The sequence below is a fragment of the Amycolatopsis sp. NBC_00345 genome, assembly GCF_036116635.1.
Taxonomy (GTDB): domain Bacteria; phylum Actinomycetota; class Actinomycetes; order Mycobacteriales; family Pseudonocardiaceae; genus Amycolatopsis.
On record NZ_CP107995.1, the window covers coordinates 1,765,362 to 1,880,704 of the forward strand.

Annotated in this window: 63 protein-coding genes and 2 pseudogenes (2 of these 65 cut by a window edge); 48 read left to right on the forward strand and 17 right to left on the reverse strand. The window is 72.8% G+C overall.

Features of this window, described 5'->3' with window-relative positions:
* Positions 1 to 501, forward strand: the 3' portion of a protein-coding gene (locus OG943_RS07995) for a TetR/AcrR family transcriptional regulator (protein ID WP_328609052.1). It extends 60 nt beyond the left edge of the window; only the last 501 of its 561 coding nucleotides appear in the window; the start codon falls outside the window, past its left edge; the stop codon is at positions 499 to 501.
* A 63-nt stretch (positions 502 to 564) separates the two neighbouring features.
* Positions 565 to 5,892: an RHS repeat-associated core domain-containing protein gene (locus OG943_RS08000; RefSeq protein ID WP_328609053.1), complete on the forward strand. Its 5,328-nt coding sequence runs from the start codon at positions 565 to 567 to the stop codon at positions 5,890 to 5,892.
* Positions 5,893 to 5,940: 48 nt separating this feature from the next.
* On the opposite strand, the gene OG943_RS08005 is transcribed toward OG943_RS08000, so the two are convergent.
* From OG943_RS08005 to OG943_RS08020, 4 genes are all read right to left on the reverse strand, one after another.
* Positions 5,941 to 17,916: an SDR family NAD(P)-dependent oxidoreductase gene (locus OG943_RS08005; RefSeq protein ID WP_328609054.1), complete on the reverse strand. Its 11,976-nt coding sequence runs from the start codon at positions 17,914 to 17,916 to the stop codon at positions 5,941 to 5,943.
* Between the two features lie 149 nt (positions 17,917 to 18,065).
* Complete coding sequence (locus tag OG943_RS08010) at positions 18,066 to 18,854, reverse strand: thioesterase II family protein (RefSeq protein ID WP_328609055.1); 789 nt, start codon at positions 18,852 to 18,854, stop codon at positions 18,066 to 18,068.
* Positions 18,851 to 19,078 carry a hypothetical protein gene (locus tag OG943_RS08015; RefSeq protein ID WP_328609056.1) on the reverse strand — a complete coding sequence of 76 codons (228 nt, stop codon included), beginning with the start codon at positions 19,076 to 19,078 and terminating at the stop codon, positions 18,851 to 18,853. The genes OG943_RS08010 and OG943_RS08015 overlap by 4 nt, the downstream gene beginning before the upstream one ends.
* On the reverse strand, positions 19,075 to 20,979 hold the full coding sequence (locus OG943_RS08020) for an HAD-IIIC family phosphatase (protein ID WP_328609057.1): 1,905 nt from the start codon (positions 20,977 to 20,979) through the stop codon (positions 19,075 to 19,077). The genes OG943_RS08015 and OG943_RS08020 overlap by 4 nt, the downstream gene beginning before the upstream one ends.
* A gap of 769 nt (positions 20,980 to 21,748) precedes the next feature.
* Here OG943_RS08020 and OG943_RS08025 point away from each other — a divergent pair.
* The 9 genes and pseudogenes from OG943_RS08025 to OG943_RS08065 all read left to right on the forward strand — a co-directional run bounded on the left by OG943_RS08025 (position 21,749) and on the right by OG943_RS08065 (position 49,727).
* Positions 21,749 to 24,223 (forward strand): helix-turn-helix transcriptional regulator, encoded by a 2,475-nt coding sequence (locus tag OG943_RS08025; protein ID WP_328609058.1) that lies wholly within the window; start codon positions 21,749 to 21,751, stop codon positions 24,221 to 24,223.
* 342 nt (positions 24,224 to 24,565) lie between these two features.
* Positions 24,566 to 25,345: an AfsR/SARP family transcriptional regulator gene (locus OG943_RS08030; RefSeq protein ID WP_328609059.1), complete on the forward strand. Its 780-nt coding sequence runs from the start codon at positions 24,566 to 24,568 to the stop codon at positions 25,343 to 25,345.
* A gap of 83 nt (positions 25,346 to 25,428) precedes the next feature.
* Positions 25,429 to 26,472 (forward strand): 3-oxoacyl-ACP synthase III family protein, encoded by a 1,044-nt coding sequence (locus OG943_RS08035; protein ID WP_328609060.1) that lies wholly within the window; start codon positions 25,429 to 25,431, stop codon positions 26,470 to 26,472.
* A complete protein-coding gene (locus OG943_RS08040; protein WP_328609061.1) occupies positions 26,469 to 27,284 on the forward strand; it encodes a 2-oxo acid dehydrogenase subunit E2 in 816 nt (271 codons plus the stop codon). The genes OG943_RS08035 and OG943_RS08040 overlap by 4 nt, the downstream gene beginning before the upstream one ends.
* Positions 27,281 to 28,390, forward strand: a complete 1,110-nt coding sequence (locus OG943_RS08045) for an alpha/beta fold hydrolase (protein WP_328609062.1) — start codon at positions 27,281 to 27,283, stop codon at positions 28,388 to 28,390. The genes OG943_RS08040 and OG943_RS08045 overlap by 4 nt, the downstream gene beginning before the upstream one ends.
* 155 nt (positions 28,391 to 28,545) lie before the next feature.
* A complete protein-coding gene (locus tag OG943_RS08050; protein ID WP_442874778.1) occupies positions 28,546 to 34,851 on the forward strand; it encodes a type I polyketide synthase in 6,306 nt (2,101 codons plus the stop codon).
* A gap of 81 nt (positions 34,852 to 34,932) precedes the next feature.
* Positions 34,933 to 44,889 (forward strand): type I polyketide synthase, encoded by a 9,957-nt coding sequence (locus OG943_RS08055; protein WP_328609063.1) that lies wholly within the window; start codon positions 34,933 to 34,935, stop codon positions 44,887 to 44,889.
* A 38-nt stretch (positions 44,890 to 44,927) separates the two neighbouring features.
* Positions 44,928 to 48,170, forward strand: a pseudogene (locus OG943_RS08060) (type I polyketide synthase); the annotation flags it as partial.
* A gap of 60 nt (positions 48,171 to 48,230) precedes the next feature.
* Entirely contained in the window at positions 48,231 to 49,727 is a 1,497-nt protein-coding gene (locus tag OG943_RS08065) for an FAD-dependent monooxygenase (protein WP_328609065.1), read from the forward strand.
* Between the two features lie 57 nt (positions 49,728 to 49,784).
* Here the strand turns inward: OG943_RS08065 and OG943_RS08070 are convergent, their stop codons facing one another.
* The gene (locus OG943_RS08070; protein ID WP_328608918.1) at positions 49,785 to 50,636 is read right to left on the reverse strand and encodes an IS5 family transposase; all 852 of its coding nucleotides are present in this window, start codon (positions 50,634 to 50,636) and stop codon (positions 49,785 to 49,787) included.
* A gap of 146 nt (positions 50,637 to 50,782) precedes the next feature.
* Positions 50,783 to 52,279 (reverse strand): MFS transporter, encoded by a 1,497-nt coding sequence (locus OG943_RS08075; protein ID WP_328609066.1) that lies wholly within the window; start codon positions 52,277 to 52,279, stop codon positions 50,783 to 50,785.
* A 195-nt stretch (positions 52,280 to 52,474) separates the two neighbouring features.
* Between OG943_RS08075 and OG943_RS08080 the strand changes: the two genes are divergently transcribed.
* Positions 52,475 to 53,062, forward strand: coding sequence for a TetR family transcriptional regulator (locus OG943_RS08080; RefSeq protein ID WP_328609067.1), 588 nt, complete (start codon positions 52,475 to 52,477; stop codon positions 53,060 to 53,062).
* Between the two features lie 84 nt (positions 53,063 to 53,146).
* Here OG943_RS08080 and OG943_RS08085 read toward each other — a convergent pair whose 3' ends face one another.
* On the reverse strand, positions 53,147 to 53,623 hold the full coding sequence (locus tag OG943_RS08085; RefSeq protein WP_328609068.1) for an RICIN domain-containing protein: 477 nt from the start codon (positions 53,621 to 53,623) through the stop codon (positions 53,147 to 53,149).
* 63 nt (positions 53,624 to 53,686) lie between these two features.
* Complete coding sequence (locus OG943_RS08090) at positions 53,687 to 56,461, reverse strand: AfsR/SARP family transcriptional regulator (protein WP_328609069.1); 2,775 nt, start codon at positions 56,459 to 56,461, stop codon at positions 53,687 to 53,689.
* Positions 56,462 to 56,634: 173 nt separating this feature from the next.
* Between OG943_RS08090 and OG943_RS08095 the strand changes: the two genes are divergently transcribed.
* Entirely contained in the window at positions 56,635 to 57,930 is a 1,296-nt protein-coding gene (locus tag OG943_RS08095) for a VCBS repeat domain-containing M23 family metallopeptidase (protein WP_328609070.1), read from the forward strand.
* 116 nt (positions 57,931 to 58,046) lie between these two features.
* Here OG943_RS08095 and OG943_RS08100 read toward each other — a convergent pair whose 3' ends face one another.
* Positions 58,047 to 59,045, reverse strand: a complete 999-nt coding sequence (locus OG943_RS08100) for an LLM class flavin-dependent oxidoreductase (protein ID WP_328609071.1) — start codon at positions 59,043 to 59,045, stop codon at positions 58,047 to 58,049.
* A gap of 149 nt (positions 59,046 to 59,194) precedes the next feature.
* Positions 59,195 to 60,409, reverse strand: coding sequence for a cytochrome P450 (locus OG943_RS08105; RefSeq protein WP_328609072.1), 1,215 nt, complete (start codon positions 60,407 to 60,409; stop codon positions 59,195 to 59,197).
* A gap of 135 nt (positions 60,410 to 60,544) precedes the next feature.
* On the opposite strand from OG943_RS08105, the gene OG943_RS08110 reads away from it, so the two are divergent.
* The 6 genes from OG943_RS08110 (at position 60,545) to OG943_RS08135 (ending at position 67,835) form a co-directional block, all read left to right on the forward strand.
* Complete coding sequence (locus tag OG943_RS08110; RefSeq protein ID WP_328609073.1) at positions 60,545 to 61,354, forward strand: hypothetical protein; 810 nt, start codon at positions 60,545 to 60,547, stop codon at positions 61,352 to 61,354.
* Positions 61,355 to 61,485: 131 nt separating this feature from the next.
* Positions 61,486 to 63,090: an ABC transporter substrate-binding protein gene (locus tag OG943_RS08115; RefSeq protein WP_328609074.1), complete on the forward strand. Its 1,605-nt coding sequence runs from the start codon at positions 61,486 to 61,488 to the stop codon at positions 63,088 to 63,090.
* 23 nt (positions 63,091 to 63,113) lie between these two features.
* Entirely contained in the window at positions 63,114 to 64,028 is a 915-nt protein-coding gene (locus OG943_RS08120; protein WP_328609075.1) for an ABC transporter permease, read from the forward strand.
* Positions 64,025 to 64,852 (forward strand): ABC transporter permease, encoded by an 828-nt coding sequence (locus OG943_RS08125; protein ID WP_328609076.1) that lies wholly within the window; start codon positions 64,025 to 64,027, stop codon positions 64,850 to 64,852. The genes OG943_RS08120 and OG943_RS08125 overlap by 4 nt, the downstream gene beginning before the upstream one ends.
* Complete coding sequence (locus OG943_RS08130) at positions 64,849 to 66,441, forward strand: ABC transporter ATP-binding protein (RefSeq protein ID WP_328609077.1); 1,593 nt, start codon at positions 64,849 to 64,851, stop codon at positions 66,439 to 66,441. Before OG943_RS08125 ends, OG943_RS08130 begins: the two co-directional genes overlap by 4 nt.
* Before the next feature lie 470 nt (positions 66,442 to 66,911).
* Complete coding sequence (locus tag OG943_RS08135; RefSeq protein WP_328609078.1) at positions 66,912 to 67,835, forward strand: trypsin-like serine peptidase; 924 nt, start codon at positions 66,912 to 66,914, stop codon at positions 67,833 to 67,835.
* A gap of 247 nt (positions 67,836 to 68,082) precedes the next feature.
* Here OG943_RS08135 and OG943_RS08140 read toward each other — a convergent pair whose 3' ends face one another.
* Positions 68,083 to 70,926: an AfsR/SARP family transcriptional regulator gene (locus OG943_RS08140; RefSeq protein ID WP_328609079.1), complete on the reverse strand. Its 2,844-nt coding sequence runs from the start codon at positions 70,924 to 70,926 to the stop codon at positions 68,083 to 68,085.
* 151 nt (positions 70,927 to 71,077) lie between these two features.
* Here OG943_RS08140 and OG943_RS08145 point away from each other — a divergent pair, with 151 nt between their 5' ends.
* The 24 genes from OG943_RS08145 (at position 71,078) to OG943_RS08260 (ending at position 103,969) form a co-directional block, all read left to right on the forward strand.
* On the forward strand, positions 71,078 to 71,239 hold the full coding sequence (locus OG943_RS08145) for a hypothetical protein (protein ID WP_328609080.1): 162 nt from the start codon (positions 71,078 to 71,080) through the stop codon (positions 71,237 to 71,239).
* 117 nt (positions 71,240 to 71,356) lie between these two features.
* Positions 71,357 to 74,428, forward strand: a complete 3,072-nt coding sequence (locus OG943_RS08150) for a lantibiotic dehydratase (protein WP_328609081.1) — start codon at positions 71,357 to 71,359, stop codon at positions 74,426 to 74,428.
* 574 nt (positions 74,429 to 75,002) lie between these two features.
* On the forward strand, positions 75,003 to 77,846 hold the full coding sequence (locus OG943_RS08155; RefSeq protein ID WP_328609082.1) for a helix-turn-helix transcriptional regulator: 2,844 nt from the start codon (positions 75,003 to 75,005) through the stop codon (positions 77,844 to 77,846).
* Positions 77,847 to 77,926: 80 nt separating this feature from the next.
* Complete coding sequence (locus tag OG943_RS08160; protein ID WP_328609083.1) at positions 77,927 to 79,390, forward strand: eCIS core domain-containing protein; 1,464 nt, start codon at positions 77,927 to 77,929, stop codon at positions 79,388 to 79,390.
* 97 nt (positions 79,391 to 79,487) lie between these two features.
* Complete coding sequence (locus OG943_RS08165) at positions 79,488 to 80,246, forward strand: AfsR/SARP family transcriptional regulator (RefSeq protein ID WP_328609084.1); 759 nt, start codon at positions 79,488 to 79,490, stop codon at positions 80,244 to 80,246.
* 53 nt (positions 80,247 to 80,299) lie between these two features.
* A complete protein-coding gene (locus tag OG943_RS08170) occupies positions 80,300 to 80,518 on the forward strand; it encodes a hypothetical protein (RefSeq protein WP_328609085.1) in 219 nt (72 codons plus the stop codon).
* A gap of 54 nt (positions 80,519 to 80,572) precedes the next feature.
* Positions 80,573 to 82,228 carry a phage tail sheath family protein gene (locus tag OG943_RS08175; RefSeq protein ID WP_328609086.1) on the forward strand — a complete coding sequence of 552 codons (1,656 nt, stop codon included), beginning with the start codon at positions 80,573 to 80,575 and terminating at the stop codon, positions 82,226 to 82,228.
* 13 nt (positions 82,229 to 82,241) lie between these two features.
* Positions 82,242 to 82,763: a phage tail protein gene (locus OG943_RS08180; protein WP_328609087.1), complete on the forward strand. Its 522-nt coding sequence runs from the start codon at positions 82,242 to 82,244 to the stop codon at positions 82,761 to 82,763.
* Positions 82,764 to 82,767: 4 nt separating this feature from the next.
* Positions 82,768 to 83,490 carry a hypothetical protein gene (locus OG943_RS08185; protein ID WP_328609088.1) on the forward strand — a complete coding sequence of 241 codons (723 nt, stop codon included), beginning with the start codon at positions 82,768 to 82,770 and terminating at the stop codon, positions 83,488 to 83,490.
* The gene (locus tag OG943_RS08190) at positions 83,487 to 84,221 is read left to right on the forward strand and encodes a hypothetical protein (RefSeq protein ID WP_328609089.1); all 735 of its coding nucleotides are present in this window, start codon (positions 83,487 to 83,489) and stop codon (positions 84,219 to 84,221) included. The genes OG943_RS08185 and OG943_RS08190 overlap by 4 nt, the downstream gene beginning before the upstream one ends.
* Positions 84,218 to 85,483 carry a DUF4255 domain-containing protein gene (locus tag OG943_RS08195; protein WP_328609090.1) on the forward strand — a complete coding sequence of 422 codons (1,266 nt, stop codon included), beginning with the start codon at positions 84,218 to 84,220 and terminating at the stop codon, positions 85,481 to 85,483. The genes OG943_RS08190 and OG943_RS08195 overlap by 4 nt, the downstream gene beginning before the upstream one ends.
* Positions 85,480 to 87,435 carry an AAA family ATPase gene (locus OG943_RS08200; protein ID WP_328609091.1) on the forward strand — a complete coding sequence of 652 codons (1,956 nt, stop codon included), beginning with the start codon at positions 85,480 to 85,482 and terminating at the stop codon, positions 87,433 to 87,435. Before OG943_RS08195 ends, OG943_RS08200 begins: the two co-directional genes overlap by 4 nt.
* Positions 87,432 to 87,710 (forward strand): hypothetical protein, encoded by a 279-nt coding sequence (locus OG943_RS08205; RefSeq protein ID WP_328609092.1) that lies wholly within the window; start codon positions 87,432 to 87,434, stop codon positions 87,708 to 87,710. The genes OG943_RS08200 and OG943_RS08205 overlap by 4 nt, the downstream gene beginning before the upstream one ends.
* A gap of 120 nt (positions 87,711 to 87,830) precedes the next feature.
* Complete coding sequence (locus OG943_RS08210; RefSeq protein WP_328609093.1) at positions 87,831 to 88,463, forward strand: hypothetical protein; 633 nt, start codon at positions 87,831 to 87,833, stop codon at positions 88,461 to 88,463.
* A 12-nt stretch (positions 88,464 to 88,475) separates the two neighbouring features.
* Positions 88,476 to 88,793, forward strand: a complete 318-nt coding sequence (locus tag OG943_RS08215) for a LysM domain-containing protein (protein ID WP_328609094.1) — start codon at positions 88,476 to 88,478, stop codon at positions 88,791 to 88,793.
* Positions 88,786 to 89,910, forward strand: coding sequence for a hypothetical protein (locus OG943_RS08220; RefSeq protein WP_328609095.1), 1,125 nt, complete (start codon positions 88,786 to 88,788; stop codon positions 89,908 to 89,910). The genes OG943_RS08215 and OG943_RS08220 overlap by 8 nt, the downstream gene beginning before the upstream one ends.
* A complete protein-coding gene (locus tag OG943_RS08225; RefSeq protein ID WP_328609096.1) occupies positions 89,907 to 90,443 on the forward strand; it encodes a phage baseplate assembly protein V in 537 nt (178 codons plus the stop codon). The genes OG943_RS08220 and OG943_RS08225 overlap by 4 nt, the downstream gene beginning before the upstream one ends.
* A 12-nt stretch (positions 90,444 to 90,455) precedes the next feature.
* The gene (locus OG943_RS08230) at positions 90,456 to 90,782 is read left to right on the forward strand and encodes a hypothetical protein (protein ID WP_328609097.1); all 327 of its coding nucleotides are present in this window, start codon (positions 90,456 to 90,458) and stop codon (positions 90,780 to 90,782) included.
* Positions 90,783 to 90,787: 5 nt separating this feature from the next.
* Positions 90,788 to 91,147: a GPW/gp25 family protein gene (locus OG943_RS08235; RefSeq protein WP_328609098.1), complete on the forward strand. Its 360-nt coding sequence runs from the start codon at positions 90,788 to 90,790 to the stop codon at positions 91,145 to 91,147.
* Positions 91,144 to 93,975, forward strand: a complete 2,832-nt coding sequence (locus tag OG943_RS08240) for a putative baseplate assembly protein (RefSeq protein ID WP_328609099.1) — start codon at positions 91,144 to 91,146, stop codon at positions 93,973 to 93,975. Before OG943_RS08235 ends, OG943_RS08240 begins: the two co-directional genes overlap by 4 nt.
* On the forward strand, positions 93,972 to 97,289 hold the full coding sequence (locus OG943_RS08245) for a putative baseplate assembly protein (protein ID WP_328609100.1): 3,318 nt from the start codon (positions 93,972 to 93,974) through the stop codon (positions 97,287 to 97,289). The genes OG943_RS08240 and OG943_RS08245 overlap by 4 nt, the downstream gene beginning before the upstream one ends.
* Positions 97,286 to 99,418, forward strand: a complete 2,133-nt coding sequence (locus OG943_RS08250; RefSeq protein ID WP_328609101.1) for a hypothetical protein — start codon at positions 97,286 to 97,288, stop codon at positions 99,416 to 99,418. The genes OG943_RS08245 and OG943_RS08250 overlap by 4 nt, the downstream gene beginning before the upstream one ends.
* A 22-nt stretch (positions 99,419 to 99,440) precedes the next feature.
* Entirely contained in the window at positions 99,441 to 102,293 is a 2,853-nt protein-coding gene (locus OG943_RS08255; RefSeq protein ID WP_328609102.1) for a DUF6519 domain-containing protein, read from the forward strand.
* Between the two features lie 440 nt (positions 102,294 to 102,733).
* The gene (locus OG943_RS08260; protein WP_328609103.1) at positions 102,734 to 103,969 is read left to right on the forward strand and encodes a DUF222 domain-containing protein; all 1,236 of its coding nucleotides are present in this window, start codon (positions 102,734 to 102,736) and stop codon (positions 103,967 to 103,969) included.
* Positions 103,970 to 104,256: 287 nt separating this feature from the next.
* On the opposite strand, the gene OG943_RS08265 is transcribed toward OG943_RS08260, so the two are convergent.
* The 6 genes and pseudogenes from OG943_RS08265 to OG943_RS08290 form a co-directional block, all read right to left on the reverse strand.
* A complete protein-coding gene (locus tag OG943_RS08265) occupies positions 104,257 to 105,540 on the reverse strand; it encodes an IS256 family transposase (protein WP_328609104.1) in 1,284 nt (427 codons plus the stop codon).
* 426 nt (positions 105,541 to 105,966) lie between these two features.
* Positions 105,967 to 106,800: a spermidine synthase gene (locus tag OG943_RS08270; RefSeq protein ID WP_328609105.1), complete on the reverse strand. Its 834-nt coding sequence runs from the start codon at positions 106,798 to 106,800 to the stop codon at positions 105,967 to 105,969.
* Positions 106,797 to 107,189, reverse strand: a complete 393-nt coding sequence (speD, locus tag OG943_RS08275; protein WP_328612030.1) for an adenosylmethionine decarboxylase — start codon at positions 107,187 to 107,189, stop codon at positions 106,797 to 106,799. Before speD ends, OG943_RS08270 begins: the two co-directional genes overlap by 4 nt.
* A 60-nt stretch (positions 107,190 to 107,249) precedes the next feature.
* Positions 107,250 to 108,317, reverse strand: a pseudogene (locus OG943_RS08280) (type III PLP-dependent enzyme); the annotation flags it as partial.
* 103 nt (positions 108,318 to 108,420) lie between these two features.
* Entirely contained in the window at positions 108,421 to 109,110 is a 690-nt protein-coding gene (locus tag OG943_RS08285; protein ID WP_328609106.1) for an ABC transporter ATP-binding protein, read from the reverse strand.
* The gene (locus OG943_RS08290) at positions 109,107 to 110,195 is read right to left on the reverse strand and encodes an ABC transporter permease (protein WP_328609107.1); all 1,089 of its coding nucleotides are present in this window, start codon (positions 110,193 to 110,195) and stop codon (positions 109,107 to 109,109) included. The genes OG943_RS08285 and OG943_RS08290 overlap by 4 nt, the downstream gene beginning before the upstream one ends.
* A gap of 184 nt (positions 110,196 to 110,379) precedes the next feature.
* On the opposite strand from OG943_RS08290, the gene OG943_RS08295 reads away from it, so the two are divergent.
* The 5 genes in view from OG943_RS08295 to OG943_RS08315 are tightly spaced (at most 37 nt apart) and all read left to right on the forward strand, a layout consistent with a single transcriptional unit that may run on beyond the window.
* Positions 110,380 to 111,657 (forward strand): sensor histidine kinase, encoded by a 1,278-nt coding sequence (locus tag OG943_RS08295; protein ID WP_328609108.1) that lies wholly within the window; start codon positions 110,380 to 110,382, stop codon positions 111,655 to 111,657.
* The gene (locus OG943_RS08300; RefSeq protein ID WP_328609109.1) at positions 111,654 to 112,289 is read left to right on the forward strand and encodes a response regulator transcription factor; all 636 of its coding nucleotides are present in this window, start codon (positions 111,654 to 111,656) and stop codon (positions 112,287 to 112,289) included. Before OG943_RS08295 ends, OG943_RS08300 begins: the two co-directional genes overlap by 4 nt.
* 37 nt (positions 112,290 to 112,326) lie before the next feature.
* The gene (locus OG943_RS08305) at positions 112,327 to 113,904 is read left to right on the forward strand and encodes an amidohydrolase family protein (protein WP_328609110.1); all 1,578 of its coding nucleotides are present in this window, start codon (positions 112,327 to 112,329) and stop codon (positions 113,902 to 113,904) included.
* On the forward strand, positions 113,901 to 115,025 hold the full coding sequence (locus tag OG943_RS08310; protein ID WP_328609111.1) for a M20 family metallopeptidase: 1,125 nt from the start codon (positions 113,901 to 113,903) through the stop codon (positions 115,023 to 115,025). Before OG943_RS08305 ends, OG943_RS08310 begins: the two co-directional genes overlap by 4 nt.
* Positions 115,022 to 115,343 carry the 5' end (the start) of a GNAT family N-acetyltransferase gene (locus tag OG943_RS08315; RefSeq protein WP_328609112.1) on the forward strand. Its footprint extends 572 nt past the window's final position, so only the first 322 of its 894 coding nucleotides appear in the window; the start codon lies at positions 115,022 to 115,024; the stop codon falls past the right edge of the window. The genes OG943_RS08310 and OG943_RS08315 overlap by 4 nt, the downstream gene beginning before the upstream one ends.

Sequence of the window (115,343 nt, forward strand, 5' to 3'; positions counted from 1 at the left end):
GCGCGGGCCGAGCTGAGCGAGTCCAACGGGGCCGCCGCCGACCTGAAGCTGCACCGGGTCGCCAAGGCGGCGGGGGTGGGGCAGGGCACCCTCTACCGGCACTTCCCGACCCGCGAGCACCTGCTGGCGGAGGTGTACCGGGACGAGCTGACCCAGCTGGTCGACGCCGTGGAACCGCTGCTGGCCGAGCATCCGCCGCTGCGGGCGCTGACCGGCTGGCTGCAGCGGACGGTCGAGTACGCGCGGGTCAAACGCGGGGTCATGGCGGCGATCGAGGCGTCGGCGTGGCAGGACCTCTACTCCGGCCACCACCACCGGCTCGACGAAGCGCTCGGGAAGCTGCTCGATCGGGGAAAGGACGCGGGCGAAGTGCGCGAAGACATCGACGCCACCGACGTCATTCTGCTCTTGGGCGCGTTGTCGCGTATCCCCGAATCGGAGTGGGACCCGCGCGCGCAGACGGTGGTGGCCGTCATCGTGGACGGCATCAGCGCTCGTTGAGAATAGGGCCCGGCCGGCAGCGGTTGTCGCGGGTGGTCAACGGCTTCCGTTGTAATATTTAGCATGAGCAATCCACTGGTGGCGCCGACGCAGGATTCGACCAAGGCGTACTCCGGGATCTCGCTGCTGGAGTCGGCGGCCGACCTGAAGTCGGCGATCGAATCCGGGGACTGGGCGTCGGTGGCGATGGGGGCGGTCGGCACGGCGCTGGACGCGCTGTCGATGGCGATGGACCCGTTCGGCGCGATCCTGGCCGCGGGGGTGGCGTGGCTGATGGAGCACGTGGGGCCGCTCAAGGAGGCGCTGAACGGGCTGACCGGCAACGCGGACGAGATCGCGGCGCAGTCCCAGACCTGGGCCAACGTCGCGAAGGAGCTGGAGAGCGTCGGCGGCGACCTCGGCGACATGGTCAAGGCGGACCTGGAGTCGTGGACCGGTCCGGCGGCGGACGCGTACCGGCAGCGTTCGCAGGATTCGGTGGCGCTGCTGGGTTCCGCGCAGAAGGGCTGTGAAGGCGCTTCCAGCGGGGTGAAGACCGCGGGCGAGGTGGTGGGCGCGGTCCGCAGCCTGGTGCGCGACATCATCGCGGAGCTGATCGGGCACATGATCAGCTGGGCGCTGCAGGTGGTGTTCACGCTCGGCATCGGGCTGACCTGGGTGGTGCCGCAGGTGGTCGCGGCGGTAGCGAAAACGGCGTCGAAGATCGCGGACGTGACGACCCGGTTGGTCAAGGCGCTGAAGGCTTTGATCCCGCTGCTGAAGAAGGCCGGCACGCTGTTCGAGGACGCGGCGAAGGGGCTGAAAAGCCTCAAGGGCGGGAAGGTCTCCGCGCCGCCGAAGACGTCGAAGATCGACAGCACGCCGAAGGCGCCGACGCCCAAGGGCGGGGACGGCGGCGGCACGCCGAAGGGCGGGGACTCCACGACGACGTCCGGCGACCATTCGTCGCCGAAGGGCGGGGACCCGACCACGACGTCGGGCGATCACTCGTCGCCGAAGGGCGGCGACAACGGTGGCGCGGGTCATTCGGACCCGCCCGGCGACACGCCCAAGAGCCCTCCGCCCGGCGACAAGGCCCCTTCCGAGCAACCCCACGGCGACGGGACGACGACGTCGTCGGCGCCGAAGGACCCGCCCGGCGACGGGTCGAAGATCAAGGACGACCCCAACCCCGCGGAGCACAAGACGCCGGCCGACGAGGTCACGGACTGCGGTGACCCGATCGACGTCGCGACCGGCGCCGTCCTGCTGCAGCAGGAGGATGTGTCGCTGCCCGGCGCGCTGCCGCTCGTCGTCGGACGCACGCACCGCTCGTCCTACCGGGTGGGCCGGCTCTTCGGCCCCACCTGGACCTCGACGCTGGACGAGCGGATCGAGGTGGAGCCGGACGGGCTGCACCTGGCGCTGGCCGACGGCACGCTGCTGCGCTACCCGGTGCCGAGGGGGATGGAGGCAGTGCTCCCCGAGAGCGGCCCGTACCTGGCGCTGCGCCGGGTCCGGCACGGCTTCATCGTCGGCGACCCGCGGTCGGACCGCATGCGCTACTTCGCGGGCCGCCGCGGCCAGGCCGTCCTGCCGCTGCGCGCGCTCGTGGACGGTGCGGGGAACCGGATCGTGCTGCGGTACCGCGAGGGCGTGCCGGTGGCGGTCGAGCATTCCGGCGGCTACCGCGTCGAGATCGACATCGCCGACGGCCTCGTCACGGCCCTGCGCGCCCCGGGCTCCCCGGTCCCGCTGGCCGAGTACCGCTACGACTCCGCGCGCCGCCTGGTCGAGGTCACCGACGCGGTCGGCACCCCGCAGAAGTTCACCTACGACGCCGACGGCCGGCTGGTGCGCTGGGACGACGTCAACGGCCGCTGGTACCGCTACGGCTACGACGGCCGGGGCCGCTGCGTGCGCGCCCAGGGCACCGGCGGCTACCTCGACACCGAATTGGCCTACGACACCGAAAACCGGGTCACCACGGTCACCGACTCGCTCGGCGCGGTCACCCGTTACCACCTCGACGAACAGCTGCGGGTGATCGGGCAGACCGACCCGCTCGGCCACACCACCAGCGCCGAGCGCGACCGCTTCGGCCGGGTGCTCGCCGAGACCGACGAGCTCGGCAACGTCACCCGCTGGGACTACGACGGGATCGGCAACCTCATCGCGGTGACGCGTCCCGACGGCAGCCGCATCGTGATCGAGTACAACGAGGGGCGCCGGCCCAGCACGATCACCGGACCGGACGGCGGCCTGTGGCGTTACGAATACGACCGGCGCGGCAGCCTCGCCCGCACCGTCGACCCGGCCGGCGCCGCGACCTCCTACACCTACGACCCGCACACCGGCACCATGGACTCGGCGACCGACGCCCTCGGTTACGTGACCCGGATCCAGTCGAACGCCGCCGGCCTGCCGGTGGTCATCACCGCGCCGGACGGCGCCGTGTGGCGCTACGGCTACGACGCGCTCGGCAACACCACCAGCGAGACCGATCCGCTGGGCCACACCACCACCATGGTCAGCGACGCCGCCGGCAACCTCGTGCAGGCGCGTGACGCCGACGGCGCGATCCAGCGGTTCGCCTCGACGGCGCGGGGCAACTCCGAGGAGCTGACGGACGCGCGCGGTGGCGTCAGCCGCATCGAGTACGCCCAGTTCGACCTGCCCGTCAGCGAGCGGCGCGCCGGCGGCGGCCTGCTGAAGTACGGCTACGACACCCAGCTGCGGCTCACCTCGGTGACCAACGAACGGGGCCTGGTGTGGCGGTACGAGTTCGACGCCGCGGGCCGGATGGTGGGGGAGACCGACTACAACGGGCGCGTCCTGCGCTACGGCTACGACGCGGCGGGGCGGCTCGTGCGCCGGACCAACGGCGCCGGGCAGACCATCACCATCGAGCGTGACAGCGTGGGCCGGGTCGTGCGGCGCAGCAGCGCCGACGAGGTCGTCGAGTACACCTACGACGCGGCCGGCCGCCTGCTGTCGGCGTCCACTGTGGACGCTGACGTCCGGTTCGCCTACGACGCGCGCGGCCGGGTGCTGTCCGAGTCGATCAACGGCCGGGTCGTGCACTCCCGTTACGACTCCCTCGGCCGCCGCGTGAGCCGCCGGACGCCCTCGGGCGCGGAGTCGGTGTTCGGCTACGACACCGTCGACCGCCCGACCGCACTGGCCACCGCCGGCCGCACGCTGCGGTTCGGCTACGACGCGGCGGGCCGGGAGACGGTGCGCAGGCTGGTGGGCGACACCGGGCCGGTGGCGGAACTGCGCCAGGACTGGACGCCCACCGGGCAGCTGTCGGGGCAGACGGTGCTCCGCGGCGCGGACATCGTGCAGCGGCGCGAATACGGGTACCTGCCCGACGGTTACCTCGCCGAGGTCGACGACCTGATCTCCGGGCCGCGCAGCCTCGACGTCGACCCCGACGGGCGGGTCCGCGCCGTGCGCGGCCCGCGCTGGCAGGAGAACTACGACTACGACCTGACCGGCGCCGTCACCGGGGCCGGCTGGTCCGGCGCGTCGGAGGCGGGCGGCTCCCGCGCCTACACCGGCACGCTGCTCACCTCCGCCGGCGCCACCACCTACGCGCACGACGGCGACGGACGCGTCATCGCCCGGGAGCGCGGCGGGAAACGCTGGACCTACGAGTGGAGCGCGGAGAACCGGCTGGTCGGCGTCCGCACGCCGGAAGGCGCCGTGTGGCGCTACCGTTACGACCCGTTCGGCCGGCGCGTCGCCAAGCAGCGCCTCGACCAGGCAGGCGGCGTCGCCGAACAGGTCGAGTTCGCCTGGGACGGGCAGCGGCCCGCCGAGCAGGTCCACAGTGGACCGGGACGGCCGCCGGTCGCCACGGTGTGGGAGTACGCGCCCGGCGTCGAGCTTCCGCTCACCCAGACCGAGCGCGTCCTCGGCGCCACCGGGCCGGAGCGGTTCCACGCGATCGTCGCCGACCTGGTCGGCGCCCCCGCGGAACTGGTCGACGAGACCGGCGCGGTGGCCGGGCACCTGCACACCGCGCTGTGGGGCCCGGTCGTCTCGGCCGGGGGAACGGCGGGCACCCCGCTGCGGTTCCCGGGCCAGTACCACGACGCCGAGACCGGGCTGCACTACAACCGGCACCGCTACTACGACCCCGAGACCGGGCGTTACCTCTCCCACGACCCGCTGGGCCTGATCCCGGCACCGGACTCCATGGCCTACGTCGACAATCCGACCGCCATGATCGACCCGCTCGGCCTGGGCCCGCAGCGGACGACGCCCTGCGCGGCCAAGGCCGCTGCCGCGAATGCGGACGGGGGAGCCGGGTCGAACCGTTTCCACCCCTACAGCCGAGGGCAGTCCACCCCGAAGCCGGGGAAACAACGCAAATACCCGGAAAGCACCTATGGCGACCGCAACGCCGAGCGCAAGCGCCTCGACAACAAATTCGACTACAAGATCGACGGCGACAGCACCCACCAGTCCGAGCACGTCGGCGGCTTCGACATCACGAACGACAACGGCGGCGCGAAGGGGGCGCGCACGGACAAGGACAACAAGCCCCTGGAGAACAACTCGTCGGCCTACTACGAGGACTGGGCCAACCACCGGTACCACCCGGGCACGGGCAAGGGCGGCGGCAACCACGAATCCGGGTTCACCAAGGGAGACGTGCGGGACGCGCCCAACACCAAGGAAGACAAGCCCGGCACCAAGCCCGAAGACAGCCTCGGCTACAACGACCGCCTCGGCTCCTACCGGTACGCCCAGCGCAAGGCCCTCGAGTCCAACGACCCGAGCACCGCGGTCCAGCTCAACCAGCTCGGCTACGCGCACCAGCAGGGCTTCCAGACCCCGGAAACGCTGAAGCAGCACGCGGACCCGCACAGCTTCTCCGACAAGATCTACCACGGGGACGATCCCAACCACACGCACAACCCGGACCACCCGCTCTACGACAAGGGCAAGGCGGACGCGGCGAAGGCCGAGCAGGACCGGCGGGACGCGATCGACAGCGAGTCGAACCTCCCGGGCCGGTCGGCGCTCGACGAGAAGAAGCGGATGCAGGTCGCCGACGACTCGTACCACAAAATGGTCGATGACATGCACCAGGGCGGCAAGGGCATGCGGTACAACCCGAGGCCGTTCGACGACGACGGCAATCCCATCCCCACCCCGCCCGGCGGCAGCAAGGTCGACGGCAGCTCGCACGTGACCACCAGGCCGGTCGACCAGTGGGACGCGGCCGAGATGCACGCGGCACGGGACGCGGCGCGCACCGGGAAGTGGCCGGGCGACGAGGCGTTCCAGTGGATGTACAAGGACCCGACGCCGGAGGACTGGGCGAAGCTGGAGCGCGGTGACTTCGACCCGCCGCAGGTCTCGCCGAACCGGCCGGGCAGCCCGATGGACGTGGACTGACCGTGGCCCGGGGCGGCCGGCCGGCAGGTGCCGGCCGCCCCGGACTCATCAGTGGGACAGCTCGTTGTCGATGAACGCGAACATCTCGTCGTCGGACGCGGTGGTCGTGTCCAGCGCCGTGGTGTCCGCTTCGTCCAATGTGGACATCACGCGCTGGAGCCTCGACCGGAGTTCGGCGCGTCCGGCTTCGTCGGCCGTGCCGAGTGCTTCGTCGAGAGACGCCAGCAGTGTTTCCAGCGACAGCGGTTCCGCGGTCTCGGGCTTGAGCGCCGCGGCCAGTGACCCGGCCAGCGCGGCCGGGGTCGGGTAGTCGAACGCGACGGTCGTCGGCAGCCGCAGGCCGGTCGCGGCACCCAGTTCGTTGCGCAGTTCCACCGCGGTCAGCGAGTCCAGGCCCAAGTCCAGCAGGCCCGTCTCGGCGCCGATCCGGGTGGCGTCCTGGTGGCCGAGCACCTTCGCCACCACCGCGCGCACCTTGTCGAGCACCAGCGGCAGCCGGTCGGGCTCGGCGGCCGCGGCGACGGCCTCGGCGAACGACGGGCCGTCCGCCGCCTTGGCCCGTTTCGCCGGGGCCCTGACCAGCCCGGCGAACATCGGCGGCAGCGTCCCGGAACCGGCCTTTTCCCGCAACAGCGCGGTATCCACCGGCGCGGGCACCACCACGGGGTGCCCGCCGGTGAGCGCGGCGTCGAGCAGCTTCAGGCCGTGGCCGGGCTCGATGGCGGTCAAGCCCAGTGCGGCCAGCCGCGCGAGGTCGGCCGTCGAGAGCGCGTCGCCCATCCCGTCGCCGCCCCACAGGCCCCACGCCAGCGAAACCGCGGGCAGGCCGTGGCCGGCACGGTGCCGGGCCAGTGCGTCGAGGAAGGTGTTGGCGGCCGCGTAATTGGCCTGGCCGCCGGTTCCCAGCACCCCCGCCACCGAAGAGAACAGCGCGAACACCCGCAGGTCCAGCTCCCGGGTGAGTTCGTGCAGATGCCAGGCGGCGTCGACCTTCGCGCGGGTCACGGTGTCGAACCGGCCCGGGGTGAGCGCGCCGATCGTGCCGTCGTCGAGCACCCCCGCGACGTGCAGGACACCGACCAGCGGACGAGCCGCGGGCACGCCGGCGAGCAGCGCGCGCACGGCGTCCCGATCGGCCGCGTCACAGGCCTTCCACGTCGCTTCGGCCCCCAGCTCGGTCAGCTCCCGCACCAGCTCGACGGCCGCGGGGGAGTCCGGGCCGCGCCGTCCGGTGAGCAGCAGGTGGCGGGCGCCGTGCGTGGTGACCAGGTGCCGGGCGGTCAGCCGGCCGAGCGCGCCGCCCGCGCCGGTGATCAGCACGGTGCCCTCGGACAGGTCGAGCGCTTCGCCGTGGGGCACGCGCAGCCGGGTCAGCCTCGGTGTGGTGGCCGTGCCCGCGCGCAGGGTCGCCTGGAAGACCTGCGTGGCGAGCAGTCCGGGCAACGCGCGCAGCGACTCGGTCGTGCCGTCGAGGTCCACCAGGCCGAAGTTGCCCGGGTTCTCCGTCTCCGCACTGCGGATCAGGCCCCACAGCGCCGAGCCGGCCAGGTCGCCGCCGGTCAGCACGACCAGCCGCCCGGTGCCGGGGCCGGCCGCGAGCCAGGTCTGCGCCGCGGCCAGCAGCGCGTGCGTCCCGGCCCTGGTCGAGCCGGCGACCTCGGATTCCGGCGGTGCGGCGACGTAGAGCAGATCGCCGGAACGGCTCGGATCGGTGGCCAGCGCCTCGGTGACGTCCACGTGGGTGGGCACTTCCCAGCCCACGGTGGCGGCCGCCGCGGCGAAACCCGCCGCGCCGGGGCCGACGGCGACGAGCGGTGCGGCCAGTGATTCGGACGGTGACTCGGGCAGCGGCTGGGACACCCAGTCCAGGCCGAGCAAGCCCGTGACCGAGGCGTTCATCGCGGAAGCGTCCGGCTCCCGCACGGTCAGCGCGTCGACCACCGCGACCGGTGAGCCGCCAGGGCCGGCCAGGAGCAGCTGGTACGTGTCCGCCCCGGTCGGCCGCAGGCGCACGCGCAGCGTGGTGGCGCCCTCGGCGAAGACCCGGATTCCCGACCAGGAGAACGGAAGCCGGACGACCCCGGCCGCGGTCGCCGCGCGGGCCAGCGGGTGCAGCGCCGAGTCCAGCAGCGCGGGGTGCAGGACGAACCCGTCGGCCGCGGCCGGTGCCTCCTCGGGGACCGTGACCTCGGCGAGCAGGTCGTCGCCATCGGTCCACAACGCGGTCAGCCCTTGGAACGCCGGGCCGTAGCCGTAACCGTGATCGGCGAGTTCGGCGTACAGGCCCTCGATGCCGACAGCGGTCGCGGTCGGCGGCGGCCACTCGGTGAGGGGCTCCGCCGTGAGATCGTCGTCGCCGAGAGCACCGGTCAGGTGCTGGGTCCATTCGGTCTCGCCGCTCACCGGGTCGGTCTGTCCGGAATGGACGGTGACGGCCCGGGAGCCGTGCTCGTCGGGGCCCGCCACCGTCAGCCGCACCGGGACGCCGCCGGTTTCCGGCAGCAGCAACGGGGTCTGGAGGATCAGCTCGGTCACCGACGCCAAGCCCAGCCGGGCCGCGGCCCACGCCGCGAGGTCGGCCAGCGCCGCGCCCGGCACCAGCACCGATCCGCCGATGGCGTGGTCCGCGAGCCACGGGTACTTCGCGAGCGACAGCTCCCCGGTGAAGACCGTGCCACCGTCGTCCGGCAGTTCGAGCGCCGCCCCCAGGAGCGGGTGGTCCACCGTGCCCAGGCCCAGTCCGGTCGCGTCGGCCGGCACCACCTGGCTGTCGATCCAGAAGCGCTCCCGCTGGAACGCGTAGGTCGGCAGCTCCGAGCCGGCCCCGCGGCCGAGGAACCCGGCCCAGCCGACCGCCGCGCCGCGCAGGTGCGCCGACACGACGGCCGTCGTCGCGGTGACCGGTTCCGGCCGGTCCCGCCGCAGCAGCGCGGCGGCGTGCACCACGGCGTCGTCCGGCAGGCAGCCGGCGACCGCGCCGGTCAGCACCGCGTCCGGCCCCAGCTCCAGGAACCGGGTGACGTCCTGGTCGTGCAGCGCCCGGATGGCGTCGAGCAGCCGCACCGGACGGCGGACGTGGCGCACCCAGTGCGCCGGGTCGGCCAGTTCGGCGTCCGAGGCCGCGGCCCCGGTCAGCGTGGAGACGATGGGGATCCGGGCCGGGTGGAAGGTCAGGCCGGACACCACCGCCTCGAACTCGGCGAGCATCGGCTCCATCAGCGGCGAGTGGAACGCGTGGCTCACGCGCAGCCGCTTGGTCTTGCGGCCCCGCTCGGCGAGCTGCCCGGCGAGGGCCGTGACCACGTCCTCGGCTCCGGAAAGGACAGTCGAGTCAGGACCGTTCAGCGCGCCGATGCCCGCGGCGTCTTCGTGCCCGGCCAGCAGCTCCAGCACCTCGTCCTCGGTGGCCGCGACGGACACCATCGCTCCGCCTTCCGGCAGCGCCTGCATCAGCCGGCCCCGGGCGCAGACGAGCGTCGCGGCGTCCGCCAGCGACAGCACCCCCGACACGTGGGCCGCGGCGATCTCGCCGATGGAGTGGCCCGCCAGGAAGTCCGGGCGGAGGCCGGCGTGTTCGAGCAGGCGGAACAGCGCCACTTCGACGGCGAACAGTGCCGGCTGCGCGAACTCCGTACGGGACAAGGTCTCCGCGCCGTCGGGGTCGGCGACGAGCGCCCGCAGCGACCGTCCCAGCAGCGGGTCGACGGCCGCGCAGACCTCGTCGAACGCGGCGGCGTACTCCGGGCTCGCCGCGGCCAGCTCCAGCCCCATGCCGGGACGCTGGCTGCCCTGCCCGGTGAACAGGAACGCGGTCCGTCCGGCCAGCGCGGTGACTCCCGGCGTGCTCCCGTCGGCGATTTCGGCGAGGTCGGCCAGCAGCTCTCGCGCGTCGGTGCCGACGACCGCGGCGCGGTGCTCGAAGCGGGACCGGCCGGCCGCGAGCGTGGCGGCCACCGCGACGGGATCGGTGTCCATTGTGGTCAGATGCGTGTGCAGGCGTGCGGCCTGAGCCCGCAACGCTTCCGGGGTACGGCCCGAAACGATCCAGGGCACCGCCGGCGGCGGCGAGGCGACGGCCGGGTCCTCGGCCGGCTCGGGCTGCTCCAGGATGACGTGGGCGTTGGTGCCGCTGATACCGTACGACGAAACGGCGGCGCGGCGCGGCCGGTCCACGTCCGGCCACGCTTCCGCGCCGGCCAGCAGCCGGATCGAGCCCGCCGACCAGTCGACGTGCCGGCTCGGCTCGCCCAGGTGCAGCGAACGCGGCAGCACGCCGTGCCGCATCGCCAGCACCATCTTGGCCACGCCGGCGACGCCCGCGGCGGCCTGGGTGTGGCCGATGTTGGACTTCACCGAGCCCAGCAGCAGCGGCCGGTCCGCGGTGTGGTCCCGGCCGTAGGTGGCCACCAGCGCCTGCGCCTCGATCGGGTCGCCCAGCCGGGTCCCGGTGCCGTGGGCCTCGACCGCGTCGACGTCGGCGCCGCTCAGGCGGGCGCTCGCCAGCGCCTGGCGGACCACGCGTTCCTGGGCGAGGCCGTTGGGCGCGGTGAGGCCGTTGGACGCGCCGTCCTGGTTGATCGCCGAGCCGCGGACCAGCGCCAGCACCCGGTGGCCGTTACGACGGGCGTCCGAGAGCCGTTCGACGAGCAGCATGCCCGCGCCCTCGCCCCAGCCGGTGCCGTCGGCGGAGTCGGCGAACGCCTTGCACCGGCCGTCCGGCGACATCGCGCGCTGCCGGCTGAACTCCAGCAGCGTCGCCGGAGTCGCCATCACGGTCACCCCGCCGGCCAGTGCCAGGTCGCATTCGCGGTTGCGCAGTGCTTGCGCCGCAAGGTGAAGCGCGACCAGCGAAGACGAGCAGGCCGTGTCGACCGTGACTGCGGGCCCCTCCAGACCCATGGTGTACGAGACGCGGCCGGACGCGACGCTGCCGGTGCTGCCCGAAACCAGGTACCCCTCGTAGTTCGGTGCCGCGCCACGGCCCTGCAGCCGGCCGCCGTAGTCGTCGTACATCACGCCCGCGAAGACGCCGGTGCGCGAGCCGCGCATCTTCTCCGGGTCGATCGCGGCGTGCTCGACGGCCTCCCACGCGGTCTCCAGCAGCAGGCGCTGCTGCGGGTCCGTGGTGAGGGCTTCGCGCGGGCTCATGCCGAAGAACGCCGGGTCGAATTCGCCCGCCTGGTGCAGGAATCCGCCCCGGTTGGCGATCGACGTGCCCGGCACGTCCGACTCCGGCTGGTACAGGTCCTGCGGCCAGCCGCGGTCGACCGGCAGCTCGGAGGTGGCGTCGACTTCTTCGGTGACGAGCCGCCACAGGTCCTCCGGCGACGAGACGCCGGGGTAGCGCAGGCCCATCCCGACGATCGCGATCACGTCGTCATCGGTGTCCGAAGCGGGCTTCGCGGCCGAGGCGACCACGTCGTCGCTCGCGCCGAGGACCTCGTCCAGGACGAACTTGGCGAGCGAGCGCACCGTCGGGTGATTGAAGGTGACCGTGGCCGGCAGCCGGGTCCCGGTGGCCGTGCCGAGCCGGTTGCGCAGGTCCACCGAGGTCAGCGAATCGAAGCCGAGTTCCCGGAAGGCCCGGTCCTCCTCGACCGGGCCGGAGCCCGTGTGGCCGAGGACTTCGGCGGCCTGCCCGCGGACCAGGTCCAGCACCGCCGCCGCGCGTTGTTCGGCGGGAAGACCGCGCAGCCGGGCGGCGAACTGTGCACCGGGCGCGGCCTGAGCCCGCCGGCGCGGCTTGGCCATCGACCGCAGCACCGCGGGCAGCTCCGGCCCGTCGGTCAGCTTGGCCCGGTCGACCCGGGCGGTGACCAGCGCCGGCGCGGAGTGCGCCAGCGCGGCGTCGAACATGGCCAGGCCTTCTTCGGCGGAGATCGCGGCCACGCCGGTGCGCGCGAGCCGGGCGCGGTCGGCGTCGTCGAGCGTTCCGCCCATGCCGCCTGTGCCGCTGTCGGTGTCCCATAGGCCCCACGCCAATGCGGTCGCGGGGAGCCCGGCGGCGTGCCGGTGGTGGGCGAGGGCGTCCAGGAAGGCGTTCGCCGCGGCGTATCCGGCCTGGCCGGCGGTGCCGACCGTGCCGGCGATCGAGGAGAACAGCACAAACGCGCCGAGGCCGAGGTCCGCGGTGGCCTCGTGCAGATGCCAGGCGCCGACGGCCTTGGGCCGGAAGACGGCCTCGTTGCGTTCCCGGGTGAGGGCGGAGAACGCACCGTCGTCGAGGATCCCCGCGGTGTGCACGACCGCGGTCAGCGGCCGGTCGGCGGGGATGCTCGCGAGCAGCTCGTCCAGCGCGGTGCGGTCGGCCGCGTCGCAGGCCTCGACCCGGACGTCCGCGCCCAGCTCGGTGAGTTCGGCGAGCACGTCGTCGCCGCGCCCGGATCGGTTGGTGAGCACCAGGTTCCGCGCTCCGTGGCGTTCGACCAGGTGGCGGGCGACGAGGCGGCCGAGTGCGCCGGTGCCGCCGGTGACCAGCACGGTGCCGTCGCTCCAGTCCGGGGCGGACGGCCGCGGTTCCGGGGCGGCGTCGGCCAGCCTCGGCACGGTGACCACGTCGCCGTGCACGGCGGCCTGTGGTTCGCCGGACGCGATCGCCCGCTGCAGGGCGTCGGCTGACGCGTCTTCGGCGCGGGCGATCAGCGTGATCCGGTCCGGGTTCTCGGTCTGCGCGGAACGCAGCAGGCCCCAGGCCGCGGCCGTGGCGAGGTCGGTGGTCTCCGGCGTGACGACGACCAGCCGGGACCCGGCGAAGCGGTCGTCGGCCAGCCAGTCCTGCACGAGGGCCAGCGCCGCGGCGATGGCCTTCTTGGCGTGCGGCACGGACAGCCGCGCCACGATGATGTCCGGCGTGGCACCGTCCACTGTGGCCAGTTCGGGGTACGCCGGCCAGCCCGGCGGCACCTCGCCGAGCACCGCGACCGATCCGGCGGGCTCCGCTGACGGTGCGGTGATCGGCTGCCAGCGCACTTCGAGGAGCGAGTCAGCCGGCGCACGCAACGCCGCGGCGGCGGTCGGGCGCAGCGTCATCGCCCGGATCTGCGCGACCTCGGCGCCGTTCTGGTCGGTCACCGTGAGCGAGACCTGGTCCGGCTCACCGGTCGGCCGGGCCCGGACGCGGATCGCGGTCGCTCCGCCGGACAGGTGAACGTCGCTGAAGGCGAAGGGCACCAACGGTTTCGCCGGGTCCGGTGAGCCGAGGACGACCACGTGCAGTGCGGCGTCCAGCAGCGCGGGGTGGATGGTGAAGGCCCCCGAGTCGACGCCTTCCGGCAACCGCGCCTCGGCGTACAGGTCCTCTCCGTCGCGCCACGCGTCGACCACACACTGGAACGCCGGGCCGTAGTCGTAGCCGAGTTCGGCCAGCGTCGAATAGAACCCGTCGGACAGCCGGGTCGCCCCGGAGGGCGGCCACGGGAACGGGGGAGCGGCGGTCGTGGCCTCGGCGTTCAGCGAACCGCTCGCGTGCAGGGTCCATTCGGCGTCCGGCTCGGCCGCGGGCCGGGAGTGCACCTCGATCTCGCGGCGGCCGTCCCGCTCACCGGAGATCAACACCTGCAGCCGGTACGCCCCGGTTTCGGTGAGCACCAGCGGTGCCCGCAGCGTGAGTTCCTCGACCACCGGCGTGCCCAGCCGTTCTCCGGCGAAGGCGGCGAGCTCCACCCAGGCCATGCCGGGCACCAGCACGGCCCCGGCCACGGTGTGGTCCACCAGGAACGGCGCGCTCTCCCGCGACAGCAGGCCGGTGAAGACCGCGCCACCCGCGGCGGCCAGCCGGACGTCCGCGCCCAGCAACGGATGCGCGGCCGGGTCGAGCCCGAGCGCGGCCGTTCCGGCGGACGTCACCGGAGCCAGCCAGTACGTCGTCTCCTCGAACGGGTAGGTCGGCAGCGCGACCGGCGGCGCGGCGGGGAACACGGTGGAGAAGCCGACCTCGGCGCCGGCCGCGTGGGCCGTGCCCAACGCCCGGATCCAGTCCGTGGCCTCGGTTTCCGGGCTGCGGACGAAGGCGATCGCAGTTGTGTCGAGGGTTTCGGCCACCGCCGGCGTCACCGCCGCCGAAGGGCCGATCTCGACGAACACCGTGGCCCCGGCCTCGGCCAGCTCTCGGACGCCGTCCGCGAACCGCACGGTCGAGCGGATCTGGCGCGCCCAGTACGCCGGGGAGGTGAGTTCGCCCGCCGGGGCGCCGGTCACCGAGGAGATCACCGGGATCTCCGGTTCCCGCCAGTCCGCTTCGGCCGCGATCCGCTCGAACTCGGCGAGCACCCCGTCCATGTGCGCGGAGTGGAACGCGTGGCTGACCCGCAGCCGCTTGGTCCGTCGGCCTCGCCCGGCGAGCAGCTGTGCCACCGCCTCGGCCCGGTCCGGATCGCCCGCGAGCACTGCCGACGCGGGGCTGTTGAGCGCCGCGATGTCCACGCCGCCACCGAGTTCGGCGATGGCCGCGGCCACCTCCGCCTCGGTCGCCTCGACCGCGATCATCGCGCCGCCCTCGGGGGCGGCCTGCATCAGCCGGCCGCGGGCCACGGCGAGCTTCGCCGCGTCGGCCAGGCTCAGCACTCCGGCGACGTGCGCGGCCGCCAGCTCACCGATGGAGTGGCCGAGCAGCAGGTCGGGGACCAGGCCCCGCGAGCACGCCAGGCGGTACAGCGCCACCTCGACGGCGAACAGCGCGGGTTGCGTGAATTCGGTGCGGTCCAGCTGAGTGCTGTCTTCGGCGAGGATGATCGGCAGCAGCGGACGGCCCAGGTGCTCGTCGACCGCGGCGCAGACCTGGGCCAGTGCCTCGGCGAACACCGGCTCCCGCTCGGCGAGGTCCCGTCCCATGCCCGCGCGCTGGCTGCCCTGCCCGCTGAACAGGAACGCGACCTTGCCCCCGGCCGCCGTCCCGGTGACGACGTCCGGCGAGGTCCGTCCTTCGGCCAGCGCGGTCAGCCCGGCGGTGAACTCCGCGGCCGTCGTGCCGAATACGACCGCGCGGTGGTCGAACCGGGTCCGGCCGGTCGCCAGCGTCCTCCCGACGGCGACGGGATCGAGCGCCGCCGCCGCTTGCAGGCGCGCGGCCTGCTCGGCGAGTGCCTCCGGAGTGCGCGCGGACAGCACCCACGGCACGAGGCCCGGAACCGGTTGGGGCGGCTCGGTTTCCCGCGGCGACGGGGCTTCCAGGATCACGTGGGCGTTGGTGCCGCTGATGCCGAACGACGACACCGCTGCGCGCCGGGCCCGGTCGGCCGTCGGCCACGGCCGCGCCTCGGCCGGCAGCTCGATCGAGCCGGCCGACCAGTCGACCTTGGTGCTCGGCGTCTCGGCGTGCAGGGTCCTGGGCACCACGCCGTAACGCATGGCCTGCACCATCTTGATCACCCCGCCGACGCCCGCGGCGGCCTGGGTGTGGCCGATGTTGGACTTCAGCGAGCCGAGCAGCAGCGGCTCGTCCCGGTCCTGGCCGTACGTGGCGAGCAGGGCCTGTGCCTCGATCGGGTCGCCCAGAGTGGTGCCCGTGCCGTGCGCCTCGACAACGTCCACTTCGGACCCGGTCAGGCCCGCGGCGGCCAGCGCGTCGGTGATCACCCGGGCCTGCGAGGGCCCGTTCGGCGCGGTCAGGCCGTTGCTCGCGCCATCGGAGTTGACCGCAGATCCCTTGAGCACAGCCAAAATTCGGTGGCCGTGGCGGATCGCGTCGGACCGCCGTTCGAGCAGCACCAGTCCGGCGCCCTCGGCCCAGCCGGTCCCGTCGGCCGCGTCCGAGAACGACTTGCAACGGCCGTCCGGGGAGAGCCCGCGCTGCCGGCTGAACTCGCGGAAGATGTGCGAAGTCGCCAGCACGGTCACGCCACCGGCGAGCGCGAGGTCGCTCTCGCCGTCCCGCAGCGACCGCGCCGCGAGGTGCAGCGCCACCAGCGAAGACGAGCAAGCGGTGTCGACGGTGATCGCCGGGCCTTCCAGCCCGAGGGTGTAGGCGATCCGCCCGGACACCACCCCGGCGGTGTTGCCCGCCAACAGGAATCCTTCGAAACCGGCGGGCGCGGGGTCGAGCCGGGCGCCGTAGTCGTGGTACATCACGCCGGTGAACACGCCGGTCCGCGTCTGGCCCAGACCGCGCGGGTCGATCCCGGCGTGCTCGAAGGTCTCCCACGCGGTGGTGAGCATCAGCCGCTGCTGCGGGTCGGTGGCCAGCGCCTCGCGCGGGCTCATGCCGAAGAAGTCGGCGTCGAACGTGCCGGCGTCGTGCAGGAAGCCACCGTGCCGGGTGTAGGAGGTGCCGGCGTGGTCGGGATCGGGGTCGTACAGCGCGTCGAGGTCCCAGCCGCGGCCGGTGGGGAACTCGGAGATCGCGTCGGTCCCGTCGGCCACCAGCTGCCACAGGCTCTCCGGGCCGCGCACGTCGCCCGGATAGCGGCAGCCCATGCCGACGATGACGATCTCGTCGGTGTTGTCCCTGTCGTCGCGCCGGGAGAGGGGCGCGGCCGCCGGGCGCGAGCCGCCGGCCAGCCAGGCCGCGACGGCGGCCGGGGTGGGGTGGTCGAAGACCAGCGTGGCCGGGATCCGCCGTCCGGTCACGGCCGCCAGCTGTTCGCCGAACTCGACGCCGGCCAGCGAGTCGAAGCCCAGCTCGCGGAAGGTCAGGGCCGGGTCGGCGGCCGGCTGGCCCAGCACCGTGGCCACCGCGGACAGCACGACGGCCAGCGGGTCGCGGCCGGTCACCCGGGCGGCGGTTCCGGTGGGCAGGTCCACCACCGGAGCCGGCGTCATCACGGCGGGCCAGTCGACCGCGGCACCGTGCGCGTGGGCGGCGGCGACGGAGGTGAGCAGCCGCGTGGTTCCCTGATCGCGGCGCAACGTGGGGATCACCGCGGCGTCTTCGCGTTCCGCGAGGATTTGCTGAGCGCCAATGGTCAGCACCGGGTGCGGGCTGACCTCGATGAACAGCCGGTGCCCGGCGGCGAGTGCGGCGGTGAACGCGGCCTCGAACCGGATCGGGGAGCGTTCGTTGCGGAACCAGTACCCGGCGTCGAGGCCGCCGCCGGTCAGCGAAGTTCCGGTGACGGTGGAGAAGAAGGGCACCTCGGTGTCGTGCGGCGCGATGTCCGCGAGGTCGGCGAGCAGCCGCTCGTGGATCGGCTCGACCTGCGCGCTGTGCGAGGCGTAGTCGATGTTGACGGTGCGGGCCCGCACACTGCGGGCGGCGTAGCTCTCCTGCAACTCGGCGAGCTGGGCTGACGGCCCGGCCACCACGGTCGCCGACGGGCCGTTGTACGCGGCGACGGTGATACCGGGATGCCCGGTCAGGTCCTGCTCCACAGTTTCCGGGGGCAGGGGCACGGACAGCATTCCGGTGTCGCCGGCGATCGTGGCCAGCGCCTGCGCACGCAGGGCCACCACGCGGGCGGCGTCGTCGAGCGACAGGGCTCCGGCGATGTGCGCCGCGGCGATCTCGCCCTGCGAGGCGCCGATGACCGCGGCGGGACGCAGCCCGGCCGACTCCCAGAAGCGGGCCAGCGAGACCATCACCGCGAACAGGACCGGCTGCACCACGGCGACGCCGTCCAGCGCGGGCGCGCCGCCGGCTCCCCGCAGCACGTCGATCACCGACCAGCCGGTGTGCCCGGCCAGCGCGGCGTCGCAGGACTCCATCGCCGCCGCGAAGGCCGGCGTCGAATCCAGCAGTTCCACGCCCATCCCGGCCCACTGCGAACCCTGCCCCGGGAACACCAGCACGGGCGGCCCCACCGGCAGGGCGGTCGCGCGCACGACCGCGGGGGAGGCCTCGCCGGCCACCACCGCGTCGAGGCCGGCCACCAGCTCGGCCCGGTCGCGGCCCACGACGACCGCCCGGTGCCCGGCGTGCGCCCGCGCGCCGAGTGACGCCGCGATCGACGCCGCGGAAAGCGCGGGGTACGCGAGCACGTGCGCGCGTACCGCCTCGGCCAGCCCGGCCAGGGCTTCGCCCGAATCGGCCGACATCGGCCAGGCGACCGGCTCGTCGCTGCCTGGAACCCGGTCGGTGTCGTTTGCCACCATCGCCGTGCTTCACCACCTGTAGTCACGCCGCCGGCCCGCCCGGTCGAGGGCGCGCCGAAGGCCGTCCGGAAAAGGGAAACCCCAAGAAAAAGAAACCGTGGTGCCATCGTGTTCGCGCCGGGTAAAGGTCCACTTCACACCGGCTAAAGTCAGCGCGCGCGAGCCCCGGCCGCCGCGGTGAGCGGCGCGGTCACGGCGGCGAGGACGCGGGCGCGCGCCACCGGGTCGGCGAGGAAGAAGTGCCCGCCGGGCACCACGTCCGCGGTGAATCGCGCGGCGGTGTGCGCGCCCCAGGCCCGGACCGAGGAGGAGTCCAGCAGGGGGTCGTCGGCGCCCGCGAAAGCGTGCAGCGCGACCGGCATCGGGACGGCCGGCCCGGCCTGGAAGCTGGTGCACAGCGCCAGATCCGCGCGGATCAGCGCGAGCGCGGGACCGGCCCACTGCGGGTACCGGCGGACCACGTCCGACATCCCGCCCAGGCCGATCAGCAGATCGAGCAGGTCGTCGTCGGACATCGACGGCACGACCTCCAGCGGCGGCGGCGCCGCGGGGTCCCCGAACGCGCCGGTCACCAGCGCCTCCGGCAGCGGCGCGCCCCGGGAATGGCGGCGGCGGGTCAATGCGAACGCGACGAGCGCGCCCATGCTGTGCCCGTAGAACACGTGGGGCGCCTCGAGCCAGGGCGCGAGCTCGGCGTCCAGCCCGGCGACCAGCGCCGCCATGTCTTCGGGGTATTCGTCGTGCAGCCGCCGTTCCCGGCCGGGCAGCTGCACCGGGTGCACGGAGACCCCGCTGCCCACCTCGCGCTGCCAGCCGGCGAACACCGACGCGGTGCCGCCGGCGTGGTGGAAGCAGAACACCCGGGGCCCGCGGCCCGGCGCGGGCGGCGGGTCGACGGCGAGCGAGCGCGCGGTGCCGGTCGGGTCTGCTCCGGTCATCGGGTCGTGGCCACGCCGTAGAGATCGCGCAACGAGCTCGCCACCAGCGCGTCGGGCAGCGACACCTCGTGCCCGGTGTACTGCTCCAGCCGGGTCAGCACGCTCAGCAGGTGCAGGGAGTTCCACTCCGGCAGCTGGTCGAGGTGGACGTCGAGGTCGGCGGGCGTCCACGCCATGCCCAGCTCGGTGTTGAGCAGGCCGATGAAGTCCTCGATCGTGGTCACTGCTTCGGCTCCCTGAAGTCGGCGGTCAGCTCGATGTGCGCCGGCACGGCGGCGATGTCGGCCAGGTCGTGCCGGAAGGTGGCGCTGGTGTCGTCCTCGGCGACGACGGTGAACCCGTTCCGGGGGTAGAACTTCGCGACCTTGGCGTTCTTGGCCGTCCGCCGGTAGGACGCGCGGACCTCCTTCGCGCCGGTCGCCCTGGCGTGCTCCAGCACGGTGCTCAACGTCGCCTGCTCGATCCCGCGGGAGAAGACCCGGCAGCTGAGCAGGAAGTTGTCGATCTCCAGAACGCCGCCGGCGCGGTGCCCGAGCACCGCGCCGACCAGTCCGTTGTCGCCGAACCGGTCCGAGGCGTGCACGGCGAGCAGCAGCGCGCCGGGGTCGGCGGCCAGCTCGTGCACCCGGTCCGGCTGCAGCCGTTCGGTGGTCAGGTTGAACTGGTTGGTGCGCAAGGTGATCTGGGAGACCCGGGCCAGTTCGGCGGCGGTCGGCGGGGCGAGCCGGATCCGCACCCCGAGCTCGGCGAGGTAGTCGCGGACCGAGTCGAACGATTCGAGGAAGTCCTTGCGCACCAGCTCTTCGCGGTACCGCGCCGGCCGGTGCCGGTCGTCGGCGGTCAGCTCCCGGCTGTCGAACCAGCCGTCGGCCAGCAGCGCGGCGACGTGCCGGGCCGGCTCGGCGTCCACTCCGACCACCGCCACCTCGGGCAGTTTTTCGCGCACCAGGCCGCATTCGTACGCGCTGTCGTCGACGAACACCACACTGTCGACGCCCAGACCGAGATCGGTGGCGAGCTCGGCCAGGCGGAGGTGCTTGGGCTGCCAGTCGGCCGAGACCCGCACGAAATCCTCCTCGCGCAACACCATCCCCGGGTGTTCGCGCAGTACCCGGCCGACCGGTTCGAGGTCGTTCTTGCTCACCGCGGCCAGCAGAACCCCCTGTTCGCCGAGCTGCTTGGCGACCCGCTGAAACGCGGCGAACGCCTCGCCACGATGCCCGTCACCGATCTCGATACCCTCGATGCCGTCGTCACCGAGGATTCCTCCCCAGAGCGTGTTGTCCAGGTCCAGCGCGAGCACCTTCTTGGTGCGGCCGGTGAGCACCCGCGCCAGGTGCGCCACCCGGTGGGCGTACCGGGCCAGCAGCTCCGCCGAGAGATGCGCCTTGGCATACACGCTCATCCGCGCGTCGGACAGCGGCACGCCGTCCGCCAGCACGGGGTCCAGGTCGAGCACCACGACGGCCGGGTGGTCCTCGGTCAGGCGCAGCAGCGCCGCGTTCGCCTCCCGCCACACCGCGCCCAGCCGGGCCCGCGAGCGCAGGTCGACCAGCTGGTCGCCGAACCGGGCCGGCAGCGGGATGGTGTTGTACACCAGCACTCCGCGACCGGCCGCGGAGAAGGTGCGGGCGAGCCCGTCCAGCTGGGCCAGCTTGGCTTTGAACGCGGCTTCGACGTCCTCGACCCGCCACGGCACGGGCACCTCGTCGAACACCGTCCACGGGTCGAGCACGCACAGCGCGAGGTCGGGTTCGGCTTGGTAGAGCTCACTCCCGGGGTCCGACAGGGCGAAGAGGTAACTGTCGAAGTCGGTCATGGTGGCGTCCAGCAGCAGGCCGTGCCGGGCCAGTTCCCCGGTGAGCGGGGCACGGATCGCGTCCAGCGTCGAGTGCCCGGTCACCGCGACCCGCACCACCGGCGTGCCCGGGTGCGCGGCGAGCACGCGCTCGGGCCCGAGCCGCTGGAGCAGCGTTCCGGCCTGCCGGAGCTCGGCGGGGGTGGCGGTGCCGAGCCGGGGGGCCAGCTCCGGGTAACGGCCGGGCAGGTCGCCGTCGGCCAGCCGCCGGCGCAGCCAGTCCACCGCCGATCCGGGCGCGCTCGTCGAATCCCTCGTCGAATCCATGGTGCCGATGCTGACGGGGTCCGCTGAATTCACGCTTAGGACCCGCTTAACACCGGCCCGCCGGCGGCCCGTCGCGGTGCCCGGCCCCGCGCGCGATGGCTGTGCTGGAAACGATTGCATGGTCCCCGGCCGCGCTGCGGTAAATGAGCTTGACACCCGTTCCGTCAGCGCGCGCGGCCGGCGGTGATGCCCGGACGGCGGCTCGCGCGCGGGGTGCCCGAGCCTGCCGGCGTGGCCTGCGTCACTCCCGGCTGGCCGCCGCCGCGCGTTCGCGATGGGGGAAGTCCCTTGTCCGGCAACGGGATCGCCGCTGACGGCCGGCGGCACCGGCTTTCCCAGGCGGTGGTTTGTTGGCAATTGAGGACCTGTAGTCCTAGACTCACCCGAAGTAGCGATTCGCCGGCGCTGGGGTGGTGGCCGGCACGTGACCATTGGGGGGTCCGTGGATCGGGGGCGTCATCCGCGGCTGGTCGACACATTCGAGCGAAGCCGGGTCTTCGCGGCACTTTACCGGCTCGGCGGCGGGTTCGTCGAGATCGCGGCCGAGCCCGGAATGGGGAAATCGCGGATCATCGTTGATGTCGACCGCGCCGCCCGGGAGATGGGGCTGCAGGTGCGGTGCCTGCGCTTCAACCCCGCCAAACAGGCTTTCCTGGTCCCCGGCGCGTATTCCCGGGCCGATTCGGCGAATCAGTTGTGGGCCGCGGCGACCGGCTGCGCCGCAGTGCCAGAAACTGCAGCGCCCGGCACCGCAGTGCCAGAAACCGCAGTGCCTGAAGAAGACCCCGCCGACAGCCCGTCTTCGTCCGGGGACAAGCGGGTGCTGCTCATCGACGACGCGCACTACGCCGACCAGCACACCCTGGACCTGCTCGAGGGAATGGTCGACGAGCAGGCCGACCCGCGCGACGGCGACGTGCTCGTCGTGCTCACCCACCGGCCCCGGCAGAGCCCGCGCCAGCTGCGCACGCTGCTCGCCCTCGGGGTCGAAAACGAGAAGGTCGAACGGATCGAGCTGCCGCCGTTCAGCCTGGCCCAGGCCGCCGACCTGGTCGGGCTGAGCAGCGACGACGACTGGCTGGACCGGCTGCACCGGGAGAGCGCGGGGGTCCCGCTCTACCTGCTCGCGCTGGCCTACACCTACCTGGCCCGGTCCACCACCGAGCCCGATCCGTTCGGGGCGCAGATCCCGCGGCAGGTGGCCGCGCTGATCTCCGGCGAGCTGGCGACGCTCGGCCCCGCCGAGGCCACGCTGCTGCGCGCGGGCGCGGTGCTGGGCGACCGGTTCGAGCTCGAAGCCGCCACCGACGTGGCCGGGCTGGCCCACGACGAGGCGCTGGCTTCGGTCACCGAGCTGGTCCGCCGCGATGTGCTGCGCGAGACCGAACGACAGACCGTCTTCGCCTTCCGGCACCAGCTGCTGCGTCAGGTCGTGTACGTGGACCTCGACGTCGACGCGCGGGCGCAGGTGCACAGCGCCGCGCTCGAAGTGCTTGAGGAGCAAGGCGCCGGGGTGGTGCAGCGGGCGGTCCACCTGGAGCGGCTGGCGCACCGCCGCCGTCCGGAGGACGTGGTGGTCCTGGTCGCCGCCGCGCGCGAGCTCATGGCGGGCGACCCGGACGCGGCCGCGCGGTTCCTGGAAGCCGCGCTGCGCGGGCGGAACCAGCCCGCCCGGCGTGCCGAGCTGATTCTGTTGCTGGCCAAGGCACTCGCCGGTACGCGGCCGGCCGAAGCGCGGGACGTCCTGGTGCCGTTGCTCGGCGACCGCGCCGGGACCACGGCCGCCGTCCGGGCCCAGGCGGTCGCGTTGTGCGCCACGCTCGACGCGCTGTCCGGCCGGGCCACCGAGGCGGACGGGATGATCGCGTCCGAACTCGCCGAGCTGCCCGACGACCCGCCGGCCGCGGTCGCCGAGCTGCTGCTCGCCCGCGGCCTGATCGCGCTGACCTTCGGCCACAGCGTCGGGGCCGCCGACGTGGACACCGCGTTCCGGCTCGCCCGCCGGCACGGCAGCGGCCCGTCGCTCGCCGTGGCGCTGGTGCTGCGGGCGTATCGGGGCGCGGTCGAATGCACCGGCTCCGGCGCCGAGGGCGTCGCCGACCACACGCTGTACGACCCGCCCGCGGCCGCGCTCGACCGTTCGGCCGACGCCGACCCCGGCGCACTGGTCCTGCTCGGCTGGTCCGAGCTGCTGGTCAGCCGGCCGGGGCCGGCCGAACGGCACCTGCGGCGGGCGGCCTCGGTGGTCGACAGCCGCGGTCCGCGGCCGCTGGCGCCGCTGGTGAACATCTGCCTCAGCGTGTTGTTGCAGCGCCGCGGCATGTACGCCGAAGGCGGCGAGGCGGCGGCGACCGCGCACCGGATCGCGCTGGAGCTGGACGCCGCGCCGCTGGCGGAGATCGCCAAGGCGCTGGAGCTGCAGTCCGACGCCCACCAGGACGGCGGCACCGCCGTCGGGGGGATCTCCACGCTGCCGATGGGCCGCGGCTGGCTGGGCGTCAACGCGGCGACTTTCCTGGCCTCGGCCGGGGAACTGGACAGCGACCTGCGCCGCTCGGTCGCCCTGATCATCCACAACGGCGGCGGCCGGGACCTGCCGGACCTGCCCGCGATCCTGCGGCCGCGCTGCTATGAGGTGCTGACCCTGGAAGCGCTCATGCACAACGAGCCGCACGCGGTCGCCGAGGACTGGGCCGACCGCGCCCACGAGGCCGCCGCGGCGCTCGACCTGGCGTGCCAGCGGGCGTACGCGCTGCTCGCCCGCGCCCACCTGACCCGGGCGCAGGGCGACCCCGGTGCCGCGGCGGAGCTCTACCGCCGGGCCGGTGGCCTGTTCGGGTCCGCGGCGATGATCGGCGCGCAGGCCCGGGCGTTCAGCCACGCCGCCGAGTGCGCCCGCGAGGCGGGCCAGGTCGACTACGCGCGTTCGCTGCTGGTGCTGGCCAAGGCGATGGCCCGCCAGTGCGGGGCGGGCAAGGTGTACCTGCGGCTGGACGCGCAGCTGCGGGACCTCGACGCGCCGTCGCCCGGCCAGGAGACCGGCGGGGAGACCACGCTGGGCGCGCTCACCGACCGGGAGCGGGAGATCGCCGGGATCGCCGGGCAGGGCAAGCGCACCAAGGAGATCGCCGCGCAGCTGTCGCTGAGCCCGCGCACGGTCGACGTCCACCTCGGGCGCATCTACCGCAAGCTCAACATCGAATCCAGGGCCGAGCTCGCCCGGATCGTGGCCGAAGCGTCCTGACCCCGGGCGGGCCTTTCCGCAGTGTCGCGGACCTCTCTCGCACATCGGCTCCGGCCGGCCTTTGGCGTGCGCGTTCACACCCGGTTCATTCACCGTTCGGGGAGACTACCAGCGAAAGCGCCGCGATGGCCGATGTTTCGCGAACTCAGTGGCATTGTTTACATTTCGGGAATGTCGTTGCATCATGTTCGGTACGACCGCGTATCCGGTTACGTACTCCTTGATTACGTAATTTTGCAGATGTGGCCGCCAAAGCGCCTCTGAAAGACTCGTCCCTGTTCGGGTCCGCAGGGGGACACCCCGCGGACTTTCTGGGGTATGGGGTAGGAGGTCAGAAATCTGATGCGATTCGAGCTCCTGGGTCCTCTTCGGGTGGTCGAGGTGAACAACGGCGTTCCCACTGCATTGACCGTGCTGCCGAGGAAGGTCGCGAATCTGCTCGCGGTGCTGCTCGTGCGCGCCAACCAGGTGGTCTCCGCGGACCAGCTGATCGCGGAGCTGTGGGGGGAACACCCGCCCCGGCGCGCGATGGCCACACTGCACGTCTACGTGTCCCAGCTGCGTCGGTACCTGGCGGTCGGCGGGCTCAATCCGATCACCACCCAGGGGCGCAGCTACTGCCTCGCCGTCGGTCCCGGCGACTGCGACATCGACGAGTTCCGCACGCTGACCCGGGCCGGCCGCACGCACCTGCAGGCGGGCCGGTACGGCGAGGCCTCCGCCGCGTTGAGCCAGGCCCGCGCGCTGTGGCGCGGCCCGGCGCTCGCCGAGGCGGGCACCGGCCCGATCCTCACCGGTTTCACCGTGTGGCTGGAGGAACTGCGCCAAGAGGGCCAGGAGATGCTGATCGAGGCCGGGCTGGCGATGGGCTGCGAACGAGAGCTGGTCAGCTCGCTGTACGCGATGATCGCGGAGAACCCGCTGCACGAGGTCTACTACCGGCAGCTGATGACCGCGCTGTACCGCTGTGACCGGCGGGCCGAGGCGCTGACCGTCTACCGCAAGGCCCGCGCCCGGATCACCGACGACCTCGGGCTCGAGCCCGGCCGTCCGCTCCAGCTGCTGCACCAGGAGATCCTGGGCGCGGACATCGATCTGCGCGCCCGGCCCATCGCGGTCTGAGGGGCCGCACCACCTTTTCGTCTTCACCGCCCGGCCGGCTGCCGCCGCCGGGCGGTGCCCGCACGTCCTCTGGAGGGAATCCCATGGCCGCCACCGAAAGCCCGCCGCTGGCCCACATCGTCTCCACCGGGTCGGCCCTGCCCGGCGACCCCATCGACAACGCGACGCTGGGCGAACGGCTCGGCATGGACCGGCTGTGGGAGCAGTGGGTCGCCACGTTCGTCGGCACCCTGGGCCGGCACCTGTCGTTCGACCTCGACACCGGGAAGCCGCTGGGCACCCTGGCCGATCTGGGCGAGCAGGCCGGGCGGGCCGCGCTCGAATCCGGCGGCATCGCCCCGGGCGAGATCGACGCGGTGGTGCTCGGCACCGCCACGCCGGACATGCTGATGCCCGCCACCGTGAACATCGTCGCGGACCGGCTGGGCATCGACGGCGTGCCGACCTACCAGCTGCAGTCCGGCTGCACCGGCGCCGTCCAGGCCCTTTCGCTCGGAGCCAAGCTGGCCGCCGACCCGGACACCCGGCGGGTGCTCGTGCTGGCCGGGGACAGCTGCACCAAGCACTTCGACCTGGAAATGGACTTCCGCGCGCTGCCGCCGACCCAGCTGATCAACTGCGTGCTGTTCGGTGACGGCGCGGGCGCGGTGGTGCTGTCCGGCGAGCCCGAGCCGGACTCGATCGCGATCCGCCGGATCCTCACCCGGCTGGTCGGCGGCGGCCGTGCGCCGGGTCACGAGCTGGACTGGTTCGGCCCGGCCGACCGGGCCGACTCGCGGCCGGCCGTGGCCGAGGACTTCAAGGCGGTCGAGGAGTCGGTGCCCGCGCTGGCGGTGGAGATCGTGACCGAGCTGCTCGACGACGTGGACTGGGCGGCCGGCGAGGTCGACTTCCTGCTGCCGCCGCAGTTGTCCGGCCGGATGACCGAGCGCATCGTCGCCGGCCTCGGCCTGCCCGGGGCGGAGGAGGTGTCCTGCGTCGACGAGGTCGGCAACTGCGGCAACGCGCTGCCCTTGCTGCAGCTGGACCGGCTGCGGGACCGGATCGCGCCCGGCGACCGCGCGCTCGCCGTGGCGGTCGAATCCAGCAAGTGGCTCAAGGGCGGCCTGGCTTTGGAGGCGGTGTGAACAACCCCGAGATCACCCCGGTCGCCGCGCAGCGCCGGCACACGCTGTTCTTCCTGCGCGAGTTCCGGTCCATCTCCCCGGTGTTCCTGGACACCGAGGTCGACGCGCGGGCGCTGCTGGCGCACCGGGCGTCGGCGGCCGGGGCCGGACGCCGGTATTCGATCGCGAGCTACCTGCTGCAGGTCGGCGGGCGCGTGCTGGCCGCGCACCCGGAGGCCAACGCGGCGATGACCGGCGGCCTCTGGCCCAAGGTGGCCCGATTCCCTTCGGTGGCCGGGAAACTGGCGCTCGACCGGCGGGTCGGCGGGAAGCGCGTGGTGCTGGCCGCCGTGCTGCCCGGGCTCGAGAACGCGACCCTGGACACCATCCAGGACCAGGTGGACCACTACCGCGACGGCGATCCGGACACCATGCCGGAGTTCGCCGGGGCGCGGAAGCTGCACAGCCTGCCCGCGCTGATCGGACGGGTGGCGTACCGGAAGGTGGTCCGGCCGCTGGCCGGGCGGGCCCGCGTCCTCGGCACGTTCTCGGTGACGTCGCTGGGCCACCGCCCGGTCGACGGGTTCCACTCGGTCGGCGGCACCACCATCACCCTCGGCGTGGGGCGCATCGCCGAGCGCGCGGTGGTGGTCGACGGGGAAATCGCCGTGGTGCCGACGTTCCGGCTCAGCCTGGCGTTCGACCACCGGGTGATCGATGGAGCCGAGGCCGCCGACGTGCTCGCCGATCTCGTCGAAGGCCTTGCCCATTACGGCAATGACCAGCCCGTGCCCGCGATCGGGCGCGTGACCGAGGAGACCGCAGCCCGATGACGACACCGACGACGACACCGACCCCAGCCGAGAGCCGCGGCACCAACGACATCGCCGAGCTGCGCCAGTTCATCGGCGTGCACGCGGCCAACCAGAACATCGAGCCGGCCTTGCTCGACCGGGTGCTCGCCGGGATCGGCAACGACCTCGAGGGCGACCCGGCTTCCTGGGCCGTGCAGTGGACTCGCGAAGCGCAGGAAGCCGGCGCGCGCGGGGACCTTCCCGCCGCCGGGGCGATGGCCGCTCTGGCCCGGTTCCCGTTCGTCGACGGCCCGGCCCGGGCGACCGCCGCCCGGGTGGGGATCGACGCGTTCACCCAGTGGGCCGCGCCGACTCCGTTGCGGGACTTGCGGGTCGAGTCCGGGCAGGGCGCGCTCCGGCTGTGGACGGCCGGTCTGTCCACTTCGGAGCCACGGCCGCTCGTGGTGCTGCTCGGCGGGATCGTCGCGCCCAAGGAGCAGTACGCGCCGGTGCTGCTGCAGCTCGATCAGCTGGGGCTCGCCGGGGTGGTCGCGGAACTGCCCGGCGTCGGCGAGAACACCTGGCACTACGACGAGGGCAGCTGGCAGCTCTTCCCGGCCGTGCTGGACGCGCTCGCCGACCGGGCTCGGGTGGACCGGACGCACGTGGTCGCGCTGAGCTTCAGCGGCCACCTGGCGTTGCGGGCCGCCGCGCACGACGACCGGATCCGGGGCGTGGTCACCGCGGGCGCGCCGGTCCGGGAATTCTTCCAGGCACTGCGGGAAGACGGCGGTGCGGCCATTCCGCGCGTCACACGGGACACGCTCGGCCATCTCCTCGGCTGTGCTCCCGGTGAGCTGGCCGAGCGCACCCGCGGCTGGGAACTGACCGACGACGAGCTGTCCGCCCCGGCGATCCCGGTCCGCTACATCGTCAGCTCCCGGGACGAGATCGTGCCGCCCGCGGAAGCCGAAGTGCTGCGCGCACAAGTGAAAGACCTCGAACTGCTGACGCACGACGACGTGCACGGCTCGCCCGCGCACGTGGCCGCGTCGCGGACCTGGTGCGTGCTTTCGGTGCTGCGCCTGCTCGGCGGCTACGACCCCGTGGTGGCGCAGCTGGAGACGGCTCTGGCGGGGCTTTAGCGCGATCGAAGTCAGTCCTTGGCGGGGCCGGGGAAGGTAGGAATGCACATTCGCGCCGTCGCCGTCGCCCGGCGGAGAGGGGACCCATCCGGATGACCAGTTCAGGGCCGAGCAGTACGGGGCCGATGAGCACGGAAGACAAGCTCCGCGAGTACTTGCGCAAGGTCACCGCCGATCTGCAGACCACGCGGCGCCGGCTGCGCGACGCCGAGTCCGCGGCCCGCGAGCCGATCGCCGTGGTCGGCGCGGCCTGCCGCTACCCGGGTGGGGTGACCGGCCCGGACGGGCTGTGGGACCTGGTCGCCGACGGCAAGGACGCGATCTCCGGGTTCCCGGCGGACCGCGGCTGGAACGCCGGCGAGCTCTACGACCCGGACCCGGACCGGGCCGGGCACTCGGTCACCCGCTCCGGCGGGTTCCTGTACGACGCGGCCGGGTTCGACGCCGGGTTCTTCGGGATCGCGCCGCGGGAGGCGCTGGCGATGGACCCGCAGCAGCGGCTGCTGCTGGAGGTCACCTGGGAGAGCCTGGAGTCCGCCCGGATCGACCCGGTTTCCCTGCGGGGCAGCGACACCGGGGTGTTCGTCGGGGTGATGTACCACGACTACGCCTCCCGGTTCGCCACCGTCCCGGACGGCTTCGAAGGCCACCTGGCCAACGGCAGCCTGGGCAGCATCGCCTCCGGCCGGGTGTCCTACACCTTCGGCTTCCAAGGGCCGACGCTCACTTTGGACACCGCGTGCTCGTCGTCTCTGGTGGCGATCCACCTGGCGGCGCGGGCGCTGCGGGCGGGGGAGTGCTCCGTCGCGCTCGCCGGTGGTGCCACGGTGATGTCGTCGCCGCAGACCTTCATCGAGTTCAGCCGTCAGCGCGGGCTGTCGCCGGACGGCCGGTGCAAGGCCTACGCCGAAGGCGCGGACGGCACCGGCTGGGGTGAGGGCGTCGGCGTTCTGGCGCTGCGCAAGCTTTCCGACGCGGTACGCGACGGAAACCCGGTGCTGGCCGTCATTTCCGGCAGCGCGGTCAACTCCGACGGCGCCAGCAGCCGGCTCACCGCGCCCAACGGCGTCGCGCAGCAGCGGGTCATCCGGGCCGCGCTCCTGGACGCGGGCGTCGGCCCGGACGCGGTCGACGTCGTCGAGGGGCACGGCACCGGCACCCCGCTGGGCGACCCGATCGAAATCTCCGCGCTGCAAGCGGTGTACGGCCGTGACCGGGCCGGGGACGACCCGCTGTTCGTGGGCTCGCTCAAGGCCAACATCGGGCACACCCAGGCCGCGGCGGGCGTCGGCGGGGTGATCAAGATGGTCGAGGCGCTCCGCCACGGCCGGTTGCCGCGCAGCCTGCACGCCGGCGAGTTGTCCACCAAGGTCGATTGGGACGGCGGCGGTGTCGAAGTCCTTACCGCGGAACGGGAGTGGCCGGAGCGGTCCGGCACGCGCCGGGCCGCCGTGTCCGCCTTCGGGATCAGCGGGACCAACGCGCACGTGATCGTGGAGGCGCCACCGGCCGTGGAGCCGGTCACCAATGACGCGCTTATAGAGGACGCAACGCCGTCCGGGCCGGTCCCGCTGGTGCTGTCCGCCCGCAGTGGCAACGCGCTGCGGGCCCAGGCCGCCCGGCTGGCGGAGATCAACGCGCGGCCGGTGGACCTGGCCCATTCCGTGCTGGCCACGCGCAGCAGCCACCCGCTGCGGACGGTCGTCGTCGGCGCGACACGGGAGGAACTGGCGGCCGGGCTTACCGCGGTCGCCGAGGGGGACTTCGCCGCGGAGCCGGTCGAGATCGACCCGGCCGCCCCGGCGCCCGCCACGGTGTTCGTCTTCCCCGGGCAGGGTTCGCAGTGGCTGGGCATGGCCGATGAGCTGCTCGCGACGGCCCCGGTTTTCGCCGGGCGGATGGCCGAATGCGCGCAGGCGCTGGCTCCGCACACCGGCTGGGACCTGCTCGAAGCACTCGCCGGGAAACCGGGCGCGCCCTCACTGGACCGGGTCGACGTCCTGCAGCCCGCGTTGTTCGCGGTGATGGTGTCGCTGGCGGGGCTGTGGCGGGCCCACGGGGTGGAGCCCAGCGCGGTCATCGGGCACTCGCAGGGCGAGATCGCCGCGGCGGTGGTCGCCGGCGCGCTGTCGCTGGCCGACGGGGCCAAGGTCGTGGCGTTGCGCAGTGCCGCCATCACGGAGATCAGCGGCCTCGGCGGGATGGTGTCGATCGCGGCGGCGCGTGCGGACGTCGAGACGCGGATTTCCGCGTGGGACGGCCGGATCGGCATCGCTGCGGTCAACGGCCCCGCGTCGACCGTCGTCTCCGGCGACGCCGGCGCACTCGACGAGCTGCTCGCGGCGGCCGAGGACCAGAAGTGGTTCGACGCACGCCGGGTGCCGGTGGACTACGCGTCGCACTCCGCCCACGTCACCCGGATCGAACAGCGGGTGCCGGCCGACCTGGCCGGGATCACCCCGCGCGCGTCCGAGGTGCCGGTCTACTCGACGGTCACCGGCGGCGTCCTCGACACGACCGAGATGACACCCGCGTACTGGTACCGAAACCTCCGCCAGACTGTCCTTTTCGAACAGTCGGCCACCGCGGCACTGCGGGACGGGCACACGCTGTTCATCGAGTGCAGCCCGCACCCGGTGCTGGCGGCCGGGATCGGCGACGTCATCGAACAGGCCGGCGCCCCGGCCGCGTTCGTCGGAACCCTGCGCCGGGACAACGGCGGCTGGGCCCGGCTGCTGACCTCGTTCGGCGCCGCGTATACCCGGGGCGCGCCGGTGGACTGGGCCGCGCTCACCGCGCACCCGTCCGCGAACGCGATCCCGTTGCCCACCTACGCTTTCGACCACTCCGACTACTGGCTCCTCGATTCCGCCCGCCGCACCGGCGCACCGTCCGGACTGGGGCTGGACAGCGCCGGGCATCCCTTGCTCGGCGCGGTCACCACCGTCGCCGGCGGCGACCAGACCGTGTTCACCGGCCGGATCTCCACCGAGGACCAGCCGTGGCTGGCCGGGCACCAGGTCGGCTCGCGTGTTCTGCTGCCGGCCACGGCGTTCCTCGAACTCGCGTGGCACGCCGCCGCGGCGACCGGGTTCCCGCGGCTGTCCGACGTCACCTTTCACCGGCCGTTGGTGCTGAGCGAGGTCGCGGTCCGGCTGCAGGTGACTGTGGACAGTGCCGCCCGCACCCTGGAGGTCCACTCCAGCGCTCCGGACGGCGACGACTGGAGCCCGTGGGCCCGGCACGTCACCGCGGCGCTCGCCGAACCCGGGCCGTCGCCCGCGCCGCCGGCCGCGTGGCCGCCCGCGGGTGAGGAGATCGAACTGGACGCCCGCTACGACCAGCTGGCCGAGGCGGGATACCACTACACCGGCGTTTTCCGTGGCCTGCGCCGGGCTTGGCGGTCCGGCGACACCCATTACGCCGAGGTCGAGCTGGCCGAGGACGGCTTCACCCTGCACCCGGCCCTGCTCGACGCCGCGCTGCACCCGCTGGCGATCGCCACCGCGGAAACCGCCCGGACCACCGTGGCGCTGCCGTTCGCCGTCGGCGCGGTCGAGGTCTTCGCCGAGGGCGCGACCGCGGTCCGCGTGGTGATCGAGCCGGCCGACGGCGGGCACACGGTGCGGCTGTACGACTCGCAGGGCGCGCCGGTGGCCGAGCTGGAAGCGCTGGCGACCCGGCCGATGTCGTTGCGCGACTTGATGAACGGGGCCGACGAGAGCACCGACGCGTTGCACCTGCTGCGGTGGCACCCGGTCGAGACCGCCGACCCGGGCGACGCGCCGGTGGCCCTGACCGGGGAAGGCGTCCAGCCCATCGGGACCGCCGGGAACGCGATCGTCCGCTTCGAGGCCGTCGGCTCGTCCGCGCCGGCCGCGACCGAGGCCACGCATCGCGCGCTGGACCTGGTGCAGGAGTGGCTCATCGCCGCCGACGAGGCGAACCTCACCATCGTCACCTCGGCCGCGGTGGCCGCGCGGCCCGGTGAGACCCCCGCCCTCGCGGCGGCGGCCGCGGACGGTTTCCTGCGCTCGGCCCAAGCCGAGCACCCGGACCGGTTCCGGCTGATCGACCTGGACGGCGACCCGCGTTCGCTCGCCGCGCTGCCGGCCGCGCTCGCGGTCGACGACGCGCCGAGGCTGGCGATCCGGGAGGGCGTCGTGTTGCGGCCCGCCCTGACTCCGGTCGCCACGGACCCCGGCCTGCTCACCCCGCCGGACGGCCCGTGGTTGCTGGGGCTGACCGGGCACGGTTCCCTCGACCAGCTCACCCTGGCGCCCGCGCCGCATGTGGACGAGGAACTGGCGGCGGGCCAGGTGAAGGTCGCCGTCCGCGCGGTCGGCCTGAACTTCCGGGACGTGATCATCAGCCTCGGTATGTACCCGGGCGACGCGGCGGTCGGCGCGGAGGCGGCCGGTGTGGTCGTCGCGACCGGGCCGGACGTGCCGGGCCTGCGTGTCGGCGACCGGGTGCTCGGCCTGTTCGAACTCGGGGCCACCGGCCCGTTCGCGGTCACCGACCACCGGCTGCTCACCACCTTCCCGGACGACTGGTCCTTCCCGGACGCGGCGACGGTGTGCGTGGCGTACCTGACCGCGTACTACGGCCTGGCCGAGCTGGCCGGCGCGCGGGCGGGCGAGTCGTTGCTGCTGCACGCGGCCACCGGCGGCGTCGGGCTGGCCACGTTGCAGCTCGCCGAGCACTGGGGGCTCACCGTGTACGCCACCGCCAGCCCGGCCAAATGGCCGCTGCTGCGGGAGCGGGGCGTGCCCGAGGAGCGGATCGCCGGCTCCCGGGACCTCGGATTCGAGGACAAGTTCCGCGCCGCGACCGGCGGGCGCGGGGTCGACCTCGTGCTGAACTCGCTGACCGAGGAGTTCGTCGATGCCTCACTGCGGCTGACCGCGCCCGGCGGCCGGTTCCTGGAGATGGGCAAGCAGGACATCCGCGACCCGGAGCAGGTCGCCGCCGACCACGACGACGTCACCTACATCGCTTACGACGTCCGGGATCCCAGCCACGACCGGACCCGGCAGCTGCTGGCCGAGCTGCTGCCGCTGTTCCGCGACGGCACCCTCGGCCCGCTGCCGGTGACGGCGTGGACGGCCCCGCGCACGCCGGAGGCGTTGCGGCACCTGAGCCAGGCCCGGCACGTGGGCAAGATGGTGCTCACCCTGCCCGCGCCGCTGGACCCGGACGGCACCGTGCTGATCACCGGCGGCACCGGGGCGCTCGGCGCGCTGACCGCCGAGCACCTGGTGCGCGAGCACGGCGCCCGCCGGCTGGTCCTGACCAGCCGCCGCGGCCCGGATTCCGCCGGGGCCGCGGACCTGGCCGCCCGGCTGACCGGGCTCGGCGCGGAGGTCTCGGTCCTCGCGTGCGACGCGGCGGATCGCGCGGACCTCGCCAAGGTCGTGGACGGCCTGGCGCATCCGCTGACCGCGGTTGTGCACGCGGCCGGCGTGCTCGACGACGGGACCGTGTCGTCGTTGACGCCCGAACGGCTCGACGCCGTGCTGCGCCCGAAGATCGACGCCGCGTGGCACCTGCACGAGCTGACCCGCGACCACGAGCCGGCCGCCTTCGTGCTGTTCTCGTCCGCGGCCGCGGTGATGGGCAACCCGGGCCAGGCGGCCTACGCCGCCGCGAACGCCTACCTCGACGCGCTGGCCGAACACCGGCAGGCGCTGGGCCTGCCCGCCGTGTCCATCGCGTGGGGACTGTGGTCCCGCGCCAGCGCGATGACCGGGCACCTGGCGGACGCCGACCGGGAACGGCTGGCCCGCGCCGGATTCGGCGCGGTGTCCGACGAACTCGGGCCGCGCCTGCTGGACAAGGCGCTGACCGCGGGACCCGCGGTGATCGTGGCGGTGCCGGTCGACCGGGCCGCGCTGTCCCGCTCCGTGCATCCGCTGCTGCGGCCGACCGGCCCGCGCCCGGTCCGGCTCGCCGCCGCGGCCGGGGCGCAGACGCCGGAGTCGTTCACCGGCCGGATCGCCAGTCTGTCCACAGTGGAACGGGAGAGGCACCTGCTGGACCTCGTCCGGACGACCGCGGCGGCGGTGCTCGGGCACAGCGGCGCCGACCCGGTCGAGCACACCAAGTCGTTCAAGCAGCTGGGCTTCGACTCGCTGTCCGCGGTCGAGTTCCGCAACCGGCTCAAGGCCGCCACCGGCCTGCCGCTGGGCGCGACCCTGGTGTTCGACCACCCGACGCCGGCCGAGCTGGCCGCGTACCTGGGCACCCGGATCGACCCGGCGCCGAGCGCCCCGGCCGCCCCGGACGTGCTGCCCGAGCTGGAACGGCTGCGCGCCGCCGTGACCGGGGTCTCCGAGGCCGAGCGCGAGGCGGTCGGCCGGCTCCTGCGCGAACTGCTGAGCACGGTGGAGACCGCCGCCTACGCCGAAGCCGGAGACGATGAGCTGTTCGCCGCCCTGGACGCGGAACTGGGCGCCTGACCGCCGATCCCACCAAACTACGCCCACCGAAACTGCGCCCCACCCAAACTGCGCTCCACCCAAAACGAAGGTGTGATGACCGTGACCGACCGCCAGGGTAACGGCGGCTCGACCGAGGACCGGCTCCGCGACTACCTGCGCCGGGCCACCGCCGACCTGAAGTCCGCGCGGCACCGCCTGCGCGAGCACGAGGCCCGGGCGACCGAGCCGATCGCGGTGATCGGCATCGGCTGCCGCTTCCCCGGCGGGGTGAGCGCGCCCGAGGACCTGTGGGAGCTGGTGCGGACCGGGACCGACGCGATCACCCCGTTCCCCGGCGACCGCGGCTGGGACCTGGCCGGGCTGCCGGCCGACGGCGGACTGGGCGGCGCCGAGGCGCGCAGCGGCGGGTTCCTGACCGGTGCGGGCGGATTCGACCCGGCGTTCTTCGAGATGAGCCCCCGGGAGGCGATCGCCGCCGATCCGCAGCAGCGGCTGCTGCTGGAAACCGCCTGGGAGGCCATCGAACGCGCCGGGATCGACGCGGCCACGCTGCGGGGCAGCGACACCGGGGTGTTCGCCGGGGTGATCGGCCAGGATTACAGCGCGGGCAACGAGGATCCCGGCGTCGAGGGCTACCGGATGACCGGCACGCAGAACAGCGTCGCGTCCGGGCGGCTGGCCTACCAGTTCGGCTTCCGCGGCCCGGCCATCACGCTCGACACCGCTTGCTCGTCCTCGCTCGTGGCGACGCACCTCGCGGTGCAGTCGCTGCGGCAGGGGGAGTGCTCGCTGGCGCTGGCCGGTGGCGCCACCGTCATCGCCACCCCCGAGGTGTTCGTCGAGTTCGCCCGGCAGGGCGGGCTGTCGCCGGACGGGCGGTGCCGGTCGTTCTCCGGGGACGCCAACGGGACCGGCCTCGGCGAGGGCGCCGGGCTGCTGCTGCTCGAACGGCTTTCCGAAGCCCGCGCCAACGGCCACCCGGTGCTCGCGGTGATCCGGGGCAGCGCGGTCAACCAGGACGGCGCGAGCAACGGGCTCACCGCCCCGAGCGGCCCGGCGCAGGCGCGGGTCATCTCCTCGGCGCTGGCCGCCGCCGGGCTCCGCGCCGAGGACGTGGACACCGTCGAAGCGCACGGCACGGGCACCGTGCTCGGCGACCCGATCGAGGCGCGGGCGCTGCTGGAGGTCTACGGCCGGTCGCGGCCCGCCGACCGTCCACTGTGGCTCGGTTCGATCAAGTCGAACATCGGGCACGCGCAGGCGGCCGCCGGGGCCGCCGGGCTGATCAAGATGATCATGGCGATGCGGGCCGGGGTGCTGCCGCCGACCTTGCACGTGGGGGAGCCCAGCGCCGAGGTCGACTGGGCCGAGGGCGCGGTGCGGCTGCTCACCGACGCGGCGCCGTGGCCGGAAGCCGACCGCCCGCGCCGCGCGGCGGTGTCGTCGTTCGGGATCAGCGGGACCAACGCGCACGTGATCGTCGAGCAGGCCGACGAGGCGTTCGAGCCCGCCGGCACCCCGGTGACGCTGCCCGCGGTGCCGCTGGTGCTGTCCGCCCGGTCCGCGGACGCGCTGCGGGACCAGGCCCGGCGCCTGGACTCCGTGCTGCGCGCGGAATCGGCGCCGCGTCCGCTGGACGTGGCCTATTCGGTGGCCGCGGGCCGGTCGCTGTTCGAGCACCGCGCGGGGGTGGTCGCCGCCGACCGCGACGGCCTGCTCGCCGCGCTGGCCGACATCGCCGACGGGCGGGTGGCGCCGACCACCGTCACCGGCGGCCTGGCCTTCCTGTTCGCCGGGCAGGGCAGCCAGCGGCCGGGCATGGGGCGGGACCTGCACGCGGCGTTCCCGGTGTTCGCCGAGGTTTTCGACGAGATCACCGAGAGCTTCGACGCGCTGCTGCCCGCCCCGCTGCGGCCGGTGATGTGGGCCGAGCCGGGCACCCCGGACGCGGACCGGCTCAACCAGACCGAGTTCACCCAGCCCGCGCTGTTCGCCATGGAGGTCGCGCTCTACCGGCAGCTGCACGCCTGGGGCCTGAGCCCGGACGCGCTGCTCGGCCACTCCATCGGCGAGCTGGCCGCCGCGCACGCCGCGGGGGTGCTGTCACTGGCGGACGCGGGGGTGCTGGTCGGCGCCCGCGGCCGGCTGATGGCGGCCGCTCCGGCCGGCGGGGCGATGGCGGCGATCCGGGCGGGGGAGGACGAGGTCCGGGAGACGCTGGCGGACTACCGTGCCACGGTCGAGATCGCCGCGGTCAACGGTCCACAAGCGACGGTGGTGTCCGGCGACCGGGACGCGGTGGCGGAGCTGGCCGCGCGGTGGGCCGAGGCCGGGCGCAAGGTGACCCGGCTGCGGGTCAGCCACGCCTTCCACTCCCCGCACATGGCGGGGGCGCTGGCCGAGTTCACCGCGGTCGCGGCCGGGCTGACGTTCCACGAGCCGTCGATCCCGGTGGTGTCCAATGTGACCGGACGGCTGCTGACCGCCGATGAGGCCCGGTCCCCGGAGTACTGGGCGCGGCACATCCGCCAGGCGGTCCGGTTCGCCGACGGCGTGCGCACGCTCGCCGGGCTCGGGATCCGCACGGCCGTGGAGATCGGGCCGGACGGCGCGTTGAGCGCGCTGGCCCGGGAGAACTCGGACGAGATCGTGTTCGCCCCCGCGGCGAAGGAGAAGCGGGACGCGGCGGACACCTTGCTGGGCGCGGTGGTGACCGCACAGCTGCGGACCCCGTCCCCGGACCGCGTTTCGGTGTTCGACTGGACCGGGGCCGCGCGCACCGGCCTGCCGACGTACCCGTTCCAGCGGACCGACCTGTGGCTCACCCCGGCCGCGTCGACGGCCGGGGAGACGGGCGCGAGTGCGGACTTCTGGGCGGCGGTGGAAGCCGACGACGTCACCGCGCTGGGCGACACGCTGGAACTGCCCGAATCCGGCCGGGCCGCGCTGGGCGAACTCGTCCCGGCGCTGGCGACGTGGCGGCGCGGGCAGGCCGAGCGAGCCGCCGCGGCCGAACTTCGGCTGCACGTCCGCTGGTCCGCCGTGCCGACCGGGGACGTGGTGGCCGGCGGCACCTGGCTGGTCGTCGACGGACCGGCCGCCCTGGTCGCCGCGCTCGGCGAAGGCGGGGCCGAGGTACGCGCCGTCACGGCGGAAACCCTTACCACGGAACAAAGTGACGACATCGCGGGCGTGGTGATCGCCGTCGCGGACGGCGAAGCGATCACGACCACACTCGCCGCGCTCACCGCGGCGGCCGGGATCGACGCCCCGGTCTGGGTCCTCACCCGGGACGCGATCGCCGCGGTGCCGAGCGACAGCCGCCGGGTCACGCGGCCGGGACAGGCCGCGGTGTGGGGGCTGCTGCGCACGATCGCGCTGGAGCGCCCGGGACGCCGCGGCGGCCTGGTGGACCTGCCCGGCACCCTCGACCGGCGGACGTCCGCGCGGCTGCGCGCCGTGCTCGGCGATCCCGGGGCCGAGGACCAGTTCGCCGTCCGGGCGGCCGGCGCGTTCGTGCCGCGCCTGACCCGGGCCGAGGACCGCGGCGGGCCGTGGCGCACCAGCGGCACCGCGTTGATCACCGGGGGCACCGGCGCGCTGGGCGGGCACGTCGCCCGGCTGCTCGTCGAACGGGGCGCGACCCGGCTCGTCCTGCTCAGCCGGCGTGGCCCGGCCGCGGAGGGCGCCGAAGCGCTGCGCGCCGAGCTGACCGGGCTCGGGGCCGAGGTGGAGATCCTGGCCTGCGACGTCACCGATGCCGGGGAGCTGGCCTCGGTCGTCTCGTCCGCCAAGGACCCGGAGGCGCCGTATCGCACCGTCGTGCACACCGCGGGGGCGTTGTGGCTCGGGGAAACGGACTCGATCACGCCGGCCGAGGTCGCGGACGTGCTCGGTGCCAAGGTCGAGGGCGCCAAGGCGCTCGACGTGATCTTCGCCGACACCGATCTCGACGCTTTTGTGCTGTACTCCTCGGTTTCCGGGACCTGGGGCGCGGGCGGCCAAGCCCTGTACGCCGCCGCGAACGCCGCGCTGGACGCGGTCGCCGCCACCCGCCGGAGCCGGAAGCAGCAGGCCGTGTCCGTGGCGTGGGGCCGGTGGGCCGGCGAAGGCATGGTCGACGCGGAGGCCGCCGAGTACCTGCGCAAGCGCGGCCTGCGCGGGCTCGACCCGGAACGGGCCGTCGCCGCACTCGCCGACGTGCTGGCCGGCGACACCACCACCGCGGTGATCGCGGACGTCGACTGGCCGCTGTTCGTCAAGGCGATCACGTCGAGCCGGCCGACGCGGTTCTTCGACGGGCTGACGGCGGCGGCACCGGCCGCGGGCCCGGCGGCGGCACCCGAGCTGGCCGGACTGGCGGGAATCCCGGCGCGGCACCGCGAACGCGCGCTCCGCGACCTGGTCCGCGACCAGGTCGCCGCGGTGCTCGGGCACCGCGACCCGGCCGCGCTGGACCCGGCCCGCCCGTTCACCGAACTCGGCATCGACTCGCTGACCGCGGTGGAGTTCCGCGACCGGATCGTCGCGGCCACCGGGCTGGCGCTCCCCACCACGGTGGTGTTCGACCAGCCGACCCCGGACTCGCTGGCCACCCACCTGCTCGGCCTGCTCGGCGACGACACCGCCGAAGACGGCCCACGCGCCGGCACCGAAACCGGGGACGACCCGATCGCCGTGGTCGCGATGAGCTGCCGGTTCCCCGGCGGCGTCCAGACCCCGGAAGACCTGTGGCGGCTGGTCGCCGAGGGCACCGACGCGGTCGGCGAGTTCCCGGCCGACCGCGGCTGGGACCCGGAAGCGCTCTACGACCCGGATCCGGACGCGGCGGGCAAGTCCACCGTGCGCACCGGCGGGTTCCTGCACGACGCGACGAACTTCGACGCGGCGTTCTTCGGCATCTCGCCGCGGGAAGCGCTGTCGATGGACCCGCAGCAGCGCGTTCTGCTCCAGATCGCCTGGGAGCTCTTCGAACGCGCCGGGCTGCGGGCCAGTGACGTGCGCGGCACCGCCACCGGGACGTTCGTCGGGACCAACGGCCAGGAGTACTCCTCACTGCTGATGGCGGACGCCGGTTCCGCCGCCACCGAAGGCTTTGTGGTCACCGGCACCGCGAGCAGCGTCCTGTCCGGGCGGCTCGCGTACACCTTCGGCCTGCAGGGCCCGGCGGTCAGCGTGGACACCGCGTGCTCGTCCTCGCTGGTGGCGATGCACCTGGCCGCCAAGGCTCTGCGTGCGGGCGAATGCACGCTGGCGCTCGCCGGCGGGGTCACGGTGCTGTCCAAGCCGAGCCTCTTCGTCGAGTTCAGCCGGCAGCGGGCGCTCGCCTCCGACGGGCGCTGCAAGGCGTTCGCCGACGCCGCGGACGGCACCGGCTGGGGAGAAGGCGCCGGGCTCGTGCTGCTGGAACGCCTGTCCGACGCGCGCCGCAACGGCCACCCCGTGCTGGCCGTCCTCCGTGGACACGGGCTCAACCAGGACGGCGCCAGCAACGGCCTGTCCGCGCCGAACGGCGCCGCGCAGGAACGGCTCATCCGGGACACGCTGGCCGGGGCCGGGCTGACCACCGCGGACGTCGACCTGCTGGAGGCGCACGGAACCGGCACCCGCCTGGGCGACCCGATCGAAGCCAGTGCGCTGCTGGCGACCTACGGCCAGGGCCGGCCCGCCGACCGTCCACTGTGGCTCGGCTCGGTGAAGTCCAACATCGGCCACACCCAGGCCGCCGCGGGCGTCGCCGGGGTGATCAAGGCGGTGCAGGCGCTGCGGCACGGGAAACTGCCCGCGACGCTGCACGTCGACGCGCCCAGCGGCAAGGTCGACTGGACCGGCGGCGGCGTCGCGCTGGTGACCGAAACCGCGCCCTGGCCCGAGGTGGACCGCCCGCGCCGCGCGGCGGTGTCCTCGTTCGGCATCAGCGGCACGAACGCACACGTGATCCTGGAGCAGGTCGAGGACCCAGCGCCGTCCACAGTGGACGAGTCTCGGCAGGTCCTCCCGTTCGTGCTCTCCGCACGATCCGAGGACGCGCTGCGCGACCTCACCACCCGCCTCGGCGCCCAGCTCACCACCGAGGGCACCGACGTCGCCGCGGTGGCGCGGACTCTGGCTCAGCACCGGGACGTCTTCGAACACCGGACCGTCGTCCTCGCCGAGGACGCGGAAGGCCTGCGCGCGGGGCTGCGGGAGACGGGCGAGCCGCCCGCCGACACCGTGGTCAGCGGCCGGGTCGTGCGCGGCGCGGACGGGCCGATCGCGTTCGTCTTCCCGGGCCAGGGCTCGCAGTGGGCCGGGATGGCGGCGGAGCTGTTCGACAGCAGCGACACGTTCGCCGACGCGTTCACCGAATGCGCCGAGGCGCTGGCCGAGCACGTCGACTGGTCGCCGCTCGCGGTGCTGCGGGCCGAACCGGACGCGCCGGGGCTCGACCGGGTCGACGTCGTGCAGCCGATGCTGTTCGCGGTGATGGTCTCGCTGGCGCGGCTGTGGCAGTCGTACGGGGTGTACCCGGACGCGGTGATCGGGCACTCGCAGGGGGAGATCGCGGCCGCTTGCGTGGCCGGCGGCCTCACGCTGCCGGACGCCGCGCTGGTCGTGGCCCGGCGCAGCATCGCCATCGGCGAGCTGGCCGGGCAGGGCGGCATGGTCTCGATGGTCGCGACCACCGCCGAGGCGGCCGCCCGGATCGAACGCTGGGACGGCCGGATCGACATCGCCGCGGTCAACGGGCCGACCGCGACCGTGGTCGCGGGCGAACCCGGGGCGCTCGACGAGCTGATGGCCGAATGCGCCGGGGCCGGGGTGACCGCCCGCCGCATCCCGGTGGACTACGCCTCGCACACCCGGCAGGTCGAACGGCTGCGGGAGCGGCTGGCCCGCGACCTCGCCGGCATCCGGCCGCGGCCGACGACGGTGCTCGTGCAGTCCACCGTGACCGGCACCGCCATCGATCCCTCCACAATGGACGCCGAGTACTGGTACACCAACCTGCGCCGGACCGTTCGCCTGCAGGACGCGGTGAGCGGGCTGGCCGCGCAGGGCTACCGGGTGTTCCTCGAGCCGAGCCCGCACCCGACGTTGCGGCTGGCCGTCGAGGAGACGGTGGAAGCGGCGACGGGCGGCGCGGGCTCCGTGGTCGCCGGCACGCTGGTCCGTGACCGGGGCGGCCGGCGGCGCTGGCTGGCGGCCGTGGCCGAGCTGGCCACGGCCGGAGTGCCGGTGGACTGGACGCCCGCGCTGCCGTCCGGGCCGATGGCGCAGCTGCCGACGTATCCGTTCCAGGGTCAGTACTTCTGGCCCGAGCCGGCGCGCGGCACCGCGGATCCCACCGCGCTGGGGCTGGTTTCCGCCGGGCACCCGGTGCTCGGCGCCGGGATGGAGCTGCCCGACGGCAGCACGGTGTTCACCGGGCGGATCTCGGTCGCGGCCGACCCGTGGGTCACCGATCACGCGGTGTTCGGCAGCACGCTGGTGCCCGCCACCGCGCTCGCCGACCTGGCCCTGCACGTGGCGCAGGTGCTGCGGACCGAGTCCGGCCTGGCCGAGCTCGCCGTCGTCGCCCCGCTCGTGCTGCCTCGTGACGGGGGAGCCGAACTGCGTGTCACGGTAGAGGCGCCGGACGCGGACGGCCGCCGCGCGGTGCGGGTGCACTCCCGGACCAGCACGCCGGAGTGGACGCAGAACGCCACCGCCGCGCTCGTTCCCGAGGTGCCGCCGGTGACCGAGACCCTCGAGGACTGGCCACCGGCCGGCGCGGAGCCGATCGCGGTGGACGGGCTTTACGCGGACCTGGCGGCGCAGGGCTACCAGTACGGTCCCGCGTTGCGTGGGCTGCGAGCCGCGTGGCAATCGGGGGAGACCCGGTACGTCGAGGTGGAACCCTTGGCAGCGGCCGGGTATCACGTCCATCCGGCCACTGTGGACGCTGCCCTGCACGCGATCGGCCTGCTCCCGGTCACCGACCTGCCCGCCGGGCACATCCGGTTGCCGTTCGCCTGGTCCGGTGTCCGCCGGTACGGCGCGGGTGATCCTGCGACGGGAGCCCTGCGGGCCCGGATCGAGCCGCGGGGCGACGACGAACTGGCGGTGGTGCTGGCCGACAGCACCGGCCGGGTACTGCTGAGCATCGACTCGCTGTCGCTGCGCCCGGTGCCCTCGGACGTCCTCGCCGCCGCGGCGGTGGTCGACGACGCGTTGTTCGTGCCCCGTTGGGTGCCCGCGGCCGCTGCGGTATCAGCCACAGCGGCGCCGGTCGGCTGGCCGGACGAGATGGCCGTGCTCGCCGGTCCGGCCGAACGCCTGGCCGCCGAGCTGATCGCGGCGGGCGGCGGCGTCTGCGTCGTGCCGGATTTCCTGGCGGTGACCGGGGATACGGTGCTCGCGGTCCTGCCGTCGTCCGGCATCGACGCCGCAGCAGCGGAAGCCGCGGCGCACGCCGCCCTGACCCTGGTGCACCGCTGGCGGGAAGACGCCCCGGAAACCCGGCTCGTCGTGGTCACCGCCGGTGCGACCGCCGCCGTGCCCGACCCGGCGGCGGCCACCGCGTGGGGACTGCTGCGCACGGTGCAAAGCGAGCACCCGGACCGGATCGTGCTGCTCGACCTCGCGGACGCGACCGCCGCGCAGGACGGGTCGATGGTGCTGACCGCACTGCGCAGCGGCCATCCGCAGCTTTCGGTGACCCCGGAGGAGATCCTCGTGCCGAGGCTGGTGCCGTTGAGCGCGCCGGCCGACCGGAGCTGGAGCGCGGGCGAAGGCACCGTGGTCGTCACCGGCGGTTCGGGCACGCTCGCCCGGACGATCGCCCGGCACCTGGTGGCAAGTCGTGGCGTCCGCGAACTGCTGTTGCTCAGCCGTCAGGGCGCCGCCGCACCCGGGGCCGAGGAGTTCGCCGCGGAACTGGCCGGGCTGGGCGCGAACGCCGAGACGGTGGCCTGTGAAGTCGGGGACCGGGACGCGCTGGCCGCGGCGCTGGCCGGTCGTCCGGTCAGCCTGGTGCTGCACACCGCGGGCGTCCTGGACGACGGCCTGGTCGAGACGCTCACCCCGGAGCGGCTGGCCGCGGTGCTGCGGCCGAAGGTGCTGGGCGCCTGGCACCTGCACGAGCTGGTGCCGGACGCGCGGCTGGTGCTGTTCTCCGCCGCCGCCGGGACGTTCGGCAGCGCCGGGCAGGCGAGCTACGCGGCGGCGAACGCCTACCTCGACGCCCTCGCCCGCCACCGTCGTGCGCTCGGCCGGCCGGGGGCCGCGCTGGCCTGGGGCCTGTGGGCGACCGCGAGCGGCATGACCGGCGCGCTGGCCACGGACGACCTCGCCCGGCTGGCCGCCGCGGGCATCCAGCCGATCACCGACGCGCTCGGCCGTGACCTGTTCGACGCGGCGCTGGCCGCCGGCGAGCCGGTCACCGTGCCGATCCGGCTGGACCTCGCGGGCCTGCGGGCGCGCGGCGGCAGCCCGCACCCGCTGCTGGCCGGCCTCACCGGGCCCGCCGGGCCGGCGGCCACCCGCCCCGCCGGTCTCGCGGTGCGGCTCGCGTCCGCCGAACCGGAGGAGCGGGCGGCGATCGTCACGGCGTTCGCGCGTGGGCACGTCGCCGCGGTGCTCGGGCACGGCGAAGCGTCCGCGATCCCGCTCGACCAGCCGTTCACCGAACTCGGGTTCACCTCGCTGAGCGCGGTGGAACTGCGCAACCGGATCACCCGCGCCGCGGACGTCCGGCTGGCGACCACGGTCGTGTTCGACTATCCGACGGTGTCCGCGCTCTCCGCGCACCTGCTGGAGCTTTTGTCCGTGGCACCGGTCGAATCGGCCGGGCCGGTGGCCGACCCGATGGCCGACCCGATAGCCGCAGTGGAGCGGCTGGAACGCGTCCTTCATGCGTCCACAGTGGACAGCGCGACCCGGGAACGGCTGGCCGGGCGGCTGCACCGGCTGATCGGTGAACTGGCCCCGGCCGCGCACCGGCCGGACGGCAGCACCGAGGAGCCCGAACCCGACCTGCTCGGCGGTGATGCCGAGGCCTTGCTGCGGTTCATCGACAGCACCGTCGACGGCTGAGCCGACCCCCCGTCCCGTCATCCTCGAGGAGAAACCTCATGCCCAGCGAGCAGGAGCTGGTGGAGTACCTGCGGAAGGTCACGATCGACCTGCAGGCGACCAAGCGCAGGCTGCGCGCGGCCGAAGCGGCGGGCCGGGAGCCGATCGCGGTGATCGGCACCGCCTGCCGTTATCCCGGCGGCGCCGATTCGGCGGCCGCGCTGTGGAACCTGGTCACCGAGGGGGTGGACGCGATCTCCGGCTTCCCGGGCGACCGGGGCTGGGCGCTGGACACCCTGGTCGACCCCGACCCGGCCAGCACCGGGCACTCGGTGACCGGGTCCGGCGGGTTCCTGCCCGAGGCGGCGGGGTTCGACGCCGGGTTCTTCGGGATCGCGCCGCGGGAGGCGCTGGCGATGGACCCGCAGCAGCGGCTGCTGCTGGAGGTCGGCTGGGAGGGCATCGAAGACGCCGGGCTCGATGCGGGCGCCTTGCGGGGCAGCGACACCGGGGTGTTCGTCGGCCTGATGTACAGCGACTACGGCACCCGGCTCGGGGCCGCGCCGCCGGAGCTGGAGGCGTTCCTCGGCCAGGGCAGCTCGCCCAGCGTGGCGTCCGGCCGGGTCGCGTACACCTTCGGCTTCCACGGGCCCGCGATCACCGTCGACACGGCGTGCTCGTCTTCGCTGGTGTCGCTGCACTTGGCGATGAGGTCGCTGCGCGCGGGGGAGTGCTCCCTGGCGCTGGCCGGCGGGGCGACGGTCATGTCGAACCCGGGGCCGTTCATCGAGTTCAGCCGTCAGCGAGGGCTGTCCCCGGACGGCCGGTGCCGCTCGTACGCCGACGACGCCGACGGCACCGGGTTCGGTGAGGGCGTGGGCATCGTGGTGCTCAAACGGCTTTCCGACGCGCGGCGCGACGGCGACCGCGTGCTGGCCGTGCTCACCGGGTCCGCGGTCAACCAGGACGGGCAGTCCAACGGCCTCACCGCGCCCAACGGCCTGGCCCAGCAGCGGGTCATCCGCGCCGCGCTCGACGACGCGGGCCTCGGCCCGGAGTCCGTCGACGTGGTCGAGGGCCACGGGACGGGCACCACGCTGGGCGACCCGATCGAGATCACCGCACTGCAGGCCGTTTACGGCCAGGGCCGCGCCGGGGGAGACGAGGTGCTGCTGGGCTCGCTCAAGTCCAACGTCGGCCACACCCAGGCCGCCGCCGGGGTCGGCGGGGTGATCAAGATGGTCGAGGCGCTCCGGCACCAGGTCGTGCCGGCCACCCAGCACGCCGGCACCCCGTCGTCGCGCGTCGACTGGGAAGGCGGTGGCGTGCGGCTCGCCACCGAAGCGGTGCCGTGGCCGGAACGCGGACCTGTCCGCCGGGCCGCGGTCTCCTCGTTCGGCATCAGCGGCACCAACGCGCACCTGATCCTGGAGTCGGCTCCGGCGGCGGAACCGGCCGTCCCGGTGACCCCCTCTGCCGACGGTCCTGTGCCGTGGGTGTTCTCCGCCCGGTCCGCGGGGGCGCTGCGGGAGCAGGCCGCCCGGCTGGCCGAGCTCGCCGCGGACCCGGAGGTGGACCCGTGGGCGGCCGGCCGCGCGCTGGTCACCGCCCGCGCCGGCCACCCGCTGCGCGCCGTGGTGACCGGCACCGGCCGGAACGACCTGCGGCACGGCCTCACCGCGATCGCGGCCGGCCGGACGGCCCGCGGAACCGCGACCGGATCGGCCGAAACCGGTGGCGCGCTGGGCTTCCTGTTCACCGGCCAGGGCAGCCAGCGCGACGCGATGGGTGCCGAGCTGCACGCTCCCGGCGGGGTCTTCGGCAGTGTCTACGCCGATACCTTCGCCCGGGTCACCGCGGTGGTCGACCCGTCGCTGCCGAAGCCGCTCGCCGACGTGGTCTACGGCGGCCAGGGCGACCTGATCGACCACACCGTCTACGCCCAGACCTCGTTGTTCGCCCTGCAGGCGTCGCTGGCCGAAGTCTGCCGTTCGCTGGGGGTCGTGCCCGCGCACGTCTGCGGTCATTCGGTGGGGGAGATCGCGGCCGCGGTCACCGCGGGCGTGCTGGACCTGGAGGACGGGGCCCGGCTGGTGGCCGCCAGGGCCACGCTGATGGGCGCGCTGCCGTCCGGCGGCGCGATGACCTCGGCCGCCACCACGGAGGCCGACGTGCTGGCCGCGCTCGGCGAAATCGATCCCGCGCTGACCGGGACGGTCGGCGTCGCCGCGGTGAACGCGCCCAGGGCACTGACGCTGTCAGGCACCGAAGAAGGTGTGGCCGCGATGGAATCGGTGCTGCGCGGCCGCGGTGTCAAATGCGTGCGGCTGCGGGTGAGCCACGCGTTCCACTCCGCGCTGATGGAGCCGATGCTCGACGAGTTCGCCCGGGTCCTGAGTGGACTGACCTTCCGGGCCGCACGGATCCCGGTGTACTCCACGCTGACCGGGGCACTGGCCGGCGACGAGCTGCGGGACCCGGGTTACTGGGTGCGCCAGGTGCGTTCGCCGGTCCGCTTCGCCGACGCGGTGCGGGCCATGCACGCGGGCGGCGCGAGGCTGATGCTCGAAGCCGGGCCGGACGGCGTGCTCAGCGCGCTGGCCCAGACGACGCTGGCCGACCAGGACGTGACGGCGGTGCCCCTGCTGCGGCGCAAGCGCCACGCGGAGGTGTCGCTGATGTCGGCCTTGGCCCAGGCCTCCGTGCGCGGCATCGACGTCGAGTGGTCCCGGCTGTTCGGCTCCACTCCGGCCGGCCACGTCGAACTGCCGAAGTATCCCTTCCAGCACAACGACTACTGGCTCACCGGGCCGGCCGCCGGCGGACGCGGCGACGCGGCGTTCTGGTCCGCTGTGGACGATGCGGACGTCGACGCCCTCGCGGCCCGGCTGACCCTGACGCCGGAGCAGCGGGACGCGCTCACCGTGGTCCTGCCCGCGCTGGCCACCTGGCGCGCCCCCGAGCCCGAGCCGGTGGCCGTCGCCGAAGTGAGCGAGGAGTCCGACGAGCTGCTCCGGCTGCTGGCCGCCGCCGACCCCGAAGGACAGCTCCAACTGCTGCTGGACCTGGCGCGCAGCCAGGCGGCCGAGGTGCTCGGGCACAGCTCGATGGACGCGGTCGACGCGCGCACTCCGTTCACCGACGCGGGTTTCACCTCGTTCACCGCGCTGGAGCTGCGCAACCGGCTCTGCGCGTCGACCGGGCTGCTGCTGCCCCCGGTCGTCGTGTTCGAAAACCCGACCCCGCACGACCTGGTCCGATACCTGCACGCCGAACTGACCAAGGGCCACGCGCCCGGCTGAAGCGAACAACGACGTCCGCAGTGCTGATCTTTTTCAGCCATTTACGATGAGGTGAGAGTAGTGGTAGAGGCCCTTCCGGACCCGAGTGTCCTGATCGTCGGCGGTGGGCCGACCGGCTTGATGTTGGCCTGCGAGCTCGGGCTGGTCGGGATACCGACGGTCCTGGTCGACCGGAGTCCCGGGCCGCGGCCGGACGCGCCGGGCATCGCGATCAACATCGGCACGGCCGAGCTGCTGGCCCAGCGCGACTGGCTGGACCCGATCCGGGCGGTGGGCACGGTGCTGCCCGCGGCGCACTTCGCGCTGGTCGGCCTCGACCCGACGGTGCGGGCGGCCGAACGGGAGAACGCCTACCTGGTGCCGCAGAGCGCGGTCGAACGGGTGCTGGCGGAGCGCGCCGTCTCGCTGGGCGCGGACCTGCGCCGCGGCACGGAGCTGGTCGACCTCACCCAGGACGCCGGCGGGGTGACCGCGCGGCTGCGCGGCCCGGACGGCGCGTACGAGCTCCGGGTGCCCTACCTGGTCGGCGCGGACGGTCCGGACGGCCCGGTCGGCCCACTGGCCGGGATCGGCGCGAGCGAAACGGAAATCCCGTCGTACGGGCTCGTCGGCGACCTGCGCGCGGACTTCGCCACGTTGCCGCCGGAGCTGTTCGGCGTCCGCCGGCATCCCGGCAACGGCGGCTTCTACACCGGCGCGCCCGCGGGGAACGGCCTGCTGCGGTTCATGACGGCCGAATTCGGCGCCCGCGAGGACGCCGGGACCGGCCCGCTGGGGGCGGACGAGCTGGCCGCCGGCCTGCGCCGGGTCACCGGGGCCGACCTGCCGTCGGCCGCCGAAGTGGTGTGGGCACAGCGATACCGGCAGCGCACACGGCTGGCCGAGCGGTACCGAGAGGGCCGGGTGTTCCTCGCGGGCGACGCGGCGCACGTGTTCCCCGCGCTCGGCGGAGCCCGGATCAACACCGGCGTCGAGGACGCGGTGAACCTGGGCTGGAAGCTGTCCTCGGTGCTGCGCGGGACGGTGCCGGAGACCCTTTTGGACACTTACCAGCGGGAGCGGCAGCCGGTCGCGGTGGCCGCGGCCGACAGCACCGCGGCGCAGCTGGCCCTCGGCGCGCCCGCGCCGGGAGTGGCGCAGCTGCGGGAGCTGTTCGCCGCGCTGGTCGGCCTGCCACAGGTCAACGACTACCTGGTGGACATGGTCACCGGTCTGGACGCCCGTTACCCGGAGCCGGACGGGACCGACCCGGACAGCGTCGTCGGGACCCTGCTCAGCCCGGCGCGGCTGAAGACGCTCGGCGGCGGCGAGGTAGCGGAAGCGTTGCGCCGGGGCCGCGGCGCGCTGACCTACACCGAGCCGGAGTGGCTCGACGCCGTGGGCGCCACGGACTCGGTGTGCGGGCTGGCGCTGGTCCAGGTGTCCGATCTGGACTCGCCGGGGACCCGGCTGCTCATCCGCCCGGACGGGCGCGTCGCCGCGGTCGACCCGGACGGCACCGAGCCGTACCGGGTCGGCGACGCGCTGCGCTCGTGTTTCGGCCACAGCTGCCGGTAGCCAATGGGTAAAGACTCGTGAGTGGCTATGACGGTTAGTGCCTGTCTTGGAACTTGGTTAGGTGGTTCTGGCCCGCTTTGTTGGGCGGGTGAGGCGTCTGGTCATCATAGTGATCATGGCGTTGTTGACGAATGCGGCGGAGTGGTCGGGTAGTCGTTCGTAGTCGCGGGCGTTGCGGCGTGCTTGGGTGATCCAGGAGAAGGTGCGTTCGACGACCCAGCGCCGGGGCAGGATGATGAAGGTGGTCTGGCCGACGATTTTCTTCACGATGTCGAAGGTGAGATGCAGTGTGTCTTGTGCCCAGTCGACCAGTGCTTTGCTGGTGTAGCCGCCGTCGGCCCAGACCCAGGTGATGCCGCGGTAGGCGGTGTGCAGCGCCGAGAGCAGGTCGCGGGCTGCGGCGCGGTCCTGCACGCTGGCTGCGGTGATCAGGACCACCAGCAGCAGTCCTTGGGTGTCGGTGGCGATGTGGCGTTTGCGGCCGTCGATCTTCTTCCCGCCGTCATAGCCGCGCGACGGGCGGCCGACGGTCTCGGCGGCCTTGACCGACTGGGAGTCGATCACCGCTGCGGACGGCGCCGGATTCCGCCCCGCTCGCGACCGGATCTTCTCGCGCAACTGGTCGCGGATCTTGTCGAACACCCCGGCTTTGCTCCAGCGGGTGAAGAATCCGTGCACCGTCTGCCATGGCGGGAAGTCCGCTGGTAACGCCCGCCATTTGATGCCGTTGTCGGTCACGTAGCGCAGCGCGTCCACGACCGCGCGCCGGTGATGTTTCTCCGGCCGGCCACCCAGCTCGGTCGCACATGCAGGCCTGGGCAGCAACGGCTCCAGCAACGCCCACTCGGCATCGGTGGTGTCCGACGGGTAGCGACGGGAACGACAGCCCACTGACGTGGGCCGATCCACGGCAAGGTACAAAGGGAAACCGGGCCTCTGCTAGAGATCGAGATGTGGTGTCAAGATCACTAGCAGAGGCCCGACCCATACCCGAAACCGGGATCACAAACAGGCACTTAGAACCGTCATAGCCACTCACGAGTCTTTTGTGCGGGTCAGGAAGCGGAGCTGGAAGGCTCGGCCTGCGCCGGCGCCTCTTCTTCGACGGCGGTGGCAGCGGTCGGAGCCGGAGCCGGGGTCTTGAGGATCACGAGCGTGATCAGCAGCGCCAGCACGGCGAAGACGGTGCTGGCGATGAACCCGTGCCGCATGCCCAGCGCGATGGACTCGTGGCTGATCCCCACCGCGGACTGGGAGTCCACCGTGCTCGCGTAGATCGCGGACAGGATGGCGATGCCCAGCGCGGACCCGGTCATCATGGTCGTCTGGAGCACGCCGGACGCGGCGCCCGCGTCGGCCGGGTCCACAGTGGACATGATGGCCATGTTGATCGGCACGATGATCAGCCCGAGCGCGAGGCCGACCAGCAGCATCGGCCCGAAGACGCCGCCGAAGTACGTGGTCGACGCGCTGATCGAGATGAGCCAGCCGGCCCCGCCGGCCAGCAGGACCAGCCCGCCCGCCGCGGTCGGCTTGCCGCCGTAGCGGCCGAGCACCTTGATCGCGGTGCGCGAGGTGATCAGCAGGCCGACCGCCATCGGCAGGAACGCCAGCCCGGCCTGCAGCGGGGAGAAGCCCAGCACCAGCTGCAGGAACTGGATGATCAGGAACTGGAAGCTCATGGTCACCATCGGCACCAGCAGCATGTTCGTGAACCCGGCCGCGCGGGCCCGGTTGGCGAACAGGCCCAGCGGCATGATCGGCTGCCCGGCCCGGCGCTCGATGGCCACGAAGACCGCCAGCAGCACCACGCCGACGGCCAGGATCACCAGCGTGACCGGGTCGCCCCAGCCGTGGTCGGCGGTCCGCACCAGGGCGAAAACCACGGCCAGCACACCGATCGCGGACGTCAGCGCGCCGGAGAGGTCGAACCGGCCGCTGTGCCGCGGCGACTCGGCCACGTGCTTGGGCGCGAGCAGCAGCACGAGCAGGCCGATCGGCACGTTGATCAGCAGCACCCAGCGCCAGTTCGCCAGTGTGGTGATGATCCCGCCGAGGATCAGGCCGAGTGTCATCGCCGAGGCGGTCACCGAGGAGTACACGCTCAGCGCCTTGGCCTGCCGGTCGCCGCTGAAGTTGGTGGTGAGCAACGCCAGCGTGCTCGGCCCGGCCAGCGCCGCGCCGGCCCCCTGCAGCGCCCGGGCGGCGATCAGCCAGGCCGGGTTCTGCGCGACCCCGGCCAGCAGCGACGCCGCGGTGAACACCGCGACGCCGATCAGGAACGCCCGCCGGCGGCCGAGGATGTCCCCGGCCCGTCCGCCCAGCAGGAGCAGGCCGCCGAAGGCGAGCAGGAACGAGTTGGTCACCCAGGACAGCCCGCTCGGGCTGAAGCCGAGGCCCTGGCCGATCATCGGCAGCGCGACATTCATGATGGTGCTGTCGAGCATCAGCATGAGCTCGCAGGAGACGATGATCGCCAGGGTGAGCGCGGTGACGCGGGCGGGACTCACCCCCGCTCCCTGCCCGGCGGGCGGCTGCGGCGAACTCGACATGGATTCTCCTCGGGTACGGTGGGGCCAAGCGCGGCCGGAAAGGCAGCGCGGTGAACGGTTTCGACAGGTGTGCGGCCCGTCGGACGGTGTGGTCGAAGCGGTATAGTGAACGGCAACGTGCACTATACAAGCCGGGCGCTGCGTGGGCAATGGTGACCCCCGTCGACGTAGCCGGTGGAACACGGAGGAGAGACCATGACGGAGGCGGCCGCGCCGCGGAAGACCCGGCGCCGGGGCGAAGACCTCGTGCACGCCGTCTACACCGCGACCGTGGAGCAGCTCTGCTCGGTGGGCTACGCCCGGCTGAGCATGGAGGGCATCGCCGCGGCGGCGGGCACCGGCAAGGCGGCGCTGTACCGGCGGTGGAGCACGCTGGACGAGCTGGTCCGGGACACACTGGGCGACATGCTGCCGGCGCCGCCGGAGGTGTCCGAGAGCACCACCCTGCGCGCCGGCATGATCGAGCTGGTGTCCTACCTCAACGCCGCGCTGTTCGATTCGAAGCGGGCGGCGTTCCAGGCGGTCGCCGCGCACAGCGGTGAGGACACCTCGATGCTGCGCGAGCTGTTCCGCGAACGCGTGCTCGACCCGTGCCAGGACCGCTTGCTGGAACTGATGAAACGCTGCGGCGTCGACGCCGGCCCGCGTAACGCGCGGATCGCGTCGGTGGCCCCGGCGATGGTGATGTACGACTGCACCCTGGGCCGTCCGATGCTCACGGCCGCCGAGCTGGAGTCCATAGTGGACGACGTGCTGCTGCCGCTGGCCGGGGCCGGGGCGTAGGGGGCGGCCCGGCAAAGGCGGCGGCGCGGTGCCGGGCCTGGGGAACCCGGCACCGCGCTGACTTCCGCCCCGAGCGGGAAGTCCTCAGCCGATCGTGAACCGCTGGCGGAGCTCGCTTTGGTTGGGGGGCATCGTTTTGTAAGTGCCGTTGGCCTCCTGCTCGAGGTTGCGGTGGGTCTGCGTGTTGACGATCCAGGGCGTGCCGCCCGAAGGAAGGTGGACCTGCCACACCTGGTAGTGGCTGCCGGCATCGCACTTGAGGACGTAGACGTCGCCCGCGTCGTTGCTGTCGAGGCAGTGGCCGGAGGCGAGGTTCACCAGCTTGGTGTTGCCGTTGAAGACGCCGGACCAGGTCCAGTACTGCAGGCGCACGGAGGTGCTGCAGGTCCGGGGATAGAGGTTGGCGTTCGAGGCGTCGCCCTGGACGCACTGCTGGTACGTCCAGTTCGCGAAGCGCTGTGACTTGGATTCGACCGTGGCGTTCGCCGTCGCCGTGCTGGACAGCAGGGCCACGACGGCCAGTACGGCTCCGGCGCCGAAGCTCGATTTCTTCAGTCTCATGGACGTGCCTTCCTGTGCGGGAACTTCACGTCCGGGAGCGTGCCGCCGGGTGCTATGGATCCGCTAAGCGGTCAACGCGTCCAGCAGCCGCGCGCAGGCCGCGGCGCTGCTCCGGTTTCCCGCGCTGGTGAAGTGCGACGACGCGTCGATCAGCGCCCTGGTCGCGGCCTGCCGCTCGCCCAGTGTGGTGTAGGTGCGGCCGATGTCGAGGCGGACCTGGGCGGCGCAGAGTTCGTCGGACATCGATTCCAGCAGTTCCAGCGCGCGCCGCAGGCAGGACATCGCGCCGCCGGGATCGTGGCGGCGCAGCTGGAGCTGGCCCTGCCGGCGCAGGACCAGCGCCATCCGGTGCGGATCGTCGAGTTCGACGCACAGCCGCCAGGCCTTGTCCAGCGCGGCTTCCGCCTCGTCGAGCCGTCCCAAGTGGATACTCGCGACGGCCTGGGAGGTCTGGAGGTGCGCCATGCCGAGGATGTCGCCGATGCCGGTGAAGATCTCGAGCGCCCGCGTGGCCAGCGCCCGCGATTCGTCCGGGCGACCGGTCGAGCGGGCGACGACGCAGAAGCCGGTCAGCGCCCGCGCCCGGCCGCCGGGGTCGCCGATCCGCTCGCTGATCCGGTAGGACTCCTCAAGCGCCTTCGTCGCCTCGGGGTAGTCGTCCCAGTAGAGGTGGATCTGGCCGATTCCCCGCAGCAGCGCCGCTTCTCCGCGTTCGCAGCCGGACGCCTTCGCCGCGCCCAGCGCCCGCTGGTGGCATCGCCACCATTCGGAATACAAGCCGTTGTGGTCGAAGTACGAAGACGTGATGACGGCGATTTCCCAGGCCAGCTCGCCCAAACCCGCGTCCGCCGCGTGGGAGACGGCGGCTTCGAGCGCGGGAAGTTCGGTCTGGAACCACGACATCGGCTCGGCTGTCAGCGGGTCCGCCTCGCCGAACGGGCTTCGTGTCGCGCGGCCCGGCTCGGGTCTTAGCACGCTGCGGGGCAGGCGGTTCGCGACCTTTTCGGCCAGCCGGAGCCAGCCGCCGAGAGCGCTTTCGACCGCGGCGGCCCGTTCGTGTTCCGGCTCCGCCGCGGCTTCTTCGATCGCGAAGGACCGCAGAAGGTCGTGCATCCGGTAACGCGGCATCCGCCCGGCGCGTCCGGCGGGCTGGACCATGTGCCGGTTCCGCAGGTCCTCCAGCGCTGCCTCGGTGGGGCCGGCCGCGCCGCCGGTTACGGCCGCGGCCGCCCAAGCGGGGAAGTCCGCGGCGGGCAGCAGCCCGAGCCGCCGGAACAGCCGGCGGCCCTCCGGCGCGAGCTGGTGGTAGCCGAGGGCCACGCTGCTGCGGACCGCGAGATCCCCGGCCCGCAGCCAGTCCAGCCGTTTCCGTTCGACGGACAGCTCGGCGGCGACGTCGGCCAGCGCCCAGCCGGACTTCTCGCCGAGCCGGCTGCCGACGATCCGCAACGCCAGCGGAAGGCCGCCGCAATGGTCGAGGACCTGTTGCGCGGCAACCGAAGTGACGTCGCCGTGCGGGGCGAGCAGCGCGGCCGCGTCGGCGTCGGACAGGACGTCGACCGCCGCGGTGCGGCCCTGTTCCAGTCCGGTGAGGGAGAACCGGCTGGTCACGATGACCGCGCACCCGGCGCCCGCGGGCAGCAGTGGCCGCAGCTGGGCCTCGTCGGCGGCGTCGTCCAGGACGATCAGCACCCGGCGCCCGTGCACCAGGCTGCGGAACAGGCACGCGCTCTCGTCGAGGTCGGCCGGAACCGCGTCCGAGGCCACGCCGAACGCGCGCAGGAAGCCGCCGAGGACGGCGTCGGCCGAGCGCGGTTCGTTCGTGGTGCCGCGCAGGAACGCGAAGAGCGCGCCGTCCGGATAGCCGTCCGCGACCTGATGGGCGAGCCGGACGGCCAGCGCGGTCTTGCCGATGCCGCCGGCGCCCGCCAGCACCAGCACCGGCGGGGTGCCGCGGCCGGGGTCCGGAGCGAGTTCGGCGAGCAGCTCGGCGACCAGCTCCTCGCGGCCGACGAAATCGGGGATGCCCGGCGGCAGCTGGCTCGGCACCGGGGTCTCCCGGCGCACCGCGTAGTCCCGCGCCGCCATTCCGGGCCCGTCGCGGAGGATCTCCTCGTGCAACGCCCGGATCGCGGGCGACGGGTCGATGCCGAGCTCGCCGACCAGCCGGTTGCGCCATCTTCGGTAGACGTCCAGTGCCTCCGCGAGCCGGCCGGCCCTGGCGAGCGCCGTCATCAGCTGACCGCAGGTCCGTTCGCGATACGGGGCCGCGCCGAGGAGGTCACGCAGCTCCGGCACCAGCCGGTCGTGCTCACCGGCCCCGAGGTCGGCTTCGATCCGGTCCTCGACGGCCGTGAGCCGCAGGTCTTCCCAGTAGGCGGTGACCTCCGGCGCGGCCGGGAAACCGGCCAGCACCGGCCCGCGCCACAGGGCCAGCGCTTCCCGGAACCGTTCGGCGGCCTCGGTGAACCGGTGTGCGGCCAGCAGCCCGCGGCCGTCCGCGGTGAGTGCCGTGAACTGCCCGGTGTCCGTCTGCTCCGGCCGCGCGTCGAGGACGTACGAAGCGCCCCTGGTCACGATCGGCTGCTCTCCGCCCGGAGTGCGCAGTGCGCGACGCAAGCCCGAGATCAGTCCCTGGACCTGCACCTTCGCCGACGGCGGCGGATTGTCGCCCCACAGCTCGTCGATGATCCGGTAGCACGAGACCGGGCGCGGTGCCTCGAGCAGCAGCAGGGCGAAGACCCGGCGCGCCTGAGGCGGTCCGAGTGGCAGCTCCAGGCCTCCGCGTTCGGCCACCGGCTCGCCCAGTACGCGATACGAAAGCTCCCCAGCTCCCATGCCTGTCCCCCTGGTTGACACTTGCGCTCAGAGTGTCACATTCGAGACAGGTCGTATGCGGCCATCCGGGGGAATTGCCGGGTCTCGGCGCGCGGCGCGGTTAGCGAACGCATAGCGCGTCTGGCCAGGCTCTGCCCCTTGGATATCCCAGCTATGGGGAGGACAGAGTCCTGATGAAGACATGGGTGAAGTACGCGGTGGCCGGTCTCGCGACCGCCGCCGCGTCCCTCGGCGTCGCCGTGCCCGCGCAGGCGGCCGAACCGCTCTTCCAGCTGCCGTTTCCCTGCGGGCAGACCTGGCACGGCAACAACCCGGACAGCAGCGCGCACGTGACGCCGTGGGAGATCGACTTCAACCGCGGTGACGACCTCGGCAGCCCGGTGCTCGCGGCGGCCGCCGGAACGGTCGAGACCGCCGCGAACCAGGGCAGCGCCAACGGGTACGGGAACCTGGTGAAGATCGGCCACGGCAGCAGCGGCTATTTCACCTACTACGCGCACCTGCGGGACATGGCGGTCAGCGCGGGGGACACCGTCGCCCAGGGGCAGCTGATCGGGCACGTCGGGAACACGAGCAAGCCGGGCAACGACATCCAGCCGCACCTGCACTACGAGGTGCGGCACGGGAGCCCGTACCCGGACAACATCCAGCCCGCCGTTTTCGGCGGCACCAGATTCCCTTATCCCGCCGGGGATGTGACGTCGAAGAACTGCGGCGGAGGCGCACACGGCGCGGCGAAGAGCATCAACGGGGACCAGTACGACGACGCGGTCGGCATCGACGGTGACGGCGTCGCCTGGGTGTACCCGGGCACGTCCGGCGGCGGATTCGGGGCGGCGACCAAGCTCGGGCCGGGCTGGAGCGGGTTCAGCCGGATCGGCATCGCCGACTCGAATGCCGACGGCTGGGCGGACCTGTTCGCGGTCAAGGCCGGGACGCTCTACTACTGGAACAACCGCGGTGACGGAACCTTCAGCCCCGCGGTGACCGTCGGCCCCGGGTGGTCGTCGATGGAGTGGATTTCGTTCGCGGATGTCAATGGTGACGGCAAGGCGGACATCCTCGCCCGTGACGGCGGCAACATGTACCTCTACATCGGCAAGGGCGGCGGTTCCTTCGCGGAGCGCAGCCTCGTCGGTGCGGGCTGGGCGTCGTTGGCGCGGCACACGGCGGCGGACGCGGATGCCGACGGCGACGGTGACATCTGGGCGACCAACGCCGCCGGCGAGCTGTATTTCTGGGAACGCAGCAGTAGCGGCTTCGCCACCGCGGTGCAGGTCGGAACCGGGTGGAACGCGTTCCGGCAGGTGGTGTCGATGGACGTCAACGGTGACAACAAAGCCGACCTGGTCGCCATCAAGACGTCCGACAACACGCTGTGGCAATGGCTCGGCACGGGCAGCGGGACGTTCGGCCAGGCCACGCCGATCGGCAACGGCTGGGCGGACCACACCCTCGCCGTCAACTGAGCCCGGGCCTGCGCCCGGTGCGCCCCAATGTGGCGTTCGGTGCGTTGAACGCACCGAACGCCACATTGGGTGCGTTGAGCGCAACCAACGCCACATTGGGGCGCGGCGGGAACTGCTTACCGGGCGAGGATCTCGTACGCGTGCACCCGCGCGGCGTGGTCGGCGATCGGGGCGACCGCCATCACCTCGTCGGCGCCGGTGCGGTCCACCAGGTCGGCCAGCTGGGCCTTGACGGTGTCCGCCGAGCCGATCAGCTGCCCGGCGAACGACGCCTGCACGAGCTGCAGTTCCGCCGCGGAAAGCGGCCGCCGCGCCGCGTCCTCGGGCTGCGGGAACAGCGAGAACGGGTTGCTGCGCCCGGAAACCAGCGCGTGCGCCAGCGAGCCCGACTGGTACGCGGCCTCTTCGTCGGTGTCGGCGGCGATCAGGAACGCGGTGACGATCACGTACGGCTCGGGGAAGGCCTCGCTCGGCTGGAAGTTCTCCCGGTACGCGCGGGTGGCCGCCGCGGCGGCGTCCGGCCGCAGGTGGTTGGCGTAGGCGTAGGGCATGCCGCGCCCGGCGGCGAGCAGCCCGCTGGACGGGCTGGACCCGAGCATCCACACCGGCGGCCGGGCCGGGATCTCCGGGACGGCGCGGATCTCCAGGCCCGGCCCGCGCGGGGTCTTCCCGCCGTCCAGGTAGTACTCGAGTTCCTTGACCTGCTCGGGGAAGTCCTGCGCGGACAACGGGTCCGAGGAACGGCGCAGCGCGCCGGCGGTGAGCGGGTCGGTGCCCGGCGCGCGGCCGACGCCCAGGTCGATCCGGCCCGGGTGGAAGACCTCCAGCGTGGCGAACTGCTCGGCCACGACCAGCGGCGGGTGGTTGGGCAGCATCACCCCGCCCGAGCCGACCCGGATCCGCTCGGTGGCCGCGGCCACCCGGCCGATCAGCACCGTCGGCGCGGACGAGGCGAGGCCAGGGGTGTTGTGGTGCTCGGCGACCCAGTACCGGTGGTAGCCCAGCCGTTCGGCCGCGAGGGCCAGCTCGAGGCCGTTGCGGATGGAGGTCTGCGCGGGGACTCCCTCGAAGACCGGATGCGTGTCCAGCACGCTCAGGACAGGAGAAGCGGACATGACAGTGGTTTCCCAATCTGATTCGGACTACGGGGTTTTTCCGGTGCACACCGCCGGGACCACCAGGCCGCGCACGGGGAGTCGAATGCCGTTCGTCCCGGGCGCGGGGAAACCGTCCGCGCCCAGTATCGGGTACGGACGGTTTTTTGTCACCAGGTGATCGGCAGGCTGAAGATCCCCTGCGGGCCGGCGGGCCCCTTCGGCCGGATCTCTCCGGCGGGCACCGCGAGCCGGACGGTCTCCGGCAGCCGCGCCGCCAGCGCGCGGAACACGATGTCCAGCTCGGCCCGCGCGAGGTTGCCGCCCACACACTGGTGGGCGCCGAAACCGAAGCCGGTGTGCGTCCGCGGGGCGCGCCGCACGTCGAACCGGTCCGGCCCGGGGAACGCGTCGCCGTCGCGGTTGATCGCGGAGTTGGCCAGCAGCACCGGCTCGCCCGCCCGGATCAGCACGCCTTCGACCTCGACGTCGCCGGTGGCCACCCGGGGAATGGTCTCGGCGACCGACAGGTAGCGCAGCAGTTCCTCGACCGCGCCCGGCACCAGCTCGGGGTCGGCCCGGAGGGCGGCGAACTCGGCCGGGTTCTCCAGCAGCGTCAGCAGGCCGAGCAGGATGACGTTGGCGGTGGTCTCGTGCCCGGCCATCAGCATCAGCGTGCACATCTGCACCATGGTCGGCCGGTCGATCCGGCCGTCGGCGAACGGGCCGCCGATCAGGTCGTCGATCAGGCCTTCGCCGGGATCGGCCAGCTTGCGGCCGATCAGCTCGTCCAGGAAGCGCTGCAGGCTGCCCAGCGCGGCCCCCGCCTCCTCGGCCGAGGTGCGCAGCACGAGCTTGCGCGTCTCGGTCTCGAAGAACTCGTGGTCGTCGTAGGGAATGCCGAGCAGGCCGCAGATCGCGATGGACGGCACGGACACCGCGAAGTCCACCAGGTCCGCCGGCGCTGGCCCGGCGAGCAGCTCGGTCAGCCGCTCGTCGACGATCCGGTCGAGCGTCTCGCGCAGGCCGTTGATCCGCCGCGCGGTGAACGCCGGGATCACCATCCGCCGGTACCGGGTGTGGTCCGGCGCGTCCATCCCGATCATCACGGTCTGCTTCTGGATCACCCCGCGCACCGGGCTGAGCACCGGGAAGGCCGGGTCGGTCCAGTCCGAGCTGATCCGCGGGTCGGTGAGCAGCGTCCGGGCCACCGCGTGCGCGGTCACCACCCACGCGGTGCGCCCGCCGAGCAGCGCGACCCGGGTGAGCGGGCCGCCCGCCCGCAGTTCCGCGTACCCCGGCGGGGGCTGGAATGGGCACGTGCGCTGCATCGGGAACTCGGGGAATCCGGTTTCCTGCGGCAGTGCCGGGTTCAGACTGGTCATGGTTGCGCACTCTAAGAACGGATGCCGGAGCGCGGAATCGGTCCTTGGCGCGGCTTTAGCGGATCTTTGGCGCCGCTTCGGAGAATGGAGCCCGACCCCGCGAAACCCCGATCTGCCCGTTGTGGAGGACGCCAGGTGCCCACCGAGGACCTCCGGTTCGCCGCGAGTCTCTTGCTCACCCCGCCGGCCGAGTGGGCGTCCGCGACCAGGACCGCGCTCGACGCGGGCTACGACACCGTCGTGACCAGCGACCACCCCGGGATGGGATCGCCCTTCCAGACACTGGCGGTCGCCGCCGGCGCGGGCGCCGCCACCGGGACGTACCTGATCGACCCGTCGCAGTGGCCGCCCGGGCTGCTGGCCCGCGAGGTCGACACCGCGATCACCCTCAGCGGCGGCCGGTTCGAACTTGGGCTGGGCGTCCCGCAGCCGTCCGGTCCGCAAGCCGGTCCCGCGGCGGTGGCCGCCGCGCTGGACGCCGTCGAGGCGCGCATCGAACCCGGCCGCCGGCCACGGGTGCTGCTCGCGGTGTTCACCGACGACGACATCCCGCTCGCCGCGGAACGCGCCGACATCGTCTCCATCGTCGGCGCGGACATCGTGGCCGGGGGCGGACTGCACCTGCACAGCCGGGCCCGGATCGCCGGCCAGATCGGCCGGGTGCGGGAGCTGGCGGGCCGGCCGGTCGAGGTCAACCTCGGCGTCAAGCACCTGGTGCTCACCGACGACCGGGCCGGGGCCGCGGCCACCCTGCGCCCGCAGGCCGCACCGGCGCTCACCGAGAAGGAACTGCTGGACCTGCCGCACGCGCTTTTCGGCTCGGCCGCGGAAATCGCCGGGCAGATCCGGGCCGACGCCCGGGACCTCGGGTTCGGATACCTGTCCATGCACCAGAACCTGGTCGCCGGCTTCACCCCGGTCATCTCCGCCCTGCGCGGCCGATGAGCCCGGCCGGTCCCGCACGCCCCGAGCCAGCGTCATCCGACACAGCGTCATCCCGAACACTGCTGTCCGAGACATCACGAGGTACTTCGCCGCTGCCCGCTTCCCCTCACTCCCGCCGGAGCTTCCTCGTGTTGTCCGGCGGCGCCCTCCTGGGGCTGGCCGGCTGCGCCGGGGTGCAGCGGCTGAACACCGCGGGCCCGCCCCGGAAAGGCGGCACGCTCCGGTTCGCGGTCGCCACCCAGGCCGACTCCTGGGACCCGCACGCCGCGGCCACCGACATCACCGCGGTGCTGCTCCGCCCGGTCTTCGACTCCCTGGTCGCGTACGGCGCCGACGGCACGTTCCGGCCGTGGCTGGCCACCGGGTGGACGGTGACGCCGGACGGGCTGGCCTACACCTTCCGGCTCCGCGAGGACGTGACCTTCTCCGACGGCGAGCCGTTCAACGCCGCCGCGGTGCGGGACAACCTGGCGCACATCGTCGACCCGGCCACGAAATCCGGGTTTCCCCTGTCGTTGCTCGGCCCGCTCGCGAAGGTCGACGTCACCGGCGAACACACCGTGGTGCTCCGGATGAGCGAGCCGTACTCGTCGCTGTTGTACGCGCTGAGCACGACCTACCTGGGCTTCCACTCCCCGCGGGCCCTGCGCGAGCACCGGAAGGAGCTGGCGTCGGGCAAGTTCCTCGCCGGCACCGGGCCGTTCACGCTGGAATCGGTGGTGCCCAACCAGGAAGCCGTGTTCCGGCGCCGCCCGGGCTACCGCTGGCCGTCGCAGGGGACCCTCAACCGGGGCGAGGCCTACCTGGACGGGTACCGGGTTTCCTTCCTCCCGGAGGACCAGACCCGGGTCGGCGCGGTCGGCTCGGGCCAGGTCGACGTGGCGGACGAGATGCCGTCCGCCCGGCTGTCCACTTTGCGCAAGCAGGCCGGCCTGCGGATCGAGCAGAACCCGGTCCCGGGTTCGCCGTACAGCTATTACCTGAACGTGTCCCGGCCGCCGTTCGACGATCCGGCCGTGCGGCGCGCGGTGCAGGCTTCGATCGACCTGGACGCGATCGTGAAGGGCGTCTTCCGCGGTGAGTACCAGCGCGCCTGGTCGGTGCTGACCCCGAAAACCCAGGGGTACGCGGCCGATCTGGCCGGCACCTGGGGCTATTCCCCGGAAACGGCCGCGCGGCTGCTGGACGAGGCCGGGTACTCCGGCCGGGACGGTGACGGCTACCGCGTCCGCGGCGGGGTGCGGCTGCGGGCGGAATTCCCGTTCGCGGCCGACTACAGCACGGCGGACCGGCGCACGTTCGACGTGGCCCTGCAGGACTCCTTGCGCAAGGCCGGCATCGAGGTGGTGCTGAGCGCGGTCGACAGCGCGGAGTTCGCCAGCCGGGTGATCGCGGGGGAGTACGACGTGAAGTCGGTCGCCTGGGCGTCGGCCGACCCGGCGGTGCTGCGGGAACTGTTCCACTCCCAGCGGTTCCTGGCCAAGGGCGGGAGCAACCAGGGCCGGGTCCGGGATCCGCAGCTCGACGCGTGGCTGGACGCCGCCCGCGCGACCCTCGACCCGCAGGAGCGGAACGCGTTGTACAGCAAGGTCCAGCACCGGGTGATCGAGCAGGCGTACGTCGTCCCGGCCTACACCTCGCCCCGGTCACTGGCGCTGGCGGAGCGGGTCCGCGGGGTGCGGTACGAGGTTTCGGGCACCCCCGCGCTCGCCGACCTGTGGCTGGCCGACTCATGAGCCGGGGCTTCGCTCGCCACGTCGTGAGCAGGCTGGCCTCCGGGGTGTTCGTGCTCTGGGGCGCGGCGACGCTGTGCTTCCTGGTGCTGTCCCTGCGCGGCGACACGGTGTCCGCGATCGTGGGCGCCGGCCCGCCGCCCACACCCGAGCTGCGGGCCCGCATCGTGGCCGAGTACGGACTGGACGATCCACTGTGGACACGATATCTGCGCTGGCTCCGCTCACTGCTCTCCGGTGACCTCGGCTGGTCCTACCAGCGCGAGGAACCGGTGACGCACCTGCTGTCGTCCCAGGTCGGTCCCACGCTGCAGCTCGCGGTCACCGCGGCCGTGCTGGGTGCCGGCATCGCCGTGCTGGTGACCGCGTTCCTGACCGGCCGGGGCCGGGCGGCCGACACCGTGCTCACCGGGCTCAGCGTGCTGTCGGTCTCGGTGCCGACGTTCTGGGTGGGCGCGCTGATGCTCGGGCTGTTCTCGTTCGCGATCCCGCTGTTCCCGGCGATCGGCGACACCGGCCCGGCCGGCCTGGTGCTGCCCTCGCTCACCCTGGCGTTCCCGATCGCCGGAGCGCTGACCCAGGTGATGGCCCAGGAAGTGCGCACGGCGGAGTCGATGCCGTTCGCGCTGACCGTGCGCGCGCGGGGGGCGACCGACCGTCGGCTGCGGCTGAACCACACCCTGCGGCATTCCCTGCTGCCCGCGCTGACGCTGACCGGGTGGATCCTCGGGATGCTGATCGGCGGAGCGGTGCTGATCGAGAACGTGTTCGCCCGGCCCGGGCTCGGCCGGGTGCTGGTCGCCGCGGCGGCCGGGCGCGACCTGCCGGTGGTGACGGCGGTCGTGCTGCTGTCGGCTACCGCGTTCGTGGTGATCAACCTGGTCGTCGACCTGGTGCTGCCCTTCGTGGATCCACGCCTGCGAGCGGAGGTGGACCGGTGACCGCCGTCGCTGTCGCGGTACGCGGGCGGCCCAGGAACCTCCCCGTGGTGGCCTGCCTGGCGATTCTCGGCGTGCTGGCGCTGGTCGTGGTGTTCCCGGGGATGTTCACCGCCCAGTCGCCCTCGGCGACGGACTTCCTGCACACCTTCGAAGGCCCGAGCTTTTCGCACGTCTTCGGCACCGACCAGCTCGGCCGCGACGTCTACGCGCGGGTGGTCTACGGCGCGGGCGCGTCGCTGACGATCGCGATGGCCGCGACGGTGATCGGCGTGCTGGGCGGGCTGGTGATCGGGGCGCTCGCGGTGGCGGGCGGGCGATTCGCCGCGGGTCCGCTGATGCGGCTGGTCGACGTCCTGCTGGCGTTCCCGGAGATCGTGCTGGCGCTGCTGGTCGTCGCAGTGATCGGCGGCGACGCGGGCGGGGTCGCGATCGCGATCGGCATGGCCGCGGTGCCGAACTACGCGCGGCTGGTGTACTCCCAGGCCCGCCTGGTCGTGCTCGCCGAGTACGTGGAGGCAGCGCGGGTCGTGGGCGCGCGCCGCTCGGCCGCGCTGGTCCGGCACGTGGTGCCCAACATTGCCGGCCCGCTCGTGGTGCTGGCCACCATGGGCACCGGGACGACGATCATCTCCGCGGCGGGCCTGAGCCTGCTCGGCCTCGGCCCGGCGCCGCCCGCCCCGGAGTGGGGCCTGATGATCGCCGACGGCAAGGACTTCCTCGGCATCGCGTGGTGGCTGACCGTGTTCCCCGGGCTGAGCGTGGTGCTCGTGGTGGTCACTTTCACGGTACTGGGCCGGAAACTGAGGGCGCGGGCACAACGATGACCATCGCTGAGAAGGACGGCCACCTCGTCGAGGTGGCGGGCCTGACCGTCCGGTTCGAGGGCCACCGCGAGCCCGCAGTCGACGGTGTGGACCTCGCGGTGGCGGCGGGGGAGTGCGTCGCGCTGGTCGGCGAGTCCGGTTCGGGCAAGAGCGTCACCGCCCGCACCCTGCTCGGCCTCGCCGGGAAGAACGCGCACGTCCGGGCCGAACGGCTGGTGGTGGAAGGCCGTGACGCGCTCGCCTTCGACGAGGCGGACTGGCGGAAGGTCCGCGGCTCGCGGGTCGGCATGGTCTCGCAGGACGCGCTGAGCAGCCTCGACCCGTTGCGCCGGGTGCGGGCCGAGATCGCCGAACCGCTGGTGGTGCACCAGCCGAAGCAGACCGCCGCGGCGCGGTCCCGGACCGTGCTGGACCTGTTGGGGCAGGCGGGGATCGACGATCCGGGCACCCGGGCCGCGCAGTACCCGCACGAGCTTTCCGGCGGGCTGCGGCAGCGCGCGCTGATCGCTTCGGCCCTCGCCGCCGGCCCGCGGCTGCTGATCGCCGACGAGCCCACCACCGCACTCGACGTCGTCGTGCAGGAGCGGATCCTCGACCTGCTCGGCCACTACCGCGATCAGGGCTGGGGCGTGCTGCTGATCAGCCACGACCTCGCGGTGGTTTCCCGGCTGGCCGACCGGGTGCTGGTGATGCGCGACGGCCGGGTCGTGGAGTCCGGGCCGGCCGACCGGGTGCTGGGCCGGCCGGAGCACCCGTACACCCGGCAGCTGATCGAGGCGATCCCGAAGGGACGGCCCCGCCCCGCGCCTGAGCCGGCGGCTCCGGTGCTGACCGCGACCGGGCTGGGGAAGACCTACCGCGGGGGCCGGGTGGCGCTGCACGACGTGTCGTTGCGCCTCGGCGCGGGTGAGGCGCTGGGCGTGGTGGGCGAATCCGGCTCCGGCAAGAGCACGCTGGCGCGAGTGGTGCTCGGGCTGATCCGGCCCGACTCCGGCGCGGTGCTGCTCGACGAACGGCCCTGGTCGGCCGAGCCGGAGCGGCGGCGGCGGGCGCGGCGGCGCGAAATCCAGTTCGTCCAGCAGAACCCGACGGCGGCGTTCGATCCACGGTGGACAGTCGGCCGGATCGTCGGCGAGGCGGTGGGCGGCCCGCGATCCGCTCGCCGCTTGCGTGTCGGCGAACTGCTCGACCAGGTCGGGCTGCGTCCCGAACTGGCGGCCCGGCGCGCGCACCAGCTCTCCGGCGGTCAGCGGCAGCGCGTGGCAATCGCCCGCGCACTGGCCACCGACCCGCGGATCCTCGTCTGCGACGAGCCGGTGTCAGCACTGGATGTCTCGGTCCAGGCGCAAGTGCTCGAACTGCTCGCCCGGCTGCGCGCGCAGACCGGCGTGGCCCTGCTGTTCATCACCCACGACCTCGGCGTCGTCGCCGACGTCTGCGAACGGGTGATGATCATGCGAGCCGGCGAGGTGGTCGAAGCCGGCCCGACCGCGTCCGTGTTCGCCGACCCGGCGCACGCCTACACACGAGAGCTGCTCGACACGATTCCCCGGCTGTCGGTGGCGCAGTCTTCGGCACCGAAGCCGTAGCCGGGTGTCTCGGTGAACGGGAGGGCGCCGACGGGATACCTGGTGCCGCCGAGGTCGACGGCGGTGTCGTACCAGCGCCGATTGCTCTCGACCATCTCGCCGGCGAGCCCGGAAGCGCCGGCGAAGCGGAGCAAGGCGAGTAGTTTGCGTTGCTGCGTAAGCAGTTCGCCGGCGGTCGGGTAGTAAACCTTGATGCGAGAGGGAGCGTGGCCCGCACGATCACCCCGCACCGGCCGAACCCGGCGAGCGCGGTGTGGAAGAGGTCCGCCGATTCGGTGGCCGCTGAGGTCGATGACGAGCTCGCCGCGGCGAGACCGGTGTGGAGGGTGCCGTCGAGGTTCAGCCCGGAGAAAACGCTTTCGGTCATTTTCGCTGCCCCCTTGCGCCGAGTTCGCCGAGCCGAGCGTCCAGAGAGTGTCAGCCACCGGACCGGATGAACAACCTCACCAGGCCCGCCGCGTCCACTTTGTATGAGCGAGAAGTCACGGGCGCTGACCCGTCCGCGTGCGGTGTTGACGGTCCTCGGTGTCGCGCTGGCGGCCATCACTGTCCCGGCCGTCGCGGCGAGAGCGGCCAGTGGGCAGGTGGTGACCACGGTCGCCGCGGGGGATCGGGCGGCGGCCCTGGCCTACTGGACGCCGGAGCGGATCAAGCAGCAGGGCGAGTTCGACGGGCTGCCGCCGGCCGAGACGATCGGCAAGCTGTGGCCGGGGCCCGTTCCCGCGGGTGTCGGGCGGCTGTTCTTCACGGCGGTGCCCGGGGGCGACGAGTCCTGCACGGCGACCGTGGTGCCCAGCCCGACCAAGGACGTGGTGTTCACCGCCGGGCACTGCCTCGACGGCGGCACCGACCGGAACGACCAGCCGATCAAGATGACGAACATGGTGTTCGTGCCCGGCTACGACCACGGCAAGCAGCCGCACGGGATGTTCCCGGCGCGGGCGTTCGCCTGGTCGGACACCTACCAGGGGCCGTCCAGCGCGCTCGACGACGACGGGGCGGTCGTCCTGGACCCGGTCGGCGGCCGGCACGTCGCCGACGCGGCGGGGACCCAGGACATCTCGTTCGACCCGGTGACCGGGCCGGTGGACACGACCATGCTCGGCTACCCGGTGTCCCAGCTGGCCCACGGCGAGGCGCTGGTGTCCTGCACCCGGCCCGCCACCCTGGACGCCAACTCGGTCTACACCGACTGGAAGACCGACTGCGACCTCGCGGGCGGCGCGAGCGGGGGCCCGTGGCTGCGGGACTTCGACGCCGCGACCGGCAAGGGGACCATCTTCGCCACCACCAGCCGGGGAGCGGTGAACGAGAACGGCGTCACCGAGAACCTCTCCGGCGCGGCCCTGAGCGACGCCGTGCACGATCTCTACCAGCGCGCCGGCGGGCTCTGAGCCGGAGCCGTCCTTTCGCCCGTCCGGATCGCCGGCGAAACCGTCGAAGCCGGTGGAGTCCGTCGAGCGGGTGCCACCCCCAGTAACCGGGCACCCGCCCGACGGAACCGCCGGCGATCCGCAGGTAAGCGGTGGGATCAAGCGCGTGCGGCCGGAGGGGCTCAGCCGTCCCCCGGCTCGCCGGCTTGACGCAGGCAACGCTATCGGCGGCCGCTTACAGTTGTCTGACAGTGCGGCGCGCGGGCGCTCAGCCCTGCGAGTCCCGCTGGTCCCGGTGCTCCTGGAACTGGGCCCGCAGCAACGCCCGGTGCGAGTCCTCCAGCTGGCCGGCGATCTCGTCCGCGGCCTTGAAGTGCGCTTCGGCCTCGGCGTGCTGCCCCAGCTCGAGTTCGATTTCGCCCAGGCTGTACGTGATCCGGGCGGTGTCCAGCCCGTTGCCCATCTCCCGGCACAGCGCGAGCGCGCGCAGGTAGCTGTCCTTGGCATCGCGGTGCTTCGCCGAACTGCGGTAGGCGTCGCCGAGCCCCTGGAGGCACCGCGCCTCCTGGTAGTGGTCCCCGTGCTCCCGGTGGATCACCAAGGCCCGGTCGTACATCCCGGTCGCCTCGTCGTGCTCGCCGAGCGCACTGAGCACGGTGGCGAGACTGCCCAGCGAAAACGCGTACAGCCAGTTGTTCCCGTTCGCTTCGCCCAGCGACACGGCCTGCTCGAAGTGGGTCCTGGCGAGTTCGTAGCGACCGGCCCGCCGGTATCCCTCACCGAGGTTCGCGGTGGACACGCCCACCACCCAGGCGTCTCCCAGTTCGTTGCCGAGGACGAGCGCGCGCTGGTGGTACTCGACGGCCCGGTCGAACTGGTAGGCCTCCAGATAAGCCGTGCCCAGGTTGCACAGGGCCGGTGCCTCCACCGCCAGGCCCATCGCCCGGGCCGAGGCAAGGGCCCGCTCATGGGTCGTGATCCAGTCGCCGGTGTAGCCGCGGACCTGGAAGAACCCCCACAGCGCGGCCGGCAGCTGGGACGCCAGGTCGTGCACCTCGTGCCGGACGCAGTAATCGGCGACGGCGATCAGCGTGACCCGCTCCGCCTCGAACCAGTCCAGGGCCTGCCGGTAGCTGCCGAAGGTCACCGGTTCGATCCCGGGCTCCTGCTGGACCGGCACCGCCCGCCGCGGCCGGGACGGCGGCAGGATGACCACGGTGGCGTTCCGCGCGGTGCAGAGGTACCAGCCGGCCAGGCGGGTGAGCGCCCGGTCCGGGCCGGTGTCCTCGGCCTCCAGCTCGGCCCGCTCCCGCGCGTAGTCGCGCAGCAGGTCGTGCAGCCGGTACCGGCGATCCGCGACCTCTTCCAGCAGGTGCATGCTGACCAGCGATTCCAGCAGGTCCAGGGCATCGGCCACGCTCACCCCGGCCAGCGCCGCCGCGGCCGGGACGCTGGTGTGCTCGCCGGGGAACAGGCCCAGCAGCCGGAACATCCGGCGGGAGGCCGGGCCCAGCATCGAGTAGGACCACGAGAAGACGGTGCGGACGGAACTCGTCGCGTCCTCCGGCAGCGTGAGCGTGGACAGGGCGCTCTGTCTGCTCCCTATCTCGTCGACCAGATCGGCGAGGGTGCCGTGCTGGCGCAGGGTCAGCCGTTCCGCGGCGACGCGCAGCGCGAGGGGGATCCGGCAGCACAGCCCGATCAGCGTGTCCAGCGCCTCGCCGGACACATCCGAGCGGCCCGGCCCGCTGATCCGGCGGATCAGTGCGGCCGCGTCGTCCGAGCCCAGCGAGCCGACGGTGAGCCGGACCGCGCCTTCGCGCGCCACGAGCCCGGACAGGCGCTTGCGGCTCGTCACGATGACCGCGCATGAGGAGGACCCGGGCAGCAACGGGCGAACCTGCTCGGCATCGGCCGCGTTGTCCAGCACGACGATCAGGCGACGGTCCGACAGCACCGTCCGGTACAGGGCCGCCCGTTCCTCCAGGCCGCGGGGGATCTCCGACGGGGTGATGTGCAGGGCGCGCAGCAGCTGGTCGAGCGCTTCGAAGGGGTCCGTCGGCGAACCGGTCGCGTCGAACCCGTGCAGGTTGACGTAGAGGTCACCGCCGTCGAAGCGGCCGCGCGCCCGGTGCGCCCAGCGGACCGCGAGGGCGGTCTTGCCGATGCCCGCCCCGCCGTCGACCACGAACACCATGGGCCCGCCGCCGTCCGCGGCGTCCCGGCCCGCGGTCAAGGCGTCGAGCCGCTGCAGCTCCTGCTCCCGGCCGACGAAGTTCACCACGTCGGCCGGCAGCTGGCGCGGCTCGGCGCGGGTGACCACGACCGCCCCGGGATCGGTGGTCGCCACGTCCAGCAGCGCCGGGTCGTTGTCGAGGATGCGCCGGTAGAGCCCGCACAGCTCCGGCCCGGGCTCGATGCCGAGCTGATCGATCAGCGTGCGGCGGGCTTCGCGGAAGGTGTCCAGCGCGTCGGACTGCCTGCCGGTCCGGTAGAGCGCCAGCATCAGGTGCTCCCACAGCCGTTCCCGGAACGGGTGCCGGGTGACCAGTCCCCGCAGCTCCTCGGCGACGGCGTCCGCCTGGCCGATCATCAGCCTGGCCCTGGCCAGGTCCTCGGTGGCGGACAGCCGCAGGTCGTCGAGCGGCCCCCGCAGGGATTCGACGAACCAGCCCGACATCCCGCTGGCCGCGGTGCTGCCCCGCCACAGGTCCAGCGCGCGTTCCAGCGTGACGACGGCCTCGGCGCCGCGGCCGCCGTCCAGCGCGGCCCGGCCTTCGGCGACCAGCCCGCGGAAGACCGACGCGTCGAGTTCCCCGTCGAGCACCCGGATCGAATAACCCATGGTGTCGGTGACGATCCGGTCGTAGCCCGCCGGATCGACGGAAACGGACAGCATCTGCCGCAGCCGGCTGATCGTGGTGTGCACGGCGGCGTTTTCCGCCGCCGGCGGGTGCTCGCCCCACGCGGCCTCGACCAGTTCCCCGATGGAAACCGGTGAGTTGGCGCGGGACAGCAGGGTGACCAGCAGTACCGATTGCCGGGACGGTCGTGGGGAGATTCCCCCGAGCGTGCCGCGCACCTGCAGAGAACCGAGTAGCCCGAACTCCAAGCCGAGCTCCTTCCCCGCTACTCGCGCATTCCGAGACCGACTTTACCGTCGTCGGCGGACCGGGTGCCGTAACCGTTTCGAAACTGCGTGAACCGGTGCCGATTGCCTGCTAGGCTCGCCCGCGGCAAGCGGCAGATTCAGGGGAGAAACCATGCATGAAGTAGACAGCTGGTTCGATCTGGACGTGAGAATCGACGAGCCGACGCGGCGGCCGAGCCTCGCCTTCGGTTCGATCACGACCGACATGACCATCGACCTGACACCGACGATTGCGACGGGGCACGCCGACGGGGTCGACCGCCCGCGCTGCTGAGGCGTGACAACAGTGGATCCGTCGGCGGCGGAGCACATGACGACCGCTGACGGACCGCTTCCCCGCGGGCCGGTCTCGTATCGGCCGGCGGGGTTTTTCCTGCTTCGCGCACCGACATTGCCCGCGGAGACCGCCCGCCGGCTGTTCTCGGACCCGGGCTCCGGCGATGAGGCGCGATTGTGGGACCAGGTCGGCGATCCGCTGGTCCGGGCCGCGCTCACCGTGGCCTCCGCCGACCTCGTGGACGCGCTCGACCGGAACGCACAGGGCCAGGTCGCCGCGACCCGCCGGCGCCGGCTTCGGTCCGGGCTGCTGCGCTACCTGATCCGGATGTCCACCCGGGCTACGCCGTTCGGCCTCTTCGCGGCCGTCTCCTGGGGCGAGTTCGGTGATCACTGCACCGCCGTGATCGACGGCGGGCTCAAGCGGCACACCCGCGCGGATCTCGGCTGGCTGCTGGACGTCATCGAGGCCGTCGAATCGGACGCGGCCGTCCTGCCCTTTCTGCGCCTGACCGCGAACCCGCTCGCCTACCTGGTGGGGGAGCGGCTCGTGCTGCGGCCCGCGGACGTCTACGGGAAGGACGATCTGCGCGGCGTTTCCCTTCGTGCCACCGAAGTCGTACGCCATTTGCTCGACGAGGCGGTCACGCCGGTCCCGTATGGGGAACTGGTCGAACGGGTCGTCGCCGAATTTCCCGGTGTGCCGGGGGACCGCGTCGAGGCCTTGGTCGGACGGCTGCACGAGCTGCGGTTCCTCATCACGGACCTGCGCCCGCCGCTGAACCAGCCCCGCCCGGAACGGCACGTCATCGACGTGCTCGCCCACGTGCCCCCGGCCCGCGCGGCGTACGAGGCGCTGCTGCGGGTGAGCACGCTGATGGCCCGGTGCGATGAGGACCTGTTGTCCCCGTCCGCGCCGATGCGGGAACTGCTTTCGGCGCAACGGGAACTGCTCCCGGACGGGTCCGGCCGCACCTGCCAGGTCGACGCGGCGCTGAGCATCCCCGGCTGCACCGTGCCCGCGGAAGTGGGCGTCGAGGTCGCCGAGGCGGTGACCTGGCTCGGCCGGGTAATGGGGCCGGCACCGCGGTTCCCGCACCTGACGGACTACCGGGCGGCCTTCACCGAGCGGTACGGCCGGGAAGGGCTGGTCCCGCTGACGGATCTGCTCAGCCCCGAGCACGGCCTCGGCAGCCCGTCGGGTTACCTCAATCCCGGTGGGGCACAGATGTTCGCGGTCCCGAACCGGGCCGCGCCCGATCTCGAGCGGCCGTACGCGCTGCCGCTGCTCGCCGAGGCCCTGCGCACCGGGCAGCTGGAGGTCGACCTCGCGGACCCGCGGCTCGCCGAGCTGATTCCCGAGAAGCCCGACGACGGGCGAGACCGCCGTCCGCCGGCCCCTGGGCTGGACGTCACGGTGCAGATCGCGGCCGCCTCCGCGGACGCGATCCCCCGTGGCGAGTGGAACGCGGTGCTCCCGCCGGGATCCTTCGCCCCCGCCGGGCGCACCGTGGGCCGGTTCGTCCACCTGCTGCCCCGCTCGGCCGAAGGCCAGGTGCGCGACCATCTCCTGGCCCAGGACACCGCCGCCGATCCCGATGTGGTGCACGCGGAGCTGAGCTATCTCCCGGTGCAGGGCCGGGCGGCGAACGTCACGGTGCACCCGATCATGCGCAGCCACGAGATCCCGGTGAACGTCACGCCCTCGGTCGCCGCGGATCGGGTCATCCCGTTGCGGGACATCGTGATCGGCCTCGACGGCGACCGGTTCGCGGCGTACTCCGAGCGGCTGGGCCGGCGGATCCGGATCCATCAGGGGCACATGCTCAACCCGCAGAGCGCCCCGGACGTGTGCCGGTTCCTCCTGGAAAGCGCGCAGGACGGGGACGCGGCCCCGGCCCGCTTCGACTGGGGGACCGCGGAGACGGCGCCGTTCCTGCCGCGCGTCCGGCGCGGCCGGATCGTGCTTCGGCTGGCGCAGTGGAACATCCGCGTGCCCGGCACGTTCGGGCGGGCGGCGCTCGACAGCGACGAGGCGCTGGCCGAAGCCGTGCGCGCGTGGCGTTCCACCTGGCAGGTCCCGCGGTGGGTGTACCTGGCCGACCAGGACCGCCGGCTGCTGCTCGACCTCGACCACCCACTGTCCACAACGGAATTGCGGGCCGAGCTGGGCCGTACGGCGGAGCGTGGCCGCACCTGGTTGCCGTTGCAGGAGATGTACCCGGGTTTCGACGATCTGTGGGTTTCCGGGGCCGACGGCCGAAGGCACGTCAGCGAGGTGGTGATCCCGCTGACCGCCCGGTCGGCGCCCCGGCCGCCGGCGCCCGAGGTTCCCCGGGCCGCGCTGAGCGTGGGCCGGCGCCCGCGGCGGCACCTGCCGGGCGGGACCTGGCTGTCCATGAAGCTGTACACGACCGAGACGGCGATGGAGGGGATCGTCAGCCGGATGTGGTCCAAACCAGCGGTCTGTCCGGACGAGGAGTGGTTCTACCTGCGGTACGCCGACCCCGCGCCGCACCTGCGCATCCGGGTGCGCACCGGGCTGGGTGACATGGGCGCGCTGTTCGCCGGCTGGACGGAGTGGGCTCGCGGGCTCGTCGGCGAAGGGCTGGCCGCGGACCTCGTGCTCAACACCTACTCGCCGGAGCTGATCCGGTACGGCGGCCCGGACACCATGGCGGCGGTCGAGCGGGTGTTCTGCGCGAGCAGCGCGGCCACCGCGCGATTCCTCGCCGAGCCCGGGCCGGACGACCTGCCCCGGCTGGTCGTGGCGGCCTACGCGGTCGAGTGCGTGTACCGGGACTGGGGCTTCGACCTCGACCAGCGCCTGGCCCGAGCGTCGAGCCTGCCCCGGCCGAGCGAGGAGAACGACCCGGCCCGGCCCGACCGCCGCCTGCTCGCCGACCTCCTCGCCCCCGAGGTGCCGCCCGGCTCACCGATCGCGAAGATGCGGGCGGACCTGGCCGCGGTCTTCGGCACCCAAGCCGCTCCGCTCGCGGAAGCCGGCGCCCTGGCCAGGGCCGCCGCCGGCGAGGGCACCTTGACCACGGCGGAGCACACCGTCGTGGACGGCATCGCGCACCTGCAGGTCAATCGCCTGCTGGGCACCGACCATGACCTCGAACTCGCCTGCCACCGCCTGTGGAGCCACGCGCTCCGGACGATCCGGAGCCGGTGGCCCGGCTGAGACTGACCTTCCCCTTCAACTGGCCGGACTGCCGAACCACCGGACGGCGGCCCGCTCGAACGCTTCACGATCGGGCTGGAAACCGGACGGAAAGCCGGCCGCCGCCGAAGCCGGCCCGGCGCGGCTAAGCGCGGACGGCCGGAACTATTTAGCTGAGTAATCGCGCGGCGATCGACGAAAGCCGGCGCCGGCGTATTCCGAAAGAATCCCCGTACTTTCGCCAACGGGCCGCTGGACGTCCGGCGCGGCAGCTGCCGGAGGGGGCGCGTCCGTCCGGTCGCACCCTCAGGCCGTACGGATGAGTAGCCCGCGCGGACGGACGCGACCCGCTCGGCCATGCGGGTGAACCATGCCGCGGCCGTCTTGCTCGTTTTGGCGTACCGGCGCTACTGACCCGGCTCTTTTCGCACGGTGTGTGACAGGGCGTTCCGGCAAAAGGCGGAAACCCCGCCCGGCTGTCACGCGGATGTATCAGCCGGCCCGTTCCGGCCTCTCTTATCCGAGGGGAAAATCCCTCCGGCTGTCTGAGAGCGGACAGTATGATCCGTTCGTCTGCTCCCCGGGAGGCTGGGACATGGAGACGGTAGCGGCCGGGCGGGTGAACCCGCCTCAGGAAAGCCGGCTCCGCGCGGCGACCGACGTGCCCCGCGGGCCCGGCGCGGTCACACCCCTGGTCGGCCGCGACGCCGAATTCGCCGTGCTGGCCGACGCGATCAACGCCGCGGCGGCGGGGCGCGGCGGCGGCGTGCTGGTGTGCGGACAGCCGGGGATCGGCAAGTCGCGGCTGGCCGCGGAGGCCGTCGGGCTGGCGCGGGCCAAGGGGTTCACCGTCGTCGAAGGGCGGGCCGACCCGTTGCTGTCGGGGCTGGCGTACGCGCCGATCGTGCAGGCCTTCCGCGATCACCTGAGCGCGCCGGCCGGGCTGGGCGCCGAGTCGCCGGAGCTCGGCGTGCTGTTCCCCGGCCTCCGGCCCGAGCCGCCGTCCACCGGGGATCCGGCCTTGCAGCGCACCCGGATGTACGAGTCCGTGCTCGCGGTGACCCGGCGGCTCGCCGCCCGGAACCCGGTCCTGCTGTTCCTCGACGACGTGCACTGCGCCGATCGGGGGACGGTCGAGCTGCTGTACTACATCGGCCGGAACTCGGGGGACCTGCCGGTGGTCGTGCTCGCCTGCTTCCGCTCGGGCGTGGCCAACGAGGCGATCACCGCGATGGCGGCGGCGACCCGCCGCGATCCCTCCGGCCGGCTGCTGGAGCTCGCCCCGCTGACCGACCGGGCGGTGAGTGAACTGGTCGGGCACCTGCTGGGTGCGCCGCCCTCACTCGCCCTGCTGCGGGCGGTGACCTCCCGGGCGTCCGGGATCGCGCTGTTCGCGGTCGCGCTGACCCGGCACCTGGCCACCGGCCGGATGTCCGGCCCGCTGCCCGAGGTGATCCGGGACGTGGTGCTGGAGCAGGTCGACCTGCTCGGCGACACCGAGCGCCGGCTGCTCGAAGTGGTCGCGGTGGCCGGGGTGCACGGCCGGGCGCCGGTACTGGGCACGGTCGCCGGGCTGGATTCCCCGGTGCTGCATGCCGCGCTGCGCCGCCTGGTCGGCACGAGGCTGGTCGTCGAGCACCGGTCCGGGGCCGAGCCGCACTACCAAATCGCGCACCCGCTGTACGCCGAGGCGGTCTACGGCGAACTCGGTGTCGCCGAACGGCGCGCGCTGCACGCCGCCGTCGGGGTCGCATTGGATGCCACCGGCGAGGGGAGCACGGTGGCGTCCGCGCCGCACTACGCCGCGGGTGGCGACAGTGTTCCTGCGGCCCGCGCGGTCGAAGTGTTCAGCGACGCCGGGCGGCGGGCGCTGACCGTGGGCGATCTCGACGAGGCCGGCGACTACCTCACGGCCGCCCTGCGCCGGGCCCGCGGCGCGCGGCCCGAGGCGGTGCCCGCGCTGCTCGTCGACCTCGCCCGGGTGGAGCAGGGGCGAGGCCGGCTCGGCGAGGCCGCCGCGTTGCTGGACGCCGCGGTCACCCTCGGCGAGCGCCGGGGGCAGGACGCCGAGCGACTGCGGGCCTGGCGGCACCTGCAGGCGCTGCTGGAGGCCGAGCGCGGGAACGTGCAGACGGCGGTCGGGCTCGCCAGGGCCAGCGGGCGGCGGCCGGACACGGACCCGCCGATGCGGCTGATGATCCACTGGATCATCGCGCTGCGCGACGTCGACATCCCGGAATTGGCGTTGGTGTCCAAGGAACTCGCCGAACTTCCGTCCACACACGACACTCCGGTGGGCCGGGCGGTGGCCGGCCTCGGCGCCGGGGTGCTCGCCGCGCTTTCCGGCGATCTCGCGACCGCGTCCGCCGAGCTGGCCGGCGCGCTGGAACTGGCGTCGCGCTGCGGCGGCGACGCGCCGCACGTCGCCTTCCCGATCCGGATGATGCTGAACGGGCTGGCCGCCGTCCGCGGCGACCTCGCCACCGCGATCCGGGTGGCGGACGTCGACAGCACGGCGCCGGTCCGGCTGTGGCTCCCGGCCGCCACGTGCTACCTGGAAACGATGCTCGCGACCACCCGCTACCTCGCCGGTGACGTGGTTCTGGCACTGTCCCATTTGGACCACGCGGTCGCCGAGGCCCGCCGGGTCGGCGGCGACCGGCTGGAGAGCCGGACCCTGGCCATGCGGTCGTTCCTGCGGGCCGAGCGGGGCGACCTCGACGGGGCGGACGCGGACCTGACCGGCGCCCGCCGGCACTACGACCCGGAGCAGGTCGATCTGAAGGACGCGGTCGAGCTGGCCGCGACGGCGCTGGCGCTCCGGCGCGGGGTGCCGGCCGAGGCCCCGCCGCTCACCGGCACGCTGCCGTTCGGGGACGTCCAGCTCAACTGCCTCCGCACGGCCTTCGCCGGGTATGCCGCGGTCCACGCGGGTGACCTGGCCGAAGCCGACCGCGTCACCGGCCTGCTCCGCGCGGCCGGGCGTAACGCTCCGGTGCCGGACGCGCTGGCGGACCTGCAGCAGGGGCTCACCGCGAGCGCGCGGGGCGCCCGGGCCGAGGCCGCGGAGCTGGTGCGGGGCGCGGTGACCGCGTTGCGCGCCATGGGGATGAAGCTGCTGGCCGCACACGCGGAGCTCGCACTGGCCGGGCTGGTGCCCCGGTCCGAATCCGCGGAGCCGGCCTCCTCGGCGAGGGCGGTGTTCGACGCGGTGGGCAGCAGCCCGTTCCCGGCGCGGGGAACGCGGCCCGCCCCACGGGCCGGGGTGCTGACCCGGCGGGAATCCGAGATCACCGCGTTGCTCGGGCAGGGACTGTCGAACGCGGAGATCGCCGGCCGGCTGTTCCTCAGCGAGCGGACCGTGGAAACCCACCTGCGCAACGTTTATCGCAAGCTCGGCCTCAAGTCGCGGGTCAGCCTGGCCCAGTGGGCGCGGTGACCCGGCGCCGGCGGTGACGCGGCGGTGACGGCCCCCGGCCACACTGCTGGGCGGCGGGCCGGCGACCGGGAGGGCTCTCGATGGAACACGTGCGTGCGGCCCGGGAGCCGGCGCGGCCGGTCCGGGACGAGGTGCCGGGCGGCGGACGGCCACTCGAGCCGGAGGTCCGGCAGTTCATGGAGGGACGGTTCGGGCAGGACTTCAGCCGGGTGCGGGTGCATACGGACCGGCCCGCGGCCGAGTCGGCGGCCGCGCTGGGCGCGAAGGCCTACACGGTGGGCGAGGGCGTGGTGTTCGGCGCGGGCGAGTACCGCCCGGGGACCGGCGACGGCCGCCGTTCGCTCGCCCACGAACTCGCCCACGTCGTGCAGCAGCGCCGCGGCGGTCCGCCGGCACCGGGCTTCGCCGCCGGGCACGGGCTCGACCGGGCGGCCGACACGGCGGCGGACGCGGTTGTCGGAACCGGCGCCGGACCGGTGCCGGTTTCCGGGGCCAGCGCCCGCGGCGTCGCCCGGCAGGCCGATCCGGGCGCGAACACCCGGGCGGTGCTCGGGCAGCTCCCGCCGTGGGCCACCGCCGTCGCGCGGCGGGTGGTCCAGGGGCCGGTGCCGGTACTGCGGCTGATCGGCTGGGAGGTGACCGGCGTCGCGATCGGGTTCCGGCTGTCCGGCACCGTCGGCGCGGGGCCCGGCGTCGGCGGCGGGCAGGACACGATGTTCTTCGTCAACGTCGAGTCCGGCGAGCTGACCGGAGACGTCTTCGGCTACGGCGAGCTGGGCGTCGGGGCGGTCGCCGGGGCCGCCGGCGGGGTGGTCGTCGCGTTCCGGCTCGGTCCGATGGGCAAGGCGGGCAACGTTTCCGGCGCGTACGCGGGCGGCAGCGTGGGCGGCTCGGTGCAGCTGCTCGCGGGGGCGGGCTTCTCGGTCAGCACCGGTCTCCTGTCCGGGGAAGAGGGCTGGGTGGCGGCCGCGTTCAGCTTCGGCGCGGAGGCCGGGATGAAGTTCTCCGGCACCTACGGGGTCAGTGCCTCCGACACCGTCACGCCGGCGGTCCTGGACTGGGCCGGCGGGTTCACCGCGAAGCTCGCGGCCGGTGCCCGCGCCGCCGGCGAGATCGGCCACGGCGTCGGTGACGCGGCGGGGCGGGCTTTGGGCGGCGTCGTCACCATCCTCGATCCGGACAGCTGGAACCTCGCCGGGTACACCCCGGTCGAGCAGCGGGCCTGGCGGGAACTCGGCGGCTCCCTGAAACGGGTTGTCCTCGCCACCGGCCTGGAGCGGTTCCTCGCGGACGAGGCGCGGGGCGTTTCGGTGTCCGAGCGGATCGCGGGCATCGGCGACGTCGGCGTGCTGTTCCGGGTCACCGAGGCAGTCAACGCCCGGTACCGCCGGATGACCGGCGCGGCACTGGCGCCCGGCGAGCAGATCTGGCCCGCCGACGCGTTCACCGTCCGCACCTACCTCCAGTTCCTCTCCTTCGCGCGGGACCAGCGCCTGCTGTCGGTCGCCCCGCGCCCCCGCGGGCCGGCGAAAGTTACGTGGTAGCACGGATGGCGCCGCGCGGGGTGCGACCGAGATCATCCGATACGCGTTATCGGAGGGGTTGAGGGGTTGAGGGGGAGACGTGGGTGCACAGGGGCTCGTGGCGAGACCGACGCCGCGACAACAGGGGATAGCAGAACAGAGCACCGGGCCGGATGACGCCCTCGTGCTGCGGATGCTGCCCGCGTTCGCGGTCCGTGAAGCGGAAAACGATCTTCCGTTGTCCAGGGCCGCGCAACGGCTGGTGGTGTTCCTCGCGTTGCGCGATCGCCCGGTGCGGCGGGCCGAGGCCGCGCATGTGCTGTGGGGGGAAGTCTCGGGGGAACAGAGCGCCGGGAGCCTGCGGACGACGCTGTGGCGCGTCGGGCAGGTCCACCGCGGTCTGGTCGGGGTGACGCCGGAGTGGCTTTCGCTGGCCGGCCCGGTCGCGGTCGACGTGCGGGCGGCGTTCGACCTGGCGCGGTCGCTGACGACGACGGGCGAGCTGCCGGCGGACTGCGCGCCGGTCACCGCGCTGCTGTCCACCGACCTGCTGCCGGATTGGTGCGACGACTGGCTGTTCGTCTTCCGGGAGCGCTGGCGCCAGCTGCGGCTCCACACGCTCGAACGCCTCGCCGAACGCCTTGCCGCGAAAGGACGTTTCGTGGAGGCGGTGGACGCCGCACTGACCGCGGTGGAGGGCGAGCCTCTTCGCGAGAGCGCGCACCGCAGCCTGATCCGGGTCCACCTGCTCGAGGGCAACCACGGTGAAGCGGTGCGGGTCTACCGGGCGCTGGTCGAGCTTCTGCGGACTGAACTCGGCGTCGCGCCCAGCCCGGGCGCGCGGGCACTGCTGGGCCAGATCCAGCGGGCCCGGTAACCGTTGCGGGAACAGTGACGCCGCGGTGACGGCGGACCGCTGTACTGCTCGACATGTCGGGTGATGCCACGGAGCAGGTCGCTCTGCACCTCATGCGGGCGTGGCGCACGCCCGACGGTCTGCTGTGGATCCGGGTCATGAGCACGACGGACGTGAACGCCGAAGAGGTGACCGCGGCGCTCGTGACCTCCAGAGAACAGGTCCTGGCCTCGGCGGAAGCCTGGCTGCGGGCGATCTCCGGCGGCGGTGCGCCCGATGTGACGCCGCGGTGACGCGACCACGGAAAGCTGACGATCACGGCCGGAAAGCCGCGGAGGGAGACGGCCATGCCTATCACGCCCACTTACCCGGGTGTCTACATCGACGAGCTGCCGAGTGCGGTTCGCACCATTGTCGGGGTGCCCACCTCGACGGCGGCGTTCCTCGGCACCGCGCCGCGCGGGGCAGTCGACAAGCCGGTGCACATCACCAGCTGGGAGGACTACGAGCAGGAGTTCGGCGGGCTCGACGCCGGCACCGACCTGGCGTACGCGGTCTACCAGTTCTATGCCAACGGCGGCAGTGAGGCCGAGATCGTCCGGGTGGTGCGGAAGGACGGCACCCCGCTGCCGGCCGTGGTCGACGCGGCGGCCGTCGCGGGTGCGGCGCCGGATGCCGCCCCGGCGCCGGAGACTGCCGCCGTGCTCGCCGTCGCGGCGTCGATCACGCTGGCCGGCGGCGTGAAGCTGTTCGCGGCCAGTCCCGGAATCTGGGCCAACGACAACACCCTGCGGGCCCGGGTGGACTACGACACCGCACTGGACCCGGACAACAAGCTCTACAACCTCACCATCCGGGACGCGAAGACCGGCGTCACCGAGCAGTACCTGAATGTCAGCAAGGACCGCGCGGCTTCGCGGGCGCTGAAGAACGTGCTCGCGTCCTCGAGCCTGATCGGCTCGGCGGAGGGTGACGACCAGCGGCCCGCCGCGCACGCCGACGTCACCGACGGCTCCGACCCGTTCCCGGACGACCAAAAGGGCCAGAACCTGTACACGGCCGCGAGCGGCGGGCTCGACGGCTCGGCGCCGAGCCACAAGGACTACCTCGGCGACCAGGAAGCCAAGACCGGGCTGTACGCGCTGCTGAACGCGGACATCTTCAACATGCTCTGCCTGCCGGGCGAGCCGGGCCTGATCAGCGGCGCGAACATCCTGACCGAGGCGATGGCGTTCTGCGTCGAACGCCGGGCGATGCTGATCGTCGATCCCGACCCGGACTGGAAGACGGTCGCCCACGTCACCGCCGCGGTGCGGCACACGGGCCCGGTCTTCGTCCTGAACGACGACAACGCCAAGAACGCCGCGCTCTACTTCCCGCAGATCGTGCTGCCGGACGTGAACCAGGAGAACGCGCCGCGCAAGTTCCCGCCGTGCGGGGTGCTCGCCGGGATCTGGGCCCGCACCGACGTGCAGCGCGGGGTGTGGAAGGCCCCGGCCGGCACCGAGGCCACGCTCAGCGGCGTCACCGACCTCACGGTTCCGTTGACCGACAAGCAGAACGGCGTGCTCAACCCGCTCGGGGTCAACTGCCTGCGCGGCCTTCCCGTGGTGGGCAACGTGGTCTGGGGCGCGCGGACCCAGCGCGGCGCGGACGTGCTGGCGAACCAGTGGAAGTACCTGCCGGTGCGGCGCCTGGCCCTGTACCTCGAAGAGAGCCTCTACCGCGGCACGCAGTGGGTGGTGTTCGAACCGAACGACGAGCCGCTGTGGTCCTCGATCCGGCTGAACGTCGGCGCGTTCATGAACACCCTGTTCCGGCAGGGCGCGTTCCAGGGCCGCACACCGAAAGAGGCCTACGTCGTCAAGTGCGACGCCACGAACAACCCGCAGAACGACATCGACCGGGGGATCGTGAACATCCTCGTCGGGTTCGCCCCGTTGAAGCCCGCGGAGTTCGTGCTCATCCACATCCAGCAGCTCGCCGGCGCGATTCAGGTCTAGGAGACAGCCAGCCATGTCCGACAGCAAGACGAAACGGCGTGATCCGTACAAGAACTTCCGGTTCCGGGTGAAGTTCAGCGGTGAGGAGTACATGCTCGGGGTCAGCAAGGTCACCGGGTTCAAGCGGTCCACCGAGGTGATCAAGCACCGCTCCGGCGGCGACCCGGCGACGAGCTTCAAGCTGCCCGGCCGCACCGAGTACGACCCGATCACGCTCGAACGCGGCGTGACCGTGGACAAGGCGTTCGAGCAGTGGGCGAACCGGGTGTGGAGCTTCACGAACTCCGGCGGCGGCCTGGAGACCTCGCTGAAGGACTTCCGCCGCGACCTCATCGTCGACGTGTTCAACGAGGGTGGCCAGAAAGTACTGTCCTACCAGGTCTACAACTGCTGGGTCTCGGAGTGGCAGCCGGTGTCCGATCTGGACTCGAACGCCAACGCCGTGGCCGTGCAGCACATCAAGGTGGAGAACGAGGGCTGGGTGGCCGAAGACCTGCCCGAGCCCGAGGACGTCTCCTTCGAAGACCCGGCGTGACGCGGTGGCCGCGCTCACCGAAGCCGCGCTGCTGGGCACCTGGGAGGCGGCGCTGGGGCTCGGCGCGGTGCGGCGGGCGCTGACGCTGGCGGTCGCGGGCGGGGCGGAGCCGGCCACGGTGGCCGACCTCGCCGTCGGCCACCGGGACGGTTTCCTGCTGGCCCTGCGGGAAAACTGGTTCGGGCCGGGGTGGTCCGGCCTGGTGACCTGCCCGGCCTGCGCCGAGGAACTCGAGCTGGAACTGTCCGATGAGGACGTCCGGGCGGTCCCGCCGGCCGGGGCCTCCGCGATGGTGGCCGCCGGCGGGTACGAGGTGGAGTTCCGGCCGGTCACCAGCCGGGACCTGCTGGCGATCCGGCGTGAGGCCCCGGACGCGCGGCGGCGGCTGCTGGAACGGTGTGTGGTCGCCGCCCGGTCCGAGGGCCGGGAGGTGCCCGCGCCGGAGCTGCCGGACGCCGTGCTGGCCGCCCTCCCGGACGCACTGTCCACTGAGGATCCGCAGGCGGACGTCCGGCTGGGCCTGGACTGCGCGGCCTGCGGCCACCACTGGGCGGCACCGTTCGACATCGGCGCCTACCTGTGGACGGAGCTGGACGTCTACGCCCGGCGGCTGCTGCACGAGGTGCACGCGCTCGCGCTCGGCTACGGCTGGTCGGAGAGCGAAGTGCTCGCCGTGAGCCCGGTCCGGCGGCGGTACTACCTGGAACTCGCGGGGAGCGTGGGGTGAACGATTTCGTGGACCGGCTGCTCGGCCGGCCTGGCGCGGCGCCGATCCGGCCGGTCGTGCCGATGCTGTTCGAGCCCGCCGCGCCGCTGCGGACTCCGCCGGCGCTGCCGATGGGCACGTTCAGCGAGTCCGGGCCGCCGGGCGAGCCGGTGGCGCCGCCGGACGGGCCCTCGCCGGTCCCGATCGTGGTGCCGGCGGCCGAGCCGGCGACGTTCGTCCGCGAAAGCCGGGAGACGCACGAGACCAGGGTCGAACCGGCGGCACCACAACGGCCGCCGGGCCGCCTGGTCCGGGAAACGGTCCGCGAGGTGCCGCAAGAGCGTGACGACCCGGTCGCGCTGCCGGTGACGATCGGCACGGCCGCGCCGGTCGTCGCGGTACCGGTGGCCATGGCCCCGGCGGCCGTGGCACCCCGGGCGGCGGAACTCCCGGCAGCGGCACCGATGGCAGTGACACCGGCGGCAGTGGCTTCCACGACGGCGTCCGAACCGGTGCGGGCGCATCCGGTCACGCGGGCCCGGCCGGGACCGGCGCCGGCCGGCCCACCCCGGCCGCCGATGGCGCGGCGAGCGGCGGAGCCGGCCGGACCGGACGTGCACATCAGCATCGGCCGGGTCGAGATCAAGGCCGTGCCGGGGCCGGCTCCGGCGCCGCGCCCCGAGCGGCACCGGCGGCCGGTGCTCGGCCTGGACGAATACCTGAAGGAAAGAGCGGGAGGTGACCGGGGATGAGCGACGCGAACGCCGTCGAGGCGGTCACCGAAGCGCTCGTGCAGCTGGTGCTGGAGGGCACGCGCGAGGTCGAAAGCGGGGCCCAGGTCGAGGCGAAACCACCGCACGCGAGCTCGGGCGCGGGCGGTGACCCGCGGCTGACCCTGTTCCTCTACGAGATCGACACCGACTCGGCGCTGCGCAACGAGGACCCGCCCGGGCTGCGGCCCGGCGAGCACGGCGACCCGTCGCTGCCGCTCGTCCTGCACTACCTGCTGACCGCGTTCGTCCCGGGCGGGCACGACGTGACCGCGCACCGGATGCTGGGCGGCGCGATGCGGATCCTGCACGAGCACCCGGTGCTCAGCCGCGACCGGCTGCGGCAGGTGCCCTCGCACAGCGACGTCTCCGAGCAGCCGGAGCTGATCCGGATCACCTGGCAGCCGCTGGGCGAGAAGGACATCTACTCGCTCTGGTCGGCGTTCCAGACCGGGTACCGGCTGTCCGTGGCGTTCGAGGTCGGCCCGGTGCTGATCGACAGCAGGCGGCCGCCGCGAACCCCGGTGCCGGTGCTCAAGCGGGGCCCGGGGGACCTCGGCCCCAGCGCCGCGGCGAGCGCGGAGTCGCCGTTCCCGGAGCTGGCCGCGGCGGTGCCCGTCGTGGTCGGCGCCGACGGCCGCGAGCACGAGCAGTCCGCGGCGCCGGCCGGCGGCCGGGTGGTCGTCCGGGGCGCGAACCTGGGCGGCACCACGGAAATCGTGCTCACGCATCCGCTGCTGCCCGATCCGGTCAGCATCGGTCCCGGGCCGGTCAGCGGCACCGAGGTGCGCTTCGACCTGTCCGGACCGGCGCGGGCCTACCTGGCCGGCCTGTGGTCGGTGGCGCTGGTGAGCACCGTGACCGTGGCGGGGGAGCAGGTCACGACGACGACCAACGAGGTCCCGCTGGCCATCGCGCCGTCCATCACGAGCCCGATGCCGGCGACCGTGCGGCGCACCGGCACCACCGCGGTCGTCCACCTCCGCTGCAGCCCGCCGGTGCGGGCCGGGCAGCCGGTGCTCCTGCTGATCGGGTCCCGCTCGGTCCTGGAGCGGCGGGCGGTGGCGGCGCTGCCGGAGGATCCGGTGCGGGGCACGGACCTGACCTTCGACGTGCCGGACGCGCCGCTGGGCACCCACCTCGCCCGGCTCCGCGTCGGCGGGGTGGACAGCCTGCTGATCGACCGCACCGGCGTGAAGCCGGAGTTCGACGCCACGCAGACGATCACGGTGACCGGATCATGACCACGGACGCCCGCGACGGGTGGGAGGCGGGCAACGGAGAGTTCCTGGCCGCCTCGCTGGCCTGGCTGCGCCTGGTGCTGTGCCGGCACATCGAGGCGCATGAATCCACTGTGGACGGTCTCGGGGAGAGGGTGGCTTCGGCCGCGCGGGAGGTGGAGCACGCGGAGGCGATGACTCCGCCACCCGCGCTGGTGGTGCTGGCCGGGCGGCTGGGGCTGTCCCGGTTCGAGCGGGACACCCTGCTGCTGTGCGCGGCGATCGAGCTGGACCCGTCGATCGCGGCGCTGTGCGCGCGGGCTCACGGTGACGAGCGGCTGGCGTACCCGACGTTCGCCCTGGCGCTCGCCGCGCTGCCCGGCCCGGCGTGGGAAGCCGTTTCGCCGCAAGGGGGACTGCGGTTCTGGCGGCTCATCGAGGATCTGCCCGGCCCCGGTCACGGCGTGGTGTCCGCCCCGCTGCGCGCGGACGAGCGCGTGGTCGACTACCTGAAGGGCCTCGGCCATCTTGATCACCGGCTGGCTCCGCTGGTGACGCGGATCTTCGCCGCGGCGGGGGCCGCGCTGCCGCCGTCCCAGCGGGAAGCCGCCGATCAGGTCGCCCGGCACTGGCAGGCGGCGGACGGCGCCGGCCCGGTGGTGCAGCTGGCCGGCTCCGGCGACGCGGCGAAGCAGCTCGTCACCGCGCACGCGGCCGAGTCCTGTGGGCTGCTCGGGTACCGGCTCCCCGCGTCGCTGCTGCCGGCGCGGCCCGCCGAGCTCGACCAGGTGGCCCGGCTGTGGCAGCGGGAGGCCCTGCTGCTGCCGCTGGCGCTGTACCTCGAAGTCGGGGACGCGGACGAAAACGGTGCGTCCGCGCCGCCGGTCTCCCGGTTCCTCGACCGGGTCACCGGCCCGGTCGTGGTCGCCACCCGGGAGATCCGGGCCGACCTGTCGCGCCCGTCGCTGGTGCTGGACGCCGGCCCGCCGACCCTGGCCGAACGGGCGGCGGCCTGGCACGCCGTCCTCGGGTCCGAGGCCGACGTCGACGCGCTCGCCGCGCAGTTCGCGCTGGAGGTCCCGGCGATCGTGGAAGTGGCCGTGGAGGCCGGCGGCGACCCGGCCGAGGCGTGGCGGGTGTGCCGCGCGCGGACCCGGCCCCGGCTGGAGTCGCTCGCCGAGCGGCTGGAGCCGAAGGTCGGCTGGGACGACCTCGTGCTGCCGGAACGGGCCCGGCGCCAGCTGGGCGAGATCGCCGGCCAGGTGCGGCAGCGGAGCACGGTGTTCCACGCCTGGGGCTTCGGCGAGCGGATCACCCGTGGCCTCGGCCTGAGCGCGCTGTTCGCCGGGCCGAGCGGCACCGGGAAGACGATGGCGGCCGAGGTGCTGGCGAAGCAGCTCGCGCTGGACCTCTACCGGGTCGACCTGTCCGCGGTGGTGAGCAAGTACATCGGCGAGACCGAGAAGAACCTCCGGCGGCTGTTCGACGCCGCCGAGGGCGCGATCCTGCTCTTCGACGAGGCCGACGCGGTGTTCGGCAAGCGCAGCGAGGTGCGTGACGCGCACGACCGGTACGCCAACATCGAGATCAACTACCTCCTGCAGCGCATGGAGTCCCACCCGGGGCTGGCGATACTGACCACGAACATGCGGACCGCGCTGGACACCGCGTTCCTGCGCCGGCTGCGGTTCGTCGTGGAGTTCACCTTCCCCGGCCCGGCGGAGCGGGAGTCCATGTGGCGCCGGGCGTTCCCGGCGAAGGCCCCGCACACCGGGCTGGACTTCGACCGGCTGGCGCAGCTCCCGGTGAGCGGCGGCATGACCCGCAACATCGCGCTCAACGCGGCGTTCCTGGCCGCGGCGGCCGGCTCGCCGATCACCATGGGGACCGTGCTGGACGCCGCCCGCAGCGAGTTCCGGAAGCTCGAACTGCCGGTCAAGGAACGGGATTTCACCTGGGCGGAGGCGACCGCGTGACGACCGTCGAGGTGCGCATCGACCGGGTGGTGCTGGACGGCCTCGACCTGCCGCCGGGACAGGCCCGCGTGCTCGGGGCGGCCCTGGAAGCGGAACTGGCCAGGCTGTTCACGGCTTCCCGGCCGGACGCCTGGCCGGAGTCCGCGCGGGTGCGGCGGGCCGCCCTGCGGTTGCCCGAGGACGGCACGGCCGTCGCGCTCGGACAGGACATCGCCCGCGCGATCCACAATGGACTGGGCCGTGGGTCGAGGGGAGAGGTCGACCGTGGCTATTGAGTGCGCGCCGAAGACGACAGTGGACTGGACCGTGGGTCGAGGGGAGAGGTCGACCGTGGCTATTGAGTGCGCGCCGAAGACAACCAAGCCCGGAAACAATCGCGAAGAGGAGGTACCGCGGTGAGCACCTTCCCGCAGAGCCTCAACCCCGTCCGCGGCGGTTTCGTGCTGGTCAACCCGGACAACGGGAAGCCGAAGAAGACGATCCCGTTCCAGTACAACCCGGACACGCTGACCCGCACGCTGCAGGTGCAGGGCATCGGCAGCGAGCCGGGGGACCGGCTGGAAGCGTTGCGGCTCAAGGGGCCGCCGCACGAGTCGTACAAGTTCGACGCGGAATTCGACGCCGCCGAGGAGCCCGGCAAGTATCCCGACGGCCTGTTTCCGCTCCTGTATGCGTTGGAGGCGAGCATTTCGCCGACGTACGACCAGCTGTGGAGCGAAAACGACGACGCGGGCAACGGGCGGCTCGAGATCGCGCCGGCCGAATCGCCGCTGACCGTGCTGGTCCTCGGGCCGCGGCGGGTCGTGCCGGTGCGGATCACCGATTTCAGCGTCACCGAAGAAGCGTTCGACGCTTCGCTCAACCCGATCCGCGCCAAGGTCTCGGTCGGGGTGCGGGTGCTCACCGTGGACGACCTCGGGTACCAGCACAAGGGCGGCCGGCTCTACCTGGCCCACCTGCAGCAGAAGGAGCGGTTCGCCGCCGCTGTCGACCATCCGGTGACCGACGTCGGCGTGCCGGGCATCTAAGGAGCCAACGGGATGTTTTCCACCACCAGCCGCTACTACGGCCTGCCCACCGAGGTCCACGAGCTGCCGGACGGGCGCGAGGTCCGTTATGTGAGCCGCCGCCTGCTGCCGCAGCCCGAAGACCTGGCGCAGATCGGCGAGCACGTCGTGGCGCCTGGGCAGCGGCTGGACCAGATCGCGGGCCAGGTGTTCGGCGACGCGGAGCAGTCCTGGCGGATCGCCGACGCGAACCGCGCGATGGACCCGGACGAGCTGACCGCGGAGCCGGGCCGCCGGCTGCGCGTCACCCTGCCGCCCGGTGTCCCTTCGGGAGGGACGAACCGTGGCTAAGAGTTTCCAGCTGCTGCTGATGATCGGCCGGGTGGTGGCCGCGCCGGTGCCGCAGACACTGGTGGACGCGCTGCAGTCGGTGCAGGTCACCTCCGCGGCCGGCGGGCCCAGCGGCTTCCAGCTGACCTTCGCGGTGAGCAAGAACTCCGTGATCACGCAGACGCTGCTGCCGTTCGGGCTGCTCGACCCGCCGGCCCGGGTGGTCGTCGTCGCGATCATCGGCGGCTCGCCCGAGGTGCTGATGGACGGGGTGATCACCCGGCACGAGCTGAGCCCGGGCGACGCGCCGGGCTCCGGCACACTGACGGTGACCGGCGAAGACCTGACCGCGCTGATGGACCTGCGCCACGAGCAGCGGACCTACCCGGCCCAGGGGCTCCAGATCCAGGTGCTGAGGGTTCTGGCGGCGTACGCGATGTACGGCATCATCCCGGCGCCGGTCCTGCCGAAGTTCGTCGAGCCGTACCTGCCGCAGGACAAGTACCGGGCGCAGTCGAGCACCGATCTGGCCTACCTCAGGGCACTCGCGCGGGACGCCGGCTACGTGTTCTACCTCGAACCGGGGCCGCTGCCCGGGATGAGCGTCGCCTACTGGGGCCCGGAGGTGCGGGCCGGGCTGCCGCAGCCGGCGCTCACCGTGGACTCCGGCCCGGCGACGAACGTGGAATCGCTGTCGTTCGGCTTCGACGGGATGGCCCGGACCCAGTTCACCATCCGGGAGGAGGAGCCGACCACGAAGATCGGCATCTCCATCGGGGTGCCGAACGTCTCGATGCTGCACCCGCCGCTGGCGTCGCGGCCCGCGATGGCGCTGAAGGAGGAGCCGCTGCCGAACCTGGCCGGCCTCACCGCGATGGAGGTGCTCCTGAAAGGGCTGAGCCGGACCGCGGCGGCCGCGGACGCGGTCACCGGGCAGGGCAAGCTCGACGTGCTGCGGTACGGCCACGTGCTCAAGGCCCGCGGCCTGGTCGGCGTGCGCGGAGCGGGGCTCAACTACGACGGCAAGTACTACGTGACGCGCGTGACGCACGAGATCAAGCGCGGTGAGTACACCCAGAGCTTCAGCCTGACCCGGGACGCCTTCGTCCCCTTCCCGCCCCAGAAGGTGGACCTATGACCCGCGAGGACGGCCGGTTCGACGGCACCTATCAGGGCGTGGTCGTGTCCAATGTGGACCCGCTCGGCCTCGGCCGGCTGCTGGTCCGGATCGGGGACGTGCTCGGCGACGAGCCGGTCTGGGCCAGCGGCAGCACCGCGGCGCCGAGCATGAACGTGGTGCCGCTGATCAACTCGGGTGTGTGGGTCGAGTTCCAGGACGGCGACCTCGGCCGGGCGGTGTGGACCGGCTTCCGCCGGGACGTGCGCCAGGAAGGGTCGCCGGCCGCGAACACCATCCTGCCCGGCGTGCCGCAGATCGTGCTCGGCACGCCGCAGCCGGCGGTGGGCGCGCTGCCGCAGAACTACCTGCTGATCACCGAGCAGCCCGGGCCGACCGGCGGGATCCAGCTGCAGATCCAGGGGCCGGCCGGCCCGTACATCAAGATGAACGAGACCGGGATCGAGCTGTCCTGCGGCCCCGGGCTGGCCTCGATCCGGCTGACCGGCACCTCGGTCGTCATCAACAACGGCACGTTCATCATTCCGAAGTAGAGGGGGGATCCGATGCCGGGCTTCGTGCTGCACAGTGGGATGACGATGACCTGCCCGCACCAGGGCGCGGTGACGCCGGTGCCGGCCGGCCCGCCGCCGGCGCTGGTGGCGGGGATGCCGGTGCTGACCACGAAGGACCAGCTGACCATCGTCGGCTGCACCGCCGTCCCGCCGTGTGTCAGCGTGCAGTGGAACAACAACTCCACCGAGCTGGGGTACGGCACGCCGGTGCTGGTGCAGTCGAAGCCGGGCGGGCAGGGCGACGGGACGTGCGTCGGCTCGCAGAGTCCCGGCCCGCCGGTCGTGATCGCGATGCAGCCCTACGTTTTCGGGAGGTGAACGCCGTGGACATCGATTTCCCGTTCCACATCGGACCGCGCGGCCGGGTCGCGGACACCGGCTACGCCGACCACGTGCTCGACCTGATCGAGCAGCTGCTGTTCACCACGCCGGGGGAGCGCGTGATGCGCCCGGACTTCGGCGTGGGGCTGCTGGACCTGGTCTTCGAGCCGAACAGCCCGGAGCTGGCCGCCGCGCTGCAGGTCTCCGCGGAGGGCGCGCTGCTGACCTGGCTCGGGGACCTGATCAAAGTGGACTCGCTGGTGGTCACCGCGGAGGAGAGCACGTTGCGGATCGAGATCGCGTACGTGCTCCTCGCGACCGGTGAGCGCAGACAAGACGTGCTCGAAGGGACGGCAGCGTGATCGACTGCACCGACGAACGCCGCCGCGCCGAAGTACGGGCGCGCGAGCGCAACGGGATCGACGCGGTGAGTGTGAGCGACGACCGCCGCACCCTCACCGTGCTCTTCTTCGGCCAGGCGCCGGAAGAACTGGCCCCGGCGAACTTCCGGATCGACGGCGGCCGCCGGATCACCGGGATCGAGGTCGTCTCGGCCGAGGTCTGCACGGGCGCCGACCCGGATTTCGCGGACGGCGTGCGGCTGACCGTGGACCGCGCCGGGGACCTGTCCACTTATCGGCTGTGTGTGGTGGAAACCGGTCCGGACGGCAAACCGGGCACCAGGCCGTACCCGGGCTTCGACCCGCGGTACGCCTGCGCGGACTTCACCTTCACCGCCTGCGGCGACCTCGACTGCGCGCCGGCCGAGGACTGTCCACAACCGGCTGTGCCCGGCCCGGAAATCGACTACCTGAGCAAGGATTACGCGAGCTTCCGCCAGTTGATGCTGGACCGGCTGAGCCTGACCATGCCGTCCTGGACCGAACGGCACGTGCCGGACGTCGGGATCGCGCTCGTGGAACTGCTCGCCTACGAGGGCGACCGGCTCAGCTACCAGCAGGACGCGGTGGCGACCGAGGCGTACCTGGACACCGCGCGCCTGCGAGTGTCCGTCCGCCGGCACGCCCGCCTCGTGGACTACTTCGTGCACGACGGGTGTTCCGCGCGGGCCTGGGTGTGCCTCGAAGCGGACGAGGAGGTGCCGCTGCCGCAAGGCGCGTTCCGGTTCGCCGCCCTGCCCGCCGGGGTACTCGCGGACGAGGGCCCGGTGCTGCAGCAGAGCGATCTCGACCGGCCCGGCCTGCCGGAGTACGAGGTGTTCGAGCCGGTGCACGCAGAACCCGTGCTGCTGCGCCCCGCGCACAACCGGATTTCCCTGTGGACCTGGGGCGACCACGATTGCTTCCTGCCCAAGGGCGCTACTTCGGCGACTCTCGCCGACACCGATCGTGGGCTGTGCTTGACCGCCGGGGACGTGCTGGTCTTCGAGGAACTGGTCGGCGTGAAGAGCGGGGTGGCCGCGGACGCCGACCACACGCACCGGCAGGCGGTCCGGCTGACGTCGGTCACCGAGACCACCGACGAGCTGTACTGCCAGCCGTTGCTCGAAATCACCTGGGCCCGCGAGGACGCGCTGACGTTCCCGTTGTGCGTCAACGCGCGCGGCGGCGCGGACTGCACCGACTACGAGGTCGGCGTCGCGCGCGCCAACGTGGTGCTGGTCGAGCACGGCGCCCGGATCGACTGGTGCGGCGGTGCGCCCGAGCAGCACGACGTGCCGCCGCCCGAGGGGACCGAGCCGGGCTGCCCGGACCCGGTCGGCTTCGGCTGTCCCGACGAGGCCCGCCCGGCCCAGCGGCCGGGTTATCCGCCGTTGCCGGTGCGGTTCCGGCCGGCGCTGAAGCATCAGCCGGTCACGCAGAGCGCGCCGTTCCCGCTGCCCGCCGATGTCGCGGCCGCGCAGGCCCGGTGGCTGGTCGCGCTGCCCGATCGCGTCCGCGCCCGGCTGACCGGACTGTGGCGGGCCGGCGAGCCGCTGTCCGATGTGGACATCGCCTTCGTCACGACTCTGTTCGGCGCCAAGCTGATGGCGAAGCTCGAACTCCGCAGGCACCCCCGGCGGGCGCTGCGGTACCTGCTCGCCCGATTCGACGACCTGCTGGAGGCCAAGCTGGCCCGGGTGCATCGGCTGATCCGCCGGGCCCGCGCCGGCTACGTGCTCACCGAGGCGAACGAGGGCTGGGAGATCGGCCAGAGCTGGGGCGTCGAAGAAGGCGAAGCGCTCGACGAGCACAGCGCGGCTTTCCGTGGTGCGGCCGGCCTGGCGACGCAGCCGGATCCCCGGGTCGCGCTCCCCGCCGTCACGGTGACCGATCGCGACGGGGAAGTCTGGCTGCCTCAACGAGATCTGCTCGACAGCGGCCCGGCCGACCGCGTCTTCGTCGGCGAGCTCACCGACACCGGTGCGGTGGTGCTGCGGTTCGGCGACGGCCGTAACGGCGCCGAGTACCCGCTGGGTGGCACGCTGACCGCGTCGTTGCGGGCCGGCACCGGCCTGGCCGGCAACGTCGGCCGGGAGGCGATCAACCGGGTCGTGCTCTGCCGGACCTCCCTGTCGGGCATCCGCGTGGTGCGCAACCCGTTGCCCGCCACCGGAGGCGCCGATCCGGAACCGGTGTCCGAGGTCCGGTCGCGGGCGCCGCAGGAGGCCCGGCACCGGCTGCTGCGGGCGATCACGGCGGACGACTACGCGACGCTCGCCGGGCAAGACCCGGGTGTGCAACGGGCCGCGGCCGACTTGCGGTGGACCGGCAGCTGGTACGAGGCGCAGGTCGGGCTGGACCCGCTCGGCACGGAGGTCGCCCCGGACTGGCTGCTCGACGAGGTCCGCGTGGGGCTCTACCCGTACCGCCGGATCGGCCACGACCTCGCCGTGTCGAGTGCGACGCTGGTGCCGCTCGACCTCGCGCTGCACGTCGAGGTCCTGTCCGACTACCTCGCCGGGCACGTGCGGGCGGCGCTGCGGCGGGCGCTGGCGGGCTTCTTCGCGCCGGACAACCTGACCTTCGGCACCCCGGTCCGGGTCAGCCAGGTGGTCGCCGTGGTGGCCGCGGTACCGGGCGTCCGGCACGCCGAGGTGACCCGGCTGCAGCGGCAGTTCGGCCCGCCGGGCACCGCGCTCGACACCGGCGTGCTGCCGATCGGGCCACTCGAAGTGGCGCAACTGGACGACGATCCGAGCCGGCCCGAGAACGGGCTGCTCACCCTCGACCTGGCAGGTGGGCGATGAGCTGTTCGTGTGGCTGCGGCACCCCGGCCGCCGCGATGACCCCCGCTTCGACATACAACCGGCCGGGGCTGCCCGCGCTGTCGGCCCGGATCGGCACGCACAGCCAGTTCCGGGAGACGATGCTGGCCCGGATCGCGAGCCGGCCGGCCCTGGCGCGGCTGACCACGCGGGAGCCGGACGACCCGGCGATCGCGCTGCTGGACTGCTGGGCGATGGTCGGCGACGTGCTGACCTTCTACCAGGAGCGGCTCGCGAACGAGGGCTACCTGCGCACCGCGGCCGAGCCGGAATCCTTGATACACCTCGGCAAGCTGGTCGGCTACACGCCGCGGCCCGCGCTTTCCGCGACCACCCATCTCGCGTTCACGCTCGATCCCGGCACGAAATCGGTGATCCCGGCCGGCTCGGGCGCGAAGAGCGTGCCCGGGCAGAACCAGCTGCCGCAGAGCTTCGAGACCATCGACGACCTGACGGCCCGCGAGGAGTGGAACACCCTGCAGGTCGCGCAGAACGAACCGGTGGACCTGGACGGGAACTCCGCCCAGGGGATCCGGCAGATCGGCGTCGAGGGCACCTCGGCCAACCTGAAGACCGGGGACCGGCTGCTGTTCCTGTTCGGCTCGCACAACCCGGTGGTCCGCACCGTCGAGCTGGCCACTGTGGACTTCACGGCCGGCCGGACCACGGTCACGCTGACCGTGCCGGACGGTGACCTCAACGAGCTGAACCAGGCGATCGTCGACCTCGCCAAGGCGATCGGCACGGCTTTGGACGCGAAGCACACGTCGCCGTGGACGGCCGACTCGGCCGAACTGCTGACGACCGCCCAGGCGTATCTGGCGGAACTCGATCCCCGGCCGGACGTGACCGTGGTGCCGTACCAGCTGGTGCGCACCGCCCAGCAGCTGAGCACGGACCTGCCCGAGGACGCGGCGATCGCCGGGGCGCACGCCGGCTGCTCGGTCCAGGACTGGTACGACGGCCCCGTGCGGCAGGTCGTCGTATCCGCTACGGACCTGCTGAAGCTGATCCTCGAGACCACGCGGGGAACCGACTACGAGACCGCGTACCTCAAGCAGCTCGCGCACGATCTGTTCTGCCCGCCGCAGGAGTTCCTGGCCCGCGCGGACGGCCGGGCGCCGATGGCGGACATCCCGTGCGGCGGCGAGCCCTGCCCGGGCTGCTGCGACCGGGCTACCGCGCTCATCGCGCTCACGCCGGTGCTGCCGTGGCTGCGCCGGGACCCGTCGCGGCCGCCGCGCCGGGCGATCGAGCTCAAGTCCACAGTGGACGATCTCTTCCGGCCCGACTCCGACGTGCACCCGAAGCTGCTCATCGCGGCCGACCCCCGGCTCGGGCCGAGTCTGCACAAGGCGTGGGCGAACCAGCGGATCGCGCCGCCGCCGCAGCTGTCCGGCCTGCAGGTGCTGCGGCTGAAGGCGGTGACGATCGAGACTCCGGCGGGGACCTCGGCCCCGGACGGCACCACCGTGCTCTACCTGGACAACGTCTACGACGGGATCGCCAGGGACAGCTGGGTCGTGCTCGACCCGGGCACGGACCCCGAAGCCCCCATTCTGGAGTCGTCCCCGGTGCAGGTCGTGTCGGCCGCCCAGGCGTCGGTCGACATCACGGTGAAGGATGCCTCCGGCACGCCGAAGCCGGTGGGCACCAAGCAGGTCACCGTGCTGACCGTGCGCGTGACGTTGAATAACGCGCTGCCGGCGGGCACCGTCGTGTGGGCCCAGGGCGAATCGCTCACCGCGCTCGGCGACCCGATCACCCTCGACGTCGGCGGGGACGAGATCGAGCTGGGCCGGCTCTACGAAGGGCTGCGGCCGGGCCGGTGGCTGGTGGTTTCCGGCGAGCGCACCGACGTCCCGCACACCAGCGGGATCCTGGCGAGCGAGCTGACCATGGTCGCCGGCATCCGGCAGCGGGTGGACCCGGACCGGCCGGGCGCGCAGGTGCGCACCTACCTGGCACTGGCCACCACGCTGTCGTACCAGTACCGCCGCACCGCGGTGACGCTCTACGGCAACGTCGTGGCCGCCGACCAGGGGGAGACCCGCACCGAGGTGCTCGGCAGCGGCGATCCGGGCGCGGCCGGCCAGACGTTCCCGCTGCGGCAGATCACCGCGGACAACCCGCTGACGTTCCTGCCGTCCGCCAACGCGCTCGGCGCGGACAGCACGCTCACCACCCGCGTGTCCGGCGTGCGCTGGCACGAGACGGACGGGCTGGTCTGGTCCGGCCCGGCCGGGCACGACTACGAGGAGGTCGTCGCCACGGACGGGGCCCGTTCGGTCCGGTTCGGCGACGGCGTGCACGGCGCCCGCGTGCCGGCCGGGGTGGAGAACGTGACCGCGGCCTACCGGGTCGGCGCGGGCCACAGCGGCAACGTCGACGCCGGGCAGATCAACCAGCTGACCGGCCGGGCGCCCGGCGTGCGGTCGGTGACCAACCCGCTCGCCTCCGGCGGGGGAGCCGACGGAGACGGCCCGGCGGACGCCCGGGGCACCATCCCGTTGCGGATGCTCGCCCTCGACCGGCTGCTGTCGGTCCGCGACTACGAGGACTTCACCCGCGCCCGGGCCGGGATCGGCAAGGCCTCGGCGGTGAAGCTGTCCGCCGGCGGGCAGCGGGTCGTGCACGTCACCATCGCGGCCACCGGGGACGCGCGGATCGATCCGTCGTCCGGGCTGTTCACCACGCTGGAATCCGCGCTGGCGGCCTTCGGCGACCCCGCCGCCGGCATCCGGGTCGCGGTCCGGGACCAGGTGCTGCTCGTGCTGCGGGCCGGGGTCAAGGTGCAACCCGACTACTCGTGGGACCTCGTGGAGCCGGCCGTCCGCGCGGCGCTGCTGGACCGGTTCTCCTTCGCCGGCCGTGATCTCGGCGAACCGGCGTACCTCAGCGAGGTGTTCGCGGCGATCCAGGCCGTGCCGGGGGTGGACTACGCCGACATCGACGTGTTCGACGGGATCCCCGGCGACGTCACGCCGATCGACCTGGCCACCATCGTGGACGGGCTCACCGAGGCGAAGGCGTGTGTGCCCGCCTCCGGCGCCCGGTTCGTCGAGGCCGTCGACGAGGTCGGCTTCGTCGACGGCTACGGCTGGGACACGCTGTCCACGATCGCGCTGCGGCACGGCCTGACCCTCGGCGAGCTGGTCCGGCTGAACCCGCGCCTGGCCTCGGCCGAGCTCCGGCCGCACGAACGGCTCACGGTGTTCCGCGGCATCCGTCCCGCCCAGCTCGCCGTGCTCCCGGACGGGGTGCCGGAGGCACTGACCCTGGTGAGGATCCCATGACCCGCAACGCGGACCGGCTCTACGACCTGCTGCCGTCGGTCTACCGCCGGCGCGACGAGGAGAACGAGGGCCCGCTCAAGGCCCTGCTCGGGGTGATCACCGAGCAGGCCGACCTGATCGGCGCCGACCTCGACGCGCGGTACGAGGACTGGTTCGTCGAGACCTGCGAGGACTGGGTCGCGCCGTACCTCGGCGACCTGGTCGGGTACCGGATCCTGCCCGGCGCGGACGAGGCGCTGGCCACCGGCTCCGAGGCGGCCCAGCGGCTGCTCGCCGCGCTCGCGTCGCGGCGCGACGTCGCGCACACCGTCGGCAACCGGCGCCGGAAGGGCACGCTGGCCCTGCTGGAACAGCTCGCGGCGGACGTCGCGGACTGGCCGGCCCGCGCCGTCGAATACCGGCAGCTGCTCGGGGTCACGCAGGCGGTCCGCCTGCACGGCCGCGACCCGCGGGCGGACCGGCGGCGGCTGTCGCGGGGCCGGCTCACCGACCTGCGCCGCGCCGGCGCGCTCGACCGGCTCGACGGGCCGTTCGACGAGCTGGCCCACACGGCCGACGTCCGGCGGATCACCTCGCCGCACGGGGCCGGCCGGTACAACATCCCGGAGATCGGGCTGCACGTGTGGCGGCTCAAGCCGTATTCGATCACTGCCGCGCCCGCCTACTGCGAGGACCGGGCCCGCACCCACTTCACGTTCAGCATCCTCGGCAACGACACCCCGCTGATCACCGCGCCGGAGCGGGAGCCCTCGCCGGCGCACATCGCGGACGAGACGAACGTGCCGGCGTTCATCCGGCGGCACGCGTTCGCCGAGCAGACGGCCGCCTACTACGGCCCCGGCAAGAGCCTGTGTGTCCAGCTCGGGGACGGGAAACCGGTGCCACTGGGGAACATCGTGCCCGCGGACCTGTCCGGCTGGCGCTACCGGCCGGGCCGCGGCCAGGTGGCCGTCGACCCGGTGCTCGGCCGGATCGCCTTCGCCGCCAGGGAAGCGCCGGACGATGGGGTGTGGGTTTCCTACCACTACGGGTTTTCCGCGGACATCGGCGGCGGGGAGTACCCCCGTCCAGTGGATCCGGCGGCCCCGCCGAAGGTCTACTACGTCGGGCCCGGCCACCACTCGCTGATCACCGACGCGGTCGGGGAATGGCGGCGGGACAAGGAAACCGACCCCGCTCTACGGGAAGGGGTGATCGAGTTCACCGACAGCGGGGCGTATCAGGAACAGCTCGAAATACCCCTGGACCGCGGCGACCGGCTGACCCTGCGCGCGGCGAAGGGCACGCGGCCGGTGCTGCGGCTGCTGGACTGGTCGAGCAACCGCCCGGACGCGCTGCGGCTGGTCGGAACCGGTCAGGGCGCGGCGGCCGACCCGTTGCCGCGGGTGGTGTTCGACGGGCTGCTGATCACCGGGCGCAGCGTCCGGGTGGACGGGCCGGTCGGCCAGTTCGTGGTGCGGCACTGCACCCTGGTGCCGGGCTGGGACCTCGACGAGGACTGCTGCCCCCGGCACGAGGAGGAGGCCAGCGTGGAGCTGGTGGACACCCCGGTGTGCCTGCAGGTGGAGCACAGCATCCTCGGCACGATCCTGGTCAACGCCGACGAAGTGCGCCGTGAGCCCAACCGGATCTGGCTGTCGGACAGCATTCTCGACGCCGCCGGGGCCGGCCTCGCCGCGGTATGCGGGCCGGGCGAGGCGCCGGCCTACGCGGAGTTCAACGCCCGGCGCGCGACCGTGTTCGGCGCGGTGCTCGCGCACGCCGCCGGACTGATCGAGAACTCCATTGTGGATGGACCGGTGCGGATCGCCCGCCGGCAGGAGGGATGCGTGCGGTTCTGCTGGCTGCCGCCGGGCTCGCGTACCCCGCCACGGTTCCACTGCGAGCCCGAGCATTCCGGCGATCCGGCCCGGGTGGTGCCGCGGTTCACCTCGACCCGGTACGGCACCCCGGGTTACGCGCAGCTCTCGCTGAATTGCCCCGACGAGATCCGCCGCGGCGCCGAGGACAGCTCCGAGATGGGCGCGTTCCACGACCTGTTCCAGCCGCAACGCGAGGACAACCTCCGGCTGCGCCTCGATGAGTACACCCCGGCGGGCAGTGACGCCGGAATCCTGTTCGCCACCTGAACCCACTGATGGGGAGACCCTCATGCAAGCCGACTTCTCGCGGGGCACGTTCGACCCGCTCAAGCACTTCTCCGCGGTGCTGGCCCAGCAGGGCCGGGTCCAGCTCGACGCGGACGCCAACGAGCAGGCCGCGATCCTGCTGCACCAGCTGCGCACCGTGGTGGCCGACCTGGTCGGCCCGGCCGCCGCGGTGGCCGGGCCGACCGCGGGGTTCACCATCGAGCCCGTCCTGGACAGCCGGACGAACAAGGTGCTGGACCTGACGATCGCGCCGGGCCGGTTCTACGTCGACGGGCGGCTGGTCGAGAACCACCGTCTGGCCGACGCGGTCACCTACTGGAACCAGCCCGACGGATACCTGGACCCGGACGCGGACACGCTGCCGGAGACCGGGCCGTTCGTGGTGTACCTGCGGGTGTGGGAGCGGCTGATCACGGCGCTGCAGGACCCGGCGATCCGCGAGGTCGCGCTCGGCGACCCCGGGCCGGACACCGCGGCCCGGGCGAAGACCGTCTGGCAGGTGGCTTGGTGCGCCGGCGAAAGCGTCGGCGACTTCTCGGAGTTCAGGCAGTCGCTGAACCCGGAGCGCGGCCGGCTCGCCGCGCGGGCGAAACGGCCCGACGACGCGGACGCGGACATCTGCCACCTGCCGCCGGAGGCGCGGTTCCGTGGCCCGGAGAACCAGTTGTACCGGGTCGAGGTGCACACCGGCGGCCTGGCCTGGCCGGGCTCCGGGGAGGTGGTGACCAGCCGGGCGCGTCGCGCGGGGCCCACCGTCGAGCTGGCCGGGGCCACGTTCAAGTGGTCGCGGGAGAACGCGTCGGTGGTCTTCCCGGTCGTGTCCGTCTCGGGGGCGACGGTGACACTCGCGACGCTGGGCCGCGACGGCAAGCTGGACCTCGACATCGGTGACCACGTCGAACTCGCCGACGACGCCACGGCCAGCCGCACCGCCGACGACGTGCCGGCGCTGCAGTGGCCGCGCCCGGCGCCGAAGCTGCTGACCGTCGTCGCGATCGACCCGGCCGACCGGCTGGTCACCCTGGACTCCGAAGTGGACGATCGCTGTGGCCCGGGCACCGACCCGGAGCTGCACCCGCTGCTGCGCCGCTGGGACCACCGCTCGTCGGCCCACTACGAGACCGGGACCCGAACCGCCGCCGCCGACGGCGCGCTGCCGCTGGTCGAGGACACCTGGATCGACCTGGAGGACGGCGTCCAGGTGCTGTTCGAAGCCCCGCCCAGACCGACCTTGGCCGAGCCCGGCCCGGGCGGCAGCTACCGCCGCGGCGACTACTGGCAGATCCCGGCCCGCACGATCACCGGCGACGTGGAATGGCCCCAGGACGGGGGAGGCCCGAGCGCGGTGGTCCCGCACGGCGTCGGCTACCACTACGCCGTGCTCGGCATCGTCGGTGCGGACGGCCAGGTGACCGAACAGCCGATCTCCTTCGAACCACTGTTCCCGGACCCGGCGGCGACGGTTGGTGCGGGTTCGCCGGGAACGCCGGGAACGCCGGGTCCGCCGGGTTCGCCGGAGGCAGGTGGGTCGGCCGCGTCGGGGGAGGGGGCGACTGGATCCGCCGCGGTTGGCGGTGGGTCGGGTGCGCCGGTGGAGGGGTTCGCCGGGTCTCCGGCGGCTGGACCGGCCGGGTTCACGGGCGCGTTCAGCGGGTCCCCAGCGGCGACTGGATCGGCGATGTCCGTGGGCGCCTTCGCCGGGTCCGCGGAGGCCGGCGGTCGGGCCGTGGGTGCGTTCGCCGGGTCCCCGGCAGCGGCTGGATCGGCGGCGTCCGCGGGCGGGTTCGGCGGGTCGCCGGCGGCTGGACCGGCCGGGTCCACGGGCGCGTTCAGCGGGTCCCCAGCGGCGACTGGATCGGCGATGTCCGTGGGCGCCTTCACCGGGTCCCCGGCGGCAGCTGGATCAGCGGCACCCGCGGCGGCGTTCAGGGGATTGCCGACAGCCCGCGGGTCGGCCACGTCCGCGGCGGCGTTCACCGGGTCCCCGGCGGCCAGCGGGCGGGCCGCGCGAAGTGTGACCGTGGTGGCGGAAGGCCCGCCGGTGCCGCAGATGGCGTTTTCGAGGCCCCTTGTGCCGCTGGGGCAATCGGCCCCGCAGCCGTCCGTTACCGCTCAAGGGCCGGACGATCCCGCAGCGCCGCAGCTTTCCTTCCCCGCTGCCGGCCCGGACGGCCCGGCAGCACCGCGGCCGGTGTCACCCAGCCCCGTCCCGCGGCAAGACGGCCCGTCAGCCGCCCAACCGGCCGCACCCAGTCCCGTTCCCGGGCAGGAGGACCCGATGCCATCCCAGCCGACCACACCCACGGCCGATTCCACCGCCCCGACCACCACCGCCCCGGCCGGCGCCACGCCGACCGCCGCCCCTTCGACCGCAGGAGAGCCGACCGCCACCCTGCCGACCACAGCCCCTGCGACCACCGCCCCGACCACAGCCCCGCCGACCACCGCTGCCCCGACTGCCGCTGCCCCGACTGCCGCTGCCCCGACTGCCGCTGCCCCGACTGCCGCCGGCCCGACTGCCGCCGGCCCGACCACCGCCGCACCGACCACCACCACACCGACCACCGCCCCGCCGGTCACCGGAGGGCAGACCGGCGTGCTCGGCAACCAGCTGACCTCCTGGCTGCGCACCGTGGTGCCCGGACTCTGGGCGACCCTGGTGGCCTGGCTCGTGTCCCTCGGCCTGCCGGCCTCGATGACCGACTGGCTGGGCGGGCTGGGCAATCAGTTGATCGTCCCGGTCGTGCTGGCCGTCGTGTACGCGCTGCTGCGGCGGCTCGAGCCGACGATGCCGCCGTGGCTGACCCGGCTGCTGATCGGCTCCAACCGTCCGCCGAGTTACTCCGGCGCTTAGAGCATGTCTCATGTGGTGAGTTTGCTGAGCTTCTTGTAGCAGGTAGAGCTGGCTCCGAGGATGAGGACGGTGGCGAAGTGCTCGACTTTGCGTTCGTAGCGCAGCGTCGAGCATCGTTATCCGGTGAACCAGGTCATGATTCGTTCGATGGCCCAGTGATGTTTGCCGATTCCCCTGGTTGGATTTGCTGTCTTTGCGGGGCGATGCGGACCTTGATGCCGCGGTCGCGGACCCAGAACCGCAGGCCGGGCTGGGACAGTGCGGATAACCAGCTCGGGCTCAGCCTCTCTATGTACACAGTGGACACTATGATCGGGTTCGGCGATGGTCGTATCTGGTGATTACTTTGATGCTACAGGGTTTCCGTGCCCTGTTGTGAGGTTTCATGTGTACCCCATTGAGTGATGTATCGAACAGACGTTCGAGGTATTGTCGTCCATATGGGGACACCAGACCAGGCGCCGGAGTGGCGCCTTTCCGAGGAAGAACTGACTGCCGGGCTTCTCGCCGCCGAGCGGCAACTATGCCGTGCGTATGCGTGGATGCTGTCCATGGTGGGCGAGATAGACCAGCGCGGTGTGGCTGTGGGTAAGGGTTTCCGTAGCACTCAGGTGATGCTGGTGCGGTCGTTGCGGATCTCGCAGAAGGAAGCGAACGCGCGGGTCGCCCAGGCGACCGCGGTGCTGCCGGTGATGCGGAACGCGTTGGCAGCCGGTGATATCAACCGTGAACACGCCCACGAGATCGCCCAGGTCTTGACCCACGCCCCGGATTCCGTGACTCCGGAGGAGCTGGCGGCCAACGAGACCACTCTGGTCGAGCTGGCCCATGAAGCCCCACCCGCGACTCTGCGGAAGGTAGGCCAGCGGATTCAGGCCTACTGGGACTTCGACGGCGTGGACCCCGACAAACGAGAACAGGACCTGGCCCGCCCCCTCCGGGAATTCCGCTACACCCGCACCCGTGACGGCCGAATGAAATACACCGGCGAGTTCGACCCCGATACCGCGACCCTCGCCGAGCAGCTCTTCACCGTGCTCGCGAAACCGGATCCTGCCGACTCTTTCGGCAACCCGGACCCGCGAACCCGATCACAACGCCAGGGTGACGCCATCGCCGCCGTGCTCGACCTCGCTGCCCGCGCCCCCGACCTGCCCGTCAAAGCCGGTGAACGAGCCGTCGCCACCATCACCGTCAGCTTGGACGACCTGCAACGCCGCGCCGGAACGGTCATGCTCGACGGACACGACCCCATGACCGTCTCCCAGCTACGCCGCTTGTGCTGCGACGCGAAAGTCCTCCCGGCTGTCCTCGGCGGCTCCGGTGAAGTGTTGGACTTGGGCCGTGCTGTCCGAACCGCCACCCCCGCTCAACGACGGGCTTTGGCTGTGCGGGACAAGGGATGCACTGCCCCTTGGTGCACGAGAGGCGCGAAATGGACCACGCCACACCACATCGAGTACTGGACCAATCCTCACGGTGGCCCCGGCGGCCCAACCGATATCGGGAACATGGCGTTGATGTGCGACCGCGACCACCTCCTCGCCCACCATGGCGGCTGGGACATCCGGCTCCGCAACGGAGTGGTCGAGTGGATCCCGCCTGCATGGCTGGACCCGCAACGAAGACCCCGCCGCAACACCGCCCACGACCCACCCGGCGTGCGTGCCGCCTGACCAGGCGGGCCGCGTAAGCAGGTGCCTCGGACGGATGGTGTGTCATGTGGACCGTGTGACCGACAGTGCCGGGTCGCGTGTCGTTGTGAATGGGTTTGGTGGTGTTGTCTCGGAAGTCGGTGGGCGATGTCGTCGTTCCCGATGTGTCGCAAGGATGGTGACAGGGCTCGTTGGCCGGGGAAGGCTGCGGAAGGCCACGACTGGCGGGACGATGTATCTGGGCAGATGCTCAGAGCCTGTCACGTTTTTTGTGTAAGCTAGAGGTGATTGCTTACATTTGTAGGTTATCAGAAGAGTATGCGTCCGGGGAAGATGTCGATCAGTGTGTTGAGTGCCACCTTCCAGCCGCGTGTTCCGGTTCCTGATTCACCACCGCGTTGACTGGATATGTTGCGGAGTCCGAGGTAGAGAAGTTTCATTGCGGCGTCTTTGTCGGGGAAGTGGCCGCGATTCTTGGTGATTTTGCGGAGTTGGAAGTTGATAGACTCGATGGCGTTGGTGGTGTAGACGATTTTGCGGAGTTCGGGTGGGTAGTCGAGGAATGGGATGAACTCGTCCCATGCGTTGCGCCACACGTCGACAGCGCCCGGGTATTGGGTACCGAATTGTTTGTCGAATTCGGCCAGGCCGAGCTCGGCTGCTTCGAGAGTGGGCGCGGTATAGATTTCTTTCATCGCTTTGACGATCTTCTTGCGGTCGCCGTAGGACACGAATCGCATCGCGTTGCGGATGACGTGCACAACACAAGTCTGCACGACAGTGTCCGGGAAGATCGCGTGAATCGCGTCGGGCAGGCCAGTCAGTCCGTCGCAGCAGGCGATGAGGATGTCCTTGACACCTCGGTTACGCAGGTCGGACAAGACCTTCTGCCAGAACTTCGCTCCCTCGGTGTCCTGGATCCAGCATCCCAGGGCGTGCTTGCGGCCGTCCACGTCGACCCCGATGGCCAGGTAAGCGACCTTGGTGGTGACGACCCCGTTGTCCTTGACCCGGATCCGGATTCCGTCGACATACAGGATCGGATAAACCTCGTCCAGCGGGCGCGATTGCCATGCTTTGATCTCGTCGACCACCACGTCGGTGATATTCGAGATCAATTCCCGAGACGCGTTCACGCCATACACTTCACGTAAATGCGCCTCGATATCACGTGTCGTCATACCGTGCGAATAGAGCGACGGGATCATGTCATCAATGTTGCCGATACGCCGTGCTCGTTTCGGCACGATAGCCGGTTCGAACGAGCCATTCCGGTCACGAGGTACCTCAATATCGACCGGGCCATTCGTGGTCGACACAGTTTTCCGGGACTTTCCGTTACGAGAATTACCGGACCCATGACCTGCCGGGTCACCGGCATCGTAGCCCAAATGGTCGGTCAACTCGGCCTGCAAAGCGCGTTCCAGCACCGCTTTGGTCATCTGATTCAGCAGGCCGTCCACGCCGTCGATCGGCGTGCCGGCCGATTTCGCGTCCTTCAGCAACGCGTCAATCGCAGACGGCGAGAACGCGTCCGCGAGCCGCCGCGCCGCCGTCTCGTCACCCTCACGAGACGATGTGTCCTGAGTCACTCGGTGTCCTTTCCGACCGCCAAACCAGCGAGTCGATCTTGGTACACCTCTGACTTACACGGTTGTCATGACACGCCCGATGCTCATCCGAGCCACCGCGAACTCCGCGAACCGCGCGCCAGCAAGACTGGATGACAACGCCGGATACCGATGCCAGGCAGGCAACGCTGGCCAACCAACCAACCAACCAACCAACCAGCCAAGCAACCAGTCAGCTAGTCAAGCAACCAACCAGCCTGCCCCGCCAAACCAGCCCGCGACCACGCCGCCAAATCCCACGTCACCCACAAAGACACCAAATCCCGTCCGAAACCCGCAAACAAGCCGGACCATCAGACAACCCATCACAGGCCTGTCGCCCGCTACGCACACCACATCAGACAACCTCTAAGACCCCGGCGGCCAAGGCAACGTAAGGAGGACCGATCACCGACGGAGGCTGATGGGCGGCACCGACGATCCCCGCAGGGTCAACTCGTCGATCGTCTCCGGGCGGTACGGCAGCGTCGCCAGGCGTTTCACCATCGTTTCTTCCGGACTGTCCACTTCGGTGCCGAAGAAGAACGCCCACTCGTGCTCGTCCGAGGCGAAGTAGACCGGTGAGCTGAACGTGTCCGTGAACCGGCGCCAGCACTGGAGGAGGGTCGAGTTGCGCCACAGCGTCGGGCAGCCGCCCTGGTACGCCACCACTCCGCCGGCGGTGAGCAGCTCCCGGCACAGGCTCAGGAACTCCTTGCCGTACAGGCGGTTGTGCTGTGCGTCGGTGCCGTCCTGCTCGTCCGGCAGGTCGACCAGGACGATGTCGTACTTTTCGGTGCAGCCGCGGATGAACTCCCAGCCGTCGGCGTAGTGCACGCGGATCGGGCCGTCGCCGCGCTCGGCGTCGGCCAGTTCGGCAGGCGAATAGCCGTAGGGCAGGTGTTCGGCGCAGAGCCGGACCGCCTGGGCGTCGATGTCTACGTGGTCGACGACCGACGCGCCCGCCGCCACCGCGATCCGGCACACCACGCCTTCGCTCGAACCGACCACCAGCACCCGGTCCACGCGGGCGGCCAGGAGCAGCGCGGGCACGAGCAGGGCCTCGTGGTAGACGAGCTGGCTGAGCTCGGTGCTCTGCCGCTCGTCGTCGCAGAACAACGAGATGCCCTGGGCGGTCTTGCCGATCACCAGGTGCTGGTAGCCGGTGCGGGTGTCGGCGAGCACGTCCGAAACGTGCCAGACCCTGGTCAGGCCGGCGCCGACCGGTTCCTCGATGTTCAACGGTCTTCCTGTCCTCTGTGGATGGTGGTGGTCCTGGACACGCCCGCACCGAGTTTGTCCTGCAGCAGGTGCACGGCCAGCTCCGGGTCCGCGCGGCGGCCGCAGGTGAACACGTCGACGAACACCGACCCGCTTTCGGGGTAGGAGTGGATCGACGCGTGCGACTCGGACAGCAACGCGAGCACGGTGATGCCCTGCGGCTCGAACCGCTTGAACGTCAGTTCGCACACCGTCGCCCCGGCCTGCTCCAACGCGCGTCGCAAGCTCTCGCACAGGAAACCGGCGTCGTCGAGAACCTCGGGCGACACTCCTGAAAACTCCGTGAGCACGTGCCGGCCGGCGAACTCGCCGACCTCGCCCGGTTCGCCGCCGACGAAGTACGTCCGCAACGGCGGGAAGCCGTTGAACGACACCGACGAGTAGCTCTGGGTGTACGCGCCCGTGTTCAGGATGTCGACGTGGTCACCGGCCTGCAACGCCAGCGGCAGGCGGTACGGGGTGTGCTGGTAGAGCACGTCGTCACCGTCGCAAGTGGGCCCGGCGATCACGACCGGGCCGTCCGGAGTGCCGTCGTGCGCGGTCTCCAGGCGGTAGGCGATGGCTTCGTTCTCCGTCTCGGCCATCCCGCCGTACCGCCCGATATCCAGGTACACCCAGCGTTTCTCGTCCGTCGAGGACTTGCGGGACACCAGCACGACCTCGCTGCGGATCATCCCGGCGTCGGCCACCACCGCCCGGCCCGGCTCGAACGCCAGGTCCGGCGCGACGGGGAAGTGACGCTTGACCGACGCGCGGATGGCTGCCGTGTAATCGGCCAGTGGCGGCGGAGCGGTCGCGTACCGGCTCGGCAGCCCGCCGCCGATGTTCAAGCCGCGCAACGAAACGCCCCGCGCGGCCACCGCGCGGGTGACCATGGCGGCGGTGGCGATGCCGGCGTCCCACGCCCGTGGGTCGAGGTGCTGGGAGCCGACGTGAAACGCGACGCCTTCCGGGTCCAGCCCGAGGGCCGCGGCGCGCGTGAGCAGGTCCACCGCCATTTCCGGGGCACAGCCGAACTTCTGCCCGAACGGGGTCTGCGAGCCGGGACTGTCCACGAGAATCCGGCACGACACCGTCGATCCGGGCGCGTGCTCGGCGATGTTCGTGAGGTCCGGGAGGCTGTCGAAGGTGAACCGCCGAACGCCGGCCCGGTAGGCGAACGCGATGTCCCGCGCCTTCTTCACGGTGTTGCCGTAGGAGATCAGCTCGGGGCGGGCGCCCTGGGCGAGGCACAGCTCGATCTCCTCGCGCCCGGCCACGTCGAAGCCGGCCCCCGCGCGAACGAGCAGCCGGACGACCTCCGGCGCCGGGTTCGCCTTCACCGCGTAGTACATCCGCGCCTCGGGCAGCGCTTCCCGAAGCCGCGTATAGCCTTCCCGCACCGCGTCGAGATCAACCACGAGGCACGGCGTCGGGGGGCTGCGGTCATCGAGGAACGCACGGCACCGTTCCGACGCCTGCGGGAGAGCTTCGATCACACGAGCCAGCGTAGCTTCCGGCCCCGGCGCGGCCGGACTCCCGCGGAATCGCCGCCCGGCCCCGGGAACCGGTGGTGAGCGGACGACCGCAGCGCGTGGTGACTCAGCGGGCCGGGGCCGGGGCCGGGAGGCTGAGGCGCCCGTCGTGGACTTCGGCGATCTGGTCGGCGGCGGTCAGGTGGGTGCGGTCGTGGGTGACCAGGACGGTGGCGGTGGCCTGCTGGTGGGTGAGGCGGGTGATGAGGTCGATGACGGCGGCGCCGCGCTGGTGGTCGAGGGCGCTGGTGGGCTCGTCGACCAGCAGCACGGTGGGCACGTTCATCAGGGCGCGGGCGATGCTGACGCGCTGGCGCTGGCCGCCGGAGAGCTGATGGGGGCGGCGGCCGGCCTGGGCGGCGAGGCCGACGGCGTCGAGCAGGTCCATGGCGCGGCCGCGAGCCTTGGCGGGGGAGCGGCCGTCGAGCTGGGCCATCACCTGGAGCTGTTCGGCGGCGGTCAGGGAGGGCAGCAGGTTGGGCTGCTGGAAGACGATGCCGATCTTGTGGCGGCGCAGGTCGGTGAGCTCACCGCGGGTCAGCCCGGCGGTGGTGGTGCCGTCGACGGTGACGGTGCCGGCGTCGGGGGTGATGAGGGTGGCGGCGACGGCCAGCAGGCTGGACTTCCCGGAGCCGGACGGGCCGGCCACGACGGTCAGGCTGCCCCGCGGCACGTCCAGGGTGACCTGGTCGAGGGCGGTGAGGCGGGAGTCGCCGTCGGGGTAGGTGAGGGTGACGTCGGTCAGGTTCAGGCTCATCGGGCGCTCCCCAGTGCGGTCAGCGGGTCGACCGCGGTGATGCGGCGGACGGACAGGGCGGCCCCGAGCACACCGAGCAGGATCATCACGGCGGCCGGGACGAGGACGGTGGCCGGGGTCAGGACGAAGGGCACGGCCGAGCCGGAGAGGACGGCGCCCAGTCCGGCGGCGAGGCCGGTGCCGGCGAGCGTGCCGCCGGTGAGCAGGACAACGGCCTGGCCGAGGGCGTCCTTCAGCAGCCCGGCGGTGGTGGCGCCCAGTGCTTTGAGGACGGCGATGTCGCCACTGCGCTGGATGGTCCAGACGGTGAAGAAGGCGCCGATCACCAAGGCGGAGATGGCGAACAGGAAGCCGCGCATCAGTTGCAGGGAGCCGTTTTCGGACGTGTAGGAGCCGATCGCGGACAGTGAGTCGTCCTTGGTGACCGTTCTGGTGCCCGCGGCCCGGTCGGTGGCCGCCAGGTCGGCGCCAGCGGCGGTGTTCAGGGCGATCACGGTCGCGGCCGGGCGGTCGCCGGTGCCGGAGGGCGGGACGGTGCTCCGCCAGGCGTCGAGGCTGGTCCAGATCACCGGGGTGTGGCTGAACGAGGCGTCGCCCGCCACCGCGGCCACGGTCATCCGCTGCCCGGCCACGGTCACCGCGGCGCCGGTGGTGACGCCGAGATCGTCGGCGGCCGTGGTGGACAGCACCACCGACTGTCCGGCGAGTTTGCCGCTGTCCGGGGCGAGGGCGGAGCCGGGCCGGACGCCGAACGCGGAGACGGCGGTGCTGCGATCACCGGCGGCGGCCTTGGTGGTGGTGATGCCGAGCGGTTCGGCGCTGAGGACACCGGGAGCCCCGGCCCATTGCCGCCACTGCTTTTCGGTGACGGTGGAGCCGGAGTACGACAGGGCCTGGCCGCCGCTGGGCGCGGTGAAGGCGATCTGGCCGGCGGGCAGGCCGGTGATCGCGGAGATGTTCTGCCGGCCCAGCCCGGCGGTCAGTCCGGACAGCAGGCCGACCAGCAGGGTGATCAGCACAACAACGGTGCCCATCAGGGCGAAGCGCCCTTTGGCGAACTTCAGGTCTCTCCAGGCGACGTACACGATTTCTCTTTCAGACGGCGGGGATCGGTGTGCCCCCTACGGTCCCCGCCAGTCCCTTGTGGAGGCATCCGGCCAGGGACAGCACTTCGCGCGCCGGAAGGAGGCGCGCCGGTTCTACCTTTTGATGGAGGCGTCCGGCGATCGGCCTCCGTAACCTGGACATACTGTGCAACCTGAACACACTGTGAACGCTCCCGTACTGACCCCGACCAGCCGGACGCTGTCCTGGTGCCTGCACCTGCTGGTCGTCGGCCTGCTCGGGCTGGCAGGCGGCCGGGCGGTGGCCGACCGCCTGCCGCAGGCCGCGGCGGTCGTCGCTGTGGCGGTGGCGTGCGGGCTGGTGTACGCGGCCGGGCCGCTGCTGCCGCGCGTCCGCACGTCGCGGCGGGCGGCCGCCGGGTGGCTGGCCTTGGTGGGCGTCGTGTGGCTGGCCCTGCTGGCTTTGACGCCCGACGGGGTGTGGGTCGCGTTCCCGTTGTACTTCCTTCAGCTGCACCTGCTTTCGCGCCGGGCCGGGCTGGCCGCGGTGGCCGTGACCGCGCTCGCGGCGATCGGCGCCTTCGCCGCCCACCGGGGATCCCTCAGCCCGGCCATCGCGATCGGCCCGGCGCTGGGCGCGGCGGTCGCGGTCGCGGTGGTGTGGGGGTATCAGGCCCTGTACCGGGAGAGCGAGCACCGCCGGCGCCTGATCGAGGAACTCACCGCCACCCGCGCCGACCTGGCCGAGGCCCAGCACGAAGCCGGGGTGCTGGCCGAACGGGAACGGCTGGCCCGCGAGATCCACGACACCCTGGCCCAGGGGCTGTCGAGCATCCAGTTGCTGTTGCGAGCTGCCGGGCGCGACCTGCCCGACACCTCGGTCAACGCCGCCCGTTACGTGGAGCAGGCCCGCCAGGCCGCGGCGGACAACCTCGCCGAAGCCCGCCGGTTCGTCGCCGCCCTCACCCCGCCCGCGCTGGACGACACCACGCTGGCCGGCGCGCTGACCCGCCTGTGCGCCACGATCAGTGCCCGCGAGATCAGTGCCCGCGAGACCAGTGCCCACGAGACCAGTGCCCGCGACCGGATCACGGCGCGCTTCCACCTCACCGGCGATGCCGTGCCACTGCCGACCGCGCACGAGGTCGCCCTGCTGCGCATCGCCCAGGCCGCACTCGCGAACACGGTCCGCCACTCCCAGGCGACCACCGTCGAGGTCACCCTCAGCTACCTCGGCGACCACGTCGCGCTGGACGTCGTCGACGACGGCACCGGCTTCGACCCCGGCCGGCTGCTCGCCCCGGACCCCGCGAGCGGCGGCTTCGGACTGGCGGCCATCCGGACCCGCACACACGCGCTCGGCGGCACTGTCACTATCGAATCCGGCGCCGGTCGCGGCACGGCTTTGGCTGTGCAGCTCCCTCTTCTCCCGCCCACCGAGAGTCTCCCGCCCGCTGAGAGCAAGCCCGGGGCCCGCCCATGACCGACACCCCCATCCGCCTGCTCCTGGCCGACGACCACCCCGTCGTGCGGGCCGGGCTCCGGGCCGTGCTGGAGACCGAACCCGGCCTCGTCGTGGTGGCCGAAGCCGCGACCGCGGAGGCGGCGGTCGCCCGCGCGGCCGAGGGCGACATCGACGTGGTGCTGATGGACCTGCAGTTCGGCGCGGGCATGAACGGCGCCGAGGCGACCGCCGCGATCACCGCCCGGCCCGGTGGCCCCCGCGTCCTGGTCGTCACCACCTACGACACCGACGCCGACACCCTGCCCGCCATCGAGGCCGGTGCCACCGGTTACCTCCTCAAGGACGCCCTTCCCGAGGACCTGGCCGCCGCCGTGCGCACCGCCGCGGCCGGGCGCACCACCCTCGCCCCCACTGTCGCCGACCGCCTGATGAGCCGGTTGCGCACTCCCGGCACCGCACTGACCCGACGTGAGATCGAAGTCCTCACGCTGGTCGCCGGCGGCCTGTCCAACCAGGCCCTCGCCAGCCGGCTCCACCTCACCGAGGGCACCGTCAAATCCCACCTGGCCCGCGTCTACACCAAGCTCGGCGTCGACTCGCGCACCGCCGCCGTGGCCGCCGCGACCGACCTGGGCCTGATCCGCCGCTGACCGGGTTCCGTCTCGAAGCACGAGTTCGTTCGGCTGGATGGATCTCCGGCCCGGGATTCGTCACGCGCTACGAACGGACGGTGCGCGAAAGCTCCTAGGGTCGCCCATAGCGAGGCGACACGAGGCGAGGAGACGAAGCATGCGGACACTCTTGCGCGGCGGCCGCGTCATCGACCCGGCGACGGGTTTCGACGGCACCGCCGACGTACTGGTGGCCGACGGGGTGGTCACCGCCGTCGGGGCGGGCCTGCAAGCCGCTCCCGGAGACACCGAGATCGACGTCTCCGGGCTCGTCGTCGGGCCCGGGTTCATCGACCTGCACAGCCACGTGCACACCATCGCCGGCCATCGGCTGCAGGCGATGGACGGGGTGACCACGGCGCTCGACCTGGAGGCCGGGCTGATGCCCATCGAGCGGGCCTACGCCGAGGCCGCCGCGGCGGGACGCCCGCTGCACTACGGCTTCTCCGCCTCGTGGGGCGGCGCCCGGGCCAAGGTGCTCGCCGGGATCGAGCCCGACGCGAACATCGGCAGCGGGCTCACCGTGCTCGGGAACCCGGTCTGGCAACGGTCTTCGTCGCCGAGCGAGCTCGCCGCCTGGTTGTCCCTTGTGGAGGGTGAGCTGGCCGCGGGCGCGCTCGGGGTCGGCGTGCTGCTCGGCTACGCGCCCGCCACCGATCCGGCCGAGTTCCTGGCCCTGGCCAGGCTCGCCAAGGAAGCCGGTGTGCCCACGTACACGCACGTGCGCGAGCTGGTGGAGGTCGATCCGGCCACGCCCGCCGACGGATCCGAGGAGATCGCCATCGTCGCGGCCGAGACCGGCGCCGCGATGCACCACTGCCACGTCAACAGCACCTCCGGACGGCACGTCGACCGGGTCCTCGCCGCGCTGGAGGCCGGGCGTTCCGCCGGGTCGCGGGTGACGGTCGAGGCGTACCCGTACGGCGCGGGCAGCACCGGGATCGGCGCGGCCTTCCTCTCGCCGGAGCGGCTGAAGATGAAGGGCCTGAGCCCGTCGAACGTGCTGATGCTGGAGACGGGGGAGCGGTTCTCCGACGAGGCCCGCCTGCTCCAGGTGCGCGCCGAGGACCCGGGGGCGCCGTGCATCCTGGAGTTCCTCGACGAGAAGGACCCGAGCGACCGTGCGCTGCTGCACCAGGCGCTCGCGTTCCCCGACGCGATCGTCGCCAGTGACGCGATGCCCGTGTACTGGAAGGACGGTGGCAACGAGTCCACCGAATGGCCACTGCCGCCGGGTGGCACGACGCATCCGCGAACGGCCGGGACGTACGCCAAGACGCTGCGCCTGATGGTGCGCGAGAGCGCGGCCTGGACCTGGCTGGAGGCGTTCCGGCGCTGTTCCTACCTGCCGGCGCGGGTGCTCGACGAGGTCGCTCCCGCCGCGCGGGCGAAAGGCCGGCTCGACGTGGGGGCGGACGCCGACATCGTGGTCCTCGACCCCGCCTCGATCACGGACGCGGCGACCTACTTCGACTCGACCCGGCCCTCGGTCGGCATCCGGCACCTGTTCGTTTCGGGGGTTCCCGTGGTCAGTGACGGGGAATTGCGCACCGACGCCTTCCCCGGCCGGCCGCTGCGAGGCGAACCGCGATGACCGAACCCGACGTGCGCGCTCTCCTCTCGGACATCGAGACCCTGGTGTGCTGCGAGTCCCCGTCGTCCGATCACGCGGCCGTGGCCCGCAGCGCCGAAGTGCTGGCGGGGGTGGGCCGGGCGCTGCTGGGCGTGGAACCCGAGCGGATCGTCCTCGACGGGTGCACCCACCTGCGCTGGCGGTTCGGCGACGGCCCGCGGCGGGTGCTGCTGCTGGGCCACCACGACACGGTGTGGCCGGCGGGATCGCTGGAGTCCCACCCGTTCTCGGTGACCGATGGAATCCTGCGCGGGCCCGGCTGCTTCGACATGAAGGCCGGGGTCGTGATGGCGCTGCACGCCGCCGCGGCGCTGCCCGATCGCACCGGACTGTCCATTTTGGTCACCGGGGACGAGGAACTCGGCTCGCCGTCGTCGCGCGGGCTGATCGAGGAAGAGGCGCGTGGCTGCGAAGCGGCGTTCGTGCTCGAAGCTTCGGCCGACGGCGGTGCGCTGAAAACCCGTCGCAAAGGCGTTTCCCACTACCGGATCGAGGTCACCGGCCGGGCCGCGCACGCCGGGCTCGAACCGGAGAACGGGGTCAACGCCGGGATCGAGGTCTCGCACCAGGTCCTCGCCGCGGCGGCGCTCGCGGATCCGGAACGGGGCACGAGCGTGGTGCCCACGGTCATCTCGGCGGGCACCACCGTCAACACCGTTCCCGCGGCGGCCAGCGTGGCGGTCGACGTGCGCGTGTGGGACGACGCCGAGCAGCTCCGCGTCGACCGGGCGATGCGGGAACTGCGCCCGGTACTGGAAAACGCCCAGGTGCGGATCCACGGTGGCATCAACCGCCCGCCGCTGGAGGCGTCGGCCGGGTTGTTCCGGCTCGCTCAGGAGCTGTCGGCGGATCTCGGGTTCGGTGAGCTGGCCGAGGCTTCGGTCGGCGGTGCCTCGGACGGCAATTACACCGCGGGGCTGGGAGTTCCGACGCTCGACGGCCTCGGCGCCGTCGGCGGCGGCGCGCACGCCGACCACGAACACGTCGTCGTCGCGGAACTGCCGCGCCGCACGGCGTTGCTCACCGCGCTCGTCGAAAACGTGCTGACTCTCCGGGGGAGTCGGGAAAGGAGTATCCCGTGACGAACCTGACGACGAATGCGGAAAGCCCGCTCACCCGGGCGGCCAACGACGAGGCGGTGGCCGCCGCGCGGGCCGCGGCCGGGGCCGCGGGCGTCGAAATCCGTGAGCTGACCGAGGTCGCCGAGCTGTCCGCGGTCGGCGACCTGTTCGAGTCGATCTGGCGGTCCGCGCCCGGCGCCCGGCCGCTGACCACGGAACTGCTGCGGGCGATGTCCAGCGCCGGGAACTACGTCGCCGGCGCCTTCGCGGAGGGCGAACTCCTGGGGGCCTGTTTCGGTTTCTTCGGCCACCCCGGCAAAGGCGGCCTGCACAGCCACA

Excerpts from the sequence above, each read along its gene's own strand:
- OG943_RS08215 (WP_328609094.1), top strand. The coding sequence starts at position 88,476 with ATGTTTTCCACCACCAGCCGCTACTACGGCCTGCCCACCGAGGTCCAC.
- OG943_RS08160 (WP_328609083.1), top strand. The coding sequence starts at position 77,927 with ATGGAACACGTGCGTGCGGCCCGGGAGCCGGCGCGGCCGGTCCGGGAC.
- OG943_RS08075 (WP_328609066.1), bottom strand. The coding sequence starts at position 52,279 with ATGTCGAGTTCGCCGCAGCCGCCCGCCGGGCAGGGAGCGGGGGTGAGT.
- OG943_RS08305 (WP_328609110.1), top strand. The coding sequence starts at position 112,327 with ATGGATCTCCGGCCCGGGATTCGTCACGCGCTACGAACGGACGGTGCG.
- OG943_RS08230 (WP_328609097.1), top strand. The coding sequence starts at position 90,456 with ATGCCGGGCTTCGTGCTGCACAGTGGGATGACGATGACCTGCCCGCAC.
- OG943_RS08285 (WP_328609106.1), bottom strand. The coding sequence starts at position 109,110 with ATGAGCCTGAACCTGACCGACGTCACCCTCACCTACCCCGACGGCGAC.
- OG943_RS08310 (WP_328609111.1), top strand. The coding sequence starts at position 113,901 with ATGACCGAACCCGACGTGCGCGCTCTCCTCTCGGACATCGAGACCCTG.
- OG943_RS08045 (WP_328609062.1), top strand. The coding sequence starts at position 27,281 with ATGACGACACCGACGACGACACCGACCCCAGCCGAGAGCCGCGGCACC.
- OG943_RS08250 (WP_328609101.1), top strand. The coding sequence starts at position 97,286 with ATGACCCGCAACGCGGACCGGCTCTACGACCTGCTGCCGTCGGTCTAC.
- OG943_RS08145 (WP_328609080.1), top strand. The coding sequence starts at position 71,078 with ATGCATGAAGTAGACAGCTGGTTCGATCTGGACGTGAGAATCGACGAG.
- OG943_RS08005 (WP_328609054.1), bottom strand. The coding sequence starts at position 17,916 with ATGGTGGCAAACGACACCGACCGGGTTCCAGGCAGCGACGAGCCGGTC.
- OG943_RS08090 (WP_328609069.1), bottom strand. The coding sequence starts at position 56,461 with ATGGGAGCTGGGGAGCTTTCGTATCGCGTACTGGGCGAGCCGGTGGCC.
- OG943_RS08100 (WP_328609071.1), bottom strand. The coding sequence starts at position 59,045 with ATGTCCGCTTCTCCTGTCCTGAGCGTGCTGGACACGCATCCGGTCTTC.
- OG943_RS08030 (WP_328609059.1), top strand. The coding sequence starts at position 24,566 with ATGCGATTCGAGCTCCTGGGTCCTCTTCGGGTGGTCGAGGTGAACAAC.
- OG943_RS08135 (WP_328609078.1), top strand. The coding sequence starts at position 66,912 with ATGAGCGAGAAGTCACGGGCGCTGACCCGTCCGCGTGCGGTGTTGACG.
- OG943_RS08300 (WP_328609109.1), top strand. The coding sequence starts at position 111,654 with ATGACCGACACCCCCATCCGCCTGCTCCTGGCCGACGACCACCCCGTC.
- OG943_RS08010 (WP_328609055.1), bottom strand. The coding sequence starts at position 18,854 with ATGACCGGAGCAGACCCGACCGGCACCGCGCGCTCGCTCGCCGTCGAC.
- OG943_RS08000 (WP_328609053.1), top strand. The coding sequence starts at position 565 with ATGAGCAATCCACTGGTGGCGCCGACGCAGGATTCGACCAAGGCGTAC.
- OG943_RS08130 (WP_328609077.1), top strand. The coding sequence starts at position 64,849 with ATGACCATCGCTGAGAAGGACGGCCACCTCGTCGAGGTGGCGGGCCTG.
- OG943_RS08255 (WP_328609102.1), top strand. The coding sequence starts at position 99,441 with ATGCAAGCCGACTTCTCGCGGGGCACGTTCGACCCGCTCAAGCACTTC.
- OG943_RS08175 (WP_328609086.1), top strand. The coding sequence starts at position 80,573 with ATGCCTATCACGCCCACTTACCCGGGTGTCTACATCGACGAGCTGCCG.
- OG943_RS08170 (WP_328609085.1), top strand. The coding sequence starts at position 80,300 with ATGTCGGGTGATGCCACGGAGCAGGTCGCTCTGCACCTCATGCGGGCG.
- OG943_RS08105 (WP_328609072.1), bottom strand. The coding sequence starts at position 60,409 with ATGACCAGTCTGAACCCGGCACTGCCGCAGGAAACCGGATTCCCCGAG.
- OG943_RS08095 (WP_328609070.1), top strand. The coding sequence starts at position 56,635 with ATGAAGACATGGGTGAAGTACGCGGTGGCCGGTCTCGCGACCGCCGCC.
- OG943_RS08080 (WP_328609067.1), top strand. The coding sequence starts at position 52,475 with ATGACGGAGGCGGCCGCGCCGCGGAAGACCCGGCGCCGGGGCGAAGAC.
- OG943_RS08035 (WP_328609060.1), top strand. The coding sequence starts at position 25,429 with ATGGCCGCCACCGAAAGCCCGCCGCTGGCCCACATCGTCTCCACCGGG.
- OG943_RS08200 (WP_328609091.1), top strand. The coding sequence starts at position 85,480 with ATGACCACGGACGCCCGCGACGGGTGGGAGGCGGGCAACGGAGAGTTC.
- OG943_RS08155 (WP_328609082.1), top strand. The coding sequence starts at position 75,003 with ATGGAGACGGTAGCGGCCGGGCGGGTGAACCCGCCTCAGGAAAGCCGG.
- OG943_RS08260 (WP_328609103.1), top strand. The coding sequence starts at position 102,734 with ATGGGGACACCAGACCAGGCGCCGGAGTGGCGCCTTTCCGAGGAAGAA.
- OG943_RS08020 (WP_328609057.1), bottom strand. The coding sequence starts at position 20,979 with ATGGATTCGACGAGGGATTCGACGAGCGCGCCCGGATCGGCGGTGGAC.
- OG943_RS08245 (WP_328609100.1), top strand. The coding sequence starts at position 93,972 with ATGAGCTGTTCGTGTGGCTGCGGCACCCCGGCCGCCGCGATGACCCCC.
- OG943_RS08225 (WP_328609096.1), top strand. The coding sequence starts at position 89,907 with ATGACCCGCGAGGACGGCCGGTTCGACGGCACCTATCAGGGCGTGGTC.
- OG943_RS08195 (WP_328609090.1), top strand. The coding sequence starts at position 84,218 with ATGAGCGACGCGAACGCCGTCGAGGCGGTCACCGAAGCGCTCGTGCAG.
- OG943_RS08180 (WP_328609087.1), top strand. The coding sequence starts at position 82,242 with ATGTCCGACAGCAAGACGAAACGGCGTGATCCGTACAAGAACTTCCGG.
- OG943_RS08085 (WP_328609068.1), bottom strand. The coding sequence starts at position 53,623 with ATGAGACTGAAGAAATCGAGCTTCGGCGCCGGAGCCGTACTGGCCGTC.